We start from the raw sequence: 113,947 nt of genomic DNA, 5'->3' as shown, positions 1-113,947 counted from the left end.
TCGCCGCATTACGTGCCGCGGACCTGCCCTGCGTGCTGGTGGACGACGGTTCACAACCTGCCGCCGCCGCAGTCATCGACCAACTCGCCGAGCAACCCGAAGTCTTCCTGCATCGTCACCTACGCAACCAAGGCAAGGGCGGCGCGGTAATCAGCGGACTGCGCGAGGCACAGCGGCTGGGTTTCAGCCATGCGCTGCAGGTCGATGCCGACGGCCAACACGATCTTTCCGGCGTCGAGCTGTTCCTCGACCGCGCCAGCCAGGCACCGGATGCGCTGATCTGTGGCTATCCGCAATACGACGCCAGCGTGCCCAAGGGCCGCCTTTACGCCCGTTATCTGACCCACGTATGGGTCTGGATTAACACGCTGTCGCTGTCGATCCGCGATTCGATGTGTGGCTTTCGCGTCTACCCGTTGGCGCCAACGCTGGTGCTGATCGACAGTGTGCGCCTGGGCCGACGCATGGACTTCGACACCGAAATTCTGGTGCGCCTGCACTGGCAGGAGCAGCCGATGATCTGGCTGCCAACGCGGGTGCATTACCCGCAGGACGGCATCTCGCACTTTCGCCTGTGGCTGGACAACGCGCTGATATCCGCCATGCATGCGCGGCTGTTCTTTGGCATGTTGCTGCGTGCGCCTAAGCTGCTCGCACGGCGCTTGCAGCGATGAGCGAAGCACCAGTTGCCTCGCATTGGGCTGCGCAACGTGAGCGCGGCAGCTTTGCACTGATGCGCTTGACCGCCTGGGCCGTGCGGGTGCTTGGCCGGCGGGCAATGGCGCCGCTGCTCTATATCATCGTGCTGTATTTCTACCTGTTCGGTCGCAGCGCCCGCGACAGCGCCCGCGAGTACCAGCGCAACCTCGCTGACTGGAGCAAGCGCAGCGAGCTGCAGCCGCGCGCCATGTCGGTCTACCGTCAATTCATGAGCTTCGCCGAGGCGCTGCTGGACAAGCTGGATGTTTGGAGCGGGCGCGTTGGCCGTGAGCGTCTGGTGATCCACGACCCAGCGAATCTGCACGCTAGCTTTGCCAGCACACGCGGCCAGCTACTGGTCGGCTCGCATCTGGGCAATCTGGAGATCTGCCGGGCCTTGGCAGAAATGGGCGGCGAAGTGCAGATGAACGTGCTCGTGCATACCCGCCACGCCGAACAATTCAACCGCCTTCTCGATCAATCCGGTGCCGATAATCTGCGGCTGATTCAGGTCAGCGAGCTGAACCCGGCGACCATGCTGCAGCTGTCCCAGCGTCTGGAGCGAGGCGAATGGCTGGCCATTGCCGGTGATCGGGTGCCGCTGCACGGTGGGCGTACTGCAGAGGTCGCCTTTCTGGGACAGCCCGCGGCACTTCCCCAGGGCCCCTGGCTGCTTGCCGGCCTGCTCGAATGCCCGGTGAACCTGTTGTTCTGCCTCAAACATGAAGGTCGTTTCCATGTGCATCTGGAGCCCTTCGCCGAGCGCATCCACTGGCGCCGCGCCGAGCGTGAAGCGGTGATCAAGCAGGCGGTGCAGCGCTACGCCGATCGCCTCGCCGCACGCTGCCTGGAGGCACCGCTGCAATGGTTCAACTTCTACCCTTTCTGGAACACACAGGACCGACGTCGTGACTGAGCCCGTGATCTTTGGCGAAAACCATCTGCGCATCGAAGATGTGCTGGCCGTGGCGCAACGCCGCGCACCGGCCGGGTTGCAAGCGGACGAAGCGTTCCGCAGCCGCATCGCCCGCGGTGCGCAGTTTCTCGACACGCTACTGGATCGCGAAGGCGTGATCTATGGCGTCACCACCGGCTATGGCGACTCCTGCGTGGTGGCGGTGCCGCTGCATCAGGTCGAAGCGCTGCCGCAGCACCTGTTCACCTTTCACGGTTGCGGCCTGGGCAAGCTGCTGGACGCCGAAGCCACCCGCGCCGTACTCGCGGCGCGCCTGCGTTCGCTGACCCACGGCATGTCCGGTGTGCGGATCGAGCTGCTCGATCGCATGCAGGCGTTTCTCGAACACGACGTGCTGCCGCTGATTCCTGAGGAAGGTTCGGTCGGTGCCAGCGGCGACCTGACCCCGCTGTCCTATGTCGCCGCCACCCTCGCCGGCGAGCGTGAGGTGCTGTATCGCGGTGAGCGCCGCAGCGCCGCCGAGGTGCACCGCCAGCTTGGCTGGACGCCTTTAACGCTGCGCCCCAAGGAGGCGCTGGCGCTGATGAACGGCACCGCCGTGATGACGGGTCTCGCCTGCCTGGCCTACGCCCGCGCCGATTACCTGCTGCAGCTGGCGACCCGCATCACCGCGCTGAACGTGATCGCGCTGCAAGGCAATCCGGAGCATTTCGACGAGCGCCTGTTCGCCGCCAAACCCCATCCGGGCCAGGCCCAGGTCGCCGCCTGGATTCGCCAGGACTTGGCCATCGACGCCCCAGCTGCACCCCTGCACCGCCTGCAGGATCGCTACTCGATTCGCTGCGCGCCCCATGTACTCGGCGTGCTGGCCGACAGCCTGGGCCTGCTGCGCCAGTTCATCGAGACTGAACTGAACAGCGCCAACGACAACCCGATCATCGATGCCGACAACGAGCGCGTGTTGCACGGCGGACATTTCTACGGCGGGCATATCGCCTTCGCCATGGACAGCCTGAAGAACCTGGTGGCCAACGTCGCCGACCTGCTCGACCGCCAGCTCGCCCTGCTGGTCGATAGCCGCTACAACCATGGCCTGCCGAGCAACCTTTCCGGTGCGCCGGCCGCCACCGCGATGATCAATCACGGCTTCAAGGCGGTGCAGATCGGCGCCAGCGCCTGGACCGCCGAAGCACTGAAAAACAGCATGCCGGCCAGCGTCTTCTCGCGCTCTACCGAATGCCACAATCAGGACAAGGTGAGCATGGGCACCATCGCCGCCCGCGATGCGCTGCGCAACCTGGAGCTGAGCGAGCAGGTCGCCGCGGCCACGCTGCTCGCCGCGCAGCAGGGCGTCTGGCTGCGCCAGCGTCAGAGCGATGCGCATGCGCTTCCCGCGCCGCTGGCAGCCATGCACGCCACGCTGGCCGAGGATTTCCCGCCACTGATCGAAGACCGCGCACTGGAAGGCGAACTGCGCCTGTGTATCGCGCAGATTCGCAACCGGCATTGGAGCCTCTATGCGTAAGGACGGTGTACTGCAGGCCGAGGTTGAGATCCTCGTGCCATTCTTCGATGTCGACTCCATGGATGTGGTCTGGCACGGCCACTACGTCAAGTACTTCGAAGTCGCCCGCTGCGCGCTGCTCGAACGCATCGGCCACAACTACCAGCAGATGCGCGAAGCCGGCTATGCCTGGCCGATCATCGACGTGCAGTTGCGCTACATGCGCGGCGCCCGTTTCAACCAGCGCATCATCGTGCGCGCCGACCTGGTCGAATGGGAGAACCGCCTGAAGATCAACTACCTGATCCGCGATGCCGACAGTGGCGAGCGCATGACCCGTGGCAGCACAGTGCAAGTGGCAGTAGAAATGGCCAGCCGCGAAATGCTGCTGGCATCACCACGGGTCTTTGTCGACGCGGTCGAGCGAGCGCTGGCATGAGGGCAATCACCATAGAGCTGACAAGGCTGCTGGCCGCTGCGAGCCTGCTGCTGATCAGCGCCACGGCGCAGGCGTTCGATCTGCAACAGCTTGCCCAGCAGCTGAGCCAACCTGCCGTGGTGCGCGGAGACTTCATTCAGGAAAAACACCTGCGTGCCCTGCCGCAGCCGCTGACCAGCCTGGGCCGTTTCGTCCTTGCCCGCGACCATGGCCTGCTCTGGCTGCTGCAGGAGCCGATTCGTCAGGACTACCGCATCACCCGCGAAGGCATTGCCAAGCGCAGCGAGCGCAACTGGCTGGCGATCGACCCGAAGGGCAGTTCGGCGCGGCAGAACCAGCTGTTCCTCGCCGTACTGAGCGGCGATACGCTGGCCCTGCAGCGCGACTTCGAGCTTACTCTCAGCGGCGAGCCGAGCGCCTGGCGCCTGCTGCTGGTCCCGCGTGGCGCGCTGCTAAAGCAGGTTTTCGAGGCCATCGAGATCGAGGGCGGCGGCACCGTTGCACAGGTCGAGTTGCGCGAAGCTCAAGGCGACCGCACCGTGCTGCGCCTGCTCGACAGCCAGATCGACGACCACCTCAACACCAGCGAGCAGCACGATCTTGCCAACTGATCAGCTGCCCTCCCGGCGCTGGCCGGCGATTCTCTTCGGCCTCGCGCTGATCGGCCTGCTGGCACTGAGCGCCTGGCAATGGCGCAACGGCCCGCCACTGAGCGCCAATCTGCTGCAACTGCTGCCCAGCGGCAGCCATGACACCCTTGAGCAACTGGCGGCCGAACGCATGCAGGAGCCGCTCAATCGCGACCTGATGTTGCTGGTCCGCCATGCCGACGAACAACAGGCACGCCGCCTGGTCATGGACATCGCTACGGATTTGCAGGAAAGCGGCCAGTTCGAACAGGTTCGAACAACGCTGAACAGCGATCTTCCAGCCGTGAAGCAGCAGCTGTTTCAGCATTCACTGGCCTTACTGACCAGCACCGATCGCGAGCAGCTGATCGAGCATCCCGAGCAGTACATCCTGCAACGCGTCGAGCGGCTCTACGATCCATTTGCCGCAAGTCCGCTGCCGGTGGAACAGGATTGGCTCGGTATTGCCAGCCTGGCGCTGCAGCGCTTGCCGCAGACGGGCAACGTGCGGGCAGATACCGACGGGAGCCTCGTTGCCGAGTACGCGGGCCAGCGTTGGGCCGTGGTTCATGCGCGCAGCCGTGGCGATGCCTTCGACGAGCGCTTGCCGCAGCAAGTGGCTGCGCTGGTCGAAAACACTCGTAACGACGTCGAAGCTGCGGGAGGCGAACTGCTGAGTGCCGGCGGCGTGCTGCATGCCGCGCATGGTCAACGTACGGCGCGCGACGAAGCGAGCCTGATCGGCAGCCTGTCGCTAGGCGCCACGCTGGTGCTCTTGCTCTGGCTGTTTCGTACCCCGCGCATTCTGCTGGCGGCGCTGCCGGTGGCCGTCGGTGCGTTGGCCGGTGCAGCGGCGTGCGTGGCGCTGTTCGGACAGATGCACGTGCTGACACTGGTACTCGGCGCCAGCCTGATCGGCGTCAGCCTGGACTTTCCGCTGCACTACCTATCCAAGAGCTGGACATTGCAACCTTGGCGAGGCCGGCAGGGACTGCAGTTGATCCTCCCGGGCCTGACTTTGGCGCTCGCCACCAACCTGATCGGCTACCTTGCCCTCGCTTTCACCCCGTTTCCGGCGCTGACACAGGTGGCGGTTTTCTCTGCCGCCGGGTTGCTCGGTGCCTTTCTCTGCACCACGTGCCTATTGCCAGTTATCTTCAGCCGCAGCCTCACGCCCTGGCCGCAGCCACTTGGCTGGGCAGGGCACTGGCTGCGCCTGCGCCTGGCGCTGCTGGCGCACCTCGGTACGCCCTGGCTGCTCGCCGGCCTAGGGCTGTTCTGCATGGGCGGTGTCCTGCAGCTGTCGTTCAAGGACGATCTGCGCCAATGGGTGAGCAATGCACCGGAACTGCAACGACAAGCCGAGCGCATTGGCGCGATCACCGGATTTCAGCCCACCAGCCAGTATTTACTCGTCCGCGCCGCAGATGCAGATCAACTGCTCATGCGCCAGGCCGAACTAAGTCGGCAACTGGACGCACTGCAACGCGAGCAGCGGCTAGGTGGCTATCTAGCCCTGAGCCAGTTGGTCGCAACGACCTCCGAGCAAGCGCGACTGCGTGCGGCCCTGCCGCAACTGCTCGCGCTGAGTCAGCCGCTTGAGGCGCTAGGCATTGAGCCCCGTCGGTTACAGGCGGAGATCGAGCGCCTGCAGGCACTCCCGCCGGTGACTATCGAGGCGGCGCTTGGCGGGCCGTTGGGCGAAGCCTGGCGGGCGCTCTGGCTTGAGCAGACAGACGAGGGGGTAGCCGGACTGATCAGCCTGCAAGGCCTACGCGACAGCGCGCCGCTGGCGGCAATCGCCGAGGGTGTTCCAGGTACGACCCTGGTCGATCGGCCAGCGCAACTCAATCAGCTGTTTGCCGATACCAAGCTGCAGGCGGCCGTGCTGAAGGTGCTTGCCAGTCTGTTGATCTTCGCCCTGCTGTGCCTGCCATTCGGCGCCAGCGGTGCCTTGCGCTGTATCGCAGTGCCATTGCTGGCGGCATTGGCGAGCCTGGCCTGCCTGGGCTGGCTTGGACAACCGCTGACGCTTTTCGGGTTGTTCGGCCTGTTGCTGGTAACGGCCATCGGCGTCGATTACGCGATCCTGATGCGCGAGCGGGTCGGCGGTGCAGCGGTCAGCCTGGTCGGCACCCTACTAGCGGCGACGACCACCTGGCTGTCGTTCGGTCTGCTGGCTATTTCCAGCACACCGGCGGTGAGTAATTTCGGCCTCACGGTCAGCCTCGGGCTGGCATTCAGTTTTTTCCTGGCCCCCTGGGCCACCATCGAGCAAGACCCACCACCACATGCAGGGAGCCCCCATGGCGCCGCTTGAGTTGCAACACCGTGAAGTCGTGATCATCGGCGCCGGGCCGTCAGGCGCCATCGCCGGCGCGCTGCTCAAGCGCAAGGGGCACGACGTACTGATCGTCGAGCGGCAACGCTTTCCGCGTTTTTCCATCGGCGAAAGCCTGCTCTCGCACTGTCTGGATTTCATCGAGGAAGCAGGCATGCTCGAAGCAGTGCGCGCCGCAGGCTTCCAGACCAAGCATGGCGCGGCTTTCGGCTGGGGTGAGCGCTACACCGAATTCGATTTTCGCGACAAATTCACCGCTGGCCACGGCAGCACCTATCAGGTCCAGCGTGCCGATTTCGACAAACTACTGGCCGATCAGGCCGAGCTGCAGGGCGTGGATATCCGCTACGAGGAAGAGGTGACCGCCGCAGACTTCGGCGGCGAGCGACCCTGGCTGCAGGTGCGCCGGGCCGATGGCAGCGAATACCGCGTCGATGCCGCCTTCGTGCTTGATGCCAGCGGCTACGGTCGCGTGCTGCCGCAGCTGCTTGACCTGGAAGCGCCATCGGGATTCCCGGTGCGCAGGGCGATCTTCACCCACATCGAGGACCGTATCGACGACCCGTGCTTCGACCGCGAGAAGATCCTCATCACCACCCATCCCGAGCTGCGCGATGTCTGGTACTGGACCATCCCTTTCAGCAACGGTCGCTGCTCGCTAGGCGTCGTCGCCAGTGCTGAACGCTACGAGGGCCGGCCGGTGAACCTGGATGCCTGCCTGCGCGAGTTCGTTCTGGAAGCGCCGAACCTCAAGCGCATCCTCAAAAATGCGCAATGGGACACACCGGCACGGCTGATCGGCGGCTACTCGGCCAACGTCAAAAGCCTGCACGGTCCGGGGTTCGCGCTGCTCGGCAATGCTGCGGAATTTCTCGACCCAGTGTTTTCCTCCGGTGTGACGATCGCCATGCGCTCGGCACACATGGCCGCCGCCGTGCTGCATCGCCAGCTGAGCGGTGAGACGGTGGACTGGGAGACCGAGTTCGCCGCCCCGCTCAAGCGTGGGGTCGATACCTTCCGGACCTACGTGGAGGGTTGGTACGATTGCAGCTTCCAAGACGTGATCTACTACGAACACGCCCAGCCGGAGATCCGCCGGATGATCAGCTCGATCCTCGCCGGCTATGCCTGGGACGAAAAGAACCCCTATGTCGCCGAACCCAAACGCCGTCTGCGCGTACTGGCCGAACTCTGCGCGGCTGATGCATGAGTCGACGGGCATGAAGCGCCTGCTGGTCTGGCTGGCCGTCGTGCTGCTCGCCGGCTGTGCGGCGCGCGCACCGCTGCCGACACAGACACCCGCGCTGAATGTGCCGCTGCAACTGCACGTCCAGCGGCGCGGCAGCGAGCCGGCGGACTGGCTGCTGGTGATCCAGCGTGAAGGGCCGGCCCTGCGCTGGTCGCTGCTCGATCCGTTGGGCATCCCGCTCGCGCGGCAACAACTGCGCGACGGCGACTGGCACGCCGATGGGCTGCTACGACCCAATCCAGACGCTCGCGAACTGTTCGCCGCGCTGCTGTTCGCCTTGACCAGGCGCGACCAACTGGCCGCGTTGTATGGCGGTGAAGCCGAGCAGCATGACCCCGCTGAACGACAGCTGCGCCAGGCTGGCAGCGTACGCTGGCAAGTGCGCTATCGATCCGCACAGAGCTTTGAACTCGACGTGGCGCCGGGTCTGACCTATGGTGTCGCCCCCCTGCCCGAGACCACCGGAAACCAGCACCGATGATCGCCTACCTCAACGCCCTCGGCGTGATCTGTGCGCTCGGCAGCGGCAAGGCCGAAGTCGCCGCGCGCCTGTTCGACGGTGATGCCTCGGGCATGCAAGCCCACCCGCAGCCTGTGGCCGGCCGTCGACTGCCGGTGGGCGCCGTCCGCTGCGCACTGCCGCCATTGCCCGATGAAGATCCGCGTCATGCCACACGCAACAATCAGCTGTTGCTGGCTGCCGCGCTGGAGATCGAAAGCGATATCCGAAAAGCCATCGCACGTTACGGCCAGAGTCGTATCGGCGTGGTGCTGGGCACCAGTACCACGGGCATCCAGGAAGCCGCACAGGGTATTGCCGGCCTGCTGCGTGATGGGCAGTTTCCAGCCAGCTACCACTACGCGCATCAGGAACTTGCCGCGCCGGCCAGCTTTCTCGGCGAATGGCTGCAACTGGCTGGCCCCTGCTATTCGATCTCCACGGCCTGCACCTCCAGCGCCCGAGCGCTGCTCAGCGCCAAGCGTCTGCTTGATGCCGGCCTGTGCGACGCGGTGTTGTGCGGGGGCGTCGACAGCCTCAGCGATCTGACACTACAAGGCTTCAGCTCACTGGAAGCCACCAGCGAGACACTGTGCAATCCATTTTCACGCAACCGCAACGGCATCAATATCGGCGAGGCTGCAGCACTGTTTTTGATGACCCGCCAGGCCAGCGGCGGGAAAGCCATCGCCCTGCTCGGTGGCGGTGCGAGTTCCGATGCCCACCATATCTCGGCGCCTGATCCAGAGGGTCACGGCGCACTGAGCGCCATGCGCCAGGCACTGGCACAGGCAGGCTGCGCGGCTGAGCAGATCGATTATCTGAACCTGCACGGCACCGCCACGAGCCACAACGACGCCATGGAAAGCATCGCCGTGGCCGCGCTGTTTCCCCAAGGCGTGACCTGCTCATCGAGCAAGCCGCTGACCGGACACACCCTCGGCGCAGCTGGGGCGCTGGAGGCAGCGTTCTGCTGGTTGTCGCTGTCGCCATTCAACGCCGATCAGCAGCTACCGCCGCACCGCTGGGATGGCGAGCCCGATCCGGCGTTGCCGGCATTGCAGCTGGTAGCAGCGGGTTCACGCATGAATACAACAAGGCCACGACGGATGATGAGCAACTCCTTCGCCTTCGGTGGCAACAACATCAGCCTGATTCTGGGGGATGCACCGTGATCGACTGGCCCATCGCCGAGCTGCTGCCCCACGCCGGCGATATGATCCTGCTCGACGGGGTCGAGCGCTTCGACGACGACAGTGTGGAAGCCCTGCTACAGGTGCCTGCCGACGGTTTGCTCAGCGCCGCCGACGGCAGCCTGCCGGCATGGGTCGGCGTGGAGATCATGGCGCAGAGCGTAGCGGCCTTTGCCGGCTGCCGTGCACGCCAGGCCGGCCAACCGGTGGAACTTGGCTTCTTGCTGGGCACTCGCAACTACCAGTGCAATGTCGAATCCTTTCCAGTCGGCACCCAATTGCGCGTCCGCGCCATGCGTTCGCTACAGGACGACAACGGCATGGGCGTTTTCGAATGCCATCTCGACGGCCCCGGCATCCATGCTGAGGCGCGTCTGAACGTGTTCCGCCCGCCCGAAGTGGCGAGTTACCTACAAGAGCCTGCCCCATGACTGAAACCGTCCTCGTCACCGGCTCCAGCCGCGGCATCGGTCGCGCCATCGCGCTGCGCCTGGCCCAGGCTGGCCACGACATCGTGCTGCACTGCCGCTCGCGTCGCGACCAAGCCGAAGCGGTCCAGGCCGAGATCCAGGCGATGGGTCGCAGCGCGCGCATCCTGCAATTCGACATCGCCGACCGCACCGCCTGCCGGCGCGAGCTGGAAGCCGACGTCGACGCACACGGCGCCTACTACGGTGTCGTCTGCAACGCTGGTCTGACCCGCGACGGCGCCTTCCCGGCACTGAGCGACGACGACTGGGACCAGGTGCTGCGCACCAATCTGGACGGTTTCTACAACGTGCTGCAGCCCCTGACCATGCCGATGATCCGCCGCCGCCAGCCGGGGCGCATCGTCTGCATCACCTCGGTATCCGGACTGATCGGTAACCGCGGCCAAGTCAACTACAGTGCATCCAAGGCTGGCGTCATGGGAGCGGCAAAAGCCCTGGCAGTGGAGCTGGGCAAGCGCAGGATCACCGTCAACTGCGTCGCGCCCGGACTGATCGACACCGAGATGCTCGATGCCGAGCTCCCCATTGAGGAAATGCTGAAGATGATTCCGGCACAGCGTATGGGCACCGCGGAGGAAGTTGCCGGAGCGGTGAATTTCCTGATGTCTGGCGAGGCGGCGTATATCACCCGGCAGGTCATCGCCGTAAACGGAGGGCTGTGCTGATGAATGGCAAACGCGTGGTCGTTACCGGCATGGCCGGTATCACGTCGCTGGGCAGTGACTGGCCGAGCATCGAAGCCAATTTCAGCGCCAACCGTAGCGGCATCCGCCGTATGCATGAATGGGATCGCTTCACTGAACTGAATACACGCCTGGCGGGCCCTGTGGACGACTTCGTCGTACCGGCGCACTGGACTCGCAAACAGTTGCGCAGCATGGGCCGCGTGTCGCGGCTGTCGGTGCTGGCCGCCGAGCGCGCACTGGCTGACGCCGGCCTGCTGAACGACGCCACGATCCGCGATGGTCGCATGGGCGTCGCCTGCGGCTCGTCCACCGGCAGCACCGAGGAGATCAAGGCGTTCGGCAACATGCTGCTGAACTCGGTGGCCGACGGACTCAATGCCAACTCTTATATCCGCATGATGCCTCACACCACCGCGGCGAATATCAGCATCTTTTTCGGCCTCACCGGCCGCGTGATTCCCACCTCCAGTGCCTGCACCAGCGGCAGCCAGGGTATCGGCTACGCCTACGAGGCGATCAAGTTCGGACGCTTGCCGCTGATGCTCGCCGGCGGGGCCGAGGAGCTGTGCGCTACCGAGGCGATGGTTTTCGACGCGCTCTACGCCACCAGCCTCAAGAACGACGCACCGCATACCTCACCACGTCCCTATGACAGCGATCGGGACGGCCTGGTGATCGGCGAAGGCGCCGGCATGCTGGTGCTCGAGGAGCTGGAGCATGCCCTGGCGCGTGGGGCGAAGATTCATGCCGAGCTTGTCGGCTTCGGCAGCAATGCAGACGGCCAACACGCGACCAAACCCGAGCAGCTGACCATGCGCCGGGCCATGGAGCTGGCCCTGGAAGACGCAGGTCTCGCGCCTGCTGCCATCGGCTACGTCAATGGCCACGGTACGGCCACCGAACAGGGCGACATCGCCGAAACCCTGGCCACCCAGGCGCTGTTCGGCAGCCGCATGCCAATCAGCTCGCAAAAGTCTTTCCTCGGCCACACGCTGGGTGCCTGCGGCGCGCTGGAATCCTGGTTCAGCATCGAAATGCTCAACCGCGACCACTACATCCACACACTGAATCTGGATGCCGTCGACGCGCGCTGTGGCGAACTCGACTATTTGCGGGGCGCGCCGCGCACCATGCAGCACGAGTACGTGATGAACAACAATTTCGCCTTTGGCGGGATCAACACTTCGCTGATCTTTCGCCGCTGGCCCTGAGGGCTTCCCCCAACAACAACGCTAGGAAAAAACAGATGAAGACAACCGCATGGATCGGCGCTGCACTTGCGCTTCTGGCTGTACCTGGTATCAGCCACGCCCGCGATACCACTCACTACCTGCCATTCGACGCTGTCGTAGCTGAAGCAACCCAGGCCGGACGCCTGGACGGCAGCGTGAAGTTCTTCCTGGCAGGCAAGACGCCTTCGAGCGCCAAGGTCGTGCGCAGCGGTGTCACCACTAGCAAGAAGACCAATGCCTTCAACAAGACCGACGAGGGCGCATGCAACTGGGCCCTGCAATCGGCGCTCATCGCGATGCAGCAGGCAGCCAAGGCCGCCGGTACCAACGCCGTGGTGAACATCGCCAGCAACTACAAGCACGTCGAGTACAAGGACAGCCAGAAGTACGAATGCCATGCCGGGGCTATCATGGCCGGTGTCGCACTCAAGGGCGATCTGGCCAACGTCAAGTAAGCGCCACGGGCGGGTGCGCTGGAGCAGTGACTCGCCCGTAAACAGCCAGGCTGCTAGCGGGCCGGAACGATTGGCGACGCCGTCGAGTCCACTGACCATCAGTGACCTCACAGGAGCGCCTCATGTTTGACAAGTCCTCGCATACCTTCGAAATCAACTACATCTACCAGAACGACCCGCGCGCCGACACTTACGATGCGGATGTCGACAACCTGTCCCAGGGCGAGGCCGCGCGCCATCTCATCCAGTTGCACAATGGCGACGCCGAGAACAGTTTGGTAATGCCCAAGGCCGATGCCGAGGAGGGCCAATTGCTTGAGCAAGCCGAGGTCATGGGCATCACTGACATTCGCGTGACCCGTGTGCCCAAACAGGACAAGGGCGAAACGCCCGCTCATCACAAGCAGCCCTGAAGCACCGCTGCGGTTTACATGGCTAACGCTGACTCAACGCCTCACGCGTTACCAGATCCATGAAAGCCTGCGCCAGGGGCGACTGCTCCTGGCGGCGCTTGACCAGCCACACGGCCGTGGTGGCGTCCTTGTCCAGCAGCGTACGGAACCTTACGCCATCGATGCGTATACGCCGAAAGGATGCCGGCAGCACCGAAACGCCCAGCCCTGCAGCAACCAACCCGATGATGGTCAGCGCCTCGTTTGCCTCCTGCGCAATCCGCGGACTGAACCCGGCCTGCCGTGCCAGGTTGAGCAGCTGGTCGTAGAGCCCGGTACCGTAACTGCGGGGAAAGAACACGAAAGGTTCCTCGGCCAGTTCCGCCAGCGCCAGACCCTCCTCCCCCACCTCGGCAAGCGGATGCCCGGCATGCATCAACGCCACCAGCGGCTCGCTGAACAGTTCCACCGTCTGCAGGCCAGGCGGCAAGGCGAAGGGACGAATCATGCCGACCTGCAGCGTCTCGTCCTGCACCGCGTCGATCACCTGTTTGCTGGTCATTTCCTGCAGTGCAAGGTGCACCGCCGGAAATGCTTGGCGAAAAGCCAGGATCGCCCGCGGCAGAATCGAGGTGAACGGCGCTGATGACGTGAAGCCGACCTGCAACTCGCCGATCTCACCCTGCTCGGCACGCCGCACCACATCTACCGACTTGTCCACCTGAGCCAGGGTGCGCCGTGTCTCGTCGAGAAATAGTCGCCCGGCATCGGTCAGCGACACCCGACGGTTGGTCCGATCGAACAAGCGCACGCCCAGCTCCTGCTCCAGTGCCTGGATCTGCTGACTAAGCGGCGGCTGCGAGATGCGCAGCAGCTCGGCGGCACGTCCAAAGTGCAACTCCTCGGCTACCGCGACGAAATAGCGTAGATGTCGCAGCTCCATGAGCCCTCCAAACGATTCGTAAAACATATCATTTGGGTCGAATAATATATTGGATAGCTCAAATAAAGCTCCCTATCATTCGCCTCATAAACCTAATCAAATGCGCCCTCGCCCGCTTTTCAAACGATGAATGCAGGCGCTACGGGCAAACGTTTGGTCGGAAAAAATGTATTCCTTAGAGGCCATGATCTTGAACAGCACGCAGTGCGCCGCAGGCGCGCCGGCAGATACGAAAGACAGTCCCGCGCCACTCCTCTACACCGAAAAAGGTACTCCGCGCTTTACACGTACGGCGCTGGCATTGTTCGCCGCAGGCTTCGCCACTTTCGCCTTGCTTTACTGCGTACAGCCGATGATGCCCATGCTGTCCCACGCGTTTGGCATCAACGCGGCAGAAAGCAGCCTGATTCTTTCGCTCTCGACTATCACGCTGGCTCTCGGCCTGCTGATAACCGGACCGATTTCCGACTCCATTGGCCGCAAACCAGTGATGGTCGCCTCGCTGCTGGCCGCAGCCCTGTTCACCCTCGGCAGCGCCCTCGCGCCTAGCTGGGAGAGCGTACTGCTCATGCGCGCAATGGTCGGATTGGCCCTTAGCGGCGTTGCCGCCGTGGCCATGACCTACTTGAGCGAAGAGATCCACCCCCACCACCTGGGGTTGGCGATGGGGCTGTATATCGGTGGCAATGCCATCGGCGGCATGAGCGGACGGCTACTGAGTGGTGTGTTGGTCGACTACCTGTCCTGGCACAGCGTGCTTGGCTTGATGGGCGGCCTCGCCCTATTGGCAGCGCTGCTGCTCTGGCGATTCCTCCCTGATTCGCAACATTTCCGCCCTCGCCAGCTGCGCCCACGCGGACTGGTGCAGGGCTATGCCATGCATTTTCGTGATGCCGGCCTGCCCTGGCTGTTCCTGCAGGGCTTCCTGTTGATGGGCAGCTTCGTCACCCTTTTCAACTACATCGGCTATCGCCTGCTAGCAGCACCCTTTCAACTAAGCCAAACCATGGTCGGGCTTCTGGCAGTGGTCTATCTGTCAGGCATCTACAGCTCGGCCCAGGTCGGCGCCCTGGCCGATCGGTTCGGCCGCCGTCGGGTGTTCTGGGTGGTGATATCGCTGATGCTTGTCGGGATCGCCCTGACCCTGTTCGATCAGCTGCCGATGGTGCTGATGGGCATGTTGCTATTTACTTTCGGCTTCTTTGGCGCTCATTCAGTCGCCAGCAGCTGGATTGGGCGGCGCGCAAGGCAGGCACGGGGCCAAGCATCGTCGCTGTATCTGTTCAGCTACTACTTAGGCTCCAGCATCGCCGGGACCCTGGGCGGCTTCTTCTGGCACGCGGCAGGCTGGGATGGTGTCGGTCTTTTCATCGCCTCACTGCTGCTGATCTCGCTCGCTGTGGCGCTACATCTGGCGCGGCTACCGGCATTGCCCGAGCGGCAGACGGCGCACTGACCGCGAAAGTAAAACGCCCCGCTAAGCGGGGCGTTTGTTTACTGCGTGTAAATCAGCCGTGGTATTGCGCCGACAGCTCGTGCACCGATTCGATGAAGGCGCCGGCATGAGCCGGGTCGACTTCCGGCGTGATGCCGTGGCCCAGGTTGAACACGTGGCCCTCGCCATGGCCGAAGCTGGCCAGAATGCGTGCCACCTCGGCACGGATGGCATCGGGCTTGGCGTAAAGCACGCTCGGGTCCATGTTGCCCTGCAGGGCAACCTTGTCGCCAACGCGACGACGCGCCTCGCCGATGTCGCAGGTCCAATCCAGGCCAAGTGCTTCGACGCCCACCTCGGCCATCGACTCCAGCCATAGGCCGCCGCCCTTGGTGAACATGATGACCGGCACACGACGGCCGTCATGCTCGCGAATCAAACCATCGACAATCTTGCGCATGTAAGCTAGGGAGAACTCCTGGTACGCCGCCGCCGACAGGCTGCCGCCCCAGGAATCGAAGATCTGCACCGCCTGAGCGCCAGCCAGGATCTGGCCGTTGAGATAGCTGGTGACCGATTGGGCCAGCTTGTCCAGCAGAGCGTGCATAGCCTGCGGGTTTTCGTAGAGCATGGCCTTGGACTTGCGGAAGTCCTTAGACGAGCCGCCCTCGACCATGTAGGTCGCCAGAGTCCATGGGCTACCAGAGAACCCGATCAACGGCACACGGCCATTGAGTTCGCGGCGGATAGTGCGCACCGCATCCATCACATACCCCAGGTCTTTCTCTGGGTCGGGGATCGGTAGCGCCTCGATGTCCGCCATGGTGCTCACTACTTTCTTGAAGCGCGGCCCCTCACCAGTCTCGAAATACAGGCCCAGGCCCATGGCGTCCGGTACGGTGAGGATGTCGGAAAACAGGATCGCAGCGTCCAGCGGGTAGCGCTCCAGCGGCTGCAGGGTTACCTCACAGGCGAGCTCGGGATTCATGCACAGGCTCATGAAGTCACCGGCCTTGGCGCGGCTAGCCCGGTACTCGGGTAGATAGCGACCGGCCTGGCGCATCATCCACACCGGGGTGACATCGACAGGCTGCTTGAGCAGGGCGCGGAGGAAGCGGTCGTTCTTCAAGGCGGTCATGGCAGGATTCCAGCGTAAAAGTGCCGTGCATTGTCGCAAAGCGGAAAAAAAAAGGCACGGCGAGCGCCGTGCCATTTCGCTATGGGCTTGATTCAAATCAGGCCACTCCGGACACCTTCGGCGCCCGGCGATACCCGATTAGACGCCGAGATAGTCCATGATGCCCTCGGCAGCCTGACGACCTTCGAAGATCGCCGTCACCACCAGATCGGAGCCGCGGACCATGTCGCCGCCGGCGAAGATCTTCGGATTGCTGGTCTGGTGCTTGAACTGGCCGACCTCAGGTGCCACAACGCGGCCCTGGTTGTCGATCTGGATGCCCTGGGCTTCGAACCACGGCGCCGGACTCGGCCGAAAACCGAAGGCGATGACCACGGCATCGGCGGGCAGCACCTGCTCGGAGCCCGGAATTGGCTCGGGGCTGCGGCGGCCGCGGGCGTCCGGTGCGCCAAGACGCGTCTCGACCACCTTGACGCCCTCGACCTTGCCTTCGCCAACGATAGCGATGGGCTGGCGGTTGAAGAGGAACTTCACGCCCTCTTCCTTGGCGTTCTTCACTTCACGACGCGAGCCCGGCATGTTCGCCGCATCACGACGGTAGGCGCAGGTCACGCTCTTGGCACCCTGACGGATGGAGGTGCGATTGCAGTCCATCGCTGTATCACCGCCGCCCAGCACCACGACCTTCTTTCCCTTCATGTCGATGAAGTCCTCGGCGGACTTCTCGAAGCCGAGGTTGCGGTTGACGTTGGCGATGAGGAAATCCAGCGCGTCGTAGACGCCCGGCAGGTCCTCACCGGGGAAGCCGCCCTTCATGTAGGTGTAGGTACCCATGCCCATGAACACGGCGTCGTAATCGGCCAGCAGCTGGTCGATGGTGATGTCCTTGCCCACCTCGGTGTTCAGACGGAACTCGATGCCCATGCCACCGAAGATCTCGCGACGACGGCTGAGTACGGTCTTTTCCAGCTTGAATTCGGGGATGCCGAAGGTCAGCAGACCACCGATCTCGGGATTCTTGTCGAACACCACCGGGGTCACGCCGTTGCGCACGAGAATATCGGCACAGCCTAGGCCTGCCGGGCCGGCACCGATGATCGCAACCTTCTTGCCGGTCGGCTTGACCTTGGACATGTCCGGGCGCCAGCCCATGGCGAAGGCGGTATCGGCAATGTACTTCTCCACCGAACCAATGGTCACTGCGCCGAAACCGTCGTTCAGGGTGCAGGCACCCTCGCAGAGGCGATCCTGCGGGCAAACGCGACCGCAGACTTCCGGCAGAGTGTTGGTCTGGTGCGCCAGCTCGGCCGCAGCGAGGATGTTGCCCTCGGAGACCAACTTGAGCCAGTTGGGGATATAGTTATGGACCGGGCACTTCCATTCGCAGTACGGGTTGCCGCAACCCAGGCAACGATGGGCCTGCTCGCAAGCCTGCTGCGGCTTGAAGGGTTCGTAGATCTCGACGAACTCCTTCTTGCGCTGGCGCAGCAGCTTCTTCTTCGGATCCTTGCGCCCGACCTCGATGAACTGGAAGCCGTTATTCAGACGTTCAGTCATTTCAAAACCTCTCAACAGCAGCCGTAGGCAATACATACGGCCGCAAGACAATCAGGGTAAGCAGCGGCCCCGCCGAGGCTGGGGCCGCTGCCTGAAGCGGCTTATTGTTATTGCGGGTTGGCCCGGGTGCTCGACAGCAGCGAAGCCAGGTTGGCCGCCTTGGGCTTGACCAGCCAGAAACGACGCAGGTAATCGTCGAGATTATCCAGCAGTTCAGCCCCCCACTCACTCGCAGTTTCAGCAACATATTCGCGCAGGACACCCTGCAGATGGCTGCGATAGGCTTCCATCGCCTCACCAGTGATGCGCTGCAGGTTGACCAGCTCGTTGTTCACGCGGTCGATGAAGCTGTTGTCCATATCCAGCACATAGGCAAAACCGCCAGTCATGCCCGAACCGAAGTTGTGCCCGGTCTTGCCGAGTACGCAGACGAAGCCACCGGTCATGTACTCGCAGCAATGATCGCCCGTGCCCTCGACGACCGCATGCGCGCCGGAGTTGCGAACTGCGAAACGTTCACCCGCAGTGCCCGCAGCAAACAGCTTGCCGCCGGTCGCCCCATATAGGCAGGTGTTGCCGATGATCGCCGAGTCCTGTGAGCGATAGGCAGCCCCTTGCGGAGGTGTGACCACCAGCTTGCCACCAGTCATGCCTTTGCCGACGTAGTCGTTGGCGTCGCCTTCCAGATACAGGTTGAGGCCGCCGGCGTTCCAAACACCGAAGCTTTGCCCAGCTGTACCCTTGAAGCGGAAGGTGATCGGCGCACCCGCCATGCCCTGGTTGCCGTGCTGCCGAGCGATCTCGCCGGAGACACGAGCACCGATGGAACGGTCACAGTTACAGATTTCCAGCTCGAATTCGCCACCGCTCTTGGCATCAATGGCGCCTTTGGCCAGCTTGACCATTTCTTCGGCCAGCAGCCCCTGATCAAACGGCGGGTTCTTCTCAACCAAGCAGAACTGCGGCTTGTCGGCGGAGATGTTGCTGCTCCCGAGCAGCGGCGTCAGATCGAGATTGTTCTGCTTGGCCGTTTCACCCGGCAGCACTTCGAGCAGATCGGTACGGCCGATCAGCTCGCCCAGGCTACGCACGCCCAGCTTGGCCAGCCACTCGCGGGTTTCCTCAGCGACGAACTGGAAGAAGTTGACCACCATATCGACGGTGCCGATGAAATGATCCTTGCGCAGCTGCTCGTTCTGCGTAGCAACGCCAGTGGCGCAGTTGTTCAGATGGCAGATACGCAGGTACTTACAGCCCAGGGCGATCATCGGCGCGGTACCGAAGCCGAAGCTCTCGGCACCGAGGATCGCAGCCTTGATCACGTCCAGCCCCGTTTTCAGACCGCCATCGGTTTGCACCCGGACCTTGCCACGCAGATCGTTGCCGCGCAGCGTCTGGTGGGTTTCGGCCAGGCCTAGCTCCCAAGGCGACCCGGCATAACGGATCGAGGTCAGCGGCGAAGCGCCGGTACCGCCGTCGTAACCGGAGATGGTGATCAGATCAGCATAGGCCTTGGCCACGCCAGCGGCGATGGTGCCGACGCCAGGCTCGGCCACCAACTTGACCGAAACCAGCGCCTGCGGGTTGACCTGCTTGAGGTCGAAGATCAGCTGTGCCAAATCCTCGATGGAGTAGATATCGTGGTGCGGCGGCGGCGAGATCAGCGTGACGCCCGGTACCGCGTAGCGCAGTCGAGCGATCAGGCCGTTGACCTTGCCACCGGGCAGCTGGCCTCCCTCACCGGGCTTGGCACCCTGGGCAACCTTGATCTGCAGCACTTCGGCGTTGACCAGGTATTCCGGAGTCACACCGAAGCGGCCGGTGGCGACCTGCTTGATCTTCGAGCTACGCTCGGTGCCGTAACGCGCCGGATCTTCACCGCCCTCACCGGAGTTCGAGCGCGCGCCGATGCGGTTCATTGCAGCAGCAATGGCTTCGTGGGCTTCCGGCGATAGCGCGCCAAGGGAAATACCGGCAGAGTCGAAACGCTTGAGAATGGCCTCCAGCGGCTCGACCTCTTCCAGCGTCAGCGGCTGCTCAGCTACCTTGACCTTGAGCAGGTCGCGCAACATGGCCACTGGACGCTGGTCGACCAGCGCGGTGTATTCCTTGAAGCGGCTGTAATCACCGCTCTGCACCGCCATCTGCAACGCACTGACCACGTCGGGGTTGTAGGCGTGGTATTCACCACCGTAGACGAACTTCAGCAGACCGCCCTGCTGGATAGGCTTGCGGCTGCTCCAGGCTTCGGCCGCGAGCGCCTTCTGTTCAGCCTCAAGATCCTCGAAGCGCGCGCCCTTGATACGACTGGCGACACCGCGGAAGCTGAGCTCGACGATCTCGTCGGACAAACCAACAGCCTCAAACAGCTGCGCCCCACGATAGGAGGCGATGGTCGAGATGCCCATCTTGGAGATGATCTTCATCAGCCCCTTGGAGATGCCCTTGCGATAGTGTTTGAACACTTCATAGAGATCGCCCAGCACTTCACCAGTGCGGATCAGATCGCCCAGCACCTCGAAAGCAAGGAACGGATAGACCGCAGTCGCGCCGAAACCGATCAGCACCGCAAAGTGATGCGGGTCACGGGCCGTGGCGGTTTCCACCAGGATGTTACAGCTGCAACGCAGGCCGGTATCCACTAGACGATGGTGAACCGCGCCCACGGCCAGCGAAGCATGAACCGGCAGTTTGCCTGGTGCGATATGACGATCGCTGAGTACCAGCAGGACCTTACCGCCACGCACGGCTTCCTCGGCCTGGTCGGCGATATTGCGAATCGCCGCCTCAAGGCCAATGGTCTCGTCGTAATTCAGGTCGATTACCAGACGCTCGAATCCCGGACGCTCCAGATTCATGATCGTGCGCCACTTCGCCGGCGAGATCACCGGTGTGGTCAGAATCGCGCGATTGGCGTGCTCGGCGGTTTCCTCGAAGACATTGCGCTCGGCGCCCAGGCAGGTTTCTAGCGACATGACGATGGCTTCACGCAGCGGATCGATCGGCGGGTTAGTGACCTGCGCGAACTGCTGACGGAAATAGTCGTAGGGCGAGCGCACGCGACGCGACAGCACGGCCATCGGCGTATCGTCACCCATCGAGCCGACCGCTTCCTGGCCCTGCTCGGCCAGCGGGCGCAGCACCTGGTCACGCTCCTCGAAGGTGACCTGGTACATCTTCATGTACTGCTTGAGCTGGTCGGCATCGTAGAAGGCCGAACCATGGTCGTTGTCGTCCAGGGTCGACTGGATGCGCAGGGCGTTCTGCCGCAGCCACTTCTTGTAGGGCTGCTGTGCCTTGAGGCGGTTGTCGATGTCATCGGTGTGCAGCACCTTGCCGGTGTGGGTGTCCACGGCGAGGATCTGCCCCGGCCCGACGCGGCCCTTGGCCAGGACATCCTCGGGCTTGTAGTCCCAAACGCCAACTTCGGACGCGAGGGTGATGTATCCGTTCTTGGTGGTGACCCAGCGGGCCGGGCGCAGCCCGTTGCGGTCGAGCAGGCAAACCGCATGTCGACCGTCGGTCAATACCACGCCAGCCGGGCCGTCCCAGGGTTCCATGTGCATGGAATTAAATTCATAGAACGCCCGCAGATCGGGGTCCATGGTTTCTACGTTCTGCCAGGCCGGCGGGATGATCATGCGTAGCCCGCGGAACAGATCCATTCCGCCGGTGACCAAGAGCTCAAGCATGTTGTCCATGCTTGAGGAGTCAGAGCCGGTGCGGTTGATCAGCGGCGATAGGGTCTCGAGATCAGGCAGCAGCTCGTTAGCGAACTTCAGGCGACGTGCCTGCGCCCAGTTGCGGTTGCCGGTGATGGTATTGATCTCACCGTTGTGTGCGAGAAAGCGGAACGGCTGGGCCAGGCGCCATTGCGGCATGGTATTGGTGGAGAAACGCTGGTGAAACACGCAGATAGCGGTCGCGAGGCGCTCATCACCCAGGTCGGGGTAGAACTGCGCCAAGTCGGCGGGCATCATCAGGCCCTTGTAGATGATGTCCTTGTCGGAGAGGCTGCACACGTAAAAGGCGCTGTCGTCAGCGAGGGCGACCTCGGCCCGGCGGCGCGCGAAGAACAGCTTGATGCCGAACTCGCGCTCATCCATTCCGTCGCCGGAGACGAACACCTGCTCGATGCGCGGCAAGCGTTCCAAGGCCAGCTGACCCAGTACGCTAGTATCGACCGGGACTTCGCGCCAGCCGACCAGAGTCAAGCCTTGAGCGGTGATTTCTTCGCTCAGACGAGTCCGCGCTTGTTCAGCTTTGGTGGCGTTCGGGTCCAGAAAGATCATCCCGACGGCGTACTGCGCAGGCAGTTCGGCGTTGAAATGCTCCCGCGCCATGGCGCGCAGGAAGGCGTCAGGCTTCTGCATGAGCAGACCGCAGCCGTCACCCGTTTTACCATCGGCATTGATGCCGCCACGGTGAGTCATGCAGGTCAGGGACTGAATGGCAGTCTTTAGCAGGTGATGGCTAGCTTCGCCCTGCATGTGGGCAATCAGACCGAAGCCGCAGTTATCCTTGAACTCTTCAGGACGAAAAAGACCTGCTCTCATAGGCACTCCACCAGCTAAATTCGTTGTAAATCAACCCCTTATTGACGGGAAGAGAATCACCCCGTCATTCACGTGGGCAAAAGGGGGAGCAGTTTACAAAGCTAGCTAGAGCGACACAATTTATTTTTGCAAGCCCCAAAAAGGTGCATAACGCACTTTTTTAGGGCATTTTTTAACGCTTCTCTGTCATTTCCTGCTGCACGCTGGAAAAACTACGCACCCAAGGTTTGCCAGCCTGCAACGAAGCGGGCAGCGATTTCACGGCTGCAACCGCCCCGGCACGATTGGCAAAATTGCCGTATGTGACGACGTAGAGCGGCTTGCCTTCATGCGTCTTGGCAAAATAGCGGTAGTTACCTCCGTGCTGCTGGACAACTGCCTGAGCATTCTTTTCGACACGCGTACCTAAAATCTGAATCAGATAATTGCTCCCCGGTTGACTGGCATACCACGCGCCATTCCCTGAGGCCGAAGGCGTTGCGGAAGTTGCCGGGGCCGGGCCCGCGACATTCGGTCGCACCGGAGGCGAAGCAGGTGCTGGTGCTGGAGCAGGCGCAGTCACCACAGGCGGCGTCGGAGCTCCTTCTGAAGCCTGCTCTGCAGGTGCAGGTGCAGGTGCAGGTGCAGGTGCAGGTACTGTAGGCGGCTTCACCTCGGGCAACATCACATCGCCCTCATCCTCGCCGCCTGCTGCTGCGGCCAGCGGCTCGCGAATCACCGGCTGGGCATCACCACCAAGCGGGAGAGATGTGGAACGTTCTTCAGCATCGAACTGAATGGCCGTCTGCTGATCCTGGCCGCCACCACCCTCTGCCGATGAGGTTTCGAGTGGCAGACGAGTCACGTCAGCGGAGCTGGGCCGCTCCGGCTCACCGCTGCGGAGAAATAGAATTGCAACCGCAATAGCGGCGAGCACGGCAAACGCAGCCAGCAAATGCTTCTTTGGTAGAGCGATGCCAATAGCTTTTCCGCGCCCCCGGGTGCTTTGCATAGCAGACAGCAATTCGTCTCGAGCAATAACATTGATAGTCCCCGGCCAGCCTCCCGACTCCTCATGGATACGCCCGATCTGCTCGTCACTCAGGCATTCAATGCCACCTCCAGCCCCCTCCAGGCGCTGCGCCAGGTACTCACGAGTCTCGTCCTCTTCATAAGGTTGCAGCGCGATAGCGTGATAGCGCTCCGCCCCTTCACTCAAGGCCTCAAGCCGAGCAGCCAGGGCAGGCTCACCAAACAGGAATACATGCGGACGAGCCTCGGGGGTGCCCACAGCGAGACGCAACAAGGTCTCTACCGCTGCGCCCGTCAGTTGCTCGGCGTCATCGACCAGCAGGTAGACCTCCTGACCGGTCAACGCCAGCTGGATAATCTGCGCCATCACGCCTTCGAAATCAGCGCCCTGGCTATTCAGCGCCTGTGCAATCTGAGCAAGCAATGCGCTGGCATCGGTAGTTGCATGCGGCGTAATCACCACACTCTGAACTGACTGCTTGTTGCTGCTCGCCACCAGCGCTTGCCGCAGCAAGGTTTTGCCACTGCCTTCTGGCCCGGTAACCAACAGCAGCAACTGGCTATACCGAGCCAGATGATGCAGCTGCCCAAGCACAGGCTTGCGCTGCGCAGGAAAGAACTTGAAACCCGGAACGCGAGCGGCGAAAGGGTCATGGCTGAAGCCATAGTGGTTCAGAAACGCGTCGTCCGCAGACAAACTGGTCATGGAAATTTTCTTAAGCTCCCAGATGTTCCGTCATAGCGCCATAGTTGGCACTCAAGGTGGTTTCTAGCACGTCACGAGGAAAGTCTCCGGTTACAACAGCCTCACCCATCTGCCTTAGCAGAACCAAGCGAAGCCGGCCGTCCAAGACCTTCTTATCGACGGCCATGTGCTCGAGGAAGTCCTGCGGCCGCATTTCCGATGGGGGCACAACGGGCAGCGCCGCTCGTTGCAGCAACCTGATGGCCCGATCACGATCTGCCTGCCCGATCCACCCCAGCTGACAAGACATCTCCAGCGCCATCACGGTTCCCGCCGCCACTGCCTCTCCATGCAGCCAGACGCCATAGCCCATGTGAGTCTCGATCGCATGGCCGAATGTGTGGCCCAAGTTGAGGGTCGCACGCACGCCAGACTCGCGCTCATCGGCATTCACCACCTTGGCTTTTGCGATGCAGGAACGGTGAATCGCCTCAGTCAGGGCAGCCGAATCGAGCGCCCGCAGTCGATCGATATTCGCTTCAAGCCAGCCGAGAAAAGGCTCATCACAGATAAGCCCGTACTTGATTACCTCGGCTAGACCTGCGGACAGCTCGCGGGGCGGCAGGGACTTCAGCGTAGTGGTATCGATAACGACCGCACGAGGCTGATAGAACGCACCGATCATGTTCTTGCCCAACGGGTGGTTGATGCCGGTCTTGCCGCCTACGGAAGAGTCCACCTGCGATAACAACGTAGTGGGCACCTGAATGAAATCCACACCACGTTGATAGCTGGCAGCAGCGTAGCCAGCCATGTCGCCGATAACGCCACCGCCAAGCGCGATGATTGTCGTGTGGCGATCATGCCGAGCACCGAGCAAGGCGTCGAAAATAAGCTGGAGAGTCTGCCAGTTCTTGTAGCCTTCTCCGTCAGGGAGGATCACCGGTGTGACGGCGTAATCGCAAAGGGTTTGCATCAGACGATCAAGATAAAGCGGTGCAACCGTTTCGTTGGTAACGATAGCTACCTGCCGCCCACGGATCTTGCCGCCAAAAAGCTCGGCGCGATCGATCAGCCGCTCGCCGATATGAATGGGATAACTTCGCTCACCGAGATCGACCTGAAGAGTCTGCATGGGGCCCCCGACAATAAAGGGGCTTAGGATAGCGCAGATTCGTCCCGGCTTTCACGAGGCGGTAATGACGCAAGCCGATCAAGAATCTCCATCACGACCAATCGTGGTGGGCGTTCGTCGGTTTCGATAATAATGTCCGCTATCGAGCGGTACAAGGGATCGCGAATGGCCATCAATCCGGCCAAAACGCCACGAGGATCATTTGCCTGCAACAGCGGCCGATTGCGGTCTCGAGAGGTGCGTTCGAGCTGCTGATCGACCGATGTACAGAGATAGATGACGCGCCCGCCAGAGCGAAGCGCCTCGCGATTATCCTCGCGCAACACCGCGCCACCCCCAGTGGCGAGAACCACGCCCTCGAGGTGACAGAGATCGGCGATCACTGCGCGTTCACGCTCGCGAAACCCCGCCTCCCCCTCCACATCGAAAATCAGAGGAATGCTAGCCCCGGTCCGCTGCTCGATCTCCTTATCGGAGTCCCTGAACGGCAGACGGAGTTCTTTGGCAAGCAAACGCCCGATGGTGCTTTTTCCAGCTCCCATCGGGCCTACGAGGATGAAATTGTGCAACGACTATTGGCCCACAGCGACCGCTCGATAATTGAGGATTCTAGGCGTTAGGAAGACTAGAAGCTCGGACTTTTTGTCTTCGACTATGTCTCGCCGAAACAAACGACCTACGAACGGCACGTCACCCAAAAACGGCACTTTTTCAATGCTGCTGATCTGGCTGTTGGAAAACACCCCGCCGATCACAATCGTCTCTCCGTCAGTCACCAGAACCTTGGCGTTGACTTCGTTCTTGTTAATGGGCGGAACACCATTCAGCGCATTAGCGAAATCAGGCGCGTCCTTGGTGACCTTAACCTCCATGATGATACGGTTGTCTGGAGTGATCTGCGGGGTCACTTCAAGCGAAAGCGCCGCCTCCTTGAACGAGGTCGAGGTAGCACCACTTGAGCTGGCTTCCTGATAGGGAATCTCAGAACCCTTTAAAATCTTGGCCGTTTCTTTATCTGCAGTTACAACTTTGGGCTGAGAGACAATTTCTCCATTCCCCGTCTTTTCCATTGCAGACAGCTGAAGATCCAGGATGCCGTGATCGGACACATACCCGATCCCAATGCCAGCGGTACTATTGGCTACTCCAAGATCGACAAATGGCACCGGAGCCAACGCGTCCTTTAAGGTGAAGTTACCTACCTTGTCAGTGCCTGGCAAACCCGCACGCCCTGTCTCTTCGTCAATCCCGATTGCCCCATCCTTACCGTAGAAGCCCCAATTATCATTGGTATAGCTGCCACCCCAGCGAACTCCAAGCGCCTTGTCGTAACCAACATTCGCTTCAACGATGCGCGCTTCGATCATTACCTGCCTTACTGGAATATCCAGCTGCGCCACAATGCGGCGTAGCTCATCCAGCCGCTCCTGCGTCTGATACGCAATAATGTTATTGGTGCGATCGTCAACCGCGATCGAACCGCGATCCTCAGCAACGCCGCCACTGCTAGTCACCGACTGGAACAAGCGCGCGATATCAGCAGCCTTGGCGTAGTTCACCTGCACAACCTCCCGACGCAGCGGAGCAAGCTCGGCGATCTGACGCTGGGACTCCAGCTCTTGTCGCTCGCGGGCCGCGATCTCGTCTGCGGGCGCCACAAGCAGTACGTTACCCACTTGGCGCTTATCCAGACCTTTGGTTTTCAACACCAGATCCAGAGCTTGGTCCCATGGAACGTTCTGCAGCCGCAGGGTGATATTGCCGCTCACCGTATCACTGGCCACCAGATTCAGATCAGTAAAATCGGCGATCAGCTGCAATACCGAGCGAACATCAATATCCTGAAAGTTTAGCGACAGTTTTTCACCCGAGTAGGCGAAGCGTTCTGCCTTACGCTTTTCAGCTTCATTCTCTGTAAGAGGCTTGACGCTAATGGTCAGTTTATTGTCCGTTTGATAGGCGAGGTAGTCATATCGACCGGTCGGTTCAATAGCGATGCTCACCTTTCCCGCTTGAGCGGTAGAATCTACAAACCTAACAGGCGTAGCGAAGTCCTGCACATCCAAACGAACGCGCAACGACTCGGGCAACTGGGTTTTGTCAAAGAGGACACGAATCTTTCCGCCTTGCTCCTCAATGGTAGAGCTTACCGACGGATCGGAAAGGGTAATGACGACGTTCCCAGCGCCATCGTCGCCGCGGCGAAAGTCGATATTATCGATCGCCTTACCCGAGTTCGCCGCCTTTGCAGGGGCGGGGGTAGTGACGGGGGCGACGGGAGCTGCGGGCACAGCAGCAGGCTTGCTAGCGCTTGCACTTTCACCGAGGACTACGAAGAGGTTATTGCCATCCACCCGCGTGGAATATGGCACAAGGGCGGTAAGGTTAACGATCAGACGTGTACGTCCCTGGGCCTCCACCACAGTCACGCTCCGAGCATTACCAACCCCGAGCTCGCGATTCTTCGCACCCAAATTATTAGAAACACCAGGAAGATCGAGCGCAATGCGCGCCGGCTGGTCCAGCGTATAACCACGCGGCGATGCCACAGGCTCGTCGAATGCCAACTTCAACTCGACACGATCGCCAGGCAGGGCAGCAACGTCTAGCGCGTTTAAATTGGCCGCCAAGAGCGTCGGTGAAATAAACGCCGCCAGCAGAGAAACGCCCAGGCGTGTAAGGGTACTGTTCATAAATAGCTTCCGTTGTGCAGACCGGTATAGGTTTTCCATGCTTTTGCCCCGCGCTAGGTGCGCTCTTTCAAGGTCAGACTGCGCGGGCGCTCTAGCCACCCACCCTCTCCATCAGGAACGATCTCCAATACATCCACGCCAGAATCGCTGATCTCGACGATGCGACCGTGGTTGCGCCCCAGATAGTCACCGATCTTGACCCGATGAACCCCATCGCCCCCCATGATCAAAGCGTATCGGCCACCGCCATTGGTCAGCGTGCCGACCATTGTGAAATTCTCGATATTGAAACCTTCAAGAAACTGCTTGACCCGAGCCTCATCAGGCTGAACATCCTTCGTTCCCCTTTGCCGCTGTGCCAGATCGAGCTTTACGGGCGGCTGGAAAGGATGTCGCAAAGCCGCAGCACTGTAGGTAAAAGCCTCGTATGGAATGAACGCCGGCAACGGCTCGATCGTTCCTTTTGGCTTAGCCCTAACTTCATCCAAGTATTGCTGCAGATCGCTGAAATCCGAGTTGCCACCGCAACCGGCCAGCACTGCCAGGCTCATGCCTAGCGCAGTGAGACGTCCCCTCCTCATTTCTGCAGCCCCTTGTCGTTGTAGCGATAAGTCTTGGCGACGATGCTCATCCGCAACTTCGATGTCGTTTCGTTCTTCTCGGGAACGATATCGAAATCGTGCAAAGTAACGATACGCGGAAGACTCGAAACGCCGCTCACAAAGGTGGCCAGATCGTGGTATCCGCCAACAACTTTTATATTGATTGGCAATTCGATATAAAACTGCTGAGCAACTTCCGGCTGCAATTTGATTTCCTCAAACTCCAAACCACTACCCAAACCTGTGCGAGTTATATCTTCCAGAAGCCCGGGCACCTCAGTGTCGCTCGGAAGCTGCCGAAGCAGAGCGCCGAACGACGTTTCCATTTCGGCCATCTGCTCTTTATATGCTTCGAGATTCGCCGCCTGAAAAGCTTTAGTCGAGAACTGTTGCTTTAGCGTAACTTCCTGCGCGCGCTGCTGCTCCAAACGCAACTGCAAATCCTGCAAATGAAAGTAATAGCCAAGACCAAGAACCACAGCGAGCAAAAACACGCCGGCTATAAACTTGACGGGAGCAGGCCAAGACCCCAGGTTATTCAGATCCAGCTCAGCAAAATCAACCTTACGCAGGCTTTCTAACGACTCGCCCAAGCTCATGGCTTCACTCCTTCCGTAGAGACCGCTGGCTGAGTCTGCTGCACCGTCAGCTGGAACACGTTCTCTTGATCAACAGCACCGGCAGTTACCGCCTTAACCTCATTCAGATTGGGTGACTCAAGCCACTCCGATCCATCAAGGTTGCGCATGAGGTTGGAAACCCGGTTATTCGACTCAGCAGCCCCCACAATGGCGATGTTTTTCCCGGTCATTTTCAGCGCCGTGAAATAAACACCGTCCGGCAAGGTCCGCACCAACTGATCAAACACGCGGCCAATAATTGGTCGGTTACCCTGGAGGTCCTGGATAATTTTCATGCGTTCCAGTAGCTGCTGCCGGCGCTCCCTCAGCTCTTTGATTTCTGCTATACGAGCATCCAGAACAGCTATTTCTTTTTTCACGAATTCATTTCGTGCGTTTTGCTGTTCTATCGCGCCCTGGAAATAACGATCACCGAGAAAAACCAGCCCCGCCGCCACGATAAGTACACCGACAAGAGAGGCCAGAAAACGCTGCTTGCGCTCTTCGCGCAGTTGCTCGCGCCATGGGAGTAGATTGATCTGCGCCATCAGTCGAAACTCCTCATCGCCAATCCGCACGCAATCATTAATGCGGGCGCATCGCTGGCCAGCGCACCAGCGTTGACCTTGCTACTCAAAGCCATATCGGCAAACGGGTTCGCAACTAGAGTTTGAGTGCCGATCTTTTGCTGGATCATGTGATCAAGTCCGGGGATGGAGGCAGTTCCGCCCGCAAGCAGAATGCAATCGACATCGTGAAACTGCCCGGCGGCGAAGAAGAACTGCAAGGAGCGCGAAACCTGCTGGACAACCGCTTCTTTGAACGGAAGCAGAACCTCACTGTCGTAGTCATCCGGGAGCCCACCTTGTTTCTTGGCAAGGCCGGCTTCCTCTTGGGAGAGGCCGTAACGCCGCTGGATTTCTTCGGTCAGCTGGCGACCGCCGAACAACTGCTCACGGGTGTAGATGGTACGACCGTTATGCAGAACGCTAAGCGTGGTCATGGTCGCGCCTATGTCAACAACCGCCACGGTCAACTCGTCGTGCCCTGCTCCCAATTGCGGGGCGAGCAGGCCGAAAGAGCGCTCAAGGGCATAGGCTTCGACATCGACTATCTTTGCAGTCAGCCCGGCCAAAGCCAAAGCAGCTTCGCGAATTTCAACGTTTTCCTTGCGGCAAGCAGCAAGCAGGACTTCGACCCGGCCCGGAGCGCGAGGGGCCGGCCCCTGAACCTCGAAGTCGATTGCAACCTCTTCCAGCGGGTAAGGAATGTACTGATCCGCCTCGATCTTCAGCTGGTTTTCGAGTTCTTCATCGGACAATCCAGCATCCATCTCGATGGTCTTGGTAATGACCGCGGAGCCAGATACTGCAACGACGGCTGACTTGCAGCCCGTCTTAGCCTTGGCAACAACTCGCTGTAATGCCTGCCCGACCCCTTCGAGCTCTGCAATATTCTTTTCGACAACGGCGTTCGGCGGAAGCGGCTCGACAGCATAAGCCTCGACACGGTACCGACTACCGGATCGACTTAATTCGAGGAGCTTGACTGAGGTCGAACTGATATCGATCCCAAGCAGCGTGTTCGCTTTCTTAGTGAGGAGCCCTAGCACGACCGATTTCCTATCTTTATCCGCAACTTACGGATTAATTATGTTTATCCACATTAGATAACAGCCTTGACAGAAGCGCAAATGGCTACCTGGCAAAAAAAACGCATATAATGTGAACGGTTTTCCCTTTCAGCATCGTCGCCGCTCCCCCCTCCCAAATCCTGGATTCCAAGAACCCCGATGCGCTTTTTGAAATTTCTTCTCTGGTCGTGCTTTGCAGTCTTTTGCGCGCTGTTGCTAAGCATCAGCGGTGCATTCCTCTACCTCAGCCCCAACCTTCCTTCGGTCGATTCCCTTCGCAGCATACAGCTACAGATTCCGCTGCGGGTCTACAGCGCCGACGACAAGCTAATCGCCGAGTTCGGCGAAATGCGACGCTCGCCGATCCGCTTCGACGACATCCCCGATGAATTCATCCACGCGCTGCTCGCGGCGGAGGACGATAACTTCGCCAATCATTATGGCGTCGACATAACCGGCCTGATGCGCGCTGCCACGCAATTATTGAAAAGTGGTCAGATTCAGACCGGTGGCAGCACCATCACCATGCAGGTGGCGAAGAATTACTTCCTGACCAGCGAAAGGAGCTTTTCGCGCAAGATCAACGAGATCCTCCTAGCCCTGCAGATAGAGCGCGAGCTCAGCAAGAATGAAATTCTCGAGCTGTACGTAAACAAGATCTATCTAGGCAACCGCGCATACGGCATCGAAGCCGCATCCCAGGTCTACTACGGCAAACCGATCTCGGAATTAAGCATCGCGCAGCTCGCAACGATTGCAGGCTTGCCGAAAGCACCCTCCGCCTTCAACCCGCTGGCAAACCCGACGCGCAGCCTGGAACGCAGGGACTGGATCCTGGGCCGTATGCACAGGCTCGGCAGACTGGATGAAACAACTTATCGGCAGGCCCTGGCAGAACCTGAGAGCGCCAGGTATCACGGCGCCGCACCGGAGCTGGACGCATCCTATATAGCAGAGATGGCGAGAGCGGAGATGGTGGGTCGCTTCGGTAGCGCAGCGTACACCGATGGTTTTCGGGTGCACACGACGGTTTCCAGTGAGCGGCAAATCGCAGCCAATATCGCACTCAACAGCGGATTGATCGAGTACGACCAGCGCCACGGGTATCGCGGGCCGGAAGCAAGCCTTGCAGAACTACCCCGAGATAGCTGGACCCAGGAATTGGCCAAACATAGAAGCCTGGCCGGACTGCACGCAGCGGCAGTCAGCCAAGTGGAAGACAGCGGGATTCTGGTACTTACCCGCGACGGAAAAGAGCACGCCGTAGCCTGGGACAGCATGAAGTGGGCTCGTCCGTTCCTTGGCACCAACAGCATGGGGCCGCGCCCGCAGCGACCTGCAGACGTTGTAAAGATTGGCGACGTCATACGCATCCGCTGGCATGACGAGGCGGCGTTATTCAGCCAGGTACCTCAAGCGCAAGCTGCGCTGGTATCACTTGATCCTCAGGATGGCTCGATCGAAGCACTGGCAGGCGGCTTCTCGTTCGGGCAAAGCAACTACAACCGAGCCATCCAGGCCAAGCGCCAGCCTGGCTCAAGCTTCAAACCGTTCATCTATAGTGCAGCCCTGGATGCCGGCTACACGGCGGCTAGTTTGGTCAACGATTCGCCTATCGTCTTCGTCGAACAAGGCATGGACCGCATCTGGCGCCCGAAGAACGACAACAATACGTTCCTGGGGCCGATTCGTATGCGCGAGGCGCTGTACAAGTCTAGGAATCTGGTTTCGATTCGCCTGCTGCAGACGCTAGGTATCGATCACACGGTCGATTACATCAGCCGCTTTGGGTTTAATCCGCAGGACCTTCAGCGCAATCTATCTCTTGCACTAGGTACTGCGACGCTTACACCAATGGAAATCACCGTCGGCTGGACGGCTTTTGCCAACGGCGGCTACAAAATCGAGCCATACCTCATCCAGCGCATAGAAGATCGAGAGGGCAACTTGCTTTTCGAGGCCAACCCTCCACGAGTTCCGACGCACCCGGAAGCACAGCCCTCGGAAGTAGAGATCAGCGCGGCGCCCGCGGACCGTCACAAGACTGATGGCGAGCCAGACACCGGGCCTCGGTTTGCAGAGCAGATTCTTGACGAACGCACCGCCTACATCATGACCAGCATGCTTCAGGACGTTATCAAGCGCGGTACAGGCCGCCGCGCGCTGGCCATGGGCCGGAACGATATTGCGGGCAAGACAGGCACCACCAACGACTCGATCGACAGCTGGTTTTCTGGCTACAACGCGGACCTCGTCACAACCGTATGGGCAGGATTCGACCAACCACAAAGCCTGGGTCGGCACGAATACGGCGGCACGGTCGCTCTGCCGATCTGGATGAACTATATGGGCGCAGTACTCAAGGACATGCCCGAGCACCCACCGGCCGAGCCGGACGGTCTGCTCAAGTTGCGCATCGACCCCGTCAGCGGCCGGGCTGCCACGCCAGCAACGCCAGATGCCTACTTCGAAGTCTTCAAGAGTGAAGATTCACCGCCCCCAATGGGAGAGTTCGATCCCACTTACCAAGCGCCGGGTAGCCCACTGCCTGCCGATGAAGCGGCACCGCTCGATCTTTTCTAAGCCGAGTGGCTTCATCGAGCAATAAAAAACCCCGCCATGGCGGGGTTTTTTTATTGCTTGCAGCTAATCAGCCATTGAACACGTCATTCACCGACTGAAGCGGATAGTGCGACGGATAAGGCAACGTCGCTGCGCCGCTCTCAATCGCAGCCTTGGCGACCGCATCGGAAACCAGCGTAATCAGGCGCGGATCCATCGGCTTAGGAATGATGTACTCGCGACCGAACTCCAGGCTATCCACGCCATAGGCTGCGGCAACTTCAGCAGGCACCGGCAACTTGGCAAGATCACGAAGAGCCAGAGCAGCAGCGATCTTCATTTCCTCGTTGATGCGCTTGGCCCGGACATCCAACGCACCGCGGAAGATGAACGGGAAACCGAGCACGTTGTTCACTTGATTCGGGTAATCCGAGCGGCCAGTCGCCATGATGACGTCTGAGCGGGTCGCATGCGCCAGCTCGGGGCTGATTTCCGGATCCGGGTTGGAGCAAGCGAAGACTACCGGATTCGCCGCCATGCGCTTGAGGCCTTCGGCGCTGAGCAGATTCGCGCCGGACAGACCGACGAATACATCGGCGCCTTCCAGAGCATCATCCAGCGTGCGCTTGTCCGTCTCGTGTGCGAACACAGCCTTGTACTGATTCAGATCGTCACGACCAGCATGAATCACACCCTTGCGGTCGATCATGAAGATGTTCTCGATCTTCGCACCCATGCTGACCAGCAGCTTCATGCACGAGGTCGCAGCCGCACCGGCACCAAGGCAAACGATCTTCGCCTGCTCAAGGGACTTGCCAGCAATCTCCAGCGCATTGAGCATGCCCGCTGCGGTGACGATGGCGGTGCCATGCTGATCATCGTGGAACACCGGAATGTCGCACTGCTCAATGAGCGCGCGCTCAATCTCAAAGCACTCCGGCGCCTTGATGTCTTCCAGGTTGATACCGCCGAAGGTGATCGAGATACGCTTGACGGTATCGATAAAGGCCTGCGGGCTCTCGGCATCGACTTCGATATCGAACACGTCAACACCGGCGAAACGCTTGAACAGTACGCCCTTGCCTTCCATCACCGGCTTGGATGCCAGCGGGCCAAGATTACCCAAGCCGAGAATAGCGGTGCCATCGGAGATAACCGCCACCAGGTTGCCTTTGCCGGTGTAGCGGTAAGCCAGCTCTGCATCGCGAGCGATCTCACGAACAGGCTCTGCTACGCCAGGGCTGTAGGCCAGAGAAAGATCACGAGCAGTGGCAGTTGGCTTGGTCAGCTCGACGCTCAATTTCCCAGGACGGGGCTTGGCATGGTATTCGAGCGCGGCAGTTTTCAGGTCAGTCATGTGGCATTTCCGCTTATTTTACTGGGACAGACAGGCGGTCGAGCATACGCCAAGAACAAGCGCACTCACAAGCCAGTCGGCGCGCACACTGTCAAGCCCAGGCCAATACGACTTTCCGGGTAGATTCGCAGCTGCGATGACAGAAGCGTCAGAGAGGCAGGCCCAACATGGCGGGATGAGTCACGCGCAGCATCCAGCGAGCCTGGCCTGCCGCAACCCGCCCGCGACGATCGACCACCCACCCTCTCAGCTCCAGCCTTTTGCCTGCAAGCGCTGTCAGCACGCGCAGGTCGAACGTGTCGAAAGCCGACGGCGGTATGTGCACGACCAGAGGCCCGTCCATCTCAAGCCAATAGCCGCCGCGATTACGCTCGACCCGCTCGACCTTGCCTTCGAGTAGCGTGAAGCCGCCCCGCCTCAGCGACTGCGGCGAGCGTGGTGCCAGCTTGCGCCAGATGCCGAGACGATCGTGGCGAGCCTGCTGCTCCGCTCGCTGATGACACGCTACCAATGCTGTGTTTGGCGCAACAGCGACCATGAAGCCAAGCCCCTCGGCAAGTAGCGTAGCCTCCAGGTTGCGCCCCCGGGCGTCGTAGGCATGGGCCAGAGTACGACCATATCGGTCTTTAGCCTCAGCCCCGGTTACGAGCCCCACCCGACCTTCGCTAGCCTGCACCAGCACCTGCAATCGCCGCTGCGCTGCCACGGCAAAAGCTTGCGGCTTGCGCCCTTTGCGACCCAATTCGGGTGTATCGATGCCGATCAGCCGAACGCTGCGGCCATCGACCAGGCGCAGCGTGTCACCATCAACTACCCGCGCGACCTCCACCGGCGCCAAGCGTCCGGGCGCTGGACAGAACGCCAGCGCTTGAACGTGCCAGAGGACGGAAACGAAAAAGGCGCCCACCAGGGACGCCTTTTTCATGTGCTCGGAAAACCCCATCGGATTCCCGGTACGCCGCCTTACTTGGCGCCGAACACACCGAAACGCTGCTTGAAGCGATCGATACGGCCGCCGGTATCCAGCACCTTCTGCTTGCCGGTGTAGAACGGGTGGCACTCGGAGCAAACGTCGATGCTCAGGTTCTTGGCCAGCGTGGAGCGGGTCTTGATGACGTTACCGCAGCTGCAGGTGGCTTCGATTTCGACGTAATTAGGATGGATATCGGCTTTCATGGTGAATCCTCTAGGATTGTGTGCCGCCACCCGACCCTATGTCGAGTACCGCACGAAGTAGGGCGCGAATCATACCAGAGCGCTAGGGTGATGCAAGCACAGGCGACCAGCGTAAAGCCCCCACCGATATGCGCTTACAGCCGGCGGCGGACAGCACGATCGTTTACCATCGCCGCTCATTGCCAAGGATCTTCGCGTGCCTTCTAGCATCCTCCGTCTGGCGCTGCCCTCGCCTTTGCGCCGCCTGTTCGATTATCTGCCACCTTTTGGCATCCCACGCACCGCCCTGCAACCGGGTATGCGCCTGCGCGTACCCTTCGGACGACGCGAAGTGGTCGGCATTCTGGTGGAGGTGACAGACCAGAGCGAGGTGCCGGCAGAGAAGCTCAAGCCAGCGCTGGAATTGCTCGATACCAAACCGCCCCTGCCCGCTCCACTGTTCAAGCTTTGCCTATGGACCGCCCAGTACTACCAGCACAGTCTCGGCGACACTCTGAGCTGGGCATTACCGGTTCTGTTGCGCCAGGGCGAACCCGCCGAGGCACGCCAGGAGCGCTACTGGCGCCTGGTGGACGGCGCCAGTCCCAGCGACCCACGGCTGGCCCGTGCGCCGAGACAGCGCGAAGCCCTGAAGACCATCGCCCAGCACGCTCATGGCTTGCCGCACGCGCTGCTCAGTAAACTGCAATTGAACAAGGACAGCCTCGACCTGCTGCTGGAAAAAGGCTTGGTGCGTGTCGAGTCTCGCCGCAGTAGCCCGCCCCGCGGCCACAGCGGCAGCTGGCTGCTGCAGGCCGAGCTCACATTAAACGCGCAGCAACGCGCAGCCTTCGAGGCAGTGAGTGCAGGCCTGGACGGCTTTCAAGCCTTCCTCCTGGCGGGGGTTACCGGAAGTGGCAAGACAGAGGTCTACCTGCAACTGATTCATCGCGTGCTGGAAGCAGGCAAGCAGGCGATGGTACTGATCCCGGAGATCAATCTGGGGCCGCAGACGCTGGCCCGCTTCGAGCAGCGCTTCAACGCGCGAATCGCTTTGCTGCATTCAAACATCAATGATCGCGAACGCCTTGATGCCTGGCTCGCTGCCCGCGACGGCGAGGCGGACATCATCATCGGCACCCGCTCGGCGTTGTTCACGCCAATGAAAAAACCCGGACTGATCATCATCGATGAGGAGCACGACGCCTCCTATAAACAGCAGGAAGGCCTGCGCTACCACGCCCGCGATCTGGCCCTGCTGCGCGCGCGCCAGGAGAACCTGCCGATAGTGCTCGGTTCGGCCACACCCTCATTGGAAAGCCTGCACAACGCACACAGCGGTCGCTACGCGCTGCTCAAGCTGACGCAACGGGCCGGCAATGCACAGTCGCCGCGCTTCCTACGCCTGGACGTAAAGAGCCGTCCGCTTGACGCCGGCATATCCGGCCCGCTGCAGCAGGTTATCGGACAGACGCTCGCGGCCGGGCAACAGGTACTGGTCTACCTCAACCGTCGTGGCTTCGCCCCTACCCTGCTCTGTCACGATTGCGGCTGGCTCAGCCAGTGTCCGCGCTGCGATGCGCGCATGACCTTACACCAACGGCACAACGAACTGCGCTGCCACCACTGCGGACATATTGAACGGCCGCCGCGCAACTGTCCGGACTGCGACAAGGTCGATCTACGTCCGGTGGGCGCCGGAACGGAACGCGCAGAGGAGCGCCTCGGCATTCTGTTTCCCGATTTTCCGGTACTGCGCATCGACCGCGACAGCACCTCGCGCAAGGGCGCGATGGAACAGATGATCAGCACCATCAATCGCGGCGAACCCTGCCTGCTGGTCGGCACGCAGATGCTTGCCAAGGGGCACCATTTTCCGCGGGTGACACTGGTGGCAATCCTCGATGCGGACGGCGGACTGTTCTCCGCTGACTTCCGCGCCAGCGAGCGAATGGCCCAGCTGATTGTTCAGGTCGCCGGACGCGCCGGACGTGCGGAGGAGCCAGGCAAGGTGATCATCCAGACGCACTTGGCCGACCACCCGCTGCTGGTGCAGCTGACAGAGCAGGGCTACTTCGCCTTTGCCGAACAGGCTCTGTCCGAACGCCGCGCAGCGGGCCTGCCACCGTTCAGCCACCTGGCGCTATTGCGCGCCGAAGCACAGAAGCCCGGACAGGCCGAGGCTTTCCTCGATGACGCCTGCGGCCTCGCCGAACAACTGCTTGAGCAACTGCAACTCAGCGGCATCGAGCTGCTCGGCCCGGTGCCCGCACCAATGGAACGCCGCGCTGGGCGCTATCGGGCGCAGCTGCTGCTGCAAGGTAATGCCCGTGCAACCCTGCACCGGCTGATGGGCGCCTGGGTGCCCATGCTCGAACAACTGCCTGGCAGTCGCGCCGTACGCTGGAGCCTGGATGTCGATCCGATCGATTTGTTCTGATCGACACGCACTGAAAATGCCGACTTTTCCGGTACTGCGCGCCACGCACCTTGAAGCCACACCCATCGCACCCCGATAATGCCGGGTTTTCGCGCACTCTTGCGGACTGAGCCGACCATGAAAGACAGCATTCGCCACCTGATCCAGCAAGCCGTTGTCCGCCTGACCGCCGAAGGTGTTCTGCCCGAAGGGCTGACCCCAGCGATCCAGGTGGAAAACACCAAGGACAAGAGTCACGGTGATTTCGCCAGCAATATCGCCATGATGCTGGCCAAACCGGCCGGAATGAAGCCTCGCGACCTCGCCGAGAAACTGATCGCCGCGCTGCCGCAAGACGCGCAGGTCAGCAAGGTCGAAATCGCCGGGCCAGGCTTCCTGAATTTCTTCCAAAACAGCGAAGCACTGGCTGAGCGCCTCGAAATCGCACTCGCCGATCCATTGCTTGCGGTGCGCAAGGCGACGGCCACACAGCGCGTGGTGATCGATCTGTCATCGCCGAACCTGGCGAAGGAAATGCACGTCGGCCACCTGCGCTCGACCATCATCGGTGACGCGGTAGGCCGCGTGCTCGAGCATCTGGGCGACGAGGTCATTCGGCAGAACCACGTCGGCGACTGGGGCACCCAGTTCGGTATGCTGCTGGCCTATCTCGAGGAAAAGCCAGCAGCCGCAGAAAGCGAGCTGTCCGACCTCGAACAGTTCTATCGCGCCGCCAAGCAACGCTTCGACGAGTCCGCCCAGTTCGCCGATCGCGCCCGCGAGCTGGTAGTGAAACTGCAGGCCGGCGACGCCCAGTGCCTGAGCCTTTGGACACGCTTCAACGACATCTCGCTGGCGCACTGCCAGAAGCTATACGACCGCCTCAACGTCAAGCTGACCCCGGCCGACGTCAAGGGTGAGAGCGCCTACAACGCCGACCTTGCGGATATCGTCGAGGCCCTGCGCAGTAAAGGCCTGCTCACCGAGGACAACGGCGCGCAGTGCGTCTTCCTCGACGAGTTCAAGAACGCCGAGGGCAATCCGCTGCCGGTGATCGTGCAGAAAGCCGGTGGCGGTTATCTCTATGCCACCACCGACCTTGCCGCCATGCGCTACCGTAGCCAGGTGCTGCATGCCGATCGCGTACTGTATTTCGTCGATCAGCGTCAGGCGCTTCACTTCCAGATGGCCTTCGAAGTGGCCCGCCGCGCCGGCTTCGTCCATGAAGGCATGCAACTGGAACATATGGGCTTCGGCACCATGAACGGTGCCGACGGCCGCCCGTTCAAGACCCGCGACGGCGGCACGGTGAAGTTGATCGACCTGCTCGACGAAGCCGAGCAGCGGGCATACACCCTGGTAAAAGACAAGAACCCGGACCTCGATGAAGTCGAGCTGCGCCAGATCGCCCGGGCAGTGGGCATCAGCGCCGTGAAGTACGCCGACCTGTCCAAGCACCGCACCAGCGACTATCGCTTCAACTTCGAGCTGATGCTTAGCTTCGAAGGTAACACTGCACCCTACCTGCTCTACGCCTACACCCGCGTCGCCAGCGTGTTCCGCAAGCTGGGCAAGCGCATCGAGGAGATCAGCGGGCACATCCAACTCGAAGCCGAGCAGGAACTCGCCCTGGCAGCCAAGCTTGCGCAGTTCGGCGAAGTGCTGAACAGCGTCGGTGAAAAAGGCGAACCGCACCTGCTGTGCGCTTACCTGTACGATCTGGCCGGCCTGTTCTCCAGCTTCTACGAGCACTGTCCGATTCTCAGCGCCGAACAGGAAGAGCAAAAGCAGAGTCGTCTGCGGTTGGCCGCCCTGACTGGCAAGACCCTCAAGCAGGGCCTGGAACTTCTTGGCCTGGAAACTCTGGAGCGCATGTAAGTGGCTGCAAGGAAGAAAGCCGCGCCCAAGCGGGGCGCCAGCCGCTATCAAGCACCCGCCAAGCAGGCTGTGCCAGGCTGGATTTGGCTGGTTTGCGGCCTGGTGATCGGCGGCTTCATCGTATTCCTGATGAGCCTCGAGCCAGGCGGCGAAGAGGTCAAACGCGCCAAGGAGGCGCCCAAGGCCGCGATCAAGGAGCAACCCAAGCGCACCCCAAGCACTGAGCAACCGCCGCGACCGAAGTACGACTTCTATACGCTGTTACCCGAATCCGAGGTAATCCTGCCGCCGGAAGCCAAGCAGCCAGAGCCCCCTGCCAAGCCGGTTACACCGGAGGAGGCGGCGAAGATCGACGAAGCTCGAGCGCAAGCCGCACTCAACGGCCAGGTACCGCCGCCACCGCCCACAGTGGCCAAGGCGCCAGTCACCCAGTTCTTCCTGCAGGCGGGCTCGTTCCGTCAGCAGGCTGAGGCCGACCGGGTACGCGCACAGATCATCCTGCTCGGCCAGGACGTGCGCGTAGAAAGCGTCAAGGTGCGCGATGAGCCGTGGTATCGCGTGCTGGTCGGACCGTTCAGCAGCCGCGATCAACTCAACGCTGCGCAAAAGACACTGGCCGCCAGCGGCTACAAAAACCTGCTGCTGCAGCAGCGACAGACGCGCTGAACGAAAAACGCCGGGCTTTCGGCCCGGCGTTTTTCTTCTGGCATCGCAGTGCGGATCAGGCCTCCCGCGGCGCGTAAGCAAACACATCCGCGCGCATCTGGTGCGGGTCCATCCCTGCCTCCACCAGCGCGTCCAGCGTGCCGTATACCATCGACGGCGAGCCGCTGGCATAAATATGCAGCGGTTTGAGATCGCTGAAATCCTCGCGAATCGCTTCATGCAGCATGCCGCAGCGACCTTCCCAACCACAGACATCGCTGACAACCCGATGCAGGTGCAGGTTGCCCATGCCCTGCCATTCATCCCAGTGTGGTAACTGGTAGAAATCTTCCGGACGACGCACGCCCCAATACAGATGTACAGGATGCGCAAAGCCCGCGGCGCGGCAGTATTCAATCAGGCTGTGCATCTGCGCCATGCCGGTGCCCGCCGCAACAAGCACCAGCGGGCCGTCCGGCAGCTCGGCCAGGTGCGTATCGCCGAATGGCATTTGAATCCGCGCAAAGCCCTGTCGCCGCAGGAATGCCAGCAGCTCGATAGCGGACTCCTCACGCGCGAGCACGTGCAACTCCAGCTCTCGACCACTACCGGGCGCTGAGGCGAGAGAAAAGGCCGACCACTCGCCATCCTCACGCTGCAGGAGCAGGTACTGACCAGCGTGATAGCGCGGTTGCCGGCCAGCAGGCAAGCGCAACCGCAGGCGCACCACGTCGCCACCAACCTCTTCGTAGCCACTCAGCTGGCAGCTCAGCTCGCGCACCGGCAGTTCGCCAGGCGCCAGCACGCCATCCCAGAGCAGCACGCAGTCTTCCAGTGGCTCGGCCAGGCAGGCCAGCAGCTCGCCGTGATCGCGCACTTCGCCAGCCTGTTGCACGCGACCCTCGACCAGCAGCGAGGCGCAGATGTGGCAGTTGCCGTTGCGGCAGCTCTGCGGGCATTCGTAGCCCAGGCGCCTGGCGGCATCGAGAAATCGTTCGCCGGGCCGTACATCGAGTACGGCACCGGATGGCTGCAAGGTTACTTTCATGTGCACGTCATTATCAGTGAACGGGATGACCCGCCAAGGCTTCGGGCGGGCTCGGGCCCACCTCTTCGGTACTTCAGTCGATACCCAGCTGTGACCAGAGTTCATCGACCCGCTGTTTCACAGCCGGATCCTGAACAATAGCCCGCCCCCACTCGCGGTTGGTCTCGCCTGGCCACTTGTGGGTGGCATCCAGGCCCATCTTTGAGCCCAGGCCGGAAACCGGCGAGGCAAAATCCAGGTAATCGATGGGCGTGTTGTCGATCATCACCGTGTCACGCTTGGGGTCCATGCGCGTGGTGATGGCCCAGATGACATCGTTCCAGTCGCGGGCGTTAATGTCATCGTCGGTGACGATGACGAACTTGGTGTACATGAACTGGCGCAGGAAACTCCAGACGCCGAGCATCACGCGCTTGGCATGGCCGGGGTACTGCTTCTTGATCGTCACCACCGCCATGCGGTAGGAGCAGCCTTCGGGCGGCAGGTAGAAGTCGACGATCTCCGGAAACTGCTTCTGCAGAATCGGTACGAACACTTCGTTCAGCGCCACCCCGAGAATCGCCGGCTCATCCGGCGGACGCCCGGTATAGGTGCTGTGGTAGATCGGGTTCTTGCGGTGGGTGATGCGCTCAACGGTGAATACCGGGAAACGATCCACCTCGTTGTAATAGCCGGTGTGATCACCATACGGCCCCTCGTCAGCCATCTCGCCTGGGTAAATATGCCCTTCGAGGACGATTTCCGCATACGCCGGCACCTGCAGCTCAGAGCCGATCGCCTTGACCAGCTCGGTGCGCGAGCCGCGCAGCAGGCCGGCGAAGGCATATTCGGACAGCGTATCGGGCACAGGCGTGACCGCACCGAGAATGGTCGCCGGGTCAGCGCCCAGCGCCACCGCTACCGGGTAAGGACGATCAGGATATTTCTCGCACCACTCGCGAAAATCCAGCGCACCACCACGATGACTGAGCCAGCGCATGATGACCTTGTTGCGGTCGATCACCTGCTGACGGTAGATGCCGAGGTTTTGCCGCTCCTTGTTCGGTCCCTTGGTGATGGTCAGGCCCCAGGTAATCAGCGGCGCCGCGTCGCCCGGCCAGCAGTGCTGCACTGGAATCGTCGCCAGATCGACATCGTCACCCTCGACGATTACCTCCTGACAGGGCGCGTCCTTGAGCACCTTGGGTGCCATGCTGATGACCTTCTTGTAGATCGGCAGCTTGCTCCAGGCGTCCTTCAGACCCTTGGGTGGCTCCGGCTCCTTAAGGAACGCCAGCAGCTTGCCGATCTCGCGCAGTTCGGAGACATCCTCGGCGCCCATGCCCAGAGCGACCCGTTGAGGCGTGCCGAACAGATTGCCGAGCACCGGCATGTCGAAGCCGGTCGGATTCTCGAAAAGTAGCGCCGGGCCTTGCCTACGCAAGGTGCGGTCGCAGATCTCGGTCATTTCCAAAACGGGGGAGACGGCAGCCGTGACGCGCTTGAGCTCACCGCGTTTTTCCAGGCCGCTGATAAAGTCGCGCAAATCGCGATACTGCATGCTTGAGCCTCGCATGGGCCGGCAGGGTCGGGGCGCAAAGTTTAGCGCCCGTGCCGGGTTTTCCAAAACCTGCAGACAGACAAAGGCCGGGTTTCCCCGGCCTTTTACTTAACGACGAGTCGCTTACTTGCGCTTCATGGACATGAAGAATTCGTCGTTGGTCTTTGTGTCCTTGAGCTTGTCGAGCAGGAACTCGATGGCAGCGCTTTCATCCATCGGATGAAGCAGCTTGCGCAGAATCCAGATGCGCTGCAGCTCTTCTTCGCTGGTCAGCAACTCCTCGCGGCGAGTGCCCGAGCGGTTGATGTTGATCGCAGGGAAAACGCGCTTCTCGGCAATTCGACGATCGAGCTGAAGCTCGAGGTTGCCGGTGCCCTTGAATTCCTCGTAGATCACCTCGTCCATCTTCGAGCCCGTTTCCACCAGCGCAGTCGCGATGATGGTCAGGCTACCGCCCTCCTCGATGTTACGCGCAGCACCGAAGAAACGTTTCGGCTTCTCGAGAGCGTGAGCATCGACACCACCGGTGAGAACCTTGCCTGAGCTCGGAATCACGGTGTTGTAGGCACGTGCCAGACGGGTGATGGAATCGAGCAGAATGACCACGTCCTTCTTGTGCTCGACCAGACGCTTGGCCTTCTCGATCACCATTTCGGCGACCTGCACGTGGCGGGTCGGCGGCTCATCAAAGGTCGAGGCCACCACTTCGCCGCGCACAGTGCGCTGCATCTCGGTCACTTCCTCCGGGCGCTCGTCGATCAACAGAACGATGAGGTGGCACTCGGGATTGTTACGCGTGATGTTGCTGGCGATGTTCTGCAGCATGATCGTCTTGCCCGCTTTCGGCGGTGCGACGATCAGCCCGCGCTGGCCTTTGCCGATCGGTGCACAGAGATCGATCACGCGGCCAGTGAGGTCTTCTGTGGAGCCGTTACCGGCCTCCATCTTCAGACGCTGGTTGGCGAACAGTGGCGTCAGGTTCTCGAAAAGGATCTTGTTCTTCGCATTCTCCGGTCGATCGTAGTTGATCGAATCGACCTTGAGCAGGGCGAAGTAGCGCTCGCCTTCCTTGGGAGGACGGATCTTGCCGATGATGGTGTCACCGGTGCGCAGGTTGAAGCGGCGAATCTGGCTTGGCGAGACATAGATGTCGTCCGGACCGGCCAGATAGGAAGAATCCGCGGAGCGCAGGAAGCCGAAGCCGTCCTGGAGAATCTCCAGCACGCCATCACCGGAGATTTCCTCGCCGCTTTTAGCGTGCTTCTTGAGCAGGGAGAAAATCACGTCCTGCTTGCGCGAACGGGCCATGTTGTCGATGCCCATCTGTTCGGCCATTTCCAGCAGTTCGGTGATGGGCTTTTGCTTGAGTTCGGTCAGATTCATAGAAAGAGTCAGGAAGGATGTAGAAAGCGATTAGCTTGAGAAGCCGCGCAGCAAGAGACGAACGAGTTCGTTGTGCTTTATGAGGCTGAAGTGCGTCGGCGACGGCATGCAGAGGGCGACGCAAGAAAGCGTCGCGAGGCCGAATTTAGCACCGCACAGGCGAAGCGTCCACCCTGCCGATAAAAAAAGCCCCCGCATCTGCGAGGGCTTTAGAAGGGAACTTCCGCGGACTCAGATATTGCTGTCGAGGAAAGCAGCCAGCTGCGACTTGGACAGCGCGCCCACCTTGGTCGCTTCGACATTGCCGTTCTTGAACAGCATCAGCGTCGGAATACCACGCACGCCATACTTCGGCGGGGTTTCCTGATTCTCGTCGATGTTCAGCTTGCAAACCTTCAGGCGGCCTTCGTAGTCCTTGGCGATCTCGTCGAGAACCGGCGCGATCATCTTGCAGGGGCCACACCATTCAGCCCAGTAGTCGACCAGCACGGGACCGTCGGCCTGGAGGACGTCCTGCTCGAAACTGCTGTCGCTGACATTGTTGATGTATTCGCTCATGGATTTTCTCCAGGGTCGGAACGGAAAGGTCGCCATCATAGCCCTACTGGGAGCGGACCGAAAGCCGCAGACCCAAGTGCACGTGACGAGCACGCCTGACGTGCAGCCTGGTGCGGCGACGACTGCGTTGGCGGATGGGATCGATCATGTCAGGATGTCGGGGTTTTGCATCGAGACCGCCCAATGCGCCAGACCACCGCTGAGACCTTCCCCATGATCGCCGCCCTGGATCTGGGCTCGAACAGTTTCCACATGGTGCTCGCCCGCACCAGCAACGGCGAAATGCGCATCCTCGAACGACTTGGCGAGAAGGTCCAGCTGGCCGCCGGCATCGACGACAATCGCCTGCTCGACGAAGCTGCCATGCAACGCGGGCTCGAATGCCTGCGACGCTTCGCCCAGCTGGTCAATCACCTGCCGCAGGGAGCCGTACGCATCGTCGGCACCAATGCCCTGCGCGAAGCGCGCAATCGCGCCACATTCATCCGTCGCGCCGAAGAGATCATCAACCATCAGGTTGAGGTCATTTCCGGCCGCGAAGAAGCACGCCTGATCTATCTCGGTGTATCGCACACCATTCCGGGCACCCCGGGTCGCCGCCTGGTGGCCGATATCGGCGGGGGCAGCACCGAGTTCATCATTGGCGAGGGCTTCGAATCGCAGCTGCGCGAAAGCCTGCAAATGGGCTGTGTGAGCTACACCCAGCGTTTCTTCCGCGACGGCAAGATCACTCCGGCCCGCTACGCCCAGGCCTACACCGCGGCACGGGTCGAGCTGATGGGCATCGAACACGGCCTGCGCCGGCTTGGCTGGCAGGAATCGATCGGCGCATCAGGCACCATCCGCGCTGTCGGGCTAGCCATCAAAAGCGGCGGCTTCGGTAACGGCGAGGTCAATACTGAAGGTTTGGGTTGGCTCAAGCGCAAGCTGTTCAAGCTCGGCGATGTTGAGAAGATCGACATCGATGGGATTAAGCCGGATCGCCGTGGGGTATTCCCTGCTGGCCTGGCGATTCTCGAAGCGATCTTTGATGCGCTCGAACTCAGTAGCATGACTCATTCCGAAGGCGCCCTGCGCGAAGGCGTGCTGTATGACCTGCTCGGCCGTCACCATGACGAAGACATTCGCGACCGTTCGCTGAGCTTCCTCATGGAGCGCTACCATGTCGACATGGAGCAGGCCGCACGAGTCGAAGCCAAGGCACTGGAAGCATTCGATCAGGTGGCAGAGGCCTGGAATCTTGATCAGGACTGGCATCGCGAACTGCTCGCCTGGGCCGCCCGCGTGCATGAGGTAGGTCTTGATATCGCCCACTACCATTACCACAAGCACGGGGCCTACCTGATCGAGCACTCCGATCTACCCGGCTTTTCCCGCCAGGATCAACTGGTATTGGCGCTGCTGGTACGCGGCCATCGGCGCAACATCCCCCAGGACAAGTTTGGTGAAATTGGCCCCGACGCCGACGCACTGGTGCGACTGTGCATCCTGCTGCGCTTCGCCATCCTTTTCCATCACATCCGCGGCGCGAATGCCGTTTCCGAGGTGCAGCTGAAGGCAACTGAGCGCAGCCTGGAGTTGATCTTCCCTAACGGCTGGCTCGCTGCCAACCCGCTGACCCGCGCCGACTTCGAAGCCGAGGCCGCCTGGCTGACACGGGTTGGTTACGAACTGCGGATGAAATAGAGGGCTGGACCAGAAGGCTTAGCCCAGCGCGTCGGGGGAGCACTTTCGAGCCTGCCGACACGGCCAGGCTAAGCCCCCCCTCTCCAAGGCCGGAATTCAGCGCACCGCTATCTGCTGACCGGTGAGGCGCTCCAGCAGCGAGCTCTGCACGTTGCGCGCATTCTGGTTACCGGTGGGGCTGATGCGCAGATAGCTGCCATCAGGTTGCAGAACCCAGCTCTGCGTGTTGTCGCTGAGGAAGCCTTCCAGCTCCTTCTTCACCCGCATGACCAGCTTCTTGCCTTCCACCGGGAAACAGGTCTCCACCCGACGATCAAGATTGCGCTCCATCCAGTCGGCGCTGGAGAGATAGAGTTTCTCGTCCCCGTCGTTCTGGAAATAGAACACCCGGCTGTGCTCAAGAAAACGACCGATGATCGAACGCACATGAATATTGTGCGAGACCCCGGCGATGCCCGGGCGCAGGCAGCACATGCCGCGCACGATGAGATCGACGCGCACGCCGGTCTGGCTGGCCTTGTACAGCGCCTTGATCATCTTCGGATCGGTCAGCGCGTTGATCTTCAGGATGATGTGCGCAGGCTTACCCTCGGCGGCGTGCTGCGTCTCCAGCGCGATCAGGTCGAGCAGCGTTTTCTTCAGCGTGAATGGCGCATGCAGCAGCTTCTTCATGCGCATGGTCTTGCCCATGCCGATCAGCTGGCTGAACAGCTTCGACACATCTTCGCACAGCGCATCGTCGGAGGTGAGCATGCTGTAGTCGGTATACAGGCGCGCATTGCCGGCGTGATAGTTGCCCGTGCCCAGATGCGCATAGCGCCGCAGCTCGCCGTTCTCGCGGCGCAGGATGAGCATCATCTTGGCGTGGGTCTTGTAGCCCACCACGCCGTAGATGACCACCGCGCCGGCCTGTTGCAGGCGGCTCGCCAGCTGCAGGTTGGACTCCTCGTCGAAACGTGCGCGCAGCTCGATGACCGCGGTGACTTCCTTACCATTGCGCGCTGCTTCCACCAGAGCATCGACGATTTCCGAGTTGGCGCCCGAGCGATACAGCGTCTGCTTGACCGCCAGCACGCAGGGATCCTTCGCCGCCTCACGCAACAGGTCGACCACCGGCGTGAAGGACTCGAAGGGGTGCAGCAGCAGGATGTCCTGCTTGGCGACGACGCTGAAGATGTTCTGGCTGTTCTGCAGCAGCTTCGGGATCGCCGGGGTGAAGGGCGCGTACTGCAGCTCCGGATGGCTGTCCAGGCTGGTGACGCTGAACAGCCGCGTGAGATTGACCGGGCCGTTGACGCGGTACAGCTCGCTCTCGCTCAGGCCGAACTGCTTGAGCAGGAAGTCGGCCAGGTGCTGCGGGCAGGTATCGGCCACCTCCAGGCGCACCGCATCGCCATAGCGCCGGGAAATCAGCTCGCCCCGCAGCGCCCGCGCCAGGTCCTCGACATCCTCGGTATCCACCGAAAGGTCGGCGTTGCGCGTCAGGCGGAACTGATAGCAACCCTTGACCCGCATGCCGTGGAACAGATCATCGGCGTGGGCATGGATCATCGACGAGAGGAAAACGAAGTTGTCGCCCTCGCCGCCCACCGCTTCCGGCACGCGGATCACCCGCGGCAGCAGGCGCGGCGCCGGAATGATGGCCAGCCCCGAATCGCGGCCGAAGGCATCGATGCCTTCCAGCTCGACGATGAAGTTGAGGCTCTTGTTGACCAGCAGTGGGAACGGATGCGTCGGATCGAGGCCGATCGGGGTGATGATCGGCGCGATCTCGTCACGGAAGTAGCGACGCACCCAGGTCTTGAGCTTGACCGTCCAGTTGCGACGGCGAATGAAGCGGATCTTGTGCTTGGTCAGCTCAGGCAGCAGCACCTCATTGAGGATCGCGTACTGCCGGTCCACCTGCTCGTGCACCAGCTCGGAAATCCGTGCCAGCGCCTGATGCGGCTGCAGGCCGTCGGCACCCGCCTGCTCGCGGGCGAAGGTAACCTGCTTCTTCAGGCCGGCGACACGGATCTCGAAGAACTCATCGAGGTTGCTGGAGAAGATCAGTAGGAACTTCAGCCGCTCCAGCAGCGGATAGGACTCATCCAGCGCCTGCTCGAGCACGCGGACGTTGAACTGAAGCTGCGAAAGCTCGCGATGGATGTACAGCGCACTGTCGTCCAGGTTGGTCACCAGCGCGACCGGCGTCTCCTCGACGACTTCCAGTGGCGCAGACACCACCTCGGGCAACGTCTGTTCCAGCACCTCGCCGACCACGGCGTCCTGCAGATCCTTTTCGCTGAGTCCCTGGTTGATCATCGCTTTGCCTCGAAAGGGCTCACTGGCCCCGTTTTAATTGATGTGCCGCCTGTTTGGCGAAGTAAGTCAGGATGCCATCGGCCCCGGCACGCTTGAAGCCGACCAAAGACTCAAGGATGACGGCCTCGCTCAGCCAGCCATTCTGGATGGCGGCCATGTGCATGGCGTACTCGCCGCTGACCTGATAGACGAAGGTCGGCGCCTTGAAGGCATCTTTGACGCGCCAGACGATGTCCAGGTAAGGAAGACCGGGCTTGACCATCACCATGTCCGCACCTTCGGCCAGATCGGCGCCCACTTCGTGCAGCGCCTCGTCACCATTGGCCGGGTCCATCTGATAAGTGTTCTTGTTGCTCTTGCCTAAGTTGGCCGCCGAGCCGACTGCATCGCGGAACGGGCCGTAATACGCACTCGCGTACTTCGCCGAGTAGGCCATGATGCGCACATTGTGATGCTCGGCCACTTCCAGCGCCTCGCGGATAGCCTGGATACGGCCATCCATCATGTCGGATGGTGCAACTACCTGAGCGCCTGCCTCAGCGTGGGAGAGCGCCTGCCGGACCAGCGCATCGACAGTCACGTCGTTCTGCACGTAACCGTTATCGTCGAGGATGCCGTCCTGACCGTGAGTGGTGAAGGGGTCGAGCGCGACGTCGGTGATGATCCCAAGCTCCGGGAAACGCGCGCGCAGGGCGCGGGTGGCGCGCTGGGCGATGCCATCGGGATTCCAGGCCTCGGCCGCGTCTAGAGATTTCTTCTCCAGCGGCGTCACCGGGAACAGCGCCAGCGCCGGAATGCCCAGCGCCACCAGTTCCTCGGCCTCCTCGAGCAACAGGTCGATGGACAGGCGCTCCACCCCCGGCATCGAAGGCACAGGCTCACGACGATTTTCGCCATCAAGCACGAACACCGGCAGGATCAGGTCATCGACCGTGAGGACGTTCTCACGCACCAGGCGGCGGGAGAAATCATCACGGCGGTTGCGACGCAAACGAGTAGCGGGAAACAGCCGGCTGGCAGGAACGAAACTCACGACGGACTCCTGGCCCGCAGTACGGGCGAATATGACGTTTATAGGCCCGGCATATGACGAAATGATGACAGCACCATTTTCTGCCGAGCCTCCGAAACAGTCCCATTGTCGCCACCCCCGCCGGCAACTGCCAGTGCTTTGATCAAGCGCAAACCGGCATGCCAGACCTATGGCAATGAACACCGGCGTATCAGGCGAATCCAAAGGAACATGCGGGGCTTACCTGGAACCGTCTCAGGTATTAGCATCGAACGCATCCGCCGTGCCCTCCGCAGGGCCGTTGAACTAAACCAGGAGTACCGCTATGAACAAGAAAGTCGCCGTGATTCTTTCCGGCTGTGGCGTCTACGACGGCTCGGAGATCTACGAAAGCGTCATTACCCTATTGCGCCTGGATCAGCGCGGCGCAAAGGTGCAGTGCTTCGCGCCCAACATCGCGCAGATGCACGTGATCAACCACCTGACCGGGGACGAGATGCCTGAGTCTCGCAATGTGCTGACCGAGTCGGCCCGCCTGGCTCGCGGCGAGATCAAGGACCTGCGCGAAGCCCGCGCCGAGGATTTCGATGCATTGATCATCCCTGGCGGCTTCGGGGCCGCGAAGAACCTGTCGACCTTTGCCACCGAAGGCGTGGCCAGCAAGGCATTGCCCGAAGTCATTGCATTGGCCCAGGCCTTCGTCGAAGCACGCAAGCCGATCGGGATGATGTGCATCGCACCGACCATGGCAGCACAGATTTTCGGTGCCGGCGTGGTCTGCACGCTGGGCAGCGATGACGCCGACGCAGCCAAGGCGGTTGGCGAGATGGGCGCCGAACACCAGGCCTGTGAAGTGACCGAGATCGTCGTAGACGATAAGCACCGGCTGGTTACCACGCCCGCGTACATGTTGGCGCAGTCCATCAGCGAAGCCGCTTCGGGCATCTACAAGCTGGTCGACCGCGTTCTGGAAATGACTAACGAAGACTGATTCACGCAGCCATGAAAATCCCGGGACCGCCCGGGATTTTTTTTGCGCGAAAATCGCCAAAGCCGCGGGTGCTCTTGCCGCTGCTCTGTTCAGCTCGTAGAACATCGGGCAGCTTGGTCGTACACCCACGGGATGACAGAACATGAATCACGACGATGCACTGCTCGCTGAGCAGGCCCAGGCGGTACGCCAGATGTTCGAGCGCATACCGTTCAACCAGGCACTAGGCATAGAGCTCGATGAGATATCGACGTCACGGGTGGTCATGCATTTACCCATGAAGGCGGAGCTGGTGGGCAATTTCGTCCATGGCATCCTGCATGGCGGGGTGATCGCCTCGCTGCTGGATGTCGCAGGAGGCGCAATGGCAATGCTCGGCGCCTTCGACAAGCATCGCCACCTGACGACCCAGGAGCGTGCCGCACGGCTTTCCCGACTGGGTACCATCGACCTGCGCATCGACTATTTGCGCCCAGGCCGCGGCACCCGTTTCAGTGCCAGCGCGGAGCTGCTGCGCTCGGGCAACAAGGTTGCGGTTGTGCGCTCGGAGCTGCACAACGAGCTGGGCACCCTGATTGCCGTAGGTACCGGCACGTATCTTTGCGGTTGAACGCCAGACTGACGCAGCTCAGCGAGCTCTCGATAGCTGCGTCAACAAGCGGTCCAAGGCATTGGCGAACGCCTGCCGGTCGCGTTCGCCATAGGCTGCCTGACCGCCGCCCATCTGGCCCTGATCACGCAGGTCGGTGAACAGGTTGCGCACCGCCAACCGCTCACCCATGTTGCGCTCGTCGAACTCGCGCCCACGCGGATCGAGCGCCGCCACGCCCTTCTTCACCAGGCGATCGGCCAGCGGCACATCACTGCAGATCACCAAGTCGCCAGGAATAGCGTGCTCGACCAGGTAGTCATCGGCCGCATCCGGCCCGCTCGGCACCACGATCAACCGGACACAGGCGAATGCCGGCTTCACCTGACTCTGCCCGGCGACCAGCAGCACCTCGAACCGGCGCTTTAGCGCGAACTTGATCACTTGATCCTTGGCCGCGCGCGGACAGGCGTCGGCATCAATCCAGACGCGCGTCGTGCGCTGCTCGCTCATGCGACTGCACGCCGTACGGTGGCCAGTAGCGCCGCCGCACCGGCAAACGCCGCGGCGAAACTACGATTGACCAGGCGCTGCTGGCGCGGCGTACGCAGCAGGCGCAGCACCTTCGCCGCGAGGCCGGTGTAGCCAGCCATGACGATCAGATCGACCACCACCATGGTCGCGGCCATCTCGCTGTACTGCAGCAACAACGGCCGTTGCGGATCGAGAAACTGCGGCAGTACAGCAAGTATGAAGACGATTGCCTTCGGATTGCTGGCGTTGACTACAAAACCGCGCAACACAAGGCTCAGCGGCCTGCCAATGGGGCGCGGCGCAGACGAATCGTCCATGGCCTCTGGTTGCGCCTGCCACTGTTTCCACGCCAGCCACAGCAGATATCCGACACCGAACCACTTGATCAAGCCGAACGCCAGCTCGGAAGTTGCCAGTACCGCACCTACGCCCGCCGCAACCACGGCGATCTGCAGCACTAGCGCCAGCTGCAGGCCGATGGCATTCCAGTAGCCACGCCAGAAACCGTACTGCAGGCCGCAGGACATCGACGCGATGGCGCCGGCCCCCGGCGACAGGCTGATCACCCAACAGGCAACGAAGAACGCAAGCCAGGTTTCCAGGGACATGCCGATTACCTCCATTCAACGAGCGCCGGCCGTCCGGCCGGCGCTTCAATTCAGTCCGGCAAGCCCTTGCCCAGCTTCACCGGTTCCTTGAGCTTGCGCTTCATGGCCTTGCGCATGCGAATGTTCAACGCCTCGACGCCCAGCGAGAATGCCATCGCGAAGTAAATGTAGCCCTTGGGTACATGCACATCGAAGGCCTCGGCGATAAGCAGCGTACCGACCACGATAAGGAATGACAGCGCGAGGATTTTCAGCGTTGGATGCTTGTCGATGAAGTCGCTGATGGTGCCGGCGGCCAGCATCATCACCAGCACCGCGATGACGATCGCCGCGACCATCACCGGGACGTTCTGCACCAGGCCGACCGCAGTGATTACCGAGTCGAGCGAGAAGATGATGTCGATCACTGCAATCTGCAGAATGATGCCCATAAAGCCGGCCTTCACCGCCCCGCTGCCAGCCGTGCCCTGCTCTTCCTCGCCTTCGACGCTGTGCCAGATCTCCAGGGTGCTCTTGAACAAGAGAAACAGACCGCCGAAGAACAGGATCAGGTCGCGCCCCGAGACACCTTCACCTAAGACGGTGAACAGGTTGTTGGTCAACCGCATCACCCAGGCAATGGACAGCAGTAAGAGGATGCGCGTGCCCATGGCCAACGCCAGACCGAAGAAACGCGCTTGCGGCTGCTGTTCCTTGGGCAACCGGCTGACCAAGATCGAGATGAAAATGATGTTGTCGATGCCGAGGACGATTTCCAGGGCGGTCAGGGTCAGAAAAGCGACCCAGATTTCCGGGTTGCTGAGCCATTCCATGATGGTTGTTACTCGATGGGGTTACGGTTGTAGAGCTGAACTTCGCTGCCACGCCAGCGACGCACGGCCTTCTGGAAAAACAGACTATTGGGCACCTGCACGATGGCACCGGTGCCCGCTTCGGCCACCTCTTCCAAGGTGGTGTAGACCAGATTGATGTCGATCACACGCCCCTTGACGATCGGCTTGTCGAAAGCCTCGACGATCTCCACCACATCGCCCAGACGGAACGGCCCGACGGTCAGGATCAGCACTGCGCAGAGCAAGTTGGACAGTACGCTCCAGATCGCGAAGAAGGCAATCGCCGCTACTGCGACGAAACCGGAGATGGCGGTCCACAGCACCGTGGCGGACACACCGAAGCGCTCCAGCACCATGATCAGCGCACCGCCCATGATGAACCAGCGGATGCCACCGCGCACCGGGATCAGCAGCTCAGGCGGCAGTGGATAGCGTGACGACAGGCGGGTCAGCCCGCGGGCGACTACACGTTGCAGCACGTAGGCGACCAGCAGAATCAACAGTACCTGCAGCCCCAACATCCACTGCAGCTGCCACTCCTCGACCAACGACAGCCAAGGCTCGCTCATGCACTGGCCTCCAGTTGCGCCTGCAGGCCTTCGAGGGTTTCCAGCGCTTCCAGCCACGCCTCTTCCAACTCGCCTTCGCGAACCTTCAGTTCGGCCTGCTTGGCCAGCAGTTCCCGTAACTCATCCTTGCGCGCAACATCATAAAGCGCGCTGTCGCCCAGCCTCGTTTCCAGCTCAGCTAGCTTGTCGTGTACTACGGCCAGATCCTTCTCCAGCTTGTCGGCCTGGCGCTTGTGCGGCGCCAGCTGCTGACGCAAGGCCGCGGCTGCTTGACGCTGGGCGCGCTTGTCGGTCTTGTCCGCAGCAGGTTCGCCGCTGGAAATGGGCTGCTGGCGCGCACGGTAGTCCACCAACCAGCGCGCATAGTCCTCGAGGTCTCCGTCGAAGCTCTGCACCTGACCGTCGGCCACCAGCAAAAACTCATCGGTGGTGCTTTTAAGCAGATGGCGGTCGTGGGATACGACCAGCACCGCACCTTCGAAATCCTGCAGGGCGAGCGTCAGCGCCAGGCGCATTTCCAGGTCGAGGTGGTTGGTCGGTTCGTCGAGCAGCAACAGGTTGGGCTTGCCCCAGGCGATCAGCGCTAGCGCCAGGCGCGCTTTCTCGCCGCCGGAGAAATTCAACACCGGCTCGTCACAGCGCGCGCCACGAAAATCGAAGCCTCCGAGGAAATCGCGCAGGGTTTGTTCGCGCTCGTTCGGGGCAATGCGCTGCAGATGCAGCAGCGGGCTGGCCTTCGGGTCGAGTGAGTCCAGCTGGTGCTGGGCAAAGTAGCCAACCACCAGATTCTCGCCACGCTGCAAACGACCACCCAGCGGGACGAGCTCGGCCGCGAGCGTCTTGATCAGCGTCGACTTGCCCGCACCATTGGGCCCCAACAGGCCTATGCGCGCGCCGGGCACGAGCTGCAGCTTGACCTTCTCCAGCACCACCTTTTCGCCATAACCAAGCCGCCCTTCGCTCAGATCGAGCAATGGACTGGAGACCTTATCCGCCTCACGGAAGCGGAAATCGAATGGGGAATCCACATGCGCCGGAGCCAGCTCCTCGAGGCGTTCGAGCGCCTTGATCCGGCTCTGGGCCTGGCGCGCTTTGGTCGCCTGCGCCTTGAAGCGGCGGATGTAGCTCTCCATGTGCGCGCGCTGCGCCTGTTGTTTCTCGAAGGCCTGCTGCTGCTGAGCCAAGCGCTCGGCGCGGGTGCGTTCGAAGGCCGAATAGCCGCCGCGGTAAAGCGTCAGCTTGCGCTGTTCGAGATGAATGACGTGATCAACCACCGCATCAAGGAAATCCCGGTCGTGGGAAATCAACAGCAAGGTGCCGGGGTAGCCTTTGAGCCAGTCCTCCAACCAGAGGATCGCATCGAGATCGAGGTGGTTGGTGGGTTCATCCAGCAGCAACAGGTCGGACGGACACATCAGCGCCTGGGCAAGGTTCAGGCGCATGCGCCAGCCACCAGAGAAGCTGCTGACTGGCAGCGTCATCTGTTCGTTGGCAAAGCCCAACCCGGCCAGCAACTTGCGCGCACGGGCGTCGGCACTGTAGCCATCGAGATTGTCCAGCTCGGTGTGCAGGCGAGCCAGGGCATTGCCATCATGCGTGCGCTCAGCAGCGGCGAGCTCAGCCTGGACACGCCGCAACTGGATATCACCATCGAGTACATAGTCCACCGCCAGGCGGTCAAGCGTATCGATCTCCTGGCGCATGTGCGCAATGCGCCAGTCCGGCGGCAAGTAGCAGTCGCCGCCATCGGGCACCAACTCGCCCCGCAACAGGGCGAACAAGGTCGATTTACCCGCGCCATTGGCGCCGATCAGGCCGGCCTTCTGACCGGGGTGCAGGGTCAGCTCGGCACCTTCCAGCAAACGCTGCGGGCCACGCTGTAGAGTGAGGTTCTGAAGTCGGATCATAATGTTGCCGAGTTTATCAGTTCGCCTGGAATACCAGCCGGGCTCCCCACAAAAAAAGGCGTTTTGCTGATGACGAGCTCCGATCTCTGGACCTTCGCTCTGCGCTGCTACGCACGACCAGGCGTCGAAGACGCCTGCCTGGAGTTGCAGACTCTGGGAGCGGATGTCTGTGTGCTGCTTTGCGCGGCCCAGCTCGAGGCACGAGGGGTCGCCTGCGAGCAGGGGCGGCTGCATTTGCTCGAGGAGGTTGCCGCGCCCTGGCGACAGCAGGTAATTCAGCCGTTGCGCCACCTGCGTCAGGCATGGCGTCCGCTGGCGGAGCAGGACGAGGTCCTGCGCAATCTGCGCGAAACGTTGAAGAAACTAGAGCTGGAGGCCGAACGCAGCTTACTGGAGCGATTACACGCCGCCAGCAGCGGATGGGCAGCCGCTACCGGGCCCAACGACTGGCTGGGTGCCCTGGCACCAACAGCCAACTGCCGCGCGGCGCTGGAAACCCTGCGCAGCGCGGCTTATCAGACTCAGCTGGAGCTAGATGACGTCTGAGTGGGGGTAGTGCCCGTTCGCTTTGCTGCAGGCTTACGTGCCGCAGGCTTTTTCGCAGCAGGTTTGGCGGCCGGCTTGGCTGGCACGTCCACAATAGGAGCGGCGTTCTCCGCGGACTGAGGAGTGACAGCTGCCTTAGCGGCGCTAATTGCCCGGGGCCGAGCCGGGGCCTTACTCGTGGCCGAGCGTGCACTGGCTGGCTTGGGTGCGGCTGCGCGGGCCGGGGATTTTGCTGTTGCTGGCGAGGTGGCCGGAGTTTTAACAACCGGCTTTACCGCGGCCTTGGTTGCTGGGGCCTTGGTTGCTGGGGCTTTGGCGGATGCCGCCCCCGTCTTGGCAGCAGCAGGCGCTGCCTTGCTGGCAGGCTTGCTCGCCGTCGGCCGGGAGGTCGCGGCCGGCTTAGCAGCTGCCGGTTGCTGCCGGCTCTGCAAGGCTTTGCCCGCGGCATCAGCGACCTGTCGAATACCCTGAGTCAGCTTCAGACTTTGCTCAGCATCGCGCTTGAGCTCAGCGAGGTACGTCAGGGTTTCGCTCTGACGTGCCTGCAGCAATGCAAGGGACTCTTCAAGTTCGGTAAGCCGCGTGCGTGCCTTGGTCTGCGCCTTCGCCTTACCTGCGCTACCGGCCTCGTCCAGCTTCGCCCGCGCCTTTGTCAGCTTGTCCTGCGCCTTGCCACGCTGCTTTTGCAGTTTGGCGAGCGCACTTTCGGCGTCCTTGACCGCCTGAGCGCAGGCCTTGTCCAGATGTTCGATAAGACTGTGCGAAAGCTGCTGCAGCAAATGCAGCGGAGTGGTGACCGACTTCTTCTTCGCGGGCATGTAGGTGCCTCCTGGCAGGAACGATGCACCCATACTAGACGGCCCACCAGGTAGCCGCCAGGGGGCCACACCCGCCGAAGCGGGCGACTCGCGTCTCAGGCCGTCGCAGCAGCCTGCTTGTGCGCGGTGTGCAGTACTTCGATCAGGCAGTCTTCGAGTTCGAAGCGCTCGTGCAACAGCTGACCGAGCTTCTTGAGCTCATCGCCTAGGCCTGGAGTCCCCAGGCAATCACCCTTCTCGCAGCGATCATTGAAGCCGAGCGCGACCTGCGTGATCGTTTCGATACGCGGGTAAATCTGCTTGGCAAGCTCGATGGCCGGCGCGTCACCAAAGGCTTCGGCCTCGGCAAGCAGCTGTTCGTAGATCTCGAAGTGGCCAGCCGAGACATAGTCGACCAGGTATTCGCAGAACCGCTGCAGGGCCTGACGAGCAGTGTCGTCGCGCTCCGCGTGCAGACCGTCGTAGGCATTGATCAGCGCGTGGCGCTCGTGCAGCCAACGGTCGATCAGCAGATGTACACCACCCCAGCGTTCCTGGGCATTCCGACAGCTCTCGAGCATGATGACCTCACTTCCCTAATCGATGTTGCTTGTACGCCATTCCGAGACGTTTTTGTCTTTCGGTATCGGCCTTTGGGTGAGTGACGGTAACGAGTGGCAAGAATCCGTCACCGCACGAGCAGACTATGCCGCGGCGCTCGAAGCATCAAGCAAAATGCCGCCAAATCTCACACGCACGCTGCGGCCCCGAAGAAGCCACAGATCCATGAGAAGACCCTGCAAGCGCAGCGGTAGTTCGACGAAGGGAAGATGAAAGATGCGCTCAGTCGCGCCTTAGCAGTTGCCAGATGCAGATGACGGCCATGCCGATAAAGCCCAGCAGACTCCACTCGGGAATGCTCAGCCCCAGCAGAGTCCAGCTCACTTCCGCACATTCGGCGGTGCCGTGCAGCACCAGACGGACGATCTCCTGGAACGGAAACGCCTCCATCATGTACTCCAAACTCGGCAAACAGCTCGGTAGCTGATCGGCAGGCACACTTTGTAACCAGATCTGACGTATCGCGGTCGCACTACCGGCCGCTACAAACAATAGGGCAAAGCCGGCATAGACGCGCCGTGCCGTCTTCGCAGGGCCATGGATCGCTGCGGCGAGACAGACCAAGCCGAAGCCGATTACGCAGATCCGCTGGACGATGCACAACGGACACGGCGCAAGGCCCATCACATGCTCCATGTAGAGCGCGATGGCTATCAGCAGAGCGCTGCCCAGGAAGGAGAGAAGGAATAAAGAACGAGGGCTGGCCAGGCGCATGATGGCTCCGCTAGCTGGAAAAGTTCGCTACGGTAGTGGAAAGCCCAATGGCCTTACAAGCAGCGCGGCGGTCGTGCGGATGCATCAGGCCCGCCACATGGCGGACCTGATTAGCCGATCACAGCGTGGCGGGAAGATTGCGGTCGAGCAAACCGACACCTTGCTGAAAAAGCCGATTGCTGTTTTCGGTATCACCTAGCTGAGCCAGCAGTCGCGCAAGCTCGGCACAGGTCTCCGGACGGTGATCGAAACGCAGGCTTGCCTCGAGATAATCGCGCGCCTTGCCCCACAGTTCGTTGCGCAAACTTAGACGACCCAGTGCAAGCAGCAGCACAGGGTTCTGCGGATGATCCTTGAGCCAGCCCTCGGCATGCGCGAGCTGACGCGCCGGATCTCGACCATGCACCCGCCCGTAGCGCTCCACCAGTCGATCATCGAACTGTCGCTTGATCGCGGCGTAAAGCACTTCTTCGGCCTTGGGTTGCGCGCCGAGCCGGGACAACCCATCGGCGTAAGCGCGCACCACCAGCGGCTCGCTGCGCAGCGCGCTGGGGACGGTCTGCCAACGCTGGTTCAGCGCTTCTACACTGGCCTCGGCAGATATCTCTGACGGTTGACCGGCCTGCTCCACCGCAGCGGTCCAGGCCAGCACTTCCAGTTCGCTCAAGCGCGGCGCGGGCAACACGCGGTGCTTGCGCAGCTCCGGCAATAGCTTGCACAGCGCCGCCCAGTCCTCGAGTTGTACATAGAGTTGCTGCAGCAACGTCAGGACATACGGATGCCGCGGGTGTTCGGCTTGCAACGCGCTGAGCGATGCGCGGGCTTCAACGTACTGGCCACGGGCAATCTGCAGTTGCGCCTGGGTCAAACCGATTGCCAGCACCGCTTCAGGCTCGCGTTCGAGGGCCTTGTGCAGCAACTCGTCGCTCTGGGCATATTCACCCAGCTCGTTGGCCGCACGCGCCGCGCCCAGGTAATGCACAAGTGGTTGACGGTCTTTTTCCGCCGCCAGCTGAAGATGCCCGAGCGCGGGGCCCCACTGCCCCTCGGCTAGTTCACGCATGCCACAGCGCGACGCCTTCTCAGCTCTGCGGGCACGGTGGCGCCGCGACCAAGGGTTAACCAGCGCTCCAGATATCTGCAGCAACCCCAACAACCAGTGCACCACCATGGCCAGCAGCCACAGACAGCCAACCAGCGCCAGGAAAACCCAGAAGCTCGACTCGTAGCGGAACTGGTCGTAGGTGATCAGTACATAGCCGGCGCCCTGGCTGATCGCCCAACCGAGAAAGCCTGCAATCGCAAGCAGGAGAATGAACACCAGAGCCAGACGTTTCATGTGCGTTGGGCCTCCTGCGCTTCACTCTCCGCGTCCGGCTGAACGGACGACTCTGTGGCGTCGCCTTCATCGCGACGCTCACGTTTCTGCACATAGGCCTGCAGGGCCTGCAATGCCGGCGCCAGATCGGGCAGGGTCACCGCTACCTCGCGCTGTGACAGCTCTGCGAGACGCTTGCGCAGGCCACGTGCCTGGCCGTTATCTTCGCTGAAGTGATCCTGGAGCACTGCGCCGGCCTGCTCCAGCGACTGCCGATAGACCTCGGTATTGCCATTAAGCACGGCCCATTGCGCCTGCTCGATGGCCAGAGACAGCGCCAGGCGCACCTGCCCCAAGGTCTGCCCGGCGAGCAACGGTTTGACGTCGCCACTGGCATCGAAATCCACCCGCACATAGCGCGTGAGCTCGTTCAGCCAACGTTGCCAGCGGCTGTCCTGCGCGCTCTCCGCTGCGGCCTCGCCATTGACGAACTCCGGCGCGAGTGCGCTGAGCTGGCTGGTCTGCCCGCGCAGCGCGCCGAGCTGCAGGAACAGCCCGGTGCGATCGAGCTCAGGCAGGCTGCGTAGCGCTTCGAGCCCTTCGAGCAGCTTCTGCCGCGTGCCGTAGGCACCTGGATCATCCTGCTTTTGCAAAATCAGGTCGGCTTCGTGGACGAGCATTTCCGCACTGTTCACATCTTGCATGGCCGACAGCTGCAGCATCGCCATGCGCAATAGGTGTTCGGCTTCGGCCAGACGCCACTCTTCGCGGCTCGCGCCGAGAACCTGCTCTACACGACCGGAGAGGCGTTGCTGATCGCTTTGCAACGCTGCCAGCAGGCGCCGCCGCTCCTCCAGCTCGCTGGCTGAAGGCAGTTGCTCCAGGCGGCCTAGCCGCGCCGCCAATTCGCGCTCGCGCTCAGCGAGTTGGCGCGTCTGCTCGCCTGTACTTTGCAGCGCCTCGAGCTGACGATCCTCGTTGGCACCAAGCTGCTGCAGCTGCCAGAGGCCGTATCCGCCAAGCGCCACACCGCCCAGACCGAGCAGCAGCGCCAGCGCCGCGACAGACTTCGCGCCGCCAGCGGAACTGGAAGCGGGCTTGGATGGAGCAGGCTTGGCGGGCTTTGCAGGCTCGGCTGCGGGAGTCGGCTCACTGGCTGGGGGTTGCAGCGGTTCTTTCTTGGAATCTGCTTCGCTCACGTTTCCATCCTTTGCTTCAGGAGGCAGTCACCGCGGTTTCCCGCAGCGCCGCCAGCAAGGCCGCGACACCTGCGCCGCGGCAATCCACAATTCGTTTGGCGCCCAACTGCCGAGCCATCTCCGCCACCCGCGGGCTGGGTACGAACAAGGGTAGCTCAAGCATTTCGGGCCAGGTATCGGCCGCCAGATCACGCAGCGACAGCAAACCCTGTCCACTGCTGACCACCAGGCCGTTGAGCCGTTCCGAGCGGACCATGGTTGCCAGCGTTAGCGCAGGGTAATCGGGCAGGCTGCGCCGGTAGAGTTCGAGCATATCCACCTGCACGCCACGCCCACGCAACGTCTCGGCCAGGAACTCGCGACCACCCTCCCCGCGCAGGATCAACACCTTTGGATCGGGCCTGGCCAGCGCTTCGTCGAGTCGCGGCAGCGCCAGCAATGCCTCGCTGTCATCGCCACGCTCCGGCCAGCTGACGTCCAGCCCATAGCTTTCCAGAATCGCGCCGGTGGCGGCGCCGACGCTGAACCACGCTGGGCCGAGCGGAGGTTGCGGCCAGTACTTGTCGAGTAACTCGATACCCAACCGCGCCGCGGGCTTGCTGACCACGATGACCGCGCAGTAGCGATCCAGCTCAAGAATCGTCGCGCGCTGCTCGGCAGTTTCTGCCAAGGGCTCGATCGCCAGCAGTGGCAGACTCGCGCTACGAATGCCAGCTTCAGCCAACGATGCCGCGACCGCACCGCATTCCTCGGCCGGCCGCGTCAGCAGCAGACGCCAGCCGGTCACTCGTGACCAGCCTCGCCGTAAACTGCCTGGAGAATCTGCTCAGCACCCTGGTCCAACAGCGCTTCGGCAACCTGCACACCCAACGCCTCGGCTTCGGCGGCCGGCGCACGACCTTCGGCGCGCAGCAGCACGGTGCCATCCGGCTGGCCGACCAATCCGCGCAACCACAGCTGTTCGCCTTCAAGCACCGCGTAACAGGCGATCGGCACCTGGCAGCCACCGTTCAAGCGCTTGTTCAAGGCACGCTCGGCGACGACCCGGGTCGCGGTCGGCGCGTGGTTCAGGCATTCCAGCAGCGCATGCAGTTCGCTGTCGGTGGTACGGCACTCGATACCGACCGCGCCCTGACCGCCGGCCGGCAGACTCTCATCGACGCCAATGCTGGAGCGGATGCGCTCGCCGAAGCCAAGGCGGATCAGCCCCGCAGCAGCGAGGATGATGGCGTCGTACTCGCCAGCATCGAGCTTGGCCAATCGGGTGTTGACGTTGCCGCGCAGGAACCGGATCTTCAGGTCCGGCCGGCGCGCCAGCAGCTGGGCTTGGCGGCGCAGCGACGAGGTGCCGACCACACTGCCGGGTGGCAGCGCATCCAGGTCGTCGAAATGATTGGAGACGAAGGCATCACGCGGGTCTTCGCGTTCACAGATGCAGTACAGCCCTAGGCCCTCGGGAAACTCCATCGGCACGTCCTTCATGGAGTGCACGGCGATGTCGGCGTCGTTCTCCATCAGTGCCGTTTCCAGCTCCTTGACGAACAATCCCTTGCCGCCAATTTTCGCCAGCGGAGCGTCGAGCAGTTTGTCGCCGCGGCTGACCATCGGCACCAGGCTGACCTTCAGCCCCGGGTGCGACGCCTCCAGGCGCGCCTTGACGTATTCGGCCTGCCACAGGGCCAGGGCACTCTTGCGGGTGGCGATGCGAATTTCGCGAGACATGGGCAATTCCAGACAGTGAATTGCCGGCGATGATAACAGGCCGGACAAGCAGCCTGAGTTGGCCGGAATCAAGTAAAGGGCGGTGCTGCAGCGACGGCACTGAAGTACGGCGATGAAGCGCGTCAGCAGCCAGGCTGAGGAGCACCATCGCCGAATGCAGCGCGACTCAGAGGTTCTGCATCAACTTGCGCACACCTGCCACGTGTCGCCGGCTGACCGTCAGCGCTTCGCCCTCAAGGCCCTTGAGGAACAGCTGGAAGTGCCCAAGCGGCGTGCGCTGCAGGCGCTCGATGCGATCACGGAACACCAGCGCATTGCGGTGAATACGCACGAAGCGCTCACCAAACTCGTCTTCCAGAGACTTCAACGGCTCGTCCAGCAGCACTTCACCGCCAACGTGGCGCAGCGTGACGTACTTGTGGTCGGCAATGAAGTAGATCACGTGATCCAGCGGGATCAGCTCAATGCCCTTGCGGGTACGCGCGCTGATGTGACTGCGCGGCCCGGCACCGGATACCGCCGCCGGCCGGGTCAACGCGGCGAGCTGCACCCGGTTCGGCCGCTCCGCCTTCTTCAAGGCCTCGGAGAGGTGTTCCGGGCGCACCGGCTTGACCAGGTAGCCAACCGCGCTCACCTGGAACGCCTCCAGGGCAAATTCATCATGGGCAGTACAAAAGATCACGGCAGGCGGCGCGTCGGTCTCGCAAAGCCTGGCTGCAACCTGCAGGCCATCGAGCCCCGGCATGCGGATATCCAGCAGCACGACATCAGGGCGCATTTCCTCGATCAGCGTCAGTGCTTCTTCGCCATTGCTGGCAGCAGGCTCGAGGACACGATAGCCGTCGAGGTCACCTACCAGTCGGCTGAGGCGCTCGCGGGCTAGAGGTTCGTCATCGACAATCAGGACATTCATATAGATCTGGCTTCCTGCGTTTGTCTCGCACATGGATAGCGTAGACATGTGTAATGGCGGCCTTCACGGCGCTCCACGCTGAGACTCGCTAGCGGACCGAAAAGTGCCGCTAATCGTGCGTCAATGTTCTGCAAGCCCTGGCGCGTTCCGCGTGAAGCCTGCGTTTGAGCGGATTCGTCGAACGGGTTGCTGACCACCAACTGAAACACGCCACCGACATAATCGGCGGTCACACTGATCACTCCCCCCTCGATACGTGGCTGAATGCCATAGACCAGCGCATTCTCCAGCAGCGGTTGCAGCGTGAGCTGCGGAATCGGCAGATCGTCCGGTACTCCGTCGACCCGCCAGTCCATCTGTAGACGATCACCCAGGCGATACTGTTCGATCGAAAGGTAGCGCCGCGACAACTCCAGCTCCTCGCTCCAGGCCACCAACGTGCCGGGCCGCGCCAGGCTGGCACGGAACAGGTCCGACAGATCCAGCACCGCCTGCTCGGCCTTGACCGGATCGCTGGCCACCAGTGCGGCGATGCTGTTGAGGCTGTTGAACAGGAAATGCGGACGGATGCGCGCCTGCAGCGACTCGATCCGCGCCCGCAGCTCGGCCTGCTCCTGGCGGCGCCACTGACTCTGCAGATAGAAATAGCGTAGCAACAGCCCGGACATGATCAGGCTGATCAGCGCGTGACGCAGGTAGAGATTGACCTCCCCGTCGCGCGAAAGCGGGCCGCCGAGCTGGTAGATATCGGCCACCGCGGTGCAGGCCAGGGTCAGCCCGACCACCAGCGCGCAGCAGGCCAGCCCGGCGAAGGCAGTGCGCAGACGCGCCAGCACGGGCCGCAGCAGACACATGGTGCCGGCCGAGAGCAGCACGATCCACTGCACGAACAACGACGTCAGCGCCAGCCGCATCCAGTCAAAGCCAGGCTGCATCGGCTCGGCCAGCACCAGCACGAACACCAGCAACTCGGCGAGCAGGACCAGGCCAAGCAAGGCATCGGGCTGGCACAGCTCGGGGACGAAGAAGTCATCGGATACGGCAGTGGATTTCACGCGCTTCAGCCTGTGGTTTACCTGCCCGGCAGTTTCCTTGCACACCCGGTCAACGGCAAGCCGGGCGCCGGTCAGCCCAGTGGAATAATCCGGAATTGCCAGCCAGCTCACCCTTCGCCGCCGTAGCGTCGACGTCCCCGACAGCGGCACCATCCCTGTTATCATCGCCGCCTTTCCTCAGCCTTCGGATTTCTGCGAGCGCATACATGAGCACCGACAAGACCAACCAGTCCTGGGGCGGCCGTTTCAGCGAGCCCGTCGACGCCTTCGTCGCCCGATTCACCGCCTCCGTCGAGTTCGACAAGCGCCTCTACCGCCACGACATCATGGGTTCGATCGCCCATGCGACGATGCTGGAAAAGGCCGGCGTGCTGAGCGCCGATGAGCGCGAGCAGATCATCGCCAACCTGAAAGACATTCAGGGCGAAATCGAAGCCGGCACCTTCGACTGGCGCGTCGACCTGGAAGACGTGCACATGAACATCGAAGCACGGCTGACCGACCGCATCGGCGTAACCGGCAAGAAGCTGCACACCGGGCGCTCGCGCAACGACCAGGTCGCGACTGACATCCGCCTGTGGCTGCGCGATGAAATCGACCTAATCCTCGGCGAAATCACCCGTCTGCAGCAGGGTCTGCTGGGTCTCGCGGAGGCCGAAGCCGACACCATCATGCCCGGTTTCACCCACCTGCAGACCGCGCAGCCGGTGACCTTCGGCCATCACCTGCTGGCCTGGTTCGAGATGCTCAGCCGTGACTATGAGCGCCTGGTCGACTGCCGCAAGCGCACCAACCGCATGCCGCTCGGTTCGGCCGCGCTGGCTGGCACCACCTACCCGATCCAGCGGGAGATCACCTGCGAACTGCTGGGTTTCGAAGCGATCTCCGGCAACTCACTGGATGGCGTTTCCGATCGCGACTTCGCTATTGAGTTCTGTGCAGCAGCCTCGGTGGCGATGATGCACCTGTCGCGCTTCTCCGAAGAGCTGGTGCTGTGGACCAGCGCGCAATTCCAGTTCATCGACCTGCCGGATCGCTTTTGCACCGGTTCCTCGATCATGCCGCAGAAGAAGAACCCGGACGTACCCGAGCTGGTGCGCGGTAAGACCGGCCGCGTATTCGGCGCGTTGGCAGGCCTGCTGGTGCTGATGAAGGGCCAGCCGCTGGCCTACAACAAGGACAACCAGGAAGACAAGGAACCGCTGTTCGATGCCGCGGACACCCTGCGCGATAGCCTGCGCGCCTTTGCCGACATGGTTCCGGCGATCAAACCCAAGCGCGAAATCATGCGCGAAGCGGCGCTGCGCGGCTTCTCCACCGCGACGGATCTCGCCGATTACCTGGTGCGCAAGGGACTGCCCTTCCGCGACTGCCACGAGATCGTCGGCCACGCGGTGAAGTACGGTGTGCAGACCGGCAAGGACCTGGCCGAGATGAGCCTGGACGAGCTGCGCCAGTTCAGCGATCAGATCACTGACGATGTGTTCGCCGTGCTGACTCTGGAAGGCTCGGTGAACGCCCGCAACCATATCGGCGGTACGGCACCGGCCCAGGTACGCGCTGCCGTGGCACGCGGCAAGAGCCTGCTGGCCACTCGGTGATTACGCCAGGCCGACGTATCTCCGTGGTCGGCTGTTCGGGTGCAGGCAAGACCACCCTATCGCGTCGGTTGGCAGCGCAGCTCGGTTATCGCCATATCGAGCTGGATGCCCTGTATCACCAGCCCGACTGGCAAACCGTGCCCACCGAGCAGTTCCAGGCTCAGGTCGCCGAAGCAATACGCGGTGATGGCTGGGTCGTGGAAGGCAACTATTCCGCGGCCCGCCCTTTGGTGCTGGAGCACGCGGATATGGTGATCTGGCTCGATGTGCCGCGACCGACCGTAATGCGCCAGGTGCTCTGGCGCACCTTACGACGGCTTTTCAGCCGTCAGGTGCTGTGGAACGGCAACCGTGAACGCTGGGCCAACCTGTTCAGCCTCAAGCCCGAACAGTCCATTCTGGTCTGGAGCTGGACGCGCCATGCCAAATACCGCCATCGCTATGGCGAAGAAATGCGCAATGCTCCGGCGCATCGCCAATACCTGCGACTGGATTCACGCCAGGCCGTCGAACGCTTTCTTGCGGGCCTGTCAGCCGGCGCCGCCACTCGATAAACGACCGATCTTCTGGATGAACGAGATGCCACTGAACATTCGCCCCGCGGTGCGCGAAGACGCCGCCCTGATCCTGCGCTTCATCACCGATCTGGCGATCTACGAAAAGGCCGAGCACGAGGTCAAGACCGACATCGCCGGGATCGAGAACAGCCTGTTCGCCGACGGCAGCACAGCCCACGGCTTGATCTGCGAGCTGGACGGCGAGCCCATCGGCTACGCGGTGTACTTCTTCAACTACTCGACCTGGCTGGGCAAGCACGGCCTGTACCTGGAAGATCTTTACGTCACGCCACAACAGCGCGGCGTCGGTGCCGGCAAGGCGCTGCTGCGCCATCTCGCCAAACTGGCGGTGGCCCGCGGCTGTGGCCGCTTCGAATGGTCGGTCCTTGACTGGAACCAGCCGGCCATCGACTTCTACGAATCCATCGGCGCCAGGCCACAGAACGAGTGGATCGGCTACCGTCTTACCGGCGACGCGCTGACAGATTTCGCAGCAGGCTGACCTCCACTAAAGCGCGCCTGCCCCATATTCCGGAGATACGATGCAGCCGCGCAAACCTCGCCAGCCCTTCGCCAACGTCTGGTTCTTCCCTACGGCGGCGCTGTATGCGGCGTTTCTGCTCCCCGGGTCGGTCCTTATCCTACTTGGGCTGGTTCCCGCACTGCCCGGGTTGGCGACGTCCGCCGGTCACGCCCATGAAATGCTCTTCGGCTTCGCCCTGGCCGTGATCGCCGGCTACCTGCTCGGCCCGCAGCCACTGCGCTTTACCCTGACATTGCTCGGCTGCTGGGCGCTGGCAAGGCTGAGCTTCCTGCTATGGCCGGGCTCGTGGCTGGCGCTGGCCAGCGCCGCAACCTTTGCTGCCGGCCTTGCCTGGAAAGTACTGCCGCGCTTTCTCGGCGCCGCGAAGAAATGGCGCAACCAGAGCGTTGCACCAGTGGTCGCCGGACTGAGTCTACTTAGCGCAATCGCCAGCGGCGGCTTTGGAGCTGGCTTCGATCGCCTCATGCTAGAAGAGGCGCTGCTATTGATCGCGGCCCTGATGTTTTTCATGGGCGGACGGATCATTGCACCGGCCATCGCTGGCTACGCGCAAAGCCGAGGATGGCGGCTGGATGCGCGGGTCCAGCCACATATCGAAGGCACCGTGCTGATCCTGCTGGGCCTGGCCCTGCTGCTCAATCTCCTGCCTTGGTCGCTGAGCCGCCAGTTGACCGGTGTCCTGCTCGTCGCCGCAGGCGTACTCACAACGATACGTCTACTACGCTGGCGACCCTGGCGCTGCATGCGCATCGATCTACTGATTCTGCTTCTAGGCTATACCTGGCTCGCAGTTGGCCTGCTGATGCTCGGCCTGGGTACGCTGCGACCGACGCTGCCATTGAACGCAACGCTGCACGCTTTGAGCGTCGGCGCACTGGGCGGCCTGACCTTCGCGGTCATGGCCCGCACACGACTGATCTATCGTTTCCGCGATCCAACCGTCCATCCTCGGCTTCAGGCGGCAGCTCTGCTCCTAAGCCTGGCGGCTCTTGCTCGCGTACTACCAGCTCTGCTGAACCAGCCTCAGCAGGGCTGGTTGCTGCTCGCAGCCGGCTGCTGGTCGCTGGCCTTTCTTACACTGGTGCTGCTGCTATGGCGCTGTCGCGATGCGCACGCCGATAGTCCGCGCCACCCGACTGACCGCTGAGTCATCGCTCGGAACTCTCGGGGATTACGCTTGACCTACATGCAGCCGGTGGCGAATTCCTTTTACGTCTGCCGTACTCACCGAGGCCTGCATGACCGACCTGCGCACCCTGCTGCTGAATCAGGACACCCAGGGCGCCGAGCTCTTCGACTCGCCCAAGGAACGCCTGATCTTCTACCGCTCCGAAATTCACTTCGAGTCCACACTGCTGGCAGATCGCACCAGCACCTACCTGTCATCACAGTCGTTCCTGATGATCGCGTTCGCCTCATCCATGGCCAACAGCAACCCCGAATGGGGCGACCTGTTCCGCTTGGTAGTGCCGGCAATTCTCTCCGTGCTGGGTTTGATCACCTCGCTCCATGCCATGCCCGGCATCAAATCGAATTTCGAGGTGATCGAGCGCTGGCATCAGAAGCAGTCCGAACTCCTGCAGCTCGAAGGCCGCGTGGGCATGCTGCCGAACAACGAGTCGGCCCTGTTCGGCGAGGGCACCAGCCCGGTAGGCGGACCTCGCTACAAACGCACCCTACTGTTCTCGCTGCGTACGCCCATCATTTTCTCGCTGGTGTGGGCCGCATTCGGCCTGCTGTGCCTGGCACTGAGCTTCATGGACTGAGCCGCAGCATTGCCCCGACGGCTGCCAGATGCTTAGCTGAGGGCATCCATACGGAGGAGCCCATGTCCGAATCAGACCGCCCCCGCTTTCGCGTCGATGCTGATCGCCAGGCAGCCCAGCGCCGGGTACGCTACGTCGAAACCAATCGGCCGGACGACGGCAGCTGCACGATCTGTCAGCTGGACGAGGAGAATCCGGCACCGCTCGACGAGAACCCCGCCATGGCCCAAGACACCCCCAGCAACGAAGAAAACGAAGCCTTTGCCGAGTCCACGTTGATCCAGGCAATCGAGAATCAGCTCGAAGCCGGCGAACCGGCGGCTACCCAGGCCACCCTTAACAAGTTGACCCTGGTCGGCTACGAGCGCGACGAATGTCTGCAGATGATGGCGCTGGTTCTGGCTCACGAAATCAACGCGATGCTCAGTGAGGACCGCCCATTCGACGGGGCTGCCTACGAGGCCATGTTGCGTAACCTGCCGCAAATGCCTGAAACACCCGAATAAGATCTGGATCAAGGCAGGGCCAACGGCAGCATCTACACTCAGCAAACAGGGCACGAGCCCACCATCCGAGGAGCGAGCATGTCGTATACCCCTGAGTTGGTCGCCGAACTGGAAGTACTTCGACAGTTCAATCTGGAAAATCTGCAGGAAGGGCTGAAGGTGCATCACGAAGCCGGCCCCGCTACCGTCGCCGCTTTCGGCCGCCTGCACAGCAAAGGCCTTATCACTCAAGCCGACGGCGGATATCTCACCAGCCTGGGCCGCGACGCGGCCGAACAGGCGCAGACGTTGCTCACCATCCTTTCCGAAACCGTGACGGCCTGAAACTCCCCTAGCGTTCTGCTCCACCCGCTCAGGGTCGGCTAATGCCGGCCCTGGCCGCTGGTCGCCTCCTACTGATAAACCCGCGCCGTGCCTCAAGCCTTGCCCTAATCGGCCGATGAATTGGAGTTAGTCTCGCCTGCACGAAGCACCATGATCCGCAATCAGCACATCCAACCAATTCTTGAGGAAGGCATCGATCGCAAGGTGCTAGCCACGCTGCGGGCTCGCTTTCTCGCAGTTAATAGCGCACGGCTGGAACGCGCCCTGCTAGGCATGTCCACCCGCCAACAGCAAGTACTCAAGCTGTTGCCGCTGCTTTTTCACGTCAACCATCCGATCTTTCCCGGCTACGTATCGGCTACCACGCCCGCCGGCCTCGCTCACTTCGAGCCGGATGCCGAGCAGCTCACGGAGGCTCAGCGCCTTAGCCGCTCGTTTACCTACAAACCAGTGCGCGGCAACTCCCCCCAGCCGATACTCGGCCTGTTCCTCATGGGCAGCCTGGGCACAGTGGCGCAGGACGAACACAGCGATCTGGATGTGTGGGTGTGCCACGACCCGGCACTGGACGCCAAACAGATCGCGGAATTGCGCCGAAAGTGCGAGCTGTTGCAGGTCTGGGCGGCGAGTCAGGGCAGCGAAGCGCACTTCTTTCTGGTCGACCCCCTGCGTTTCAGCCAAGGCCAGCGCGACGCCAAGCTGACCTCCGATGACTGCGGCACCACTCAGCACTACCTGCTGCTCGACGAGTTCTACCGCACCGCACTCTGGCTCGGCGGACGCACGCCATTGTGGTGGCTGGTACCCGATTACGAAGAACATCGCTACGAGGAGTATGTAGCAACGCTGCTGGCCAAACGCTTCGTGCGTGCCGACGAGGTGCTCGACCTCGGTCATCTTGGCCGTGTGCCACCCGGTGAATTCGTCGGTGCCGGGCTCTGGCAACTCTACAAGGCCATCGCCGCGCCATACAAATCGCTGTTCAAGCTGCTTCTGGTTGAGGTGTATGCCAGCCAGTATCCGCAACTGCGTTGCCTGGCGCTGGATTTCAAACAGGCCATCTATCACGGCCGAATCGAATTGGACGAGCTCGACCCCTACATCGCTGCCTATCAGGCCATCGAGCACTATCTGAGCGATCCTAGCGATCACGAACGCTTGGAACTGGCCCGCCGCTGCCTGTATCTGAAGATCAACCGTCCGCTGAGCCGACCACCAGTCAACCGCAACAAGAGCTGGCAGCGAACCTTGCTCGAGCGCTTGACCCGATCCTGGCACTGGGACGAGCGGCAGTTGGCGCTGCTCGACAATCGCAGTCGTTGGAAAGTGAGGCAAGTCAGCCAGGAGCGCCGGGCGCTGGTCAACGAACTGACCTATGGCTATCGCTTTCTCAGCGACTTCACTCGTCGCTTGCAGGCGACCAGCCCACTCACCAGCCGCGATCTCGGCGTACTCGGCCGCCGTCTTTACGCAGCCATCGAGCGCAAAGCCGGAAAAGTTGAGGTAGTGAATCTCGGCATTTCGCCGGATATGGCCGAAGACAGTCTGACCCTGGTCCATGGCTATGACGCTGCGGGCAACGTGCATTGGTCGCTCTACCAGGGCCAGCTCACTGCGCCGGAGCTACCCAATTTCGCCCCCCTGAAACGCTCTCGCGAACTGGTCACGCTGCTTGCCTGGTGCCACCGCAACGGGGTAGTGGATGCCACCACCCATTTGTCGCTGTTCCCTGGTGACAGCGGCCTGAGCGAGGCAGAGCTATTCGCCCTGTTCAGTGATCTGCGCCGTGCGCTGCCGATGCCACTCTCTCAGGTCGACGAGGAAGCGCTACTGGCGGCGAGCAATCCCAGTCGCGTGCTGCTACTGGTCAATGTCGGCCGGGACCCCACCCTGCAGGCACCTGCAGGGCTGGTGAACGGTGAACAGTCGATCCTGAGCATAGCGCCGGAGAACCTGGTGCTCAGCGTGGATCAGGTGACGCTCAACAGCTGGAACGAGATGCTGGTGACCCGCTACGAAGGACCGAGGGCACTGCCGCTGTGCCTGCGCGATTACCTGGACAGTCTTGATCCTGCCGCAGAGCCACCACAGCTGCAGCTCTTCTGCTTCGCGCGCAACCGCGGGCAGGCCATCACGCGCCGGGTAGAACAGATCTTCGATGATGCCCGGCGAAGCCTTGGCCGCACTGCTCATGGGCGCTACCTGCTGCAGGTTCGCCAGCATTTTCATATGGTGCAACGCGATACGAACGAACTGCGGCTGACCAATCTGGTCGACCGCGCCGCGCTGTACGAGCACTTGGGCGAAGCGCACCACAGCTATAGCCCGCTCCAGCTCGATAGAGCGGCGCTAGAGGGGGACGATCTGGCGCTGATTCTCGCTCAGGGGCGGCCGGGCTGCGTGCAGGTTTTCTATCGCACCTTCGGAGATACCGCTGAACTCAGCGTGCTCGATGAATGCAATGCACTCTGGCGCCAACAACTGCCCTATCGCGACGAGCGCACGCTGCTGCGCCCATTGATGCGCTTCCTCGAGTCGATGCTCTTTCGGCGCAATGCCCAGCAGCTCGATCCAGCCAGGGAGCTGGTCGACCCAACAATTTTCTTCTATCGCATCCAACCCGGACAGGGCGCACACCCGTCGCAGCTCGAAAGACGACCAGCGCCACACGGCGAGATCAATGACCCGTTCTACGATGTACAAGCCATCGTCGAAGCCGGCGAGAGCGGCCGTTCGCAGGTCACGCTGTACTGCAACCATCAGGAGTTTTCCGGGCTGGAGTACGGCACCGAGCTGTTTGCAGCAGTGGCACAGGCCATCATTTCCCGCCGCCGCGATGGCGAGCGCTACCCTTGCTACATCACCGACCTCGACCTCACGGGCCTGCACGGCAATAACCGTAGCCAAACGGTGCAGTACCTGCGTTACAAATCTCGCTTGGAAGCGGCGATCAACGCAGCGATCGAGGCGTGATCGGACAGGCTTAATGGCGACTGATTGAGCCAGACCGCGAGGTGCACCAGCAATCGCCATACCCAATAGCCGTGCTGGATTGGGCGAACGAAGGGACGGCGAGCCCGACCACTGCGGCGGCAATCGGGCAACAGGGGCAGTGCGCGTCAACCGTCAGAAAGGATCGCCAGCCGCTTCAGGCTGATACTCGATGGCGAGCAGGGTCAGCTTGATGATCTTTCCAGCCGGGGTTGGCCAGTCGATGTGCTGGCCGACGCTCATACCCAGCAGCGCGGTTCCCACTGGAGCTAGGACGGACACGGTTCCTTCCTTGCCGGCGTCGTGAGGGTAGACCAGCGTCAGGTGATATTCCTTGCCAGTCCCCTCGTCGAGGCAATGCACACGCGAGTTCATGGTCACGACGCCCGCAGGCATCTCGCTGCGTTCCACGATCTGCGCCCGCGACAGTTCCTGCTCGAGCGCTTCGGCGGCCGGACCGTAGTCGTCCAGGCTGTCGAGCAGCCGCTCAAGGCGCTGCAGATCGAGTTGGGTAAGGATGATCGGCGGTGCACTGGTCATGGGTTCTGGCAAGCTCCTGGGAAAAGTCAAAAGACGAAAAAAGCAAAACCCCGCCCGAAGGCGGGGTTTTGTTGACCTGCGAGAGACACTATCACAGCAGCCCGAATAAGCAAGGCCCCTGCCTGCAGCCCCCGGGAAACGGGGCTGCAGGTGGCATGAGTCAGATATCCTCGAACTCCATGGCTTCGCCGCCCTGCTCCAGCGTCACCCGCGTCAGCAGTTCGCCGAGGCGCTCACCGCTGGCATCGCACAGCCACAGCTGGCTGCCTTCGTCATAGTCGAAATGAAAGCCGCCAGAGCGCGCCGCCACCCACAGCTGACGCAGCGCGGGCTGTCGGCTAAGGATCAGCTGGCTGCCGTTATCGAAACGCACGGTCAGCACACCACCGGAATTTTCCAGGTCCACGTCCATGCTGGTGTCATCGAACACGTCTTCGACGCTCTCCTGCACAGCATCGACCAGATCGTGATAACGGGCTTCGCTCAGGCTCATGCAACACTTCCTCGATTGTTCTGCGCGCGGCGCTGGCCGGGCGCGATGGCGGCGAGCTTAGCAGGGCGCAACCGGATCAAGCGAGTCGCCTGCCGGCACAGCCGCCGTGTGGCGTGCTGCTCGCATAGGCAATCCGCCGGGTGCTGGGTATACTCCGGCGATTAGATTTTTCAAGGATTCCAGCCCCCATGAAGCGCCTCCTGCTTCCCTTCATCGCCCTCGCCGTCTTCGCCGCCGCGCTCAGCGGTTGTGGCCAGAAAGGTCCGCTGTACCTGCCGGATGACGAGCAAACCGTCAAAGAACGTTCCAAAGACCGTTTCGAACTCTAAAGGAGGCTGTTCATGGAGGCCTTCTCGTACCGCGACGGTCAACTCTTCGCGGAAGGCGTGGCACTGCCCGCACTTGCGCAACGCTTCGGCACCCCGACCTACGTCTACTCCCGCGCGCACATCGAGGCCCAGTACCGGGCCTATGCCGATGCGCTCGAAGGCATGCCGCATCTGGTCTGCTTCGCCGTCAAAGCCAATTCGAACCTTGGAGTGCTGAACGTGCTGGCGCGCCTTGGCGCCGGCTTCGACATCGTCTCGCGCGGTGAACTGGAGCGCGTGCTGGCCGCCGGTGGGCAGCCGGACCGTATCGTCTTCTCCGGCGTCGGCAAGACCCGTGACGACATGCGTCGCGCATTGGAAGTCGGCGTGCACTGCTTCAACGTGGAATCCACCGACGAGCTGGAGCGCCTGCAGCAGGTCGCCGCCGAGCTCGGCAAAAAGGCGCCGGTATCGCTGCGGGTCAATCCTGACGTCGATGCCGGCACCCACCCGTACATTTCCACCGGTCTGAAAGAGAACAAGTTCGGCATCGATATCGACAACGCCGAGGCGGTCTATGCCCGCGCAGCCGAGTTGCCGAACCTGGAAGTGGTCGGCGTCGATTGCCATATCGGTTCGCAGCTGACCAGCCTGCCGCCCTTCCTCGACGCGCTCGACCGCCTGCTCGCCTTGACCGATCGACTCGCCGCACGCGGCATCCAGATCCGCCATCTGGACCTCGGTGGCGGCCTCGGTGTGCGTTACCGTGACGAGCAACCACCGCTGGCCGGCGACTACATCCAGGCCGTGCGCCAGCGCATCGAAGGCCGCGGGTTGGCGTTGGTATTCGAGCCGGGCCGCTCCATCGTCGCCAACGCAGGCGTACTGCTGACCCGCGTGGAATACCTCAAGCACACCGCGCACAAGGATTTTGCCATCGTCGATGCGGCGATGAACGACCTGATCCGTCCGGCGCTGTACCAGGCGTGGATGAACGTCATCGCAGTGCAGCCCCACGAAGGCGATACGCGCCGCTACGACATCGTCGGACCGATCTGCGAGACCGGCGACTTCCTCGCCAAGGATCGTGAGCTGGCGCTGGTCGAAGGCGACCTGCTGGCGGTGTGTTCGGCCGGTGCCTACGGCTTCGTCATGAGTTCCAACTACAACACCCGTGGCCGCGCCGCCGAGGTGCTGGTGGACGGTGACCAGGCGTTCGAAGTGCGCCGTCGCGAGAGCGTTCAGGAGCTATACGCCGGCGAAAGCCTGCTGCCCACTTGAGGCCAAGATCATGCTTCTGCGCTTTACCAAGATGCACGGTCTGGGCAACGACTTCATGGTCATCGACCTGGTCAGCCAGCACGCGCACATCCAGCCCAAGCACGCCAAGCAGTGGGGCGACCGTCACACCGGGGTCGGCTTCGATCAGCTGCTGATCGTCGAGCCGCCGCAGAACCCGGACGTGGATTTTCGCTACCGCATCTTCAATTCCGACGGTTCGGAAGTGGAGCAGTGCGGCAACGGTGCGCGCTGCTTCGCTCGCTTCGTGGTCGACAAGCGCCTGACCGTCAAACGCAAGATCAAGGTCGAAACCAAGGGCGGCATCATCGAACTGGATATCCGCCCTGACGGCCAGATCCGGGTCGATATGGGCCCGCCACGCCTGGTGCCAGCAGATATCCCTTTCCAGGCCGAGCAGGAAGCCCTGAGCTATCCGCTCGAAGTCGATGGCCAGCGCGTCGAGCTTGCCGCCGTATCCATGGGCAACCCCCATGCGGTGCTGCGCGTAGATTGTGTCGAGCAGGCGCCGGTGCACGAGCTGGGCCCGAAGATCGAACATCACTCGCGTTTTCCACAACGGGTCAACGTCGGCTTTTTGCAGGTCGTCGACCGCCGTCATGCGCGCCTGCGCGTATGGGAGCGCGGTGCCGGGGAAACCCAGGCCTGCGGCACCGGCGCCTGCGCTGCGGCAGTGGCCGCCATTCGCCAGGGCTGGATGGACTCACCCGTGCAGCTCGACCTGCCTGGCGGCCGTCTGTCCATCGAATGGGCAGGCCCCGGACAGCCGGTTATGATGACCGGCCCCGCCGTTCGTGTATTTGAAGGACAGGTTCGCCTATGACCGACCAGACCCAGGGCAGCACCCCGCTACCCGACGCCGAAGCCGTCGCCGCCTACCTGCGCGCCCATCCGGAATTTTTCGTCGACCACGACGAGCTGATTCCGGAGCTGCGCATCCCCCATCAGCCTGGCACCGCCGTCTCGCTGGTGGAGCGCCAGGTCAAGCTGCTGCGCGAGCGCAACATCGAGATGCGCCATCGTCTTTCGCAATTGATGGACGTGGCACGCGACAACGACCGTCTGTTCGACAAAACCCGCCGCTTGGTGCTCGACCTGCTCGACGCTAGCAGCCTGGAAGAAGTCGTCAGTGCCGTGGAAGACAGCCTTCGCCATGAATTCCAGGTGCCCTACGTCAGCCTCATCCTGTTCAGTGACGCGACGCTGCCGGTAGGCCGCTGTGTCAGCACTGGCGAGGCTCAGCAGAGCATCGGCGGCCTGCTCGACGGCGGCAAGACCATCTGCGGCGTGCTGCGCCCGCATGAACTGAGCTTTCTCTTCGGCGCCGAAGACAGCGGTAGCGTTGGCTCCGCGGCAGTAGTCAGCCTGAACAATCAGCTGGGTGTACTCGCAATCGGCAGCCCGGACCCACAGCATTACAAGAGCTCGCTGGGCACCCTCTTCCTCGGCTATATCGCCGAAGTGCTGACCCGCGTATTGCCGCGCTTCGGCACGCCGCTGCGCTCGGTACGCTGAGCGCAATTGCAGACCAACGCCAAGCACCACGCACGCCTGCTCGCGGCCTGAGGCTGGAGCCTGCTTATGCAGAATGAACTCGACGCCTACTTCGAATACCTGCGCAGTGCCCGACAGCTGTCGGGCCACTCGCTGGATGGCTACCGGCGTGACCTGCACAAGCTGCTGGCCTATTGCGAGCGCGAAAACATCGGCGAATGGACCGCGCTCCAGGGCCGACACCTGCGCCAGCTGATCGGCGAGCTGCATCGCCAAGGCCAGTCCAGCCGCAGCCTGGCACGGCTGCTGTCATCGGTGCGCGGCCTCTACCGCTACTTGAATCAGGAAGGAATCTGCCAGCACGATCCGGCTACCGGTCTATCCGCGCCGAAAGGTGAACGCCGACTGCCGCGACTGCTGGATACCGATCGCGCCATGCAGCTGCTCGACGGCGGCGTGGAGGACGATTTCATCGGCCTGCGCGATCAGGCGATGCTCGAACTGTTCTACTCATCCGGCTTGCGGCTGTCGGAACTGGTCGGCCTGAACCTCGACCAGCTCGACCTACCCGCGGGTATGGTCAGGGTGCTCGGCAAGGGCAACAAGGTGCGCGAGCTACCGGTCGGGCGCAAGGCACGCGAGGCCTTGCAAGCCTGGTTGCCAATACGTGCGCTGGCCAACCCGGCCGATGGCGCGGTATTCATTGGCCAACAGGGTCGTCGCCTCGGCGCGCGGGCCGTCCAGCTGCGGGTCCGTCAGGCCGGCGTGCGTGAGCTTGGCCAGCACCTGCATCCGCACATGTTGCGCCACAGCTTCGCCAGTCACCTGTTGGAGTCATCCCAGGACCTGCGTTCGGTGCAGGAACTGCTCGGCCACGCCGACATCGGCACCACGCAGATCTACACCCACCTGGACTTTCAGCACCTGGCCAAGGTCTACGATCAGGCGCATCCGCGCGCCAAGCGCAAGCAGGACACCGACACATGAGCATTCGCCTGATCACCTTCGACCTGGACGACACCTTCTGGGAAACCACGCCGGCCATCCAGAGCGCAGAGACCGCCCTGCGCAGCTGGCTGGGCGTGCATGCGCCGCGCCTCGGCGAATTTCCCGTCGAGGCCCTCGGCGCGATCCGCCGCATGCTGATTGAACGGGACCCGGCGCTGCGCCACCGTATCAGCGAGCTGCGCCGGCGCATCCTGCAGCACGCGCTGCACGACGCCGGCTATCCCGCCGATGAAGCGGACCAGCTGGCCGAGCGGGCCTTTCAGGTATTTCTCGATGCGCGCCATGAGGTGCAGATTTTCCCAGACGTGCAGCCCACGCTGGAATTTCTTGCCAATCACTACACCCTCGGCGTGATCACCAACGGCAATGCCGACGTGCGCCGCCTGGGCCTGGCCGACTATTTCCAGTTCACGCTGTGCGCCGAGGAGTTAGGCATCGGCAAGCCCGATCCGCACCCATTCGAGCAGGCCTTGCGCCTGGGCGATGCGCGCCCGGATCAGGCAGTGCATATCGGCGATCATGCCCTCGACGACATCGCCGGAGCGCAGCAGGCGGGCCTGCGGGCGATCTGGTTCAATCCCAAACGAGCCAGCTGGTCGCACGATTACCATCCAGACGCCGAAATCCAGAGCCTGGCCGAGCTACCAAAACTGTTGCTCGGCTGGCGCGGCAACTGAGCGATAAGCTGATTAGCCTGAACACGAAAAAGCCCGCCATCAGGCGGGCTTTTTCGTAATTGGTGATCCGTTCGCGCTCAGATAGGACGGCTGCCGTACTTGCTATCCGGCTTCTTCGGCGGGTCGGCGACCACATTGGGTTCGACCTCCTGAACGCGGCCGCCACGTGCCAGGAACTCTTCCATGGCCCGCGCCAGCGCTTCGCGCTCCTTCTGCTTGGCTTCCAGGCTCGGCAGCTCGTCCGGCTCGGCGGACTTGGCCTTGGCCTTCTTGGTCGGCGTGGCCCGCTCGCTGTCGGTGCCCTCCTCGTCGAGGCTGTCGTCGCCGTCATCGGCAGCGTTCAGCTCCTCCCCTTCCTCCTCGTCGCCCACTTCCAGATCGTCTTGTTCTAGTTCTTCGTCGCTCATGTTCTACCTCATGGCTTGCCAAAGCGGAGTAAGTTATAGCCCAGCGATGCGGAATGACCGACATCACCAAAAAAAATTCAACTTGCCGTCCCGTGCAGCGTTGCCACTATCTGCCGCGCGCCACCCTGGTCGCGGTGCTCTCCGAGATAGACGCCCTGCCAAGTCCCCAGTGCCAGGCGCCCCGCGCTTACCGGCAGGCTCAGCTGGCAGCCGAGCAGGCTGGCCTTGAAGTGTGCCGGCAAGTCGTCCGGCCCTTCGTAGTCATGCTCGTAACCGTCCTCGCCCTGCGGCACCAGACGATTGAAGAACCGTTCGAAATCACGCCGTACCGCTGAGTCGGCATTCTCGTTGATCGTCAGCGAGGCCGAGGTATGCCGCAGCCACAGGTGTAACAGACCGACCTGACATTGCCGCAGTTCCGGCAGTGCATCTAGCAGTTCATCGGTAATGAGATGGAAGCCGCGTGGCCGCGCTCGCAAGGTGATCAGAGTCTGTTGCCACATGTTCGAGAGGCTCATGTTCAACGGCTGGTCGCGCGCATTCTAGCGTGGCGTAGAAAAAAACAAAGGGCGCCAAAAGGCGCCCTTGTCATGAACCGCGCAATTGTTACTGGCGAGTGAACTCCGGATAGGCTTCCAGACCGCACTCGACCACGTCCACACCCTCGTATTCCTCCTCCTCGCTGACGCGCAGGCCCATCACTGCCTTGATGACGCCCCAGACGATCAGGCTGGCGATGAACACCCAGAGGAAGATCGACACCAGGCCCAGCAGTTGTGCACCGAAGGTGGCATCGGCATTGGTCAGCGGCACGGCCATCAGGCCCCACATGCCGGCGACACCGTGCACGGAGATCGCTCCGACCGGGTCATCGAGCTTGAGCTTGTCCAGACCGAGGATGCTGAACACCACCAGCACGCCACCCACACCGCCGATCAGGGTCGCTTGCAGGGCGCTCGGGGTCAGCGGTTCGGCGGTGATCGCCACCAGGCCGGCCAGCGCGCCGTTGAGGACCATGGTCAGGTCGGACTTGCCGAACAGCAGGCGCGCGGTGATCAGTGCGGCGATCAGACCGCCAGCGGCGCCCATGTTGGTGTTGACGAAGACCTGGGCCACCGCGTTGGCGTCTTCGATGGTGCTCATTTTCAGCTGCGAGCCACCGTTGAAGCCGAACCAACCCATCCAAAGGATGAAGGCACCGAGCGTCGCCATCGGCATGTTGGCGCCGGGAATGGCATTGATCTGGCCGTTCGGGCCGTACTTGCCCTTACGTGCACCGAGCAACAAGACACCCGCCAGAGCTGCAGCCGCGCCAGCCATGTGCACGATGCCGGAGCCGGCGAAGTCGAGGAAACCAGCCGCGTCGAGGAAACCACCGCCCCACTTCCAGAAGCCCTGAACTGGATAGATGAAGCCGGTCATCACCACAGCGAAGGCGATGAACGCCCACAGCTTCATGCGCTCGGCCACCGCACCGGAGACCACCGACATGCAGGTTGCGGCGAACACGATCTGGAAGAAGAAGTCAGCGCGAGCGGAATAGTAAGGCGCATCCTCACCCCCGGCCGCGACCAGGTCGACTGCATGTTCGTCGCCGATCAGGAAGCCCAGACTCGGGAAAATGCCACCTTCCGGGCTGGAGTACATGATGTAGTAGCCGACCAGCAGGTACATGATCGAAGCCAGCGAGTAGAGCACGATGTTCTTGGTAAGAATCTCGGCGGTGTTCTTCGCCCGGACCAGACCGGCTTCGAGCATGGCAAAACCTGCCGCCATCCACATCACCAGCGCTCCGCAGATCACGAAGTAGAAGGTATCGAGTCCGTACTGGACGGGTATCAATGCAGTGCTATCCATGTGTCACCTCTTGCTGTCGCGCTGTATGCGCTGTTCGGTCCGCAGGCCATCGCATGCTGCATCGAAGGCCTGCACCGCTTTTAGGATTGGCCCCGGCGTTGGCTCCGGGGTGCCCTGAATGGATTACAGGTTGTAGCCACGCTCGTTATGCAGGCTGAGGTCCAGGCCGATGGTTTCCTGCTCCTCGTTGACCCGCAGCCCCATCACCAGATCGATCGCCTTGAGGATCAGGTAGGTGACGATGCCGGTGTACACCACGGTGAACAGCACGCCCTTGAACTGGATCCACAGCTGCAGACCGATGCTCTCCACTTCGCCGAAGCCGCCCAGCATGGGTGCGGCGAAGATGCCGGTAAGCAGCGCACCGACGATGCCGCCAATGCCGTGCACACCGAACGCATCCAGAGAGTCGTCGTAGCCGAGCTTGCGTTTCAGGCTGGTGGCACAGAAGAAGCAGACCACTCCGGAGACCAGGCCGATGACCAGCGCGCCCATCGGACCGACGGTGCCGGCGGCCGGGGTGATGGCGACCAGACCGGCCACCACGCCGGAGGCGATGCCCAGCGCGCTGGGTTTGCCGTGGCCGATCCACTCGGCGAACATCCAACCCAGCGCCGCGGCTGCAGTAGCGATCTGGGTGACCAGCATGGCCATGCCGGCCGTACCGTTGGCGGCAATGGCCGAGCCTGCGTTGAAGCCAAACCAGCCGACCCAGAGCATCGCGGCACCGACCAGAGTCAGGCCCAGGTTGTGCGGCGCCATTGGCGTGTTCGGGTAACCCTTGCGCTTACCCAGCACCAGGCATGCCACCAGACCGGCGATACCGGCATTGATGTGCACCACGGTGCCGCCGGCGAAGTCGAGCACGCCCCAGTCCCACATCAGGCCGCCGTCGCCGCCCCATACCATGTGTGCGATCGGCGCATAGACCAGCGTGAACCAGACGCCCGTGAACACCAGCATCGCGGAGAACTTCATACGCTCGGCGAAGGCCCCGACGATAAGTGCCGGGGTGATGATGGCGAAGGTCATCTGGAAGGTGATGAAGACGCTTTCAGGGAAGGCGCCGACCAGGCTGTCGGGCGTCAGACCGCTGAGGAAAGCGCGATCCAGACCGCCAACGAAAGAATTGAAGTTGGTGACCCCGGCTTCCATACCCGTGGTGTCGAAAGCGAGGCTGTAGCCATAGACCATCCAGAGGATGCTCATCAGGCCGGTGACGGCGAAGCACTGCATCATCACCGAGAGAATGTTCTTCGAGCGGACCATGCCGCCGTAGAACAGTGCCAGCCCAGGGATGGTCATGAACAGCACTAGCGCAGTGGCCGTCAGCATCCATGCCGTGTCGCCTGAATCCAGCGTTGCCTCCTGCGCCAGGGCCAGGCCTGGACTTATCAGAGACAAAAGGGCTCCTAGCCCTGCGAATCTTCGCAGAGTCATGGTTTTACTCCTGGGGCGTGGGGGTTCGGAGGTGCTGCTTAAATCGCGTCGGTATCGGTTTCGCCGGTACGGATGCGGATGGCCTGTTCCAGGTTGACCACGAAGATCTTGCCGTCACCGATCTTGCCGGTATTGGCGGCCTTGGTGATGGCCTCGATGACGCGATCGAGCTGATCGTCGGCGATGGCTACATCGATCTTCACTTTCGGCAGGAAGTCGACGACGTATTCGGCACCACGGTATAGCTCGGTGTGACCCTTCTGACGACCGAAGCCTTTGACTTCAGTAACGGTGATGCCCTGTACGCCGATTTCCGACAGAGACTCGCGCACGTCGTCCAGCTTGAACGGCTTGATGATGGCAGTGACTAGTTTCATGAAAACTTCTCCCGTTTTAGGTGGACTTGCCCCAGAAGTACGAACCCGGCTCAAGTCTAAGCTCAGTGTCTGGCTCTTGTAACGCTCCGGCTGTACCCGAGCAGCTGACCGACACCACCAACCTCTCCGACAAAGCGTCTCGAATCACCCATGCACCGCAACCCGGTGGTGCATGCGTTGCTGGGGACAAAGCAGAATCGATGCCAGCTTTACGCAAGCCCCAATTTGCAGGGCTTTTACCCAGAACGGATGCGGCCGACGGACGGTTGCGCTCAGCCGACGCACCTTAATGGTGCGACTGCGCACCACCCCCTGCTCAGTTTCTGTGCACGACCCGCCAGAAAGACGCAAAAAACACCGTGCTACACTGCGCCCCGTCCAACGACAGGTGCTTTCAATGTTGCCGCCAAAAGCTTTTCTAGATGCCATCGGCTCCCAGGCCTCGCGCCTGTTCAACGGCGAGACGCCGCTGCCGCGTGGTGAATTCGAAGCCCAGCTCAAGGGCGTGGTGCAGGGCGCGCTGAACAAGCTCGACGTGGTCAGCCGCGATGAGTTCGACAGCCAGATGGTGGTACTCGCCCGTACTCGTGCTCGCCTGGAAGCGCTTGAGGCCAAGGTCGCCGAACTGGAAGAAAAGCTCACGCCGCCCGCGCCCTGACAGGTCGGGCCGCGACACGATCAAAGGAGTGATCGAATGTCCCTGGCCATAGTTCATAGCCGCGCGCAGATCGGTGTAGAAGCGCCGCCGGTAACCGTCGAAGCCCATCTGGCCAACGGTCTACCAGCGCTCGCGCTGGTCGGCCTGCCGGAAACCGCCGTCAAGGAAAGCAAGGACCGGGTACGCAGCGCCATCCTCACCTCCGGCTTCGACTTCCCGCCGCGCCGCATCACCCTCAATCTTGCGCCCGCCGATTTACCCAAGGATGGCGGTCGTTTCGACCTGGCCATCGCCCTGGGCATTCTCGCAGCCAGCGGTCAGCTGCCCGCCGAGCGCCTCGACAGTCTGGAATGCCTCGGCGAGCTCGCACTCTCCGGTGCCTTGCGTCCGGTTCAGGGCGTGTTGCCGGCAGCCCTTGCCGCCCGGGCTGCCGGACGCGCCTTGCTGGTGCCGCGAGCCAACGCCGAGGAAGCCAGCCTCGCTTCCGGGCTCACCGTCTATGCCGCCGAACACCTGCTCGAGGTCGCTGCGCACTTCAACGGCGTCACACCGCTCGAACCCTATGCCGCCCAAGGCCTGCTGCGGCAGATTCAGCCCTACCCGGACCTGGCTGACGTACAAGGCCAGCAGGCCGCCAAGCGCGGGCTGCTGATTGCCGCGGCTGGTGCTCACAACCTCTTGTTTTCCGGGCCACCTGGCACCGGCAAGACTCTGCTGGCCAGCCGCCTGCCCGGCCTGTTGCCGCCGCTCGACGAACAGGAAGCGCTGGAAGTCGCCGCCATCCATTCGGTGGCCAGCCACAGCCCACTTGAACATTGGCCGCAGCGTCCCTTTCGGCAGCCCCATCACAGTGCATCGGGCCCTGCGCTGGTCGGTGGCGGCAGCCGGCCGCAGCCGGGCGAGATCACTTTGGCGCACCAAGGTGTGCTGTTTCTCGACGAGCTACCGGAGTTCGACCGCAAGGTGCTCGAGGTCCTGCGCGAGCCGCTGGAATCAGGCCATATCGTAATTGCCCGAGCGCGCGACAAGGTGCGCTTTCCGGCGCGCTTCCAGCTCGTGGCGGCGATGAACCCCTGCCCGTGCGGCTATCTCGGCGATCCCAACGGACGCTGCCGCTGCACGCCGGATCAGATCCAGCGTTATCGCAACAAGCTCTCCGGCCCGCTGCTCGACCGCATCGACCTGCATCTGACCGTGGCGCGTGAGGCCACGGCACTCAACGCACCACCGCAAACCGGGCAAAGCAGTGCCGTGCTGGCCGCTCAAGTGGCGCAGGCGCGACAGCTGCAACAGGCTCGCCAGGGCTGTGCCAATGCCTTTCTCGACCTGGCGGGCCTGCGCAGTCACTGCCAGCTGACGGCTGAGGATCAGGCCTGGCTGGAGCGCGCCTGCGAACGCCTGGCGCTGTCGCTGCGCGCCGCGCACCGTCTGCTCAAGGTGGCACGTACTCTCGCCGATTTGGAACAAGCTGCGTGCATCGGTCGCCAGCACCTCGCCGAAGCGCTGCAGTACCGGCCCGGCAGCCAGGCCTGAGCCACTCGGCGCGGGCTCTGGCTCGCGCAAATCGGCCGCGGACAACCGGCGTCCTTCGCGGTCTGTGTTAAGTTGGCTGGCTTTCGCCACAGGCGGCCACTCCCCAGACATAACCCGAAGGAGCGCAGCATGGAGGCAAAAAAGCCCTCGTCCTCTCAAATCAACCCGCCGGTCTTTTACGGCTCGGCAGCTATCATTCTGGCGCTGGTGATCTACAGCGTTGCCTTCCAGAGCCACGCACAGACGCTGTTCGGCGACACGCAGGCCTGGATCATCGCCAACGTCAGCTGGCTGTATATCCTCGCCGTCGCACTGATCCTGCTGATGGTGGTGCTACTGGCGTTCAGTCGTTATGGCGACATCAAGCTCGGTCCCGACCACAGCGAGCCGGATTACAGTGCGCTGACCTGGTTCGCCATGCTGTTTTCCGCCGGCATGGGCATCGGCCTGATGTTCTTCGGCGTTGCCGAGCCGGTGATGCACTTTCTCTCGCCACCAACCGGTGAAGGCGGCACCACGCTGGCCGCGCGCGAGGCGATGAAGATCACCTTCTTCCACTGGGGCCTGCATGCCTGGTCGATCTACGCCATCGTGGCCATGATCCTGGCTTATTTCGCTTACCGTCACGGCCTGCCGCTCACCCTGCGTTCGGCGCTCTACCCGCTGATCGGCGAGCGCATCTACGGGCCCATCGGCCACGCCGTCGACATCTTCGCCATCATCGGCACGGTACTGGGTGTCGCCACGTCACTGGGGCTTGGCGTTACCCAGATCAACACCGGACTGAACCACCTTTATGGGCTGCCGGTTTCGGTGCCGGTGCAGATCGGCCTGATCATGGCCACCACACTGCTGGCCACGATTTCCGTGGTCACCGGCCTGGACAAAGGCGTGCGCCGGCTATCCGAGCTGAACCTGACGCTGGCAGCGCTGCTGATGCTGATGGTGCTCGTGGCTGGGCCGACGGTGTTCATTCTGCAGACCTTTGTGCAGAACACTGGCGGCTACCTGTCGGATATCGTCGACAAGACCTTCAACCTCTACGCCTACGAGCCGAACGACTGGATCGGCGGCTGGACGCTGTTCTACTGGGGCTGGTGGCTGGCCTGGTCGCCCTTCGTCGGGCTGTTCATCGCGCGCATTTCGCGTGGCCGGACGATCCGTGAGTTCGTCACCGGCGTGCTGCTGGTGCCTACCGCGTTCACCCTGATGTGGATGACAGTGTTCGGTGACACGGCCATCCATATGATCCTCTGGGAGCACGTGACCAGCCTTGGCGAAGCCATCGAGCAGGACAGCTCGCTGGCCCTGTTCGCCTTCCTCGAACACTTTCCCTTCTCGGCGTTTATTTCGCTGATCGCCATCATCATGGTCGTGGTGTTTTTCGTCACGTCGGCGGACTCCGGCGCGCTGGTGGTGGATATGCTCGCCTCGGGTGGGCGACAGGGCACGCCGGTGTGGCAGCGGATCTTCTGGGCCGTTTCCATGGGCGGCGTGGCCATCGCTCTACTACTCGCAGACGGCCTCACGGCCCTGCAGACGGCGACGATTGCCAGCGCCCTGCCCTTCACCATCGCCCTGCTCTGCTCGATGTGGGGCCTGCTCAAGGCATTGCGCCTGGACGCCACCAAGCAGGGATTACGCTACCAGGCCCTGAGCACCTCGCCCAACGCACCACGCAGCCCGGGCGGTTGGCAGCGCCGCTTGCGCACCCTGATGCTGTTCCCGCGACGCGCCCATGTAGTGCGCTTCATCTCCGAAGTGGTGCACCCGGCCTGCGAGGCAATCGCCGAGGAGATGCGCAAGCAGGGCTACGTCGTTGAAATCAGTGAGGGCGAGGATCGCCGCCAGCGTTTCGAGATCATCCACGACGGCGAGCCGGACTTCATTTACGAGGTACGTCCACGCGCCTATGCGATGCCGAGCTTCGTGGCCAGCAGCGAGGATGACGAACGCGAGGAGCGCAAGTACTTCCGCGCCGAAGTCCACCTCAAGGAAGGCGGCCAGGATTACGACGTAATGGGCTGGAGCCGTGAAGATGTGATCAGCGACATTCTCGGCCAGTACGAGAAACACATGCACTTCCTGCACATGGTCCGCTAAACGGCTCGATGCCACCCTGCTGATTCGCCGCGTGAGGCGACTTCAGCAGGCTCTGGCGCGCTCGGCTCGCATGAAGTCGATCAACTCGGGCAATGGCAGCGGCTGGCTGATGAGAAACCCCTGAACCTGCTGCGCACCAAACTGGCGCAACAGCTCCAACTGCTCGGCGACCTCAACCCCCTCGGCGACCACTTCCAGATCGAGGTTATGCGCCAGGCCGATCATTGCTTGCACCAACTGCAGCTTTTCAGGGCGAGCGGTCATGCCGGCGACAAAGCTCTTATCGATCTTCAGGAGAGTAATCGGCAGGCTGGATAGATGGACGAACGAGGAGAAACCAGTGCCGAAATCGTCCAGCGAGAAGCGCACGCCCAGCTGACCGAGGGCGTGCATGGCCGTCTGCACTTGCTCGCTACGGCGCATCACGGCGGTTTCGGTGAGTTCGAATTCCAGCCAGTGCGGATCGATGCCGCGCTCGTCGATCAGTCGATTTAGCGTCGGCAGCAATTGGCTGTCCTGGAACTGGCGAAAGGACAGATTGATCGCCATGTGCAATGAATCCGCACCGCCATCCTGCAGGCTTTGCAGATCACGCAGCGCTCGGGCGATTACCCAGTAGCCGAGCGGCACGATCAGGCCGCTCTCCTCGGCCATGGGTATGAAAGCGTCCGGGGCCAGCAGGCCTCTTTCAGGATGCAGCCAGCGCACCAGCGCCTCGAGCCCGACGATGCGCCCGCTCTTCAGGCACAGGCGGGGCTGGTAATGCAGCTCCAGCTCACCGCGACGCAGTGCGCGACGCAACTCACCTTCCTGATCCGCCAGGCTGCGGGCGCTACGGCTGGCCTGCTCGTCGTAGTAACTCCAAGTGCAACCCTGGCTCGCCTTGGCCTGGCGCATGGCGATCTGCGCATGCCAAAGCAGCGGGTCGGCGCCAATACCGCTGCAGGCCCTCGCCAAGCCCAGGCTGCAACCGAGCATCAGGCTTTCACCTTCGACCCAATAGGGTTCGGCCAAGGCCTCGACGAGCCGATCGGCAACCGCCCCCGCGCGCCCCGGCTCGTCGCGGGTATCGAGCAGCAAGGCAAACTCGTCGCCGCCCAACCGCGCCAGCATGTCGCCAACCTCCAGCTGCGCCTTCAGCCGCGCCACCACCTGCAGGATCAGCCGGTCTCCAGCCTGGTGGCCGAGGGCATCGTTGACGTGACGGAAGTTGTCCAGATCCAGGTAGCCTAATACCAGTCCCTGCCCCTGGTGCTCGACCAGAGCATCGAGCAGCAGTGTCTGGAAGCCCTGACGGTTGACGACGCCGGTGTGCGGGTCCTGCTCGGCGAGCCGTTGCAAGGTGCCCTGCAGGTTGCAGCGTTCGCGCACGTAGCGCAGACAGCGCCGCAGCACTTCGGCGTTCAGCTGATCGGCCACCAGCCAGTCGACCGCACCTTCCGGAGTGTCCGGTGGTTCCTCGTCGAGCAGCAGAATCAGCGGCCAGGGACAGAGCCCAGTAGCGGGACGACACTGTGGTGTAGCCAATAGCAGGCAGGGGGCGTCGAGGTACTCGCCGGCCATATCCCAATCCGCCGCGACGATCAGCCGCTCGGGACTGGCCGAGCTCTGCAGACAGGCACGCAGTCGCTCGGCCCAACCGGGTCGGTCAGCCAACAGCAACAACGGCATGGATTGGACGGGCGCTGGCAAGCGGCCTCCGGACTCGAAAAGTTTGAAGACGGGCGTAGCTACCCGATTTTCAGCACAGTCCCTTGCAAACGCCCTGCCTCCTGCCGCGCACAAGACTAATCCATTATTTCGTTCAGCCAAGCCCCATGCGCGACGACCGGCGTTTTATTGCGTGCGCGACCGCGCAGCATCGGCACATCAGCCTGTTAAACTCCCGCCCCCGCTTCGAATGACCTGAACTCCATGTCCCGACTCAACCCTCGGCAGCAGGAAGCCGTGAATTACGTCGGCGGCCCACTTCTGGTGCTCGCCGGTGCCGGCTCCGGCAAGACCAGCGTGATCACCCGCAAGATCGCCTACCTGGTGCAGCATTGCGGCATCCAGGCCCGCCACATCGTCGCCATGACCTTCACCAACAAGGCCGCGCGCGAGATGAAGGAGCGCGTCGGCAGCCTGCTCAAGGGCGCCGAGGCGCGCGGCCTGACCGTGTCCACCTTCCACAACCTGGGCATGAACATCATCCGCAAGGAATACGCGCGGATGGGCTACAAGCCCGGTTTCTCGATCTTCGATGACGGTGACATCAAGGCGCTGCTCACCGACATCATGCAGAAGGAATACTCCGGCGATGACGGTGCGGACGAGATCAAGAACTACATCGACAGCTGGAAGAACGACCTGATCCTGCCCGACGAGGCCCTGGCCAATGCGCGCAACCCCAAGGAGCAGACTGCCGCCATCGTCTACCTGCACTACCAGCGCACGCTCAAGGCGTACAACGCAGTGGACTTCAACGACCTGATCCTGCTGCCCGTGAAGCTCTTCCAAGAGCACGCCGACATTCTGGAAAAGTGGCAGAACCGCATCCGCTACCTGCTGGTCGACGAATACCAGGATACCAACGCCAGCCAGTACCTTCTGGTGAAGCTGCTGGTGGGAATGCGCAACCAGTTCACCGTGGTGGGCGACGACGACCAGTCGATCTACGCCTGGCGTGGCGCGCGTCCGGAAAACCTGATGCTGCTGAAGGAAGACTATCCCTCGCTGAAAGTGGTGATGCTGGAGCAGAACTACCGTTCCACCAGCCGCATCCTCAAGTGCGCCAACATCCTTATCGCCAACAACCCCCATGTGTTCGAGAAGCAGCTGTGGTCGGAGATGGGCGTAGGCGATGAGATCCGCGTGATCCGCACGCGCAACGAGGACGCCGAGTGCGAGCGCGTTGCGCTGGAAATTCTCACCGAGCACCTACGCACCCAGCGCCCCTACAGCGACTTCGCCATCCTCTACCGCGGCAACTACCAAGCCAAGCTGATGGAGCTGAAGCTGCAGCACCACCAGATCCCCTATCGCCTGTCCGGTGGCACCAGCTTCTTCGCCCGCCAGGAGGTGAAGGACCTGATGAGCTACTTCCGCCTGCTGGTCAACCCGGACGACGACAACGCCTTCCTGCGGGTTATCAACGTGCCGCGCCGGGAGATCGGTTCGACCACCCTGGAAAAGCTCGGCAACTATGCCAGCGAACGCGGCATCTCGATGTACGCCGCCGCCGATGAGATCGGCCTCGGCGCCCACCTGGACAGCCGTTACACCGACCGCCTGGCGCGCTTCAAGCGCTGGATGGATGGCGTGCGCGAACAGTGCGTGGTCAACGAGCCGATCGCCGCCATCCGCAGCATGGTGATGGACATCGACTACGAGAACTGGCTCAGGCAGAACGCCTCCAGCGACAAGGTGGCCGACGCGCGCATGGGCAACGTCTGGTTTCTCGTCGACGCGCTGAAGAGCACGCTGGACAAGGACGAAGACGGCGACATGACCATCGAGGACGCCATCGGCAAGCTGGTGCTGCGCGACATGCTCGAGCGTCAGCAGGAAGAGGAAGAAGGTGCCGAAGGCGTGCAGATGATGACCATGCACGCCTCCAAGGGCCTGGAATTTCCCTCGGTGTACATCATCGGCTTCGAGGAAGAAATCCTGCCGCACCGTTCCAGCATCGAGGCCGACACCATCGAGGAAGAGCGGCGCTTGGCCTATGTCGGCATCACCCGTGCCAAGCGCAACCTGGCGCTGACCTTTGCCGCCAAGCGCAAGCAGTACGGCGAGGTGATCGACTGCACGCCGAGCCGCTTCCTCGACGAGCTACCGCCGGAGGACCTGGTCTGGGAAGGCCAGGAAGACGCGCCGGTGGAGGTCAAGGCCGCGCGCGGCAACGACGCGCTGGCGGCGATGCGGGCGATGCTCAAGCGCTGAGAACAGCCGCGGCAGGCGAAGCTACGGGGTGGACGCCCGAAGAGCTTCGCCCCGAGGGCGGGCCTCCCACGAAAGCGGCCTGTGCACACTGCCTGCTGGAGGCGCACCCCGCGGCCCGTCCCCACGCACAGACACTCTGTGCACATCGTTTCCCGTGGGAGGCGTACCCTCGCGGCGATGCGAGTCGGGCCTCCCACGCAAAGAACCGTGCACATCGCTCACTTGCTGGAGTGCGCCCCGAGGCCGCCACAACAGGCAATCTGCTCCCCGTGGGAGGCGCGCCCTCGCGGCGAATCAGGCCGAATAACGGCAAAAGTCCATAAGCCTGACATCGCCCTGCGCCTGAAGCGGGACCTTCAGCATGGATCGGTTTGTATCCCGTAACCCAACCGCGGCATGCTTTGCCGATCACGGTTTCTGAGAGGGATGCAATGTATCACGGCGAACGTTTCAATGCCTGGACGCACCTGGTCGGTGCTGCGCTGGCGTGTCTCGGCGCGATCTGGCTGCTTGTGCTGGCGGCGCTCGACGGCTCGCCGGTGAAGATCGTCAGCGTTGCGATCTACGGTCTGAGCCTTATCCTGCTCTACAGCATCTCGACGCTGTACCACAGCCTGCGCGGGCGGGCGAAGGTGGTCATGCGCAAGCTCGATCACCTGTCGATCTACCTCTTGATCGCCGGCAGCTACACGCCGTTCTGCCTGGTCACCCTGGCCGGCGCCTGGGGCTGGACGCTGTTCGGCATCGTCTGGGGCCTCGCGGTGATCGGCATGCTGCAGGAGATCAAGCCGCGCTCCGAGGCGCGGGTACTGTCACTGGTGATCTATGCGGTGATGGGCTGGATCGTGCTGGTGGCGGTCAAGCCGCTGTTCGCCGCCCTGGGTGGCGCCGGTTTCAGCTGGTTGCTGGCCGGCGGCATCTGCTACACGGTGGGCATCGTGTTCTTCGTCTTCGACGAGCGTTTCCGCCACTGGCACGGCATCTGGCACATCTTCGTGATGGTCGGCAGCCTGCTGCACTTCATCGCGATTCTGTTCTACGTGATCTGACTCAGCGCTGCTCATCCAGCGCCGCAGCGCTGCCGAGCACCGCTTCCAGCTCGCTCGCCGCCGCGCGCAGGCGCGGCACGAACTCCAGCAGCTGCGCCATTGAACAGCGGATCACCGGCGCGTGGCTGAACAGGCAGGCCAGCAGTTCGCCGTCGGATGCTCGTACCGGCACCGCACAGGCGACCATGCCGTCGATGAACTCCTCGCAATCGGTGCCCAGCTGCTCTTCCCGCACCCGCGCCAGGTCGTCGCGCAGCGCGCTGAGGTCGGTCAGCGTATTGCGCGCCATGCGCTGCAGCGGAAGACGCGGCAGCACCCGTTCCAGTTGCTCCGGCGGCAGCGAGGCGAGGTAGAGCTTGCCGCTGGCGGTGCACCAGAGCGGCGTGTGGCTGCCGATCGGCAGGTTGATCTGCAGCGGCCAGTTGGTCTGCACCCGGTCAAAATAGAGCATGTCCAGCCCGTCCGGGATCGCCAACCCGCAGGTCTCGCCGATGGCTTCGGAGAGCTGGCGCAGGATCGCCTGGCGCAACGCCTTGTGCCGGCTGCTGCGCAGGATGTTCAGCGCGGCGACGTGCAGGCGCTCGCCCGGCAACAGCCCGCCGCGCAGGCCGAACTGCAGGAAGCCTTCCTTTTCCAGGGTCTGCACCAGCCGGTGCGCGCTGGCCTTGGGGATGTCCAGCCGTTCGGCCAGGGCCGTCGGGCTGAGCGGCTCCTTCGCCGCCGCGACCGCCTCGATGATTTCCAGCACGCGGGTGATGGAGGAGCCTTTCTCGCGGGGAGTGCTGCGCATCGTCTGCCTTGTCGTTCGATGAAGATGGACGCCCCGCAGGGCGCCCGGGAGTGTAGCGACCGGCACCGTCAGTGCAACGGTGCCGCGCGGGTCACTTCATGGTCGGCATGGCGAACTCGGCGCCGGCACGGATACCGGTAGGCCAGCGCCGGGTCACGGTCTTCATGCGGGTGAAGAAACGCACCCCATCCGGGCCATGCATGTTCAGCGGGCCGAACACCGAGCGCTTCCAGCCGCCGAAGCAGTGGAAGGCCATCGGCACCGGGATCGGCACGTTGACGCCGACCATACCGACCTTGACGTTTTCCTCGAACTGCCGCGCGGTGTCGCCGTCGCGGGTGAAGATCGAGGTGCCATTGCCGTATTCATGGTCGTTGATCAGTTGCAGCGCCTCGTCGAAGCTCTTCACCCGCACCACAGCCAGCACCGGGCCGAAGATTTCCTCGCGGTAGATGCGCATGCTCGGCGTGACCCGGTCGAACAGCGTCGGGCCGACATAGAAGCCGTTCTCATGGCCCTCGACCTGGATGCCGCGGCCGTCGCAGATCAGCGTTGCACCCTCCTCCACACCCAGATCGATGTAGCCGCTGACCTTCTGCTGGTGCTCGCGGGTCACCAGCGGGCCCATGTGCGGCTCGGGCTCGACGCCCAGACCCGGGCCGGTACGCATCTGGCCGATCTCGTCTTTGAGCATCTCGACCAGCTTGTCAGCCACCTCGTCACCGACGCACACCGCCACGGAGATCGCCATGCAGCGCTCGCCGGCCGAGCCGTAGGCCGCGCCCATCAGCGAGCTGACCACCTGCTGCGGATCGGCGTCGGGCATCACCACCATGTGGTTTTTCGCGCCGCCCAGGGCCTGGCAGCGCTTGCCGTGTGCCGAGGCGGTGGCATAGATGTATTCGGCGATCGGCGTCGAGCCGACGAAGCTGACCGACTGCACGCGCTCGTCGGTGAGCAGCACGTCCACGGCTTCCTTGTCGCCGTTGACGATGTTCAGCACGCCGGCCGGCAGCCCGGCTTCGGCCAGCAACTCGCCGAGCAACATGGTCGCGCTCGGGTCCTTTTCCGAGGGCTTGAGCACGAAGGTGTTACCGCAGGCGATGGCCACCGGCAGCATCCACAGAGGCACCATCGCCGGAAAGTTGAATGGCGTTATGCCGACGCAGACGCCCAGCGGCTGCATCAGCGAGTTTGAATCGATGTCGCGGCCGACGTTGGGTGAAAACTCGCCCTTGAGCAGATGCGGAATACCGCAGGCGAACTCGACCACTTCCAGCCCGCGGGTGACTTCACCCTGGGCGTCGGAGAAGACCTTGCCGTGCTCGCTGGTGATCAGCCGGGCGACGTCGTCGCGGCGACGTTCGAGCAGTTCCTTGAAGCGGAACATGACCCGCGCGCGCACCAACGGCGGGGTCTTCGACCAGCCTTCGAAGGCGGCCTGGGCGGCGGCGATGGCCTCGCGGGTTTCATCGGCCGAGGACAGCGAAACGTACAGCCGCGGCTCGCCGGTGGCCGGGTTGTAGACGGTGGCGTGGCGCTCGGAGCGGCCGGCGACGGCCTCGTTGTTGATCAGATTGCCGAGGGTCTGCATGGCTTCACTCCTGGTTCCAGACGGTTTCGTAGAGGTCGATGATTTCCGCTTCCGTGGGCACGCGCGGGTTGTTGCCCGGCGAGCCGGAGGCCAGCGCCTGACGCGCCATGGTCGCGCGCAGCTCGAAGAAGCGTTCGCGGGTGATGCCGAACTGTTCCGGGCTCGGCACTTTCAGCTCCTGATTGATCGCGCGCAGTTCGGCGAGCAGCTTGTCGTTCGCCACCTCGACGCTGTCGGTCTGCGCGGCGACGCCCATCGCCCGCGCGCAATCGGCGTAGCGCTCGGGCGCGGCGGGAATCGAGAAGGCGGTGATCGCCGGCAGCAGCATGGCGTTGGACAACCCATGCGGCACATGGAAGAAGGCACCGATCGGCCGGCTCATGCCGTGCACCAGCGCCACCGAGGCGTTGGAGAAGGCGATCCCGGCCAGTGTCGCGCCGAGCATCATCGCCTCGCGCGCGGCGCGGTTGCCCGGCTCGTGGAAGGCCGCTCGCAGGTTCGGTGCCAGCAGGCGCATGGCTTCAAGCGCCTGGGCATCGCTGTAGAGGCTGGCCTTGCGGCTGACATAGGCCTCGATCGCGTGGGTCAGTGCGTCGATGCCGGTGTCGGCGGTCACCCGCGGCGGCAGCGAGAGGGTCAGCTCGTAGTCGATCAGCGCGGCGATGGGCATGAAACCAAGGCCCGCGCAGAGCATTTTCTCGTCGCTGGTCTCGTCGGTGATGATGGTGAAGCGCGTCGCCTCCGAGCCGGTGCCGGCGGTGGTGGGGATGGCGATCAGCGGCAGGCCGGCTTCGCTGACATCGCGCGGGAAGCGGTAGTCGCGCATCTCGCCGCCGAACTTGCCGAGTATGCCGATGGCCTTGGCCGAATCGATCGGGCTGCCGCCGCCGAGGGCGACGATGGAATCGAAATCGCCTTCGCGGACCATTTCCACACCCGCTCGAATCGAAGCAGCGGTCGGTTCGGGCAGGGTATCGGGGAAGCACTGACTGGCGATGCCGGCCTCTTCCAGCTGGCCGGCGATGCGTGCGACATAGCCGAGCTCGACCATCATGCGGTCGGTGACGATCAGCGGGCGATTGCAGCCCAGCTCCTTCAACACGCGGGCGAGTTGCCCGCTGGCGCCAGCGCCGACTTCCATCAGGCGCGGCAGAACGATGCGATGACTCATGGGCACTCTCCGAAATTGGACTGCCTCGCGAGCTGGCAGCTTCTTATTTTGAGACTGAATGTCTCACTATGCACTGGAGAGTAGGTAGAGCAGGCAGCCGTCGTCAACCCGAAACGAGACCTTTCGTCTCAGGGTCAGGGATGTGCTTATTGGAAAACAGGATCAGCGTGCGTTCAGACGATCGCGAAGCTGAGTCGATTGCTGGCGAAGGCGTTCACAAGCGGACTGCACATCGGCCCGCGCCTGGGCATCCAGCTCGTCCATATCAGCCTCGACATTGAGCAGCACGGCGTCGACGCAGGCGCTCAGCAACAACACCGCCGCCTCGACATCACAGCGCAGCGACGGCTCGACCATCAGCAAGGCGCGCTCGGCCATGCCCAGCGCCTCGACGCAGGCGTGTGCAGTCGCCAGCGGCACCGCGCATGCCTGCCGCGACAATTCGGGCGCTCGACCCTCGTCTTCCTTCAGATATTCGGAGAAGACCGCCACGTCGTCGTCGGCGAAGGCACCGGGACGACCCAGCAGCGAGCGAGCTTCAGCCAGCAGCGCCTCACAGGAAGCACCGCCATGCGCGGCGCTGACCCGCAGCGCCTTGACGATCAGCGCTACGGCGAGGTCCGCGCTGACCGCGGTTACCGCACCGCAGCCGGGCAACGCACGCTCGGCCACGGCGTGGCGAAACTGCGCGAGGCTCAGCTGCCAGAGCCCCTGCCCCGCGCCCGGCCTGTCGGCTTCGCCCATCAGGCCGACTTGGCTCCATCCCAGTGCAGCAGCACATCGAGCATGCGGTTGGAGAAGCCCCACTCGTTGTCGTACCAGGCCATCACCTTGACCAGCTCGCCCTGCACGCGGGTCTGGCTGAGGTCAGCGACGCATGACGCCGGATAGCCGTTGAAGTCGCAGGAAACCAGCGCTTCCTCGTTACACTCCATGACACCGGCCGGCATCTTTTGCGCACCTTCGCGCAGGATCTGATTGATCGCCTCGACGCTTTCCGGCGCGTTCTCGGCGATGAAGGTCAGGTCGACCAGCGAGACGTTCGGCGTCGGCACCCGCACCGAGAGGCCGTCCAGACGCCCGGCCAGCTCCGGCAGCACCAGGCCGATGGCCTTGGCCGCACCGGTGGTGGACGGAATCATCGACAACGCCGCGGCACGCGCGCGGTAGAGATCGCTGTGCGCCTTGTCCAGCAGGTTCTGGTCGTTGGTGTAGGAATGCACAGTGTTGAGCAGGCCCTGACGAATGCCGACTGCCTCGTGCAGTACCTTGGCCAGCGGCGCCAGGCAGTTGGTGGTGCAGGACGCGTTGGAGACGACACGCTGATCGCCCAGCAGCTGGTGGTTCACGCCGTAGACCACGGTCAGGTCGCCGCCATCCAGCGGATGCGAGGCGAATACCCGACCTGCGCCCGCCTGTAGATGCTGCTCGATCAGCGCACGTTTCTTGAACTTGCCGGTGCACTCCAGCACCACATCCACGCCCAACTCCTTCCACGGCAGCTGGGTTGCATCGCGCTCGGCCAGCAGGCGGATCGCTTGGCCGCGCACCACCATTGACTCACCGTCCAGTTCCACCGGTTCGGGAAAGCGACCGAAGGTCGAATCGAAGCGCGTCAGATGCACCAGCGTTTTGTGGTCGCTGAGATCGTTGATGGCAACGACCTGTACCCGATCCTGCAATCCACGCTCGAACAGCGCTCGTACGACGGCGCGACCAATACGTCCATACCCATTGATGGCAATACGCAGCATGGCAAATCTCCTCGGAGGGGGTTGAAAGTCAGTAGTTAGCTTAGGCGGAGTATCCACCCTTGCGTTCATCGCCGAACGACCAGGATCAATTAAGTGGCGAACCCATGTGCCGTTGGCCAGTCGTAAACCTGACGAGGCGGCGGTGCAGGGCCGGCCGCGACCTGAGGCAAATCAGGGGGTGCGTAGCAATGAGCGAGACAACCCGAACACCGTGGTGGATGGGCGCGACCGTTTATCAGATCTACCCGCGATCCTTCGCCGACAGCAACGGCGACGGCATCGGCGACCTCAATGGCGTGCTACGCCACCTCGATCATCTGCAGCAGCTGGGCGTCGATGCCCTCTGGCTATCGCCGATTTTTTGCTCACCGATGGCCGACGCCGGCTACGACATCAGCGACTATTGCGATATTGATCCGCTGTTCGGTTCGCTGGACGATATCGACCGGCTGATCACCGAAGCCCATGCGCGCGATATCCGTGTGCTGTTGGACTTCGTGCCCAATCACACCTCGGATGAGCATCCCTGGTTCGTCGAGTCGCGCAGTTCGCGGGACAACCCCAAGCGCGACTGGTACATCTGGCGTGATCAGCCGAACAACTGGCGCGCCGCGCTGGGTGCCGGCAGCGCCTGGACGTGGGACGAGCACACCCAGCAGTACTACCTGCACCTTTTCCTGGCCAAGCAGCCGGACCTCAACTGGCGCAACCCCGAGGTGGTCGAGGCCATGCACGACGTGCTGCGCTTCTGGCTCGACCGCGGCATTGATGGCTTTCGTATCGATGTCATCCACTGTACCGGCAAGGACCCGAGCTTCGCCGACGACCCGCGCTGCCAGGCCGGCCAGCCGCTGTCGGACTTCAACGATCAGCCTTACAGCCACGAAGTCCTGCGCGGCCTGCGCAAGCTCGTCGACAGCTATCCTGGCGACCGCATGCTGGTGGGCGAGGTGAACATCCGCTCCACCGAGCGCGTGCTGCAGTACTACGGCGCTGGCGACGAGCTGCATCTGGCCTTCAACTTCAACCCGCTCGATGCGCCCTGGGATCCGGTCATGTTTCGCACCTGCATCCGCGAGGTCGAGCACTGGCTGCAACCCGTCGGTGCCTGGCCGACCTGGGTGCTGTCCAACCACGACAACGTGCGCCAGCGCAGCCGTTATCAGGGTTCCGAGCGGGCTGCCCGCGCCGCCTCGTTGCTGCTGCTGACGTTGCGCGGCACGCCGTTCATCTACCAGGGCGAAGAACTGGGCCTGGAAGATGCGCATATCCGCGATGAGGCGCGCATCGATCCGGGCGGCCGCGATGGCTGCCGCGCCCCGATTCCCTGGCAGGCCGAACCGCCACATGGCTGGAAAGGTGCAGAACCCTGGCTGCCCTTCCCGCCTGACGCCAACGAGCTGGCAGCAGAGCGGCAGACTGGTGAAGCGAACTCCATGTTCGCGCTCTACCAGCGCCTGCTCGCCGCGCGCAAGGCCAGCCCGGCGCTGCATCACGGCGATTTCGAAGAACTGGCCTCACACCCCGAGGTGCTTGCCTACCGCAGGCACTTGGGCGGCGATCAGCGGCTGGTCTGCATCAACTTCTCGGATCAGCCCCACGCTCACCCGCACGCTGGCGACTGGCATGTCGAGATCGCCAGCGACGGTATCGGTGAAGGCGATCCCTACAACGGCACCCTTAACCCAGGGCAGGCCGTCGTGCTGCGCCCAATGGAGAACTGAGCATGCGCCCACTTTGGTACCGCAACGCGGCGATCTATCAGATCGACCCCACTCTATTTCGTGACAGCAACGGCGACGGCTGCGGCGACCTGCGCGGCATCACCGAGCGCCTCGACTACATCCGCGGCCTCGGCTGCACGGCCGTATGGCTGATGCCGTTCTATCAATCGCCATTCGACGACGCGGGCTACGACATCACGGACCATCTACAGGTGGACGAACGCTTCGGTGATCTGGCCGACATCGTCGCGCTTTTGGAGAAGGCCGAAGAGCTGGGCCTGCACGTCATCATCGAGCTGGTAGTGCAGCACACCTCCATCCAGCACAAGTGGTTTCAAGAGGCGCGCCGCGACCGAGACTCGCCCTACCGCAACTACTACATCTGGGCCGACGAGCCCGACGACTTCATGGAGCCGATTTTCCCGACGGTCGAAGACAGCATCTGGACCTGGGACGAGGAAGCCGGCCAGTACTACCGCCATCTGTTCTATAAACACGAGCCTGATCTGGACCTGACCAACCCGCGGGTCATCCACGAGATCGAGCGGATCATGTCGTTCTGGCTGCGCCTGGGCGTTTCCGGTTTCCGCATCGACGCCGCGGTGCACATGGTGCGTCAGGCAGGCGGCGGCGAACTGGAAAAGGGCTACTGGCTGCTCGAGCACATGCGCGATTTCGTGACCATGCGCCGGCCTGAGACCGTGCTGCTCGGCGAGATCGACACCGACCCGGAAAAGTACGTCGAATACTTCGGCGACGAGGCCGATCGCGTCACGCTGCTGCTGGATTTCTGGACCAACAACCACCTGTTCCTCGCCCTGGCACGGCAGCAGGCCGAGCCTTTGGTTCGCGCCCTGAACAGCCAACCGCTGCCACCGAGCCATTCGCAGTACGCGCTGTGGATTCGCAACCACGACGAGCTGAGCCTCGATCGGCTGGAAGAGGATGAACGCAACGAGGTGATGGAGACCTTCGCCCCCGATGAGAACATGCGCGCATACAACCGCGGCATTCGTCGCCGTCTCGCGCCGATGCTCGACGGCGACGAACGACGCATCGCCGCTACCCACGCCCTGCTCTTTTCACTGCCCGGCACGCCGATCATTCGCTACGGCGAAGAAATCGGCATGGGCGATGACCTCGACCGCCCCGAGCGGTTGGCCGTACGCACGCCCATGCAGTGGTCCAACGAACCCAACGCCGGATTCTCCTGTACCAAAGGTGAGCTGGCCGCACCGGTTATCGACGAAGGCCCATTCTCCTTCGAAAAGATCAACGTGTTCGCCCAGACCCTGCGTAGCGACTCGCTGATGGCGCGCACCGGCAACATGATCCGCACCCGCATCGGCCTGCGCGAGATTGGCATCGGCAAGCGCACGACTGTCGATGTGAACGACCCGGCGGTGTTCGCCATCCGCCACGACAACGGCTCCACGGTGTTGATGCTGGTCAACCTGGCAGACCAGGAAACCACGGTGGAGATCACTGACGACGACCTGCAGGACATGGTCGATGTACTTGCCGACTGCAATTACGACCAGCCGGAAGGCACGCCGCTGAAAATCCGCCTGGGCCCGTATGGCTACCGCTGGCTGCGGCGCAAACAGCAATTGTTCGGATGAGGGCAGCACGATGATTCTCGATGCAACGCAGTGGCACGCCTGGCATGGCGCCGGCTTTCCCGACGATAGCTGGTACCGCGAAGATGATCAGCTCTGCGCCATCGTCGGCGCCCCCAGAGTCGATCTGGTGTCTCGCGAACAGTACGGCGATTTCATCCTGCGCTTCGAATACGCCCTGCCGGTGGGCGGTAACTCCGGCGTGTTCTACCGGGTCGACGAAAGCGCCGGGCTCGCTTGGCATAGCGGACCGGAGATGCAGCTGCTCGATGATGCCGTGCACCCCGATGGCAAACAGCCAACCACGCGCAACGGCGCACTGTACGGCCTGCTGGCGGCGGAGCAGGAAACGCAGATCGAGGCGGGCAGTTTCATGGAGGCGCTACTGATCGTGCGTGAAGGTGCCGTCGAGCACTGGCTGAATAACCGCAAGGTGCTCGGTTATCGCCTGGATGACCCGGCTTTGCGCACGCTGATCGAGTCCAGCAAGTTCGCCGACAAGCCGCTGTTCGCCAGGTCGCCGGTTGGGCATATCGTCCTGCAGCACCACGGCGAGGCCGTGCGTTTTCGCCGCCTGTCGATCGAAGCGCTGAGCTGAACGTCGGCCTTGGATCGGCACGGCGAATTGAGCGAGAATGCCCGGCTTTTCCAGGCTGCGAAACGCAGTGACGGCAGAAGCGCCCCGGCGCCAAACGTCAGGCAAGCCGCGGCCGCCCACGCTTGAGGTAGCGTTCGTGGAACAGCTGAAAGATAAGATTCGCAGTCAAGGCATCGTGCTTTCCGACCGGGTACTCAAGGTCGACGCGTTCCTCAACCACCAGATCGATCCCGTGCTGATGCAGGCGATCGGGCAAGAATTCGCCCGCCTGTTCCGCGACGCGGGCATCACCAAGATCGTCACCATCGAGGCTTCCGGTATTGCGCCGGCAGTGATGGCCGGCCTGGAGCTGGGCGTGCCGGTGATCTTCGCCCGCAAGCACCAGTCGTTGACCCTGCAGGACAACCTGCTCACCGCCACGGTCTACTCCTTCACCAAGCAGGTGGAGAGCACCATCGCTGTGTCCACCCAGCATCTGTCGTCGAACGACCGTGTACTGATCATCGATGACTTCCTCGCCAACGGCAAAGCGGCCAAGGGGCTGATCTCGATCATCAACCAGGCCGGGGCGAGCATCGCCGGCCTCGGTATCGTCATCGAAAAAGCCTTCCAGGCTGGGCGCCAGGAGCTGGAGGAAGCTGGCTACCGCGTCGAGTCGCTGGCCCGGGTCGCTTCGCTGGCAAATGGCGAAGTGCAATTCATAGACTGAGTGGACGTTAGCGGCTGAGCGGCGCCGTTTCCCCACGCCACAACGTCACCAGCGCGCCCTGCGTGCCTGCTAGCGGATCGCTGATGGGCACGCCGACGTTGGCGATCCGCTCGCACGCCCGGTCGTGACTGGCAGGATCCGGACGCTGCATGTCGTATTGCTGCTCGACCGGATAGCCGGCCACGACCTGAAAGTCCTCGCTTGCCTCAAGCGCGCAATGCCCGGTTCCGGCCGGCAATACAACGGCATCGCCGGCGCGCAACTCGACTTCCTGACCATGCTCACCACCCAGCATCACCCGCGCAGAGCCGCTGGCCACGCCGAGCACCTCGTGAGAGGTGGAGTGGTAGTGATGGTAGTCGTAAACCGTCCCGCGCCAGGCCGACGGCCACAGATGGCTGTCGAAAAGCCGTTCGAAGGCTTCGGCCGGATTCGGGCCGGCCAACGGCAACTGGCGATAGATCAGCACCGGATGCGGACTGTTGGGCGTGCGTCCGTCACTGACTAGGCGCAGCTGTTCGGGTTGTGGCGCGGAACTGGGCATGGGGGCTCCTCTGGCATCGATGACATCCGGCGACAAGCCGTAGCTGATTCGACTCGATGCCCGCAGGCTTTGCTCCCATTGAAACGACAAAGCCGCCCGGAGGCGGCTTTGCTGGTGCGGCTCGACGCTCGATCAGAGGCCGGACATGTGCTCGATCGCAGCCTTCAGCTCATCATCGGAGCAATCGCCACAGGTGCCCTTCGGCGGCATGGCGTTGATGCCGTTGATGGCATGCGTGAGCAGACCATCGAGGCCACCCGCTGCATCTGCACGGGCGGACCAGGTGGCAGTGTCACCGGTCTTCGGCGCATTCAGCAGACCCGAACCGTGGCAGGCAGTGCAGAACTTGCCGTACACGTCGGAACCGCTGCGAGCGGCACCACCAGCAGCAGCGGCAGCGCCGGCACCAGCAGCGGCACACTCTTCACCTTGAATACATACGCTACCCACCGGCTTGAGGCGCTCGGCGATTGCATCGTCGGTCGCAGCCTGAGCGCTCATTGCCCACAGGGCCACTACGGCAGTCTGTGCTACCAGGATCTTCTTAATCAGGTTCACCTTACACCCTCATTGTGGCTAGACACGCCCGCGGCCACGGTAACGCGAGCGGCGGTCAGTATAACGGCAAGCCTTGCTGGCCGAAACAATACGAAAGGCCCTGCCAACTCCAGCGACGCTTTGTCGCACCGCGACGCTCGGAGAATCGAGGCCGGTCGCGGCTAAAAGTTCGCTGGCGTCGTAGCACTGATCAGTCTGGCCGGGGTGTCGAAGGGGTTGCGAAAACGATGCGGCTTACTGCTTTCGAAGTAGTAGCTGTCTCCGCTTTCCAGCACGTAGACCTGACCGTTTACGGTGAGCTCAAGACGACCCTCGACGAGCATTCCGGCTTCCTCCCCCTGATGCGAGAGCATGTCGGTACCAGTATCGGAACCGGGCGGATAGGTCTCAGCCAGAAAGGCGATGGCGCGCCCCGGGTGGGCTTTTCCCACCAACTTCATGCTGACCGCACCGTCGGATATATCGATCAGCTCGCTACCCTTGTAAACCACCTGGGTATCGCCATCCTGTTCGAAATCGGGGGAAAAGAACTCCACCAGAGACATGGGGATGCCACTGAGCACCTTCTTCAGCGAACTGATCGAGGGGCTGACGCTGTTCTTTTCGATCATGGAAATGGTGCTGTTGGTTACGCCGGCACGCTTGGCGAGTTCACGCTGGGACAGACCCTTGAGCTTGCGGATGGTTTGCAGTCGAACGCCAACGTCCAATACGGGAGCCCCCTTTCAAGAGCAGTGCGAAAGGGGGCTATCATGGCAATGGCGTTCAGAATTTACAACACTACCTCCGGACGGCTCGTCGCTCGGGGCGTGTGGCTCGGCGAAGCCTCAGAGTACCGGGCCTGCAAGATCCGGCATTGCAGCAATCACAGTGATCTCGACCCGTACATCCGGCGAATACATCAGCGCCTGAACCGTGGTCCGCGCCGGCGCAGTTCCCGGGGTCAGCCAGGCATCCCAAATCTCGTTCATGCCGGCGTAGTCGGTGGAGATGTCCTTCAGATGAATGGTCGCCGAGAGCAGCCGAGCCTTACTACTGCCGGCTTCTTCCAGTAGGCGTTCGATGCTCGACAAGGTTTCGCGGGTCTGAGCGCGGATGTCACCAGCCAGGTCATCGGCCAGTTGCCCGGACAGATACACTGCGCCGTTGTGGATCACCGCTTCGCTGTAGCGGGTTTCAGTGTGCAGACGCCGGATGGGCATGTTTACGGATCTCCTTGTGCTTGCCGTAACGGAAGATATCCAGCCCCTCGGTACTGATCTGCGGACGCTTGGAAGCCAGCAGGTCAGCGAGCACACGGCCGGAGCCGCACGCCATGGTCCAACCCAGCGTGCCGTGGCCGGTATTGAGGAACAGGTTGCGATAGGGTGTCGCACCGATGATCGGCGTGCCATCTGGCGTGGCCGGTCGCAGGCCGGTCCAGAATACTGCTTCGGCCGGATCACCGCCTTGCGGATAGAGATCGCCCACCACCATTTCCAGGGTTTCCCGCCGACGCGGGTTGAGCGACAGGTCGTGCCCGGCAATCTCCGCCATGCCACCGACCCGGATGCGCTGGTCGAAACGGGTGATGGCAACCTTGTAGGTTTCATCGAGCACGGTCGATTGCGGCGCCATCGCCGGATCGCTGATCGGCACGGTCAGCGAATAGCCCTTGAGCGGGTACACCGGCGCACGAATGCCGAGCGGCTTGAGCATCTGCGGGCTGTAGCTGCCGAGCGCCAGCACGTAGCGATCGGCCGTCTCCAGCTTGCCGTCGATCCAAACCCCGGCGACTCGATCGCCGGCGTAGTCGATGCTTTGAATATTCTGTTCGAAGCGGAACTCAACCCCGAGCGCCACGGCCATTTCTGCCAGCCGCGAAGTAAACATCTGGCAGTCGCCGGTCTGGTCATTGGGCAGGCGTAGCGCCCCGCTAAGCTTGTGCGAAACCTTCGCCAAAGCCGGCTCCACCCGACCGATGCCTGCGCGATCGAGCAATTCGTAGGGCACTCCGGACCGCTCCAGCACGGCGATGTCCTTGGCAGCCGCATCGAGCTGCGCCTGAGTGCGGAACAACTGCGTCGTCCCCAGCTCACGGCCTTCATAGGCGATGCCGGTTTCGGCGCGTAGCTCGTCGAGGCAGTCGCGACTGTACTCGGACAGGCGCACCATGCGCTCCTTGTTCACCGCGTAGCGGGCCGCGGTGCAGTTGCGCAGCATCTGCGCCATCCACAGATACTGGTCGACGTCACCGGTAAGCTTGATCGCCAGTGGCGCGTGACGCTGCAGTAGCCACTTCATCGCCTTGAGCGGCACGCCAGGCGCCGCCCATGGCGAGGCATAGCCAGGCGAGACTTGGCCGGCGTTGGCGAAGCTGGTCTCCATCGCCACTGCTGGCTGCCGATCGACTACCACCACTTCGAAACCGGCTCGCGCCAGATAGTAGGCGCTGGCGGTACCCACCACCCCGCTACCCAATACCAGTACACGCATTGCAGCCTCCCGCCCGCTCGTACGGACTTTTCCGAATCACTATTGAAACGGAGTATAAAAAGGCTCCGGCAGTGTTATTCACCATATAAAAAGCTATCTTTGGCCTTTATTCACGCCAGAGCAGCTTTATTTGGAGGGTATATCCCTTGAGAACTCGGCATCAGACGCGCCGCGAACTGGACAAGATCGACCGCCACATTTTGCGCATCCTGCAGGCCGAGGGCCGCCTGCCCTTCACCGAGCTGGGCGAGCGCGTTGGCCTGTCCACCACGCCCTGTACCGAGCGGGTGCGCCGCCTGGAGCGAGAGGGCATCATCATGGGCTACTCGGCACGGCTGAACCCGCAGCATCTGAAGGCTGGCCTACTGGTGTTCGTCGAGATCAGCCTGGCCTACAAGTCAGGAGACATCTTCGAGGAGTTTCGCCGCGCCGTGCTCAAGCTGCCGCATGTGCTTGAGTGCCATCTGGTCTCCGGTGACTTCGATTACCTGGTCAAGGCGCGGATCTCGGAGATGGCTTCCTACCGCAAATTGCTCGGTGACATTCTGTTGAAACTGCCCCATGTGCGCGAATCGAAAAGCTATATCGTGATGGAAGAGATCAAGGAATCGCTCGACCTGCCCGTCCCGGACTAGAGCCTGCCGAGACCAGATAGCCGGCCTTGTCACGGTGACGGCAGGGCACCGCCGGTCACGCTTGGCTTTGCCCAGCGACCTCGCTCCGGTCTACCCTAGAAGTATGCAGACCTTTCATGACTCCTCGATGAATCACCGCACATTGGCGCCGAATGACGCCGTACATGCACCCTCCTACTACGCTGCGAGCGTCAATCGCGAGATGGCTTTCGAGCCATTGCAGGGCGAACAGCGCGCCGACGTTTGCGTTATCGGCGGCGGCTTCTCCGGCCTCAACACCGCCATCGAACTGGCCGAACGCGGCCTCAGCGTCGTGCTGCTGGAAGCCCACCGAATCGGCTGGGGCGCCAGCGGACGCAACGGCGGCCAGCTGATTCGTGGCGTCGGTCATGATGTCGAGCAATTCATCAATATCCTCGGCGAGGAAGGCGTCGATGAGCTCAAGCGTATGGGCTTCGAAGCCGTCGACATCGTCCGCCAACGTATCGAGCGCTACGCCATCGACTGCGATCTGACGTGGGGCTATTGCGACCTGGCGACCAAGCCGCGACACCTGAAAGGCTTCGACGAGGAATATTCCGACCTGCTACGCCTTGGTTATCCGCACCCCTTGCAGCGCGTGTCGCGCCCCAATCTGGCGACGGTGGTTGGCTCCCAGCGCTACCTTGGCGGCCTGCTGGACATGGGTTCAGGGCACCTGCATCCGCTGAACCTGGCACTCGGTGAGGCTGCCGCAGCCCAATCGCTGGGCGTTCGTCTATTCGAGCAATCGCCCGTCGAACGCATCGAGTACGGCCCGCAGGTAAAGGTGCATACAGGCCAGGGCGTGGTCCAGGCCGACCAGTTGGTATTAGCCTGCAACGCCTACCTCAACGGTCTACAACCGAAGCTGGCGGGCAAGGTACTGCCCGCCGGCAGCTACATCATCGCCACCGAGCGACTGCCCGAACCGCTGTGCCGTGAGCTATTGCCGCAGAACATGGCCGTATGCGATCAACGCGTAGCGCTCGATTATTTCCGTCTCAGCGCTGACGGCCGCCTGCTTTTCGGTGGTGCCTGTCATTACTCCGGACGCGACCCGAAAGATATCGCCGCCTATATGCAACCGAAGATGCTCGAGGTGTTTCCGCAGCTGGTCGGCATCAGCATCGACTACCAGTGGGGCGGCATGATCGGCATCGGTGCCAACCGCCTGCCGCAAATCGGACGACTGCCGGAGCACCCCAACGTCTTCTACGCCCAAGCCTATTCCGGGCATGGTCTGAATGCCACGCACCTGGCGGGCCGCCTAATTGCTGAAGCCATCGCTGGCCAGCAAAGCAACGGCTTCGACCTGTTCGCCAAGGTGCCACATCCAACCTTTCCAGGAGGACGGGCGTTGCGCTCACCACTGCTGGCAATGGGCATGCTCTGGTATCGGCTGAAGGACCGTTTCTGAATTTTCGGGCGAAGCGCAGCGTCCAAGCATGAATGAAAGGATGCATACCCGGAGAAACCTTGCGCACCTACCTGACGCTCCTCCTGCTACTAATGCTGGCCGGCTGTGCCAGTCATCCCACGCCAACCGAGTCCTATTCCGTGGCGCCGGACGCGTCACCCCTCGGTCGGCGTATCCAGCAACTCTCCGCCGAGCACGCATACGGCTACTCGGGCTTTCGCCTGCTGCCCGAGAGCACCGAAGCCTTCGCCGCGCGCACCGAGATGATCCGCGCGGCACAGGTCAGCCTTGATATCCAGTACTACATCGTCCATGACGGGCTGACCACTCGCGCGCTGATCGACGAACTGCTGCAGGCAGCCGACCGCGGCGTTCGCGTCCGTCTCCTGTTGGACGACACCACCAGCGATGGTCACGATTACCGCATCGGCATCCTTGCAGCGCACCCCAATATCCAGATCCGTGTATTCAATCCACTTCATCTCGGCCGCAGCAACGCCATCACCCGGTCCATGGGGCGGCTGCTGCACCTATCCCTGCAACACCGTCGCATGCATAACAAGCTGATGCTGGTAGACGGCAGCCTGGCCATCGTCGGCGGACGCAACCTGGGCGACGAATACTTCGAGGCCGACCAGGGGATGAACTTCACTGACATCGATCTGCTCGGCGCAGGTCCGGTTGCCGTGCAGCTGGCGCAGAGCTTCGATGAGTACTGGAATAATCAACTGAGCGTGCCTATTCGGCGCTTTCTCTGGTGGCAGCCGAAGCCCAGCCAGCTGGTAAAGGCCCGGCAGCAGCTGCGCGACTATCTGCGGCAGGCCCGGCAGGACAACAGCGAGCAGTACCAGCGACTGATGCAGTACAAGCAGGAACCGCAATTGCAACAATGGTTGGACCAGCTCATCTGGGCCCCTGGTGAGGCAATGTGGGACGCTCCAGAGAAGCTGCTGGCAGAAGGCGTACCGGCTACTTCACTGCTGCTGACCACGCAGCTCGCCCCAACCATGCAGGCAGTGAGCAGCGAGCTGACGCTGGTTTCCGCCTACTTCGTGCCGACTGCCGATGGCGTGGCGTATCTCGCCGATCGTGCCGGTGCGGGCGTGACGGTGCGCATTCTTACCAACTCCCTGGAGGCAACCGACGTGCCCGCGGTACACGGCGGCTATGCGCCCTACCGCGAGGAAATGCTCGAGCTTGGCGTGCGTCTATTCGAACTGCGTCGGCAGCCGCAGCAGGAGCCTTCCTATAGCTTCCTTGGGGAGTCGGAGTCCAGCCTGCACAGCAAGGCCGCGGTGTTCGATCAGCAGAAGGTGTTCATCGGCTCCCTCAATCTCGACCCGCGCTCAGTCCTATGGAACACCGAGGTCGGCATTCTGGTGGAAAGCGACGAGCTGGCCCGCGAGGTTCACCGCCTCACGCTGGAAGGCATGTCGCCGGCACTGAGCTACGAGGTGCGTCTGGAAGAACGCGATGGGCGCAAGCAGCTGATATGGATCGCCGAGGACGGCGGTCGCCTGCGCGTGATCGAGAAAGAGCCAGGCGGGCTCTGGCGGCGCTTCAACGCCTGGTTCGCCGACGTGATCGGGCTGGAGAAGATGCTCTAGCGTTCGCAACCGACTGCAGCATGATCGCGCCTGGTTGCTATCAAACCGCCACAAATCATTCTTTGGGGTGATACCACTTAGCCAGCGGTCCGTTAGGCTCAGATCGCGGCTGCCACGCACGCATCGCTTCTATAAAAATAAAAAGGAGCACGACAATGGATCGTTTAACTCGCTTCTGTCTATTACTGATATTTGGAATGCTGCCCGCTTTTACCGAAGCGACCCAAGCCGAGCCCCCGTCTGATCTGCAGAGCATGCAGATCCACGCCAACCGCGCGACCAGCAGCCTGCTGCTCTACCGTGGCGAAGGCTTTCAAAGGGCGCATCTGCTGCGTCTGGAGGAAGACATTCGCGCGCTGAACGCGGCCATGCTCAACGTCGCCAACCCGACCAGCGCACTGCGCGAAAGCCATCATGTGCTGCAAGCACGCCTACGCGAAGGCGCAAGCTTTGGCTACGCGGAAGACGACATGCCCTGGGGCTGGCCATTGGAAATGAGCAAGGCGTTACGGGATTTCCTCACTGCCGCACGAGCGCAGCAGGGGGCGGACACTCAGGCCGAACTGCCGGCTAAGATCGAATATCTGGCGGTGCAGTACCTCAGCCGTGCCTACATCGGCTCGTTCGAGATCGCTCGTGAACAGCCCGACACTTACCTCGGTCAAGACGAGCGTCACCTGGTGCCGGCGATCAATGCACAACTCGCTGCATTGGACGGCAAGCGCGACCCTGCGCTGGCCAAGCTCAAGACGCGCTGGGACTTTCTCAAGGTGGCGCTGGAAGACATGAACAGCGGCAGCAACAATTTCACCACCGCCTCAGGCCGACCCTTCGCGCCGATAATGGTCGATCGCCATACCCGCAGTCTGAGCGACCAGTGGATGGCGGCCAAACCCTGAACCATCAGCCGTGGGCGGCCGACTCGCGCAGACGCACCGGACCGACACGCGCCTCGATAGCGAGGCGCAGGGGCTCGCGCAAGCCGAGCATGAAGCCTAACTCGGCTGCAACGAACAGCGGGCCGATGATCAGCCCCGAGAGGTCATCGACGAATGCCGGCTTGCGCCCCTCGAAATAGTGCCCGACGAACTGGATGATCCAGCCGAGTACGAACAGCCCTACCCCCACGCTCAGCCACAGCATCGTCGTTGCATTGGCAAGCCCTGCGCCCAACCACACGCAGAGCAGCAATACGGCGCTCATCAGCAGGCCATAGCGCAGATCCAGTCGCAGATAGAAAATCGCCGCCGCGAGCGACACCAACGCCGCAGGGCTGAGCCACAGGCCCGCCCACTCGACGCCTGGGCGCGACAGCAGCACGGCCACCGCCAGCACGATCAGCGGGATACCGACGAAATGGGTGAGCAGGTTGCGCGGATCGCGATGATAGGCCGCGTACTGAGCCAGGTGATCGGTAAGGGTTTTCATTGACGGCGCCTCGACAAGTACATCCTCCAAGCTTAGCCGCCGGGATGGTTGGCGCCGCCGCCAACGGCAGGGCAATCACGCCAACATTGATGAGTACCAGGCTATTGCTCGGGACGGTAGCCCAGGCGTAGCCCGCCCCAATGGCGACCACCTACCAGGATCGGTACGGAAAGATCGTGCATCAGCTCGCCAGTGTCACGGCTGTAGGTTTGCAGCAGCACACGGCGCTGGTGGCTGCCGCAGCGACCACCAGTGCGATCATTGAACAGGCGCTTGCTGCGACTCTTGACCCGATCTATTTCCGGGTTGCCCACTGGCGGCTGGCTGAACGCGCGGTTATGCGTCGGCACGTAGCCTTCGGGTGTGGTGGCGATGGCATACACCAGCGCCGAATGCTTCTGCAGCAACGGCTCCTGAATCGCCGGCAGCACCTCGTCGGCATAGCGGTCGAAGCGGGTCTGGTACTTCACCGGATCGGTGTTGGGTTGCGCCCGATAGTTACGGTCGAAGAGGTCGTCAAGACTGACCCGCCCAGCCTGGATATCCGCTTCGAACCGAGCGCCGATGGCCGCAGCCCCCTGACGGGCCAGATCGAATATTGACTGGTGATAATCGTCAAGCTGGACCTCGGCCAACTGCTCGCTCGCACTCTCGGCTTGCGCGACCAGCCGCTCGGCGGCCAGCTCGAGCTGGCGCGTTTGCTTCTCGCTATCCAAAGCATCTGCTCGCAGCTGATCGAGGGCGACGAACTGCGCAGTCAAGCGCTGATGGTTGTCGGCGGTGCCGGTGGTGATCTGCTCCACCTGACTTTCGACGCTGCCGGCCAGTTCGGCAATGCCGCTGAGCTGCTCACCGGTGGCGGCGATCTGCTCGGCAGCGGCGTCCAGCTCATTGCCCTGGCGCTGGATATAGCTAACTACCGCTTCGCTCTGCTGACGAATGTCGGCCACCATGCGCCCGACCTCCTCGGTGGCGCTGGACGTACGCGCCGCCAGGCTGCGCACTTCGTCGGCGACCACGGCAAAGCCGCGGCCGGCCTCACCGGCACGGGCGGCTTCGATGGCGGCGTTTAGGGCAAGCAGGTTGGTCTGGCTGGCAATGGACTGGATCACGTCGGTGATGCGGCGGATTTCTTCCGTCCGCGCCGAGAGCCCGTCGATCAGCTCGCGGCTGGCATGGGTTTGCTCACTGAGCTGCTGCATCCGCTCGATAGCTCGCTGCAGCTCGCTTTGTCCTGCATCGCTACGCTGGCGCACCGCCTGCGCCGCATCCAGCGTATGCCGGGCCCGATCGGCGCTGTCCTGCTCGGTGGCGGCGATGGCCTGAGCGCCGTTGGCAATCTCACTCACTGCCTGCAACTGCGATTTCAGGCGGCTGGCCAGCTGCTCGGCACTATAGGCGACCTGAGCAGCAGACAGGGCGTTATGGCAGGTATTGCGCGAGAGATTCTTGGTCAGTTCAGCGAAGGCCTGGGGTTCACTGTCAGTGACTGAAACGCCACGATCGGCGGCAAGCCAGGCGGTAAACCAGGGCCACATCGCGGCGACCATCAGCAGCGTGCCGGTCACAAGCAGCGGCGGGGTCAACCAGTGATGGACGAGCAACAAACCGATGATCAGCGCGGCCTGAAACACGACGACCTTGGGGTGGCGATTGGCGGGGCTCATGGACGGCCTCTTGTTCTTGTCGGATCGATCCGACGTTGTACGCATACCCTCCAATAAAGAACAGTAGTGCCTTAGTAGCAACGTGCCGTCATCGGAGGCTCACCCCTGATTTAACGGCCGCGCCCGCGCAAACTGAAGGCATCCAGGTATGCCTCCGGTCGCCCTCGGATGCTCTACCCAGCGAGCGGCCCATCCGGCGCGCTCAGAGGTAGCGAGAGCTGCACCCGCCGGCGCAACCATGGGCTCGGGCGATAGCGCGCTTCGCCGCCATAGCAACCCTGCATGGCCTGAAGAATGGCGAGAATTCGCCCCGCACCATAGTGCTCGGCGAAGCCCATTGGCCCTTTCGGGTAGCCCAGCGCCAGGGTGATCGCGCGGTCCAACGTCTGCGGATCGGCAATGCCCTTCTGCGCGATCTCGCAACCGAGATTGACGATGCTCGCCACCACCCGCTGACTGACGAAACCGGGCGAGTCGTTGATCACCTCCACCGGCACGCCATCGTGACTCAGCGCCTGTCGCGCCTGCGCTTCGAGAGCAGGGTCGAGCGCCGGTTGGCGCATCATCACCCGACGCCGATCGAAGTCGGCAAACAGGTCGAAGGCGATACTGCGGGTGGCGGGCAGATCAAGCCTGGCGATCATCGTGCTGGCATCCTCCCCCAGCGGGGTGATCAGGCAGATGGCGCGCTCCGACGGCACCTCGCCGGTTTCCAGCTGCGTACCGGCCTCGCGTAACAAGGCCGCCAGCCGGCCACGCAGTTCGGCATCCTGACTGTCCAGCCAAAACGGGCGCTCGACGACTACCGGCGACCATTGCGGCTCCGGCGTGCGGATCTGTTGGCCGTTCTCGTAGCGGTAGTAACCCTGCCCGGTCTTGCGTCCGAGCAACCCCGCTGCGACCCGCTGCGCCGCCTGGTAAGACGGTGTGTAGCGCGGGTCCTGATAGAACTGCTGGTACACCGACTCCATCACCGCATGGGAA

Annotated in this window: 105 protein-coding genes and 1 pseudogene (2 of these 106 cut by a window edge); 50 read left to right on the top strand and 56 right to left on the bottom strand. The window is 62.3% G+C overall.

Annotated elements, in window-relative coordinates; all coding sequences use genetic code 11:
- From AAEZ08_RS11430 to AAEZ08_RS11365, 14 genes are all read left to right on the top strand, one after another.
- Positions 1–674, top strand: partial view of a glycosyltransferase family 2 protein gene (locus AAEZ08_RS11430; RefSeq protein ID WP_500124305.1) — the 3' portion only. The gene continues 151 nt to the left of window position 1, outside the view; the window shows 674 of its 825 coding nt (coding positions 152–825); its start codon lies beyond the left edge, outside the window; it ends in the stop codon at positions 672–674.
- Positions 671–1,615, top strand: a complete 945-nt coding sequence (locus AAEZ08_RS11425) for a lysophospholipid acyltransferase family protein (RefSeq protein WP_482695325.1) — start codon at positions 671–673, stop codon at positions 1,613–1,615. The genes AAEZ08_RS11430 and AAEZ08_RS11425 overlap by 4 nt, the downstream gene beginning before the upstream one ends.
- A complete protein-coding gene (locus AAEZ08_RS11420; RefSeq protein ID WP_500124304.1) occupies positions 1,608–3,140 on the top strand; it encodes an HAL/PAL/TAL family ammonia-lyase in 1,533 nt (510 codons plus the stop codon). Before AAEZ08_RS11425 ends, AAEZ08_RS11420 begins: the two co-directional genes overlap by 8 nt.
- The gene (locus tag AAEZ08_RS11415) at positions 3,133–3,558 is read left to right on the top strand and encodes an acyl-CoA thioesterase (RefSeq protein WP_482695323.1); all 426 of its coding nucleotides are present in this window, start codon (positions 3,133–3,135) and stop codon (positions 3,556–3,558) included. Before AAEZ08_RS11420 ends, AAEZ08_RS11415 begins: the two co-directional genes overlap by 8 nt.
- Complete coding sequence (locus AAEZ08_RS11410) at positions 3,555–4,169, top strand: outer membrane lipoprotein carrier protein LolA (RefSeq protein WP_500124302.1); 615 nt, start codon at positions 3,555–3,557, stop codon at positions 4,167–4,169. Before AAEZ08_RS11415 ends, AAEZ08_RS11410 begins: the two co-directional genes overlap by 4 nt.
- A 4-nt stretch (positions 4,170–4,173) precedes the next feature.
- Positions 4,174–6,507 (top strand): MMPL family transporter, encoded by a 2,334-nt coding sequence (locus AAEZ08_RS11405; RefSeq protein ID WP_500124345.1) that lies wholly within the window; start codon positions 4,174–4,176, stop codon positions 6,505–6,507.
- The gene (locus tag AAEZ08_RS11400) at positions 6,494–7,738 is read left to right on the top strand and encodes an NAD(P)/FAD-dependent oxidoreductase (protein ID WP_482695320.1); all 1,245 of its coding nucleotides are present in this window, start codon (positions 6,494–6,496) and stop codon (positions 7,736–7,738) included. The genes AAEZ08_RS11405 and AAEZ08_RS11400 overlap by 14 nt, the downstream gene beginning before the upstream one ends.
- A 10-nt stretch (positions 7,739–7,748) precedes the next feature.
- Complete coding sequence (locus tag AAEZ08_RS11395) at positions 7,749–8,258, top strand: DUF3261 domain-containing protein (protein WP_500124301.1); 510 nt, start codon at positions 7,749–7,751, stop codon at positions 8,256–8,258.
- Positions 8,255–9,451: a beta-ketoacyl-[acyl-carrier-protein] synthase family protein gene (locus AAEZ08_RS11390; protein WP_500124299.1), complete on the top strand. Its 1,197-nt coding sequence runs from the start codon at positions 8,255–8,257 to the stop codon at positions 9,449–9,451. Before AAEZ08_RS11395 ends, AAEZ08_RS11390 begins: the two co-directional genes overlap by 4 nt.
- Positions 9,448–9,900, top strand: coding sequence for a hotdog family protein (locus AAEZ08_RS11385; RefSeq protein ID WP_500124298.1), 453 nt, complete (start codon positions 9,448–9,450; stop codon positions 9,898–9,900). The genes AAEZ08_RS11390 and AAEZ08_RS11385 overlap by 4 nt, the downstream gene beginning before the upstream one ends.
- A complete protein-coding gene (gene fabG / locus AAEZ08_RS11380) occupies positions 9,897–10,625 on the top strand; it encodes a 3-oxoacyl-ACP reductase FabG (RefSeq protein ID WP_482695315.1) in 729 nt (242 codons plus the stop codon). Before AAEZ08_RS11385 ends, fabG begins: the two co-directional genes overlap by 4 nt.
- Positions 10,625–11,857, top strand: a complete 1,233-nt coding sequence (locus AAEZ08_RS11375; RefSeq protein ID WP_500124297.1) for a beta-ketoacyl-ACP synthase — start codon at positions 10,625–10,627, stop codon at positions 11,855–11,857. Before fabG ends, AAEZ08_RS11375 begins: the two co-directional genes overlap by 1 nt.
- 35 nt (positions 11,858–11,892) lie before the next feature.
- The gene (locus AAEZ08_RS11370) at positions 11,893–12,333 is read left to right on the top strand and encodes an excinuclease (RefSeq protein ID WP_482695312.1); all 441 of its coding nucleotides are present in this window, start codon (positions 11,893–11,895) and stop codon (positions 12,331–12,333) included.
- 122 nt (positions 12,334–12,455) lie between these two features.
- Positions 12,456–12,746, top strand: a complete 291-nt coding sequence (locus AAEZ08_RS11365; RefSeq protein ID WP_482695311.1) for a hypothetical protein — start codon at positions 12,456–12,458, stop codon at positions 12,744–12,746.
- A 22-nt stretch (positions 12,747–12,768) separates the two neighbouring features.
- Here the strand turns inward: AAEZ08_RS11365 and AAEZ08_RS11360 are convergent, their stop codons facing one another.
- Positions 12,769–13,668 (bottom strand): LysR family transcriptional regulator, encoded by a 900-nt coding sequence (locus AAEZ08_RS11360; protein ID WP_500124296.1) that lies wholly within the window; start codon positions 13,666–13,668, stop codon positions 12,769–12,771.
- A 190-nt stretch (positions 13,669–13,858) separates the two neighbouring features.
- Here AAEZ08_RS11360 and AAEZ08_RS11355 point away from each other — a divergent pair, with 190 nt between their 5' ends.
- On the top strand, positions 13,859–15,124 hold the full coding sequence (locus AAEZ08_RS11355) for an MFS transporter (protein ID WP_500124295.1): 1,266 nt from the start codon (positions 13,859–13,861) through the stop codon (positions 15,122–15,124).
- Between the two features lie 52 nt (positions 15,125–15,176).
- On the opposite strand, the gene hemE is transcribed toward AAEZ08_RS11355, so the two are convergent.
- The 11 genes from hemE to AAEZ08_RS11300 all read right to left on the bottom strand — a co-directional run bounded on the left by hemE (position 15,177) and on the right by AAEZ08_RS11300 (position 30,712).
- Positions 15,177–16,241 (bottom strand): uroporphyrinogen decarboxylase, encoded by a 1,065-nt coding sequence (hemE, locus tag AAEZ08_RS11350; RefSeq protein WP_181066267.1) that lies wholly within the window; start codon positions 16,239–16,241, stop codon positions 15,177–15,179.
- Between the two features lie 138 nt (positions 16,242–16,379).
- On the bottom strand, positions 16,380–17,798 hold the full coding sequence (locus tag AAEZ08_RS11345; protein ID WP_500124294.1) for an FAD-dependent oxidoreductase: 1,419 nt from the start codon (positions 17,796–17,798) through the stop codon (positions 16,380–16,382).
- A gap of 107 nt (positions 17,799–17,905) precedes the next feature.
- On the bottom strand, positions 17,906–22,354 hold the full coding sequence (gltB, locus tag AAEZ08_RS11340) for a glutamate synthase large subunit (RefSeq protein ID WP_500124293.1): 4,449 nt from the start codon (positions 22,352–22,354) through the stop codon (positions 17,906–17,908).
- 172 nt (positions 22,355–22,526) lie between these two features.
- Entirely contained in the window at positions 22,527–24,071 is a 1,545-nt protein-coding gene (locus AAEZ08_RS11335) for an AAA family ATPase (protein ID WP_500124292.1), read from the bottom strand.
- A 10-nt stretch (positions 24,072–24,081) separates the two neighbouring features.
- Positions 24,082–25,185 carry a 3-dehydroquinate synthase gene (gene aroB, locus AAEZ08_RS11330; RefSeq protein ID WP_500124291.1) on the bottom strand — a complete coding sequence of 368 codons (1,104 nt, stop codon included), beginning with the start codon at positions 25,183–25,185 and terminating at the stop codon, positions 24,082–24,084.
- Positions 25,186–25,208: 23 nt separating this feature from the next.
- A complete protein-coding gene (gene aroK, locus AAEZ08_RS11325; protein ID WP_003283486.1) occupies positions 25,209–25,754 on the bottom strand; it encodes a shikimate kinase AroK in 546 nt (181 codons plus the stop codon).
- Between the two features lie 3 nt (positions 25,755–25,757).
- Positions 25,758–27,878, bottom strand: coding sequence for a type IV pilus secretin PilQ (locus tag AAEZ08_RS11320; protein WP_181066270.1), 2,121 nt, complete (start codon positions 27,876–27,878; stop codon positions 25,758–25,760).
- A gap of 53 nt (positions 27,879–27,931) precedes the next feature.
- The gene (gene pilP / locus AAEZ08_RS11315) at positions 27,932–28,459 is read right to left on the bottom strand and encodes a type 4a pilus biogenesis lipoprotein PilP (RefSeq protein ID WP_003283484.1); all 528 of its coding nucleotides are present in this window, start codon (positions 28,457–28,459) and stop codon (positions 27,932–27,934) included.
- Entirely contained in the window at positions 28,456–29,079 is a 624-nt protein-coding gene (gene pilO, locus AAEZ08_RS11310) for a type 4a pilus biogenesis protein PilO (protein WP_003283483.1), read from the bottom strand. Before pilO ends, pilP begins: the two co-directional genes overlap by 4 nt.
- On the bottom strand, positions 29,076–29,648 hold the full coding sequence (pilN, locus tag AAEZ08_RS11305; RefSeq protein WP_058063672.1) for a type 4a pilus biogenesis protein PilN: 573 nt from the start codon (positions 29,646–29,648) through the stop codon (positions 29,076–29,078). Before pilN ends, pilO begins: the two co-directional genes overlap by 4 nt.
- Positions 29,648–30,712 (bottom strand): pilus assembly protein PilM, encoded by a 1,065-nt coding sequence (locus AAEZ08_RS11300; protein ID WP_003283479.1) that lies wholly within the window; start codon positions 30,710–30,712, stop codon positions 29,648–29,650. Before AAEZ08_RS11300 ends, pilN begins: the two co-directional genes overlap by 1 nt.
- Before the next feature lie 180 nt (positions 30,713–30,892).
- Between AAEZ08_RS11300 and AAEZ08_RS11295 the strand changes: the two genes are divergently transcribed.
- Positions 30,893–33,316: a penicillin-binding protein 1A gene (locus AAEZ08_RS11295; RefSeq protein WP_500124290.1), complete on the top strand. Its 2,424-nt coding sequence runs from the start codon at positions 30,893–30,895 to the stop codon at positions 33,314–33,316.
- Between the two features lie 67 nt (positions 33,317–33,383).
- Here AAEZ08_RS11295 and AAEZ08_RS11290 read toward each other — a convergent pair whose 3' ends face one another.
- The 3 genes from AAEZ08_RS11290 to rpmE form a co-directional block, all read right to left on the bottom strand.
- Entirely contained in the window at positions 33,384–34,652 is a 1,269-nt protein-coding gene (locus tag AAEZ08_RS11290; RefSeq protein WP_003283476.1) for a malic enzyme-like NAD(P)-binding protein, read from the bottom strand.
- 148 nt (positions 34,653–34,800) lie between these two features.
- A complete protein-coding gene (locus AAEZ08_RS11285) occupies positions 34,801–35,595 on the bottom strand; it encodes a thermonuclease family protein (RefSeq protein WP_058063668.1) in 795 nt (264 codons plus the stop codon).
- A gap of 20 nt (positions 35,596–35,615) precedes the next feature.
- Positions 35,616–35,828 (bottom strand): 50S ribosomal protein L31, encoded by a 213-nt coding sequence (gene rpmE / locus AAEZ08_RS11280; RefSeq protein WP_003283472.1) that lies wholly within the window; start codon positions 35,826–35,828, stop codon positions 35,616–35,618.
- Between the two features lie 196 nt (positions 35,829–36,024).
- On the opposite strand from rpmE, the gene AAEZ08_RS11275 reads away from it, so the two are divergent.
- The 3 genes from AAEZ08_RS11275 (at position 36,025) to AAEZ08_RS11265 (ending at position 40,770) form a co-directional block, all read left to right on the top strand.
- Positions 36,025–38,247, top strand: coding sequence for a primosomal protein N' (locus AAEZ08_RS11275; RefSeq protein ID WP_500124289.1), 2,223 nt, complete (start codon positions 36,025–36,027; stop codon positions 38,245–38,247).
- A gap of 117 nt (positions 38,248–38,364) precedes the next feature.
- Complete coding sequence (gene argS, locus AAEZ08_RS11270) at positions 38,365–40,104, top strand: arginine--tRNA ligase (RefSeq protein WP_500124288.1); 1,740 nt, start codon at positions 38,365–38,367, stop codon at positions 40,102–40,104.
- Positions 40,105–40,770: an SPOR domain-containing protein gene (locus AAEZ08_RS11265; protein ID WP_102820700.1), complete on the top strand. Its 666-nt coding sequence runs from the start codon at positions 40,105–40,107 to the stop codon at positions 40,768–40,770.
- Positions 40,771–40,825: 55 nt separating this feature from the next.
- Here the strand turns inward: AAEZ08_RS11265 and AAEZ08_RS11260 are convergent, their stop codons facing one another.
- The 4 genes from AAEZ08_RS11260 to trxA form a co-directional block, all read right to left on the bottom strand.
- Positions 40,826–41,797, bottom strand: coding sequence for a CDP-6-deoxy-delta-3,4-glucoseen reductase (locus AAEZ08_RS11260; protein WP_003283467.1), 972 nt, complete (start codon positions 41,795–41,797; stop codon positions 40,826–40,828).
- A 73-nt stretch (positions 41,798–41,870) separates the two neighbouring features.
- A complete protein-coding gene (gene ubiD, locus AAEZ08_RS11255) occupies positions 41,871–43,337 on the bottom strand; it encodes a 4-hydroxy-3-polyprenylbenzoate decarboxylase (protein WP_500124286.1) in 1,467 nt (488 codons plus the stop codon).
- 123 nt (positions 43,338–43,460) lie between these two features.
- A complete protein-coding gene (gene rho, locus AAEZ08_RS11250; RefSeq protein WP_058063663.1) occupies positions 43,461–44,720 on the bottom strand; it encodes a transcription termination factor Rho in 1,260 nt (419 codons plus the stop codon).
- Between the two features lie 231 nt (positions 44,721–44,951).
- Positions 44,952–45,278, bottom strand: coding sequence for a thioredoxin TrxA (gene trxA / locus AAEZ08_RS11245; protein WP_003283463.1), 327 nt, complete (start codon positions 45,276–45,278; stop codon positions 44,952–44,954).
- A 183-nt stretch (positions 45,279–45,461) separates the two neighbouring features.
- Here trxA and ppx point away from each other — a divergent pair, with 183 nt between their 5' ends.
- Complete coding sequence (gene ppx / locus AAEZ08_RS11240; protein ID WP_058063662.1) at positions 45,462–46,964, top strand: exopolyphosphatase; 1,503 nt, start codon at positions 45,462–45,464, stop codon at positions 46,962–46,964.
- Positions 46,965–47,060: 96 nt separating this feature from the next.
- Here the strand turns inward: ppx and ppk1 are convergent, their stop codons facing one another.
- Together ppk1 and hemB are read right to left on the bottom strand one after the other, a co-directional pair.
- Positions 47,061–49,268: a polyphosphate kinase 1 gene (ppk1, locus tag AAEZ08_RS11235; RefSeq protein ID WP_500124285.1), complete on the bottom strand. Its 2,208-nt coding sequence runs from the start codon at positions 49,266–49,268 to the stop codon at positions 47,061–47,063.
- A 19-nt stretch (positions 49,269–49,287) separates the two neighbouring features.
- Complete coding sequence (gene hemB, locus AAEZ08_RS11230; RefSeq protein ID WP_102820698.1) at positions 49,288–50,301, bottom strand: porphobilinogen synthase; 1,014 nt, start codon at positions 50,299–50,301, stop codon at positions 49,288–49,290.
- A 304-nt stretch (positions 50,302–50,605) separates the two neighbouring features.
- On the opposite strand from hemB, the gene elbB reads away from it, so the two are divergent.
- Together elbB and AAEZ08_RS11220 are read left to right on the top strand one after the other, a co-directional pair.
- A complete protein-coding gene (elbB, locus tag AAEZ08_RS11225) occupies positions 50,606–51,271 on the top strand; it encodes an isoprenoid biosynthesis glyoxalase ElbB (protein ID WP_003283456.1) in 666 nt (221 codons plus the stop codon).
- A 142-nt stretch (positions 51,272–51,413) separates the two neighbouring features.
- The gene (locus tag AAEZ08_RS11220; protein ID WP_058063659.1) at positions 51,414–51,881 is read left to right on the top strand and encodes a thioesterase family protein; all 468 of its coding nucleotides are present in this window, start codon (positions 51,414–51,416) and stop codon (positions 51,879–51,881) included.
- Here AAEZ08_RS11220 and AAEZ08_RS11215 read toward each other — a convergent pair.
- The 5 genes and pseudogenes from AAEZ08_RS11215 to AAEZ08_RS11195 all read right to left on the bottom strand — a co-directional run.
- Positions 51,869–52,373, bottom strand: a pseudogene (locus AAEZ08_RS11215) (YaiI/YqxD family protein); the annotation flags it as partial. The gene AAEZ08_RS11220 and the pseudogene AAEZ08_RS11215 overlap by 13 nt on opposite strands.
- Positions 52,370–53,002, bottom strand: a complete 633-nt coding sequence (locus AAEZ08_RS11210) for a LysE family translocator (protein WP_003283453.1) — start codon at positions 53,000–53,002, stop codon at positions 52,370–52,372. The pseudogene AAEZ08_RS11215 and the gene AAEZ08_RS11210, both read right to left, overlap by 4 nt.
- Before the next feature lie 50 nt (positions 53,003–53,052).
- Positions 53,053–53,814: a TerC family protein gene (locus AAEZ08_RS11205; RefSeq protein WP_003283450.1), complete on the bottom strand. Its 762-nt coding sequence runs from the start codon at positions 53,812–53,814 to the stop codon at positions 53,053–53,055.
- Between the two features lie 8 nt (positions 53,815–53,822).
- Positions 53,823–54,404 carry a mechanosensitive ion channel domain-containing protein gene (locus AAEZ08_RS11200; RefSeq protein ID WP_058063657.1) on the bottom strand — a complete coding sequence of 194 codons (582 nt, stop codon included), beginning with the start codon at positions 54,402–54,404 and terminating at the stop codon, positions 53,823–53,825.
- Positions 54,401–56,311, bottom strand: a complete 1,911-nt coding sequence (locus AAEZ08_RS11195; RefSeq protein WP_500124283.1) for an ATP-binding cassette domain-containing protein — start codon at positions 56,309–56,311, stop codon at positions 54,401–54,403. Before AAEZ08_RS11195 ends, AAEZ08_RS11200 begins: the two co-directional genes overlap by 4 nt.
- Positions 56,312–56,380: 69 nt before the next feature.
- Between AAEZ08_RS11195 and AAEZ08_RS11190 the strand changes: the two genes are divergently transcribed.
- A complete protein-coding gene (locus AAEZ08_RS11190) occupies positions 56,381–56,857 on the top strand; it encodes a TIGR02444 family protein (protein ID WP_500124282.1) in 477 nt (158 codons plus the stop codon).
- Here the strand turns inward: AAEZ08_RS11190 and AAEZ08_RS11185 are convergent.
- From AAEZ08_RS11185 to AAEZ08_RS11145, 9 genes are all read right to left on the bottom strand, one after another.
- Positions 56,833–57,675 carry an AlgP family protein gene (locus tag AAEZ08_RS11185; protein WP_500124281.1) on the bottom strand — a complete coding sequence of 281 codons (843 nt, stop codon included), beginning with the start codon at positions 57,673–57,675 and terminating at the stop codon, positions 56,833–56,835. The two genes, AAEZ08_RS11190 and AAEZ08_RS11185, sit on opposite strands and share 25 nt — an antisense overlap.
- Positions 57,676–57,770: 95 nt before the next feature.
- Positions 57,771–58,235, bottom strand: a complete 465-nt coding sequence (locus tag AAEZ08_RS11180; protein WP_003283444.1) for an Rsd/AlgQ family anti-sigma factor — start codon at positions 58,233–58,235, stop codon at positions 57,771–57,773.
- Between the two features lie 262 nt (positions 58,236–58,497).
- Positions 58,498–58,989 carry a disulfide bond formation protein B gene (locus AAEZ08_RS11175; RefSeq protein ID WP_003283443.1) on the bottom strand — a complete coding sequence of 164 codons (492 nt, stop codon included), beginning with the start codon at positions 58,987–58,989 and terminating at the stop codon, positions 58,498–58,500.
- Between the two features lie 118 nt (positions 58,990–59,107).
- A complete protein-coding gene (locus tag AAEZ08_RS11170; protein ID WP_427702592.1) occupies positions 59,108–60,328 on the bottom strand; it encodes a heme biosynthesis HemY N-terminal domain-containing protein in 1,221 nt (406 codons plus the stop codon).
- On the bottom strand, positions 60,325–61,506 hold the full coding sequence (locus tag AAEZ08_RS11165) for a uroporphyrinogen-III C-methyltransferase (RefSeq protein ID WP_102820693.1): 1,182 nt from the start codon (positions 61,504–61,506) through the stop codon (positions 60,325–60,327). Before AAEZ08_RS11165 ends, AAEZ08_RS11170 begins: the two co-directional genes overlap by 4 nt.
- Before the next feature lie 16 nt (positions 61,507–61,522).
- Positions 61,523–62,293 carry a uroporphyrinogen-III synthase gene (locus tag AAEZ08_RS11160; protein WP_500124280.1) on the bottom strand — a complete coding sequence of 257 codons (771 nt, stop codon included), beginning with the start codon at positions 62,291–62,293 and terminating at the stop codon, positions 61,523–61,525.
- Positions 62,290–63,228 (bottom strand): hydroxymethylbilane synthase, encoded by a 939-nt coding sequence (hemC, locus tag AAEZ08_RS11155; RefSeq protein WP_058063649.1) that lies wholly within the window; start codon positions 63,226–63,228, stop codon positions 62,290–62,292. The genes AAEZ08_RS11160 and hemC overlap by 4 nt, the downstream gene beginning before the upstream one ends.
- A gap of 166 nt (positions 63,229–63,394) precedes the next feature.
- On the bottom strand, positions 63,395–64,141 hold the full coding sequence (locus AAEZ08_RS11150) for a LytR/AlgR family response regulator transcription factor (RefSeq protein WP_058063648.1): 747 nt from the start codon (positions 64,139–64,141) through the stop codon (positions 63,395–63,397).
- Positions 64,138–65,196 carry a sensor histidine kinase gene (locus tag AAEZ08_RS11145; protein ID WP_500124344.1) on the bottom strand — a complete coding sequence of 353 codons (1,059 nt, stop codon included), beginning with the start codon at positions 65,194–65,196 and terminating at the stop codon, positions 64,138–64,140. Before AAEZ08_RS11145 ends, AAEZ08_RS11150 begins: the two co-directional genes overlap by 4 nt.
- A gap of 206 nt (positions 65,197–65,402) precedes the next feature.
- Between AAEZ08_RS11145 and argH the strand changes: the two genes are divergently transcribed.
- The 8 genes from argH (at position 65,403) to AAEZ08_RS11105 (ending at position 73,467) form a co-directional block, all read left to right on the top strand.
- Positions 65,403–66,797 (top strand): argininosuccinate lyase, encoded by a 1,395-nt coding sequence (gene argH / locus AAEZ08_RS11140; RefSeq protein WP_500124279.1) that lies wholly within the window; start codon positions 65,403–65,405, stop codon positions 66,795–66,797.
- Entirely contained in the window at positions 66,794–67,351 is a 558-nt protein-coding gene (locus AAEZ08_RS11135; RefSeq protein WP_500124277.1) for an AAA family ATPase, read from the top strand. The genes argH and AAEZ08_RS11135 overlap by 4 nt, the downstream gene beginning before the upstream one ends.
- 25 nt (positions 67,352–67,376) lie before the next feature.
- Positions 67,377–67,856, top strand: coding sequence for a GNAT family N-acetyltransferase (locus tag AAEZ08_RS11130; protein WP_102820740.1), 480 nt, complete (start codon positions 67,377–67,379; stop codon positions 67,854–67,856).
- A gap of 40 nt (positions 67,857–67,896) precedes the next feature.
- Positions 67,897–69,045 (top strand): NnrS family protein, encoded by a 1,149-nt coding sequence (locus AAEZ08_RS11125; RefSeq protein WP_500124276.1) that lies wholly within the window; start codon positions 67,897–67,899, stop codon positions 69,043–69,045.
- A gap of 91 nt (positions 69,046–69,136) precedes the next feature.
- Entirely contained in the window at positions 69,137–69,664 is a 528-nt protein-coding gene (locus AAEZ08_RS11120) for a hypothetical protein (RefSeq protein WP_003283430.1), read from the top strand.
- 62 nt (positions 69,665–69,726) lie between these two features.
- Entirely contained in the window at positions 69,727–70,170 is a 444-nt protein-coding gene (locus tag AAEZ08_RS11115) for a hypothetical protein (RefSeq protein WP_082643955.1), read from the top strand.
- Between the two features lie 78 nt (positions 70,171–70,248).
- Complete coding sequence (locus tag AAEZ08_RS11110) at positions 70,249–70,494, top strand: TIGR02647 family protein (protein ID WP_003283428.1); 246 nt, start codon at positions 70,249–70,251, stop codon at positions 70,492–70,494.
- A gap of 150 nt (positions 70,495–70,644) precedes the next feature.
- Positions 70,645–73,467: a class I adenylate cyclase gene (locus AAEZ08_RS11105; protein WP_500124275.1), complete on the top strand. Its 2,823-nt coding sequence runs from the start codon at positions 70,645–70,647 to the stop codon at positions 73,465–73,467.
- Positions 73,468–73,620: 153 nt separating this feature from the next.
- Here the strand turns inward: AAEZ08_RS11105 and rnk are convergent, their stop codons facing one another.
- Together rnk and cyaY are read right to left on the bottom strand one after the other, a co-directional pair.
- Positions 73,621–74,025: a nucleoside diphosphate kinase regulator gene (rnk, locus tag AAEZ08_RS11100; protein WP_015278422.1), complete on the bottom strand. Its 405-nt coding sequence runs from the start codon at positions 74,023–74,025 to the stop codon at positions 73,621–73,623.
- 160 nt (positions 74,026–74,185) lie between these two features.
- The gene (gene cyaY, locus AAEZ08_RS11095; RefSeq protein ID WP_102820687.1) at positions 74,186–74,518 is read right to left on the bottom strand and encodes an iron donor protein CyaY; all 333 of its coding nucleotides are present in this window, start codon (positions 74,516–74,518) and stop codon (positions 74,186–74,188) included.
- A gap of 188 nt (positions 74,519–74,706) precedes the next feature.
- Between cyaY and lptM the strand changes: the two genes are divergently transcribed.
- The 6 genes from lptM (at position 74,707) to AAEZ08_RS11065 (ending at position 79,304) form a co-directional block, all read left to right on the top strand.
- The gene (lptM, locus tag AAEZ08_RS11090; protein ID WP_003283423.1) at positions 74,707–74,847 is read left to right on the top strand and encodes an LPS translocon maturation chaperone LptM; all 141 of its coding nucleotides are present in this window, start codon (positions 74,707–74,709) and stop codon (positions 74,845–74,847) included.
- 12 nt (positions 74,848–74,859) lie between these two features.
- Positions 74,860–76,107: a diaminopimelate decarboxylase gene (gene lysA, locus AAEZ08_RS11085; RefSeq protein ID WP_102820686.1), complete on the top strand. Its 1,248-nt coding sequence runs from the start codon at positions 74,860–74,862 to the stop codon at positions 76,105–76,107.
- Between the two features lie 10 nt (positions 76,108–76,117).
- The gene (gene dapF, locus AAEZ08_RS11080; protein WP_500124274.1) at positions 76,118–76,948 is read left to right on the top strand and encodes a diaminopimelate epimerase; all 831 of its coding nucleotides are present in this window, start codon (positions 76,118–76,120) and stop codon (positions 76,946–76,948) included.
- Entirely contained in the window at positions 76,945–77,640 is a 696-nt protein-coding gene (locus AAEZ08_RS11075) for a DUF484 family protein (RefSeq protein WP_003283418.1), read from the top strand. Before dapF ends, AAEZ08_RS11075 begins: the two co-directional genes overlap by 4 nt.
- 66 nt (positions 77,641–77,706) lie before the next feature.
- Entirely contained in the window at positions 77,707–78,606 is a 900-nt protein-coding gene (gene xerC, locus AAEZ08_RS11070; protein WP_003283416.1) for a tyrosine recombinase XerC, read from the top strand.
- Entirely contained in the window at positions 78,603–79,304 is a 702-nt protein-coding gene (locus AAEZ08_RS11065; RefSeq protein WP_102820684.1) for an HAD family hydrolase, read from the top strand. Before xerC ends, AAEZ08_RS11065 begins: the two co-directional genes overlap by 4 nt.
- 77 nt (positions 79,305–79,381) lie before the next feature.
- Here AAEZ08_RS11065 and sutA read toward each other — a convergent pair whose 3' ends face one another.
- The 5 genes from sutA to glnK form a co-directional block, all read right to left on the bottom strand.
- The gene (sutA, locus tag AAEZ08_RS11060) at positions 79,382–79,711 is read right to left on the bottom strand and encodes a dormancy-specific transcriptional regulator SutA (RefSeq protein WP_011911739.1); all 330 of its coding nucleotides are present in this window, start codon (positions 79,709–79,711) and stop codon (positions 79,382–79,384) included.
- A 77-nt stretch (positions 79,712–79,788) separates the two neighbouring features.
- The gene (locus AAEZ08_RS11055) at positions 79,789–80,214 is read right to left on the bottom strand and encodes a secondary thiamine-phosphate synthase enzyme YjbQ (RefSeq protein ID WP_500124273.1); all 426 of its coding nucleotides are present in this window, start codon (positions 80,212–80,214) and stop codon (positions 79,789–79,791) included.
- Positions 80,215–80,317: 103 nt separating this feature from the next.
- Positions 80,318–81,568, bottom strand: coding sequence for an ammonium transporter (locus AAEZ08_RS11050; RefSeq protein WP_500124272.1), 1,251 nt, complete (start codon positions 81,566–81,568; stop codon positions 80,318–80,320).
- A 123-nt stretch (positions 81,569–81,691) separates the two neighbouring features.
- Positions 81,692–83,008, bottom strand: coding sequence for an ammonium transporter (locus AAEZ08_RS11045; RefSeq protein WP_003283409.1), 1,317 nt, complete (start codon positions 83,006–83,008; stop codon positions 81,692–81,694).
- Between the two features lie 38 nt (positions 83,009–83,046).
- Positions 83,047–83,385 carry a P-II family nitrogen regulator gene (glnK, locus tag AAEZ08_RS11040; RefSeq protein ID WP_003096476.1) on the bottom strand — a complete coding sequence of 113 codons (339 nt, stop codon included), beginning with the start codon at positions 83,383–83,385 and terminating at the stop codon, positions 83,047–83,049.
- 397 nt (positions 83,386–83,782) lie between these two features.
- Between glnK and AAEZ08_RS11035 the strand changes: the two genes are divergently transcribed.
- The 3 genes from AAEZ08_RS11035 to AAEZ08_RS11025 all read left to right on the top strand — a co-directional run bounded on the left by AAEZ08_RS11035 (position 83,783) and on the right by AAEZ08_RS11025 (position 87,679).
- Positions 83,783–84,043 (top strand): accessory factor UbiK family protein, encoded by a 261-nt coding sequence (locus tag AAEZ08_RS11035; RefSeq protein ID WP_058063635.1) that lies wholly within the window; start codon positions 83,783–83,785, stop codon positions 84,041–84,043.
- A gap of 36 nt (positions 84,044–84,079) precedes the next feature.
- A complete protein-coding gene (locus AAEZ08_RS11030) occupies positions 84,080–85,576 on the top strand; it encodes a YifB family Mg chelatase-like AAA ATPase (RefSeq protein WP_102820681.1) in 1,497 nt (498 codons plus the stop codon).
- A gap of 129 nt (positions 85,577–85,705) precedes the next feature.
- Positions 85,706–87,679 carry a BCCT family transporter gene (locus tag AAEZ08_RS11025; protein WP_003283406.1) on the top strand — a complete coding sequence of 658 codons (1,974 nt, stop codon included), beginning with the start codon at positions 85,706–85,708 and terminating at the stop codon, positions 87,677–87,679.
- A 42-nt stretch (positions 87,680–87,721) separates the two neighbouring features.
- On the opposite strand, the gene AAEZ08_RS11020 is transcribed toward AAEZ08_RS11025, so the two are convergent.
- Entirely contained in the window at positions 87,722–89,350 is a 1,629-nt protein-coding gene (locus AAEZ08_RS11020; protein ID WP_181066397.1) for a putative bifunctional diguanylate cyclase/phosphodiesterase, read from the bottom strand.
- Positions 89,351–89,593: 243 nt separating this feature from the next.
- On the opposite strand from AAEZ08_RS11020, the gene rep reads away from it, so the two are divergent.
- Complete coding sequence (gene rep / locus AAEZ08_RS11015) at positions 89,594–91,603, top strand: DNA helicase Rep (RefSeq protein ID WP_500124271.1); 2,010 nt, start codon at positions 89,594–89,596, stop codon at positions 91,601–91,603.
- Positions 91,604–92,034: 431 nt separating this feature from the next.
- Positions 92,035–92,652 carry a PAQR family membrane homeostasis protein TrhA gene (gene trhA / locus AAEZ08_RS11010; protein ID WP_102820678.1) on the top strand — a complete coding sequence of 206 codons (618 nt, stop codon included), beginning with the start codon at positions 92,035–92,037 and terminating at the stop codon, positions 92,650–92,652.
- Between the two features lies 1 nt (position 92,653).
- Here the strand turns inward: trhA and AAEZ08_RS11005 are convergent, their stop codons facing one another.
- The 5 genes from AAEZ08_RS11005 to gap all read right to left on the bottom strand — a co-directional run bounded on the left by AAEZ08_RS11005 (position 92,654) and on the right by gap (position 97,961).
- Positions 92,654–93,442 carry an IclR family transcriptional regulator gene (locus tag AAEZ08_RS11005; RefSeq protein WP_102820677.1) on the bottom strand — a complete coding sequence of 263 codons (789 nt, stop codon included), beginning with the start codon at positions 93,440–93,442 and terminating at the stop codon, positions 92,654–92,656.
- 91 nt (positions 93,443–93,533) lie between these two features.
- Positions 93,534–95,036: a CoA-acylating methylmalonate-semialdehyde dehydrogenase gene (locus AAEZ08_RS11000; RefSeq protein ID WP_181066288.1), complete on the bottom strand. Its 1,503-nt coding sequence runs from the start codon at positions 95,034–95,036 to the stop codon at positions 93,534–93,536.
- A 4-nt stretch (positions 95,037–95,040) separates the two neighbouring features.
- On the bottom strand, positions 95,041–96,207 hold the full coding sequence (locus AAEZ08_RS10995) for an iron-containing alcohol dehydrogenase (protein WP_500124270.1): 1,167 nt from the start codon (positions 96,205–96,207) through the stop codon (positions 95,041–95,043).
- A gap of 162 nt (positions 96,208–96,369) precedes the next feature.
- Positions 96,370–96,951: a cyclodeaminase/cyclohydrolase family protein gene (locus AAEZ08_RS10990; protein WP_500124269.1), complete on the bottom strand. Its 582-nt coding sequence runs from the start codon at positions 96,949–96,951 to the stop codon at positions 96,370–96,372.
- Complete coding sequence (gene gap, locus AAEZ08_RS10985) at positions 96,951–97,961, bottom strand: type I glyceraldehyde-3-phosphate dehydrogenase (protein ID WP_003283393.1); 1,011 nt, start codon at positions 97,959–97,961, stop codon at positions 96,951–96,953. Before gap ends, AAEZ08_RS10990 begins: the two co-directional genes overlap by 1 nt.
- 188 nt (positions 97,962–98,149) lie before the next feature.
- Between gap and AAEZ08_RS10980 the strand changes: the two genes are divergently transcribed.
- From AAEZ08_RS10980 to AAEZ08_RS10965, 4 genes are all read left to right on the top strand, one after another.
- Complete coding sequence (locus tag AAEZ08_RS10980; protein WP_500124268.1) at positions 98,150–99,685, top strand: alpha-amylase family glycosyl hydrolase; 1,536 nt, start codon at positions 98,150–98,152, stop codon at positions 99,683–99,685.
- A 2-nt stretch (positions 99,686–99,687) separates the two neighbouring features.
- Complete coding sequence (locus AAEZ08_RS10975) at positions 99,688–101,307, top strand: alpha-amylase family protein (protein ID WP_500124267.1); 1,620 nt, start codon at positions 99,688–99,690, stop codon at positions 101,305–101,307.
- A 10-nt stretch (positions 101,308–101,317) separates the two neighbouring features.
- A complete protein-coding gene (locus tag AAEZ08_RS10970; RefSeq protein ID WP_500124266.1) occupies positions 101,318–101,902 on the top strand; it encodes a 3-keto-disaccharide hydrolase in 585 nt (194 codons plus the stop codon).
- Between the two features lie 136 nt (positions 101,903–102,038).
- Complete coding sequence (locus AAEZ08_RS10965) at positions 102,039–102,611, top strand: xanthine phosphoribosyltransferase (RefSeq protein WP_003283388.1); 573 nt, start codon at positions 102,039–102,041, stop codon at positions 102,609–102,611.
- A 7-nt stretch (positions 102,612–102,618) separates the two neighbouring features.
- Here the strand turns inward: AAEZ08_RS10965 and AAEZ08_RS10960 are convergent, their stop codons facing one another.
- The 5 genes from AAEZ08_RS10960 to dadA all read right to left on the bottom strand — a co-directional run bounded on the left by AAEZ08_RS10960 (position 102,619) and on the right by dadA (position 106,188).
- A complete protein-coding gene (locus AAEZ08_RS10960; protein ID WP_500124265.1) occupies positions 102,619–103,155 on the bottom strand; it encodes a cupin domain-containing protein in 537 nt (178 codons plus the stop codon).
- 132 nt (positions 103,156–103,287) lie between these two features.
- Positions 103,288–103,713 carry a c-type cytochrome gene (locus AAEZ08_RS10955; protein WP_003283385.1) on the bottom strand — a complete coding sequence of 142 codons (426 nt, stop codon included), beginning with the start codon at positions 103,711–103,713 and terminating at the stop codon, positions 103,288–103,290.
- A gap of 161 nt (positions 103,714–103,874) precedes the next feature.
- A complete protein-coding gene (locus AAEZ08_RS10950) occupies positions 103,875–104,423 on the bottom strand; it encodes a cupin domain-containing protein (RefSeq protein WP_003283383.1) in 549 nt (182 codons plus the stop codon).
- A gap of 117 nt (positions 104,424–104,540) precedes the next feature.
- Complete coding sequence (locus AAEZ08_RS10945) at positions 104,541–104,915, bottom strand: RidA family protein (protein ID WP_003283382.1); 375 nt, start codon at positions 104,913–104,915, stop codon at positions 104,541–104,543.
- Positions 104,890–106,188: a D-amino acid dehydrogenase gene (gene dadA / locus AAEZ08_RS10940; protein WP_482695258.1), complete on the bottom strand. Its 1,299-nt coding sequence runs from the start codon at positions 106,186–106,188 to the stop codon at positions 104,890–104,892. Before dadA ends, AAEZ08_RS10945 begins: the two co-directional genes overlap by 26 nt.
- 146 nt (positions 106,189–106,334) lie before the next feature.
- Between dadA and AAEZ08_RS10935 the strand changes: the two genes are divergently transcribed.
- From AAEZ08_RS10935 to AAEZ08_RS10920, 4 genes are all read left to right on the top strand, one after another.
- A complete protein-coding gene (locus AAEZ08_RS10935; protein WP_003295466.1) occupies positions 106,335–106,823 on the top strand; it encodes an Lrp/AsnC ligand binding domain-containing protein in 489 nt (162 codons plus the stop codon).
- A 127-nt stretch (positions 106,824–106,950) separates the two neighbouring features.
- Complete coding sequence (locus tag AAEZ08_RS10930; RefSeq protein WP_200632960.1) at positions 106,951–108,261, top strand: NAD(P)/FAD-dependent oxidoreductase; 1,311 nt, start codon at positions 106,951–106,953, stop codon at positions 108,259–108,261.
- Positions 108,262–108,320: 59 nt separating this feature from the next.
- Entirely contained in the window at positions 108,321–109,868 is a 1,548-nt protein-coding gene (locus tag AAEZ08_RS10925) for a phospholipase D family protein (RefSeq protein WP_500124263.1), read from the top strand.
- A 155-nt stretch (positions 109,869–110,023) separates the two neighbouring features.
- The gene (locus tag AAEZ08_RS10920) at positions 110,024–110,767 is read left to right on the top strand and encodes a hypothetical protein (RefSeq protein ID WP_500124262.1); all 744 of its coding nucleotides are present in this window, start codon (positions 110,024–110,026) and stop codon (positions 110,765–110,767) included.
- 4 nt (positions 110,768–110,771) lie between these two features.
- Here the strand turns inward: AAEZ08_RS10920 and AAEZ08_RS10915 are convergent, their stop codons facing one another.
- The 3 genes from AAEZ08_RS10915 to AAEZ08_RS10905 form a co-directional block, all read right to left on the bottom strand.
- Positions 110,772–111,296 carry an Mpo1 family 2-hydroxy fatty acid dioxygenase gene (locus tag AAEZ08_RS10915; protein WP_003283372.1) on the bottom strand — a complete coding sequence of 175 codons (525 nt, stop codon included), beginning with the start codon at positions 111,294–111,296 and terminating at the stop codon, positions 110,772–110,774.
- Between the two features lie 101 nt (positions 111,297–111,397).
- Entirely contained in the window at positions 111,398–112,834 is a 1,437-nt protein-coding gene (locus tag AAEZ08_RS10910; protein ID WP_500124343.1) for a methyl-accepting chemotaxis protein, read from the bottom strand.
- A gap of 302 nt (positions 112,835–113,136) precedes the next feature.
- On the bottom strand, positions 113,137–113,947 hold the 3' portion of the coding sequence (locus AAEZ08_RS10905; protein ID WP_500124261.1) for a 3-hydroxyacyl-CoA dehydrogenase. Its footprint extends 713 nt past the window's final position; only the last 811 of its 1,524 coding nucleotides appear in the window; its start codon lies off the right edge, out of view; its stop codon occupies positions 113,137–113,139.

Origin of the sequence: Pseudomonas sp. E45-MNA-CIBAN-0222 (assembly GCF_040310405.1) — a bacterium.
GTDB classification, from domain to species: Bacteria; Pseudomonadota; Gammaproteobacteria; order Pseudomonadales; family Pseudomonadaceae; genus Stutzerimonas; species Stutzerimonas stutzeri_AC.
This window is presented reverse-complemented; position numbering and strand designations above follow the sequence as displayed.

What these genes read in the sequence shown, in the direction of transcription:
- AAEZ08_RS11425 (WP_482695325.1), top strand. Translation starts at nt 671, where the DNA reads ATGAGCGAAGCACCAGTTGCCTCGCATTGGGCTGCGCAACGTGAGCGC.
- AAEZ08_RS11415 (WP_482695323.1), top strand. Translation starts at nt 3,133, where the DNA reads ATGCGTAAGGACGGTGTACTGCAGGCCGAGGTTGAGATCCTCGTGCCA.
- AAEZ08_RS11410 (WP_500124302.1), top strand. Translation starts at nt 3,555, where the DNA reads ATGAGGGCAATCACCATAGAGCTGACAAGGCTGCTGGCCGCTGCGAGC.
- AAEZ08_RS11400 (WP_482695320.1), top strand. Translation starts at nt 6,494, where the DNA reads ATGGCGCCGCTTGAGTTGCAACACCGTGAAGTCGTGATCATCGGCGCC.
- AAEZ08_RS11395 (WP_500124301.1), top strand. Translation starts at nt 7,749, where the DNA reads ATGAAGCGCCTGCTGGTCTGGCTGGCCGTCGTGCTGCTCGCCGGCTGT.
- AAEZ08_RS11390 (WP_500124299.1), top strand. Translation starts at nt 8,255, where the DNA reads ATGATCGCCTACCTCAACGCCCTCGGCGTGATCTGTGCGCTCGGCAGC.
- fabG (WP_482695315.1), top strand. Translation starts at nt 9,897, where the DNA reads ATGACTGAAACCGTCCTCGTCACCGGCTCCAGCCGCGGCATCGGTCGC.
- AAEZ08_RS11375 (WP_500124297.1), top strand. Translation starts at nt 10,625, where the DNA reads ATGAATGGCAAACGCGTGGTCGTTACCGGCATGGCCGGTATCACGTCG.
- AAEZ08_RS11370 (WP_482695312.1), top strand. Translation starts at nt 11,893, where the DNA reads ATGAAGACAACCGCATGGATCGGCGCTGCACTTGCGCTTCTGGCTGTA.
- AAEZ08_RS11365 (WP_482695311.1), top strand. Translation starts at nt 12,456, where the DNA reads ATGTTTGACAAGTCCTCGCATACCTTCGAAATCAACTACATCTACCAG.
- AAEZ08_RS11360 (WP_500124296.1), bottom strand. Translation starts at nt 13,668, where the DNA reads ATGGAGCTGCGACATCTACGCTATTTCGTCGCGGTAGCCGAGGAGTTG.
- hemE (WP_181066267.1), bottom strand. Translation starts at nt 16,241, where the DNA reads ATGACCGCCTTGAAGAACGACCGCTTCCTCCGCGCCCTGCTCAAGCAG.
- AAEZ08_RS11345 (WP_500124294.1), bottom strand. Translation starts at nt 17,798, where the DNA reads ATGACTGAACGTCTGAATAACGGCTTCCAGTTCATCGAGGTCGGGCGC.
- gltB (WP_500124293.1), bottom strand. Translation starts at nt 22,354, where the DNA reads ATGAGAGCAGGTCTTTTTCGTCCTGAAGAGTTCAAGGATAACTGCGGC.
- AAEZ08_RS11335 (WP_500124292.1), bottom strand. Translation starts at nt 24,071, where the DNA reads ATGACCAGTTTGTCTGCGGACGACGCGTTTCTGAACCACTATGGCTTC.
- aroB (WP_500124291.1), bottom strand. Translation starts at nt 25,185, where the DNA reads ATGCAGACTCTTCAGGTCGATCTCGGTGAGCGAAGTTATCCCATTCAT.
- AAEZ08_RS11320 (WP_181066270.1), bottom strand. Translation starts at nt 27,878, where the DNA reads ATGAACAGTACCCTTACACGCCTGGGCGTTTCTCTGCTGGCGGCGTTT.
- pilP (WP_003283484.1), bottom strand. Translation starts at nt 28,459, where the DNA reads ATGAGGAGGGGACGTCTCACTGCGCTAGGCATGAGCCTGGCAGTGCTG.
- pilO (WP_003283483.1), bottom strand. Translation starts at nt 29,079, where the DNA reads ATGAGCTTGGGCGAGTCGTTAGAAAGCCTGCGTAAGGTTGATTTTGCT.
- pilN (WP_058063672.1), bottom strand. Translation starts at nt 29,648, where the DNA reads ATGGCGCAGATCAATCTACTCCCATGGCGCGAGCAACTGCGCGAAGAG.
- AAEZ08_RS11295 (WP_500124290.1), top strand. Translation starts at nt 30,893, where the DNA reads ATGCGCTTTTTGAAATTTCTTCTCTGGTCGTGCTTTGCAGTCTTTTGC.
- AAEZ08_RS11290 (WP_003283476.1), bottom strand. Translation starts at nt 34,652, where the DNA reads ATGACTGACCTGAAAACTGCCGCGCTCGAATACCATGCCAAGCCCCGT.
- AAEZ08_RS11285 (WP_058063668.1), bottom strand. Translation starts at nt 35,595, where the DNA reads ATGGGGTTTTCCGAGCACATGAAAAAGGCGTCCCTGGTGGGCGCCTTT.
- rpmE (WP_003283472.1), bottom strand. Translation starts at nt 35,828, where the DNA reads ATGAAAGCCGATATCCATCCTAATTACGTCGAAATCGAAGCCACCTGC.
- argS (WP_500124288.1), top strand. Translation starts at nt 38,365, where the DNA reads ATGAAAGACAGCATTCGCCACCTGATCCAGCAAGCCGTTGTCCGCCTG.
- AAEZ08_RS11260 (WP_003283467.1), bottom strand. Translation starts at nt 41,797, where the DNA reads ATGAAAGTAACCTTGCAGCCATCCGGTGCCGTACTCGATGTACGGCCC.
- ubiD (WP_500124286.1), bottom strand. Translation starts at nt 43,337, where the DNA reads ATGCAGTATCGCGATTTGCGCGACTTTATCAGCGGCCTGGAAAAACGC.
- rho (WP_058063663.1), bottom strand. Translation starts at nt 44,720, where the DNA reads ATGAATCTGACCGAACTCAAGCAAAAGCCCATCACCGAACTGCTGGAA.
- trxA (WP_003283463.1), bottom strand. Translation starts at nt 45,278, where the DNA reads ATGAGCGAATACATCAACAATGTCAGCGACAGCAGTTTCGAGCAGGAC.
- ppx (WP_058063662.1), top strand. Translation starts at nt 45,462, where the DNA reads ATGCGCCAGACCACCGCTGAGACCTTCCCCATGATCGCCGCCCTGGAT.
- ppk1 (WP_500124285.1), bottom strand. Translation starts at nt 49,268, where the DNA reads ATGATCAACCAGGGACTCAGCGAAAAGGATCTGCAGGACGCCGTGGTC.
- elbB (WP_003283456.1), top strand. Translation starts at nt 50,606, where the DNA reads ATGAACAAGAAAGTCGCCGTGATTCTTTCCGGCTGTGGCGTCTACGAC.
- AAEZ08_RS11220 (WP_058063659.1), top strand. Translation starts at nt 51,414, where the DNA reads ATGAATCACGACGATGCACTGCTCGCTGAGCAGGCCCAGGCGGTACGC.
- AAEZ08_RS11210 (WP_003283453.1), bottom strand. Translation starts at nt 53,002, where the DNA reads ATGTCCCTGGAAACCTGGCTTGCGTTCTTCGTTGCCTGTTGGGTGATC.
- AAEZ08_RS11205 (WP_003283450.1), bottom strand. Translation starts at nt 53,814, where the DNA reads ATGGAATGGCTCAGCAACCCGGAAATCTGGGTCGCTTTTCTGACCCTG.
- AAEZ08_RS11200 (WP_058063657.1), bottom strand. Translation starts at nt 54,404, where the DNA reads ATGAGCGAGCCTTGGCTGTCGTTGGTCGAGGAGTGGCAGCTGCAGTGG.
- AAEZ08_RS11195 (WP_500124283.1), bottom strand. Translation starts at nt 56,311, where the DNA reads ATGATCCGACTTCAGAACCTCACTCTACAGCGTGGCCCGCAGCGTTTG.
- AAEZ08_RS11190 (WP_500124282.1), top strand. Translation starts at nt 56,381, where the DNA reads ATGACGAGCTCCGATCTCTGGACCTTCGCTCTGCGCTGCTACGCACGA.
- AAEZ08_RS11185 (WP_500124281.1), bottom strand. Translation starts at nt 57,675, where the DNA reads ATGCCCGCGAAGAAGAAGTCGGTCACCACTCCGCTGCATTTGCTGCAG.
- AAEZ08_RS11180 (WP_003283444.1), bottom strand. Translation starts at nt 58,235, where the DNA reads ATGCTCGAGAGCTGTCGGAATGCCCAGGAACGCTGGGGTGGTGTACAT.
- AAEZ08_RS11175 (WP_003283443.1), bottom strand. Translation starts at nt 58,989, where the DNA reads ATGCGCCTGGCCAGCCCTCGTTCTTTATTCCTTCTCTCCTTCCTGGGC.
- AAEZ08_RS11170 (WP_427702592.1), bottom strand. Translation starts at nt 60,328, where the DNA reads ATGAAACGTCTGGCTCTGGTGTTCATTCTCCTGCTTGCGATTGCAGGC.
- hemC (WP_058063649.1), bottom strand. Translation starts at nt 63,228, where the DNA reads ATGTCTCGCGAAATTCGCATCGCCACCCGCAAGAGTGCCCTGGCCCTG.
- AAEZ08_RS11150 (WP_058063648.1), bottom strand. Translation starts at nt 64,141, where the DNA reads ATGAATGTCCTGATTGTCGATGACGAACCTCTAGCCCGCGAGCGCCTC.
- argH (WP_500124279.1), top strand. Translation starts at nt 65,403, where the DNA reads ATGAGCACCGACAAGACCAACCAGTCCTGGGGCGGCCGTTTCAGCGAG.
- AAEZ08_RS11130 (WP_102820740.1), top strand. Translation starts at nt 67,377, where the DNA reads ATGCCACTGAACATTCGCCCCGCGGTGCGCGAAGACGCCGCCCTGATC.
- AAEZ08_RS11125 (WP_500124276.1), top strand. Translation starts at nt 67,897, where the DNA reads ATGCAGCCGCGCAAACCTCGCCAGCCCTTCGCCAACGTCTGGTTCTTC.
- AAEZ08_RS11120 (WP_003283430.1), top strand. Translation starts at nt 69,137, where the DNA reads ATGACCGACCTGCGCACCCTGCTGCTGAATCAGGACACCCAGGGCGCC.
- AAEZ08_RS11115 (WP_082643955.1), top strand. Translation starts at nt 69,727, where the DNA reads ATGTCCGAATCAGACCGCCCCCGCTTTCGCGTCGATGCTGATCGCCAG.
- AAEZ08_RS11110 (WP_003283428.1), top strand. Translation starts at nt 70,249, where the DNA reads ATGTCGTATACCCCTGAGTTGGTCGCCGAACTGGAAGTACTTCGACAG.
- AAEZ08_RS11105 (WP_500124275.1), top strand. Translation starts at nt 70,645, where the DNA reads ATGATCCGCAATCAGCACATCCAACCAATTCTTGAGGAAGGCATCGAT.
- rnk (WP_015278422.1), bottom strand. Translation starts at nt 74,025, where the DNA reads ATGACCAGTGCACCGCCGATCATCCTTACCCAACTCGATCTGCAGCGC.
- cyaY (WP_102820687.1), bottom strand. Translation starts at nt 74,518, where the DNA reads ATGAGCCTGAGCGAAGCCCGTTATCACGATCTGGTCGATGCTGTGCAG.
- lptM (WP_003283423.1), top strand. Translation starts at nt 74,707, where the DNA reads ATGAAGCGCCTCCTGCTTCCCTTCATCGCCCTCGCCGTCTTCGCCGCC.
- lysA (WP_102820686.1), top strand. Translation starts at nt 74,860, where the DNA reads ATGGAGGCCTTCTCGTACCGCGACGGTCAACTCTTCGCGGAAGGCGTG.
- dapF (WP_500124274.1), top strand. Translation starts at nt 76,118, where the DNA reads ATGCTTCTGCGCTTTACCAAGATGCACGGTCTGGGCAACGACTTCATG.
- AAEZ08_RS11075 (WP_003283418.1), top strand. Translation starts at nt 76,945, where the DNA reads ATGACCGACCAGACCCAGGGCAGCACCCCGCTACCCGACGCCGAAGCC.
- xerC (WP_003283416.1), top strand. Translation starts at nt 77,707, where the DNA reads ATGCAGAATGAACTCGACGCCTACTTCGAATACCTGCGCAGTGCCCGA.
- AAEZ08_RS11065 (WP_102820684.1), top strand. Translation starts at nt 78,603, where the DNA reads ATGAGCATTCGCCTGATCACCTTCGACCTGGACGACACCTTCTGGGAA.
- sutA (WP_011911739.1), bottom strand. Translation starts at nt 79,711, where the DNA reads ATGAGCGACGAAGAACTAGAACAAGACGATCTGGAAGTGGGCGACGAG.
- AAEZ08_RS11055 (WP_500124273.1), bottom strand. Translation starts at nt 80,214, where the DNA reads ATGTGGCAACAGACTCTGATCACCTTGCGAGCGCGGCCACGCGGCTTC.
- AAEZ08_RS11050 (WP_500124272.1), bottom strand. Translation starts at nt 81,568, where the DNA reads ATGGATAGCACTGCATTGATACCCGTCCAGTACGGACTCGATACCTTC.
- AAEZ08_RS11045 (WP_003283409.1), bottom strand. Translation starts at nt 83,008, where the DNA reads ATGACTCTGCGAAGATTCGCAGGGCTAGGAGCCCTTTTGTCTCTGATA.
- glnK (WP_003096476.1), bottom strand. Translation starts at nt 83,385, where the DNA reads ATGAAACTAGTCACTGCCATCATCAAGCCGTTCAAGCTGGACGACGTG.
- AAEZ08_RS11035 (WP_058063635.1), top strand. Translation starts at nt 83,783, where the DNA reads ATGTTGCCGCCAAAAGCTTTTCTAGATGCCATCGGCTCCCAGGCCTCG.
- AAEZ08_RS11030 (WP_102820681.1), top strand. Translation starts at nt 84,080, where the DNA reads ATGTCCCTGGCCATAGTTCATAGCCGCGCGCAGATCGGTGTAGAAGCG.
- AAEZ08_RS11025 (WP_003283406.1), top strand. Translation starts at nt 85,706, where the DNA reads ATGGAGGCAAAAAAGCCCTCGTCCTCTCAAATCAACCCGCCGGTCTTT.
- AAEZ08_RS11020 (WP_181066397.1), bottom strand. Translation starts at nt 89,350, where the DNA reads ATGCCGTTGTTGCTGTTGGCTGACCGACCCGGTTGGGCCGAGCGACTG.
- rep (WP_500124271.1), top strand. Translation starts at nt 89,594, where the DNA reads ATGTCCCGACTCAACCCTCGGCAGCAGGAAGCCGTGAATTACGTCGGC.
- trhA (WP_102820678.1), top strand. Translation starts at nt 92,035, where the DNA reads ATGTATCACGGCGAACGTTTCAATGCCTGGACGCACCTGGTCGGTGCT.
- AAEZ08_RS11005 (WP_102820677.1), bottom strand. Translation starts at nt 93,442, where the DNA reads ATGCGCAGCACTCCCCGCGAGAAAGGCTCCTCCATCACCCGCGTGCTG.
- AAEZ08_RS11000 (WP_181066288.1), bottom strand. Translation starts at nt 95,036, where the DNA reads ATGCAGACCCTCGGCAATCTGATCAACAACGAGGCCGTCGCCGGCCGC.
- AAEZ08_RS10995 (WP_500124270.1), bottom strand. Translation starts at nt 96,207, where the DNA reads ATGAGTCATCGCATCGTTCTGCCGCGCCTGATGGAAGTCGGCGCTGGC.
- AAEZ08_RS10990 (WP_500124269.1), bottom strand. Translation starts at nt 96,951, where the DNA reads ATGGGCGAAGCCGACAGGCCGGGCGCGGGGCAGGGGCTCTGGCAGCTG.
- gap (WP_003283393.1), bottom strand. Translation starts at nt 97,961, where the DNA reads ATGCTGCGTATTGCCATCAATGGGTATGGACGTATTGGTCGCGCCGTC.
- AAEZ08_RS10980 (WP_500124268.1), top strand. Translation starts at nt 98,150, where the DNA reads ATGAGCGAGACAACCCGAACACCGTGGTGGATGGGCGCGACCGTTTAT.
- AAEZ08_RS10975 (WP_500124267.1), top strand. Translation starts at nt 99,688, where the DNA reads ATGCGCCCACTTTGGTACCGCAACGCGGCGATCTATCAGATCGACCCC.
- AAEZ08_RS10970 (WP_500124266.1), top strand. Translation starts at nt 101,318, where the DNA reads ATGATTCTCGATGCAACGCAGTGGCACGCCTGGCATGGCGCCGGCTTT.
- AAEZ08_RS10960 (WP_500124265.1), bottom strand. Translation starts at nt 103,155, where the DNA reads ATGCCCAGTTCCGCGCCACAACCCGAACAGCTGCGCCTAGTCAGTGAC.
- AAEZ08_RS10945 (WP_003283382.1), bottom strand. Translation starts at nt 104,915, where the DNA reads ATGCCCATCCGGCGTCTGCACACTGAAACCCGCTACAGCGAAGCGGTG.
- dadA (WP_482695258.1), bottom strand. Translation starts at nt 106,188, where the DNA reads ATGCGTGTACTGGTATTGGGTAGCGGGGTGGTGGGTACCGCCAGCGCC.
- AAEZ08_RS10930 (WP_200632960.1), top strand. Translation starts at nt 106,951, where the DNA reads ATGAATCACCGCACATTGGCGCCGAATGACGCCGTACATGCACCCTCC.
- AAEZ08_RS10920 (WP_500124262.1), top strand. Translation starts at nt 110,024, where the DNA reads ATGGATCGTTTAACTCGCTTCTGTCTATTACTGATATTTGGAATGCTG.
- AAEZ08_RS10915 (WP_003283372.1), bottom strand. Translation starts at nt 111,296, where the DNA reads ATGAAAACCCTTACCGATCACCTGGCTCAGTACGCGGCCTATCATCGC.
- AAEZ08_RS10910 (WP_500124343.1), bottom strand. Translation starts at nt 112,834, where the DNA reads ATGTGGCCCTGGTTTACCGCCTGGCTTGCCGCCGATCGTGGCGTTTCA.